The organism is Paenibacillus sp. FSL H8-0280 (genome assembly GCF_045040665.1).
Lineage (GTDB): Bacteria > Bacillota > Bacilli > Paenibacillales > Paenibacillaceae > Paenibacillus > Paenibacillus xylanexedens_A.
Genome location: NZ_CP150296.1, coordinates 1,326,441 through 1,441,783 on the forward strand (window position 1 = coordinate 1,326,441; position 115,343 = coordinate 1,441,783).

Below are 115,343 nucleotides of genomic sequence, written 5' to 3' on the forward strand. Positions count from 1 at the left end.
AGTTACAACGGGAACACTTGAAGTACAATACCGTAATGGTAGTTCAGGGGCTTCGGTCAATGCGATTACTCCACAATTTAATGTGAAGAATACAGGTACAACTGCTGTGGACTTGAGCAAAGTGAAGGTCCGGTATTATTTCACCAAGGATAGTGCCGCTGATCTGAGTTTCTGGTGTGATTATGCGCAAATTGGCAGTGGTAACGTGGAAGGGCATTTTGTTTCGATAGATCCGGCGAAGGGCACGGCAGATACGTATCTGGAGATTGGATTCAAATCGGGTGCTGGCAGTTTGGCCGCGGGTGCCGAAACCGGAATCATCCAGGGACGTTTCTCGAAAAACAACTGGACGAATTTTGATCAAACGAATGATTATTCCTTTGATTCCACCCAATCGGCCTTCAGTGCCTGGACAAAAGTGACAGCTTATCAGGATGGCGCCAAGGTATGGGGAATTGAACCTTAAATGAGTTGATCGACCGATTGTAGAGTGATGTTACTCATCATACAGGTTAAGCCGGGGAGAAATCCCTGGCTTTTCTTTTTTTTATGGAGTGCAAAAATGAAATACAAAATAATCAAACGGACACTGCTGATAAATCGATCCGTATTGAGTCTGGAGGCAAAAATGTGAATTCGGTGAACGGTAATCGGCAAATGAATCATAGTAATGTTTACCAAATTTGCGATTTTAAACATTAAAATCTAGGTCATATGGCATATACCCTGAATGAGAAACGACCTAACTCTTTTATCGCGGTAAAATGAAGCATATCAAAAGTTACAATAATTTAACCTTTCAAAAAGAAGGGATCAGCAGTGAATTTTTCCAGCAGATTATGGACACACCCTGATACTTAGTGCTCAAGTTCGCCTATATCAATACAGGACTTTTGACTGATGAACGTTATGGATAGCCCGTTTACAATGGGGCAAGCCCGGGAGAACCAAGCCAGGTTAAAATTCTGTAACATCAGGGGGAACTCGACATCATGAACTGGAAAAAAACGATTATTACGGCAAGTGTCACAGCAACGATGCTGATGGGAAGTCTGACGACAGGAGCACTAACGGCACAGGTATCGGCAGCTGCTGTTAACAATTCACAAGTAAAAGTAATTTGGGGCGTAAACCTACGCACAACACCTTCTTCTTCTGCGAAGATTGTTCGCTTGGTCGCTAAAGGGGAAACGGTAACGGTGCTTCAGCAATCCGGTTCGGATTGGTATAAGATTAAGGATTCTGCTAACCGGACAGGCTACATATCTTCTTCATCCAAATACACACAAGCGATTAGTGGCGGCACAAGCGGATCGGGTTCGAATAGTGGTACATCGGTGACCGGCAATGCGTCTGTAGAAAAAGTGATTGCAGCGGGAATGAAATATTTGGGAACACCTTATGAGTTCGGAGCCAGTCGTAACAGCACAGCTACTTTTGACTGTTCCAGCTTTGTACGCCAGGCCTTCATTGATGCACTGGGCATCAAGCTTCCAGCGGATTCCCGCAAACAGGGAGACTATGTAAAAGCCAAGGGTACAGTTCAGACGAACTGGAAAAACCTGAAACGCGGTGATCTGATGTATTTCATGTCGTATAAAGGCAGCTCTGCATCATCGTATTCGGGCGTGAATAAATCTAGCGCAACCATTACGCACACAGGGATTTACCTGGGCAACGGCAAGGTATTACATACGTATTCCAACGCTGGCGGTGGTGTAACAACTAGTGATATCTCCGGCAAACACTGGGAGTATCGCTTCCTGTTTGGTGGCAGTGCGCTGTAGGTTGAAACAAGAACCTTCTTAAATAATCCACGCATGTTCATATGCATACAAAACACCTCCCATTCTGCCTTTGACAGGCGAGTGGGAGGTGTTTTGGTGTTATTTATTATTTTGAAGAACTCAATCGTGATAGTACAGCCGGAACAGGATATCCTGATTGTAGTTGCCGAATCCCTCACCATATAAGGTAAGACCGCCTACATGCTGAGCATCTTCCTCCACCGAAAGACGAAGAGTCCATTGGTTGCGTTCGACCGGGATATCTGCGAGTGTAATGTCGGATAGATGTTGTCCATCAATAAACGTACCCTCATTGGTAATTCGCAGTACCTTGAGCATGCCGTACTGATTGACACTGTCACTCCACCATTCCGGGGTGAACATGCCACGTCCGTTGCCTGAATCTCCAGGGCTTGTCCATTCCCCTAATCGGATGCCATTCAGCATGAATGTAATATCCGAGGGCCAATTCGGATTCACCGAAGGTGCTTCTGACCCGATCTCGAGGGACAATTCAATCGCATTGATCTGCTGTCCGGATAAGATATAGTTTGGAATTTTGTACTCCACAAATCCACGGCCAAACCATAGAATATGGGCATGCATCCGCTCGGGGTCAAGAAAATAACGAGGGTCATCATACTGACCGATAACATGATTGGACGTAGCCAGACCACATGTCGGATAAACGTCGAAGTGGGTGTAGTGTCCCACAGGGACGGAAACCTCATGGAGCTTGCGGGCTGTCCCGCTTTCTTGGGGCATGGAGATGCCAATCCAGTCTACAGCAAGGCTGTTCATTTTATGTGTGCCGCCGTCTTTGCGTATCATTTTGGACTGAATAATGCCCACATCCTGAAGTTTGCGGACATGCATGGTCACGATGGCACTACTCAGACCCAGTGAAGCAGCAAGGTCTTTCACATTCATCGGAGTCTCTGCAACAAGGCGGATGATCTGTAGACGGACTTCACTGGCAAGTGCTTCATATAGGGGTAGCCATTCGGCATCGGTATTTGCTCTGATCACAGTTGTTCCTCCATTTTATCTGTATAGAATTAAGTTAAACATAAATTCAGTAAAAAGAATAACATTTTGCAAAATTCAGGTTGAAATTAAGGCTATAATCGATTTTAATATAAATATGAACGTTGATCCATAGAATATCAATTAATTTTTATATTAATCTTAGGGAGTTGAAATTCATTATGGAAAAAGCAAAAATGACGGTAGATAAAGATTTTACTATTGGTGTAGTGGATAAGCGATTGTACGGATCATTTATTGAGCATCTGGGACGTGCAGTCTATGGCGGGATTTACGAGCCGGGGCATCCATCAGCGAATGAACAGGGTTTCCGCACGGATGTGCTGGAGATGGTCAAAGAGTTGAATGTACCGATTGTACGTTATCCTGGAGGCAATTTTGTATCCGGTTACAATTGGGAAGATTCGGTTGGACCTGTGTCAGAACGCAAACGTAGACTGGAACTGGCCTGGAGAACGATTGAGACCAATGAATTTGGCTTCAACGAATTCGTGGACTGGGCAAAACAGGCTAATTCTGAAGTGATGATGGCGGTCAATCTGGGAACACGGGGTACGGATGCAGCTCGCAACATTGTAGAGTACAGCAACCATCCGGAAGGTTCGTACTATAGTGATCTTCGCATCAAGCATGGATACAAGCAGCCACATGCGATCAAAACATGGTGTCTGGGCAACGAGATGGATGGTCCTTGGCAGATTGGTCACAAAACGGCAGATGAGTATGGACGGTTAGCAGTTGAAGCGGCAAAAGTCATGAAGTGGACGGACCCGACGATTGAGCTGGTAGCCTGCGGAAGTTCGAATCTGAATATGCCATCGTTCCCGGAATGGGAAGCAACGGTGCTGGATCATACGTATGATCACGTGGAGTATCTGTCCTTGCATCAATACTACGGCAATCAAGAGCAAGATACACCAACGTTCCTGGCACGCTCGCTTGAAATGGATCGTTTTATCGATACCGTGAAGGCGACTTGTGATTATATCAAAGCGAAGAAACGCAGCAAAAAGACGATGTATCTGTCCTTTGATGAGTGGAATGTATGGTATCACTCCAATGAAAATGATTCGAAGATGGACCCTTGGCAGATTGCTCCGCCACAGCTGGAGGATATCTACAATCATGAGGATGCACTGCTTGTTGGATGTATGTTGATCAGTATGCTCAAACATGCGGATCGGGTTAAAATGGCTTGTCTGGCACAACTCGTTAACGTGATTGCGCCGATCATGACAGATACCGGTGGTGGTTCATGGAGACAGACAATCTTCTATCCATTCATGCATACATCTCTCTTCGGACGTGGAACAGCATTGGTGCCATTGATCCAGTCTCCAAAATACGATACAAAACAAATCACGGATGTCCCTTATCTGGAAGCTATTGCGGTTCATAACGAAGAGCAGGGTGAAGTGACTGTATTTGCAGTCAACCGTCATCTGGAAGAATCCCTTCCGCTCGAAGTGGACCTGCGCAGCTTCGGGAAGTGTACCGTGATCGAGCATATCGTGCTGGAAAGTGATGATCTCAAAGCATCGAATACGGCAGCACAACCAAACCGCGTTGCTCCTCATAATCGCGGGGGTGCAGTTGTATCTGATACCCTGATTACGGCGAGCTTGGCAAAAGCATCATGGAACGTGATCCGTTTGAAAGTGCAGTAATGGATTAGCATAAAGGGATGGGACACGTTGGAGCGCAATGGCGGGGATGATGCCCGAGAAGGAAGCCAGCGGACAGCGGATCAGCGTGTTCCTTCAATCAAAAAAGCTGGGTGCGAGTTCATCGCATCCAGCTTTTTTTCGTTGTATTTTATAGGGAAAGGGAAGGCATGGGGGACATGAGTGATGATGTGGCAGACAAGATAGCATATGAGTTAGGTAATGGGGTGTGTTGAAATGAATTACATGGTCCTGCCATACGGATACGCGCTAACGAACCTGGGACACCTAATTGTGCCGACTATCATTATAGTAAAAATTTAACGAATCGGAGACACGTTATTCTGGCAAAATGATGGATAAATCTCGGTAAAAGCATGCCCAGAGCGGAAATAACATGTCTAGGATTCGTTAGGATATCAGATTAGCTGAAAACAGACTAATAACGTGTGCTGAGTTCGTTACAATCCACCCACCTGTGTAAAAAGGTTATTTCTCTTCCGCTTTGCTTCAGCGTAGCTTCCGCTTCAATTTAAAATTCAAAACTTTCACCGTCACGTGGGATGAGCACCTGACCATCCATCTGCTCGGATGCCAGATAAGTCGCAAGATCCGTACGAGACATCACACAATGGTTAATCGCATCCATGTGCACAGCGATGACATGAGCAGATGGCGCATGGCGCTTCACGGCGATAACGTCAGGTCCGTCCATCGTAATGGGATCACCCTCCACGAAGCGTGCACCTCCGGCATTCACGACAATGACTTCAGGCGTATATTGGCGGATGGCCTCAGCAGGTTCTTCACACCAGATTGTATCCCCCGCAATATAGGTGACAGGTTCTCCATCTGCTTCAAGTACGAAACCGGACACGTTGCCCATACGTTCACCGATTTCACCTGTGCCATGATGCCCGGATGTGCGGGCGAATCGGACAGAGTGATGCTCATGTTTTTCATCTACAGCTGTTACATTCGTGAATCCGGCACCCAGAAATACATTCTCGTCCCCAGGCTGGCAGATCAGGGGAATGTCTTTGCCAAGTTGTTTTGCCGCGGCTTCATCCCAGTGGTCCACATGGGTGTGTGTAACAATCAACAGATCCGGATTCAGATAATCCGTTTCGGTTTCGGGCAAACTCACTCTTGGATTACGTAGCTCATTCGGTGTGTTCGGGAATGCAGGCATGACTTCGGCGTCCATCAGCATCGGATCAACGAGAATGTTCAGCCCTCCGTATTCCAGCCACAGTGTAGCATTGCGAATCAATTGAATTTTCATTATATTTGCACTCCTTCGAGTTGTTTAATAGTATTACCCTATATGGTATACAACCCGTTTAACGGCGTACATAACATGATGAATGGAATTAGGCCACGCTAATTTCACCGTGAAAGGATTGCTGAAGCAAGATGAATGAAATGATAGATGACACGGATATACGTATTTTGCAGATTCTGATTCAGGATGCCAAACGTTCTCACAAAGAGATCGGTGAAGAGGTTCATCTCACGGGACAGGCCGTTGGTGCAAGAGTGCGCAAGCTGCAAGATCTGGGTGTGATTGAAGGGTATACGGTAAAATGGAACCCGGAACGCCTTGGCCTTGGTCTACAGGCCTTTGTTACAGTTTTCTTGAACTCCGGCGACAGACATGCCGCCTTTCGTACATTCATTGCTGAACGTGAGGACATCGTTGAAGTCCATCGCGTCAGTGGAGAAGGCTGTTATCTGATGAGAGTGCAGACTGGCACCACAGAGCAGCTTGGCCAACTGCTTGAAGCATTACTGCCCTACGGCAATTACAAAGTCAGCCTGTCCATAGGTGTAGAGAAATCACAGTGATGTGCGGGGAGCTTGTCCTCATCCATCCCGGTACTCAACGATCCTATTTCTGTTCCTGCAAAGTCTCCTGAAGCAAAGTCACAGCCTGGTTCAGCTCTTTTTTGCTCAGCAGATGATCTGTCTGAATATGAGACCGTGTGCCGTCCTTTAAGTACAGGACAAACATGGGAGAAGCGGACAGGAGCCACTTGCTGCGGGCAGGTGAGGCGAGTTCGACTTTGCGAATCTGGCTCCAAGCAATCTTACGTTTGCCCGTGCTTATCGCATCATCATCCCAGGATAACAACACGGCAGGGGTTTTGGTTAGTCGTGACACAAACATGAAGAACAGCGGTCCGATCAACCACATACCCAGCACGGCTGCAATGGAATAGTATATGGTCTCCAGTCTTTCGGCTTGTCCGTCCACGATGATCCATAATAAGCTCACGCACAAGAGAAGGAAAAGGAAGCATAAACTTCCCTTCCATAGAGCTGTGCTACGTTGGTAACGAATCTGCTGATGGTCACGCTTGGGTGTTTCGGGTTGTTGCATGGATGTTCCTCCTAATTAACAATGCTGATCGATATGCCAAACGTGCCGCCTGCATAAGCAGAGCGGCATGTTCAACGTTCTGTATTTACTATAACTCAGGTTCATTACCCTGATATAGCTGAATTTTTACCTGCATCACGCGCATGGGTGTACAAGTCTGCATATACACCGTTGGCTGCGATTAGTTCCTGGTGCGGTCCTTCCTCCACAATCTCCCCATTCTCCATCACCAGAATTCGATCGGCATGCATCACTGTGGACAGGCGATGAGCAATGACAATGGTGGTGCGTCCCTGGGATACCGATTCCAACGCCTGCTGAACAAGCTGTTCCGTGTGTGAGTCCAGATTGGCGGTTGCCTCATCCAGGATGAGTACTCGGGGCTGGAACACCACGATTCGGGCAAATGAAATCAACTGCCGCTCCCCAGCGGATAGTCCGCTTCCGCGTTCGGATAGATGTGTATCATATCCGTGAGGCAAACGTGAAATCATCGCATGTGCTCCGACAAACCGGCAGGCCTCAATCGCCTGCTCTCGCGTAATATCCTCACGAAACATCCTCACATTATCAATAATGGAACCGGAGAACAGGAAAGGTTCCTGTTGAATCAGACCCACGATCCGATGAAGCTTAGCCTGCGGTAGATGCCGAATATCAGTACCATCAATCTCGATACTGCCCTTGTCTACATCATAGAAGCGATTGAGCAGGGAGATCAGGGTGCTTTTTCCAGCGCCTGTTGTGCCTACAATACCTACCATTTCACCCGGATAGAGGTGCAGGTTCATCTGTTGGATCAAGGGCCGGTCTGCCCGATAACCAAACGACACATCGTTAAAATCAATCTGGCCCATCACATTTTGTGGTTCCAGCGAGGAGGCCATCACGGGTTTGGGATCGGCAACTTCAGGCCGTGTATTCAGAATGTTCCAGATGCGATCCATTGATACGGTCGTGGACTGGAATGTATTCCATTGCATCGTAATCTGGTTAATCGGTTGAAAGAACTGACGAATATAGCTGATAAACGCATATAATACCCCGACTTGCAGGGACTCACCCAGTACGGCGCGACCTCCAAGCCAGACCATCATGACCAGTGCCGCATTGCCAAGGATATCAAACGTTCGGTTGAAGATAACATTGGAGCGGGCTTGAGCAATGTTGGCTTTCAGGTGAAGTGCGTTCTGTTCCGAGAAACGTTTCTTCTGTTCTTCCTCTTGGTGAAAAGCCTGAATCAGAAACATACCGGACAGGTTCTCCGCCGTAAATGCGATCAGACGGGAAAGACGCGTACGGGCATTTTGATAAGCTTTTCGCAATCGACTACGGAATAATACCGCAACCACCGCAATGACAGGCAGAACGATCAGGGAGTATGTCGCCAGCACAGGATCAAGTTGGAACATAAAGACGATAATGAGCACCAGCATCATACCATCCCGAATCAGACTGAGCAGTACTTGAGTGAAAAAGCTGCTGATGGTCTCCGTATCACTGGATACGTTTGTGACCAGACTGCCGATATGAAAACGGTCAAAGAAGGACATGGACATCTTGGAGATATGCTTGAACAGGTCCTTTCTGATCCGGGATACAATGTTCTGACCCACATGCTGCAACAGATTATTCTGGATATAGGTAAAAATAAAACTGATGACAGCCAGCCCAAGAAAGATGGCTGCGAGCTGAACGAGAAAGCCCACACTGGTCTGGCCCACGGCCAGATGATCATCGATGGCGATCTTCACCAGATAGGGTTGCAGCAGATCTGCCGATATGCCAAGCAGTGAGCAGAAGAAGATACCGGCAAAAGCCCATTTATGCGGTTTGGCGTATGCCATCATCGCCTTAAACGAAGTTCGTTTACTCTGATCGGCCTCTGCATCTGGGTGAAGTTCAGCGTTAGTGTTAGACATGATGTAATCCCTCCTCCTGCAAACGGTAGGTGGCCGCATATAACCCCTTGGCAGCCATCAACTGCGCATGTGTTCCCTGTTCAGCGACTCGCCCTTCATCCAGAACGATAATATCGTCCGCATGACGGACCGCGCTGATGCGATGAGAGATGATTAATGTAGTCTTGCCCTTGCCGATCTCACGCAGGCTACGCAGAATACCACTCTCGGTGACAGCATCAACCGCGCTCATGCTGTCATCCAGAATAAGTAACTGTGCTTGTTTGATCAGTCCTCTTGCAAGACTGGTTCGCTGACGCTGTCCACCAGACAAGGTGAGTCCACGTTCGCCAAGCAGTGTATCAAAGCGATCAGGAAAACGGACAATATTATCATAGATCATGGCTTGCCGTGCACTATGTTCCACTGTATCCAGCGATACTTCCCGGTCGCTAAATGCGATGTTATCTCGGATGGTGGTACTAAACAGGAATCCATCCTGAGGGACATAGGCGATGCGTGATCTTAGACTTTCCAGCGACAACTGCCGAATATCGGTACCATTGATGCGAATCGTTCCTTCAGGTGGTTCATATGTACGCAGCAATAGCTTAACGAGGGTACTTTTACCTGAGCCGGTCTTGCCTACAATACCGACCGTTCGCCCGGCACGGATATTGAGTTGAATGTTTTGGAGAGCAGGAGATGAACTGCCAGGATAGGAGAAGGTTAGATTCTCCATGGTGATATCTTGTACGGTTTGGAGCGCTGTGGCTTCAGGAAGTTCACGTACATCTGCTACTTCGCTGAGTAGGTCATTCACCCGCTCCAATGATGCGCCTGAGCGCTGAACGGTATTAATAACATTGCCGATCTGTTGAAGCGGTCCCATAATCATGCGCAGATATAAGGTTAAGGCGACAAAACTCCCGAGTGTAATGGAATTCTGCATGGTCATAATACCTCCAACAAGCAGAGAAACGACCAATGAGATGGCTCCCAGCAGCGGGAGCAAGGCTTGAAACAACGAAGACAGACGAACGAGTCGAAGCTGTTTGCTCTTGATCTCATCGACGGTGGTTCCAAAGCGTGCACGAGCACTGTCTTCGATGGCAAACGTCTTGGTTACGCGAATGCCACCCAACTGTTCTTCTGCCGATTCCGTCATGGTTGCAAGAGCTTCCTGCACGTCGCGAGAGCGCTTGCGAATCCGCGGACCAAAAAACACGACCAGAAATGGAATCGCCAGCAAAGGGACAACACTGATTAGAATGAGCGTCAACGGAATCCCGCTAAGCAGCATCATGACAATGCAGGACAACAGCAGGAAGGTGGCGTTGGTCATGAGTGTCACACCATTGGATATCGCTTCACGTACGGAAGTCACGTCATTCATGACATAACTGAGCAGTTTTCCGTTCCCCTGTTTGGAGAAATAATGTTCGCTAAGTTCGGAAAACTTACTGAATATACGCTCACGCGTCATGAATTCGAAGCGTCGACCGAGCTTCATAATCATGAATTGCCCAGTACCGAACAGCAGATTATACCCGATGGCAATAGCCAGAAGGGACAGGCTGTACCTTACGACCGTCTGCACCTGAAGAGAGTTCTGCATCAACTGATCCGTGAAGCTGCCGAGTATGCGGGGCAGGGATGCTTGCCCGACATTGGAGGCAATAATCAGAAGAACAGCAACCAGATAAACAGGCCAGTTCGACACAACATAACCGCGAAGTAATCCTTTCTTGGACATAAGCGTTGTTCTCCTTTTGTTATAGGTGAAGTCAGTTCAGCAGGTGGAGTCAAGAAAAGGGCCGACACCTGTTATTAGCGCGTCGTGCCCTCTTACTGTATGCGATCCAGTTCGTTGTTTATCCGTCATCCGATAGATTTCTCTATTCTTATTTTTGCGCTAATCCGATGGGATGTCAACGAAGCCACTTAGCAAAAAGCAGGTGATTTAGATTATCGGCGTTGGAGAAGGGTTCTATGCAGTGTTCTCGTGTTGTATTCACCAGATGTCGAAATTACTGAAACATTTTCAACGGATACCCCGTCTGTAGGAATGAAGAGGTTGAAAATAGGCTTTACTAATCATATGGAGGTGCCAGGAAATGAAACATAAAAAAGGATTGGCTGCAACACTTGCGCTCTGCGTTTCTTTGACAGCAGGAGGTGCATCGGTATTTGCTTTCACAGATGTGAAGGATGAAGGTCAGAAGTCGGTTGTGGATTCATTGAAATCAAAAGGCATTGTTAACGGAGTAACAGCGGATCTGTTCCGTCCAGATCTTGCATTGTCCGAGCCACAGGGTGTTCAACTGATTGTGAATGCATTTGGTCTGAAAAATGAATTTGCGGAAGCATCCGCTCAGAATAAAATCAGTCCGGATACGTGGTATGCCGATGCGGTGCAGGCCGCTACTCAGAATGGACTGTCCATTCCGGTTGAAGTGAACCCGCAGGGCAAGATGACGCGTGAACTGTTTGTCATTTTGCTGAATGAAGGGATTAACACAACCGGGAATTATCCGGTCATCATGAAGTATAATCTTGTTAAGGACGAAAATAAAATCGGTAAGGACGCCATATCTGCAGTCCAGAACCTGCTGAACATGAACATCATTGAACTGGATAAGGACGGGAATTTCCGTCCAGATCAGTCGCTTACCCGTATGGAGGCTGCAAGCATGATCTTCAATGCACTTGAATTTGTGGATAAACACGGCAATGGTGGCTCGACAGAGCCAGCTCCAACCAATCCAGGTGAAGGCCAACAAGCGATTGTACCTGAAGTAACAACAACGAAGGTTGATGACAAAACAACCAAAGTTAAACTCAGTGCTGAAATGCCGCACCCTGGTTATGGATTGAAGATTGATGATGTGAAATTGGAGAAGGATGGACGCGCCATCGTGCTCTATTCCATTATTCAACCTGATCCAGACATGATGTATCCGATGGTTATCACCAATGTGACTGCAGAAACGGATATCCCAACAGGGTACACGGCAGAAGCTCAACCTTCTGGTAAGTAAATTCACTGCAAACCCTACAAACTGAACATGGTTAAAACGGATGTGTATCATCAAAACCACTCTCCATACATGTATGGAGAGTGGTTTTTTATTTGAGTTGAAACTGTACACAGGTTTTCATATGATCATTTATATTACATGTAGTGTAATTGATTATGTCATTTTTTATGAATTAAATGGATAGCTCCTTAGATTATAAAGCCAATTCGTGTTACTGAATCGGCTTTTTTTAATGGTCTTTTACCGAAATATCTACTGTTTTCAGATTCCACACCTTGTGCAAAAACTACATATACGGCTCCGTATTTCCAGTGTTTACAAGCGTTTATGCATCCTGTAGGCAAAGATAAAAACAACATATATACGAAAGAGGGAGGAGAAATATAGAATAAAGGCAAGCCATTACAGGCTTGTAGTGTGCGAGAGATATATGATAGATAATATTACAATGTATCACATCGGTAAAACCTTGAAACCTGCAAACCTTAGAATTCAGTATGATGGCTGTAGACATCAATACCGTGTCCCATGCGTATATGTGGGTTTTGACTTTAAGGTCTGTTTTCTAACCTAAGTTCGGATCTGACATCTTTCAGGTTCATGTGATGAAACTCTCAATGACAACTACAGGAGGGAAATAGGTCAAATTCTACATGTTTTAAAACCCCGAAATGACAATGACAAGCTGGCAACAAAAGTGCAAACCCCTGTTGTAACAGTATATTCCGTGATTTTAGAAGTGAAGATTGAAATGGCATATTTACGGATTAGGAAATGAACCATAAACTCGGTATGTAAGCGTTACCAAAAAAGGAGGAAACAACTGATGCAACCAGATGGGAAGTCCGCCTTGTCGCAAAACTTATCGGTATACACGAATCCGAGCAGTAAGAAAAATAAATTATGGAGAAGGACGATTCGGAACTGGGAGTTGTATCTGTTTATTGCACCAGCCTTTCTATACTTTCTGATATTCCATTATGGTCCGATGTACGGCATACAAATTGCATTTAAAAATTTCATCCCAACGCTTGGTGTCACAGGAAGCCCATGGGTCGGATTCGATCATTTTATCCGTTTCTTCAATTCGTATTATTTTTGGGATTTACTATGGAATACCCTTAGCATCAGCTTGTATGAGCTGGCTATAGGTTTTCCACTGCCGATTATTCTGGCGTTAGCGTTCAATGAAGTGAAGGATTCCTTCTTCAAGCGTACTGTGCAGACCGTCACGTATGCACCGCATTTCATTTCGGTTGTTGTGATGTCGGGGATGATCATTACCTTTTTATCACCCTCGTCAGGCATGATTGTCAATTTGGTACAGGCCCTTGGATTTCAGTCACCTCAATTCCTGACGGACCCTGCGTGGTTCAAAACAGTGTATGTACTGTCAGGAGTCTGGCAAAGTGCAGGCTGGGGCACCATTATATACCTTGCCGCTCTATCGGGTGTGGACCCGCAACTGCATGAAGCGGCTGTGGTGGATGGTGCGAGCCGGTTTAAACGGATTTTGCATATTAACATTCCAGCGATCATCCCTACGATCACCATCTTGTTAATTCTGAATATGGGCAGTATTCTGGGCGTCGGATTCGAGAAAATCCTGCTGCTGCAAAATCCGCTGAACATGGGCTCGTCCGATGTCATCTCAACATTTGTCTATCGGTCCGGTCTGGTCGATGCGCAGTACAGTTTCTCTACGGCGGTGGGATTGTTCAACTCCGTAGTGAATGCGATTCTGCTTATTACCGTGAATCAGATTGCACGCCGCACCAGTGAAAACAGCCTGTGGTAAAAGGAGGGAATACACATGTCATCCGCTGTGAAAGAAAGCAGAAGTGATAAATTGTTCTTATTGTGTAATTACATCTATCTGACGGTAGCGCTCGTCATTGTGCTGTATCCGCTGTTATACATCATCAGTGCTTCAATCAGTGATCCCAAATATGTAGCCTCCGGTGAGATGTGGCTACTGCCAAAAGGGATTACGTTTGAAGGTTACGCCCGGGTGTTTGAGAACACCAACATCTGGATTGGGTACAAAAATACGATCATCTATACCGTTGTAGGTACCAACGTTAACCTGATTGTTACACTACCCGCAGCCTATGCGCTCAGCCGCTCGGACTTTGTGGGACGTGGATTCTTCATGGCGATGTTTATGGTAACGATGTTCTTCGGCGGAGGGCTTGTCCCAAGTTACCTGCTGGTTAAGGATCTTGGTATGGTGAACAGCATGTGGGCACTTATTCTGCCTGGAGCTGCATCCATCTGGAATATTATCGTATGCCGGACGTTCTTCCAATCGACCATCCCCAAGGAGTTACAGGAAGCGGCGCATATTGATGGGTGTACCAACACCCGGTTGTTCATCAAGATTGTGCTCCCGCTTTCGATGCCAATCATTGCAGTGATGGCGCTCTTCTATGGAGTCGGACACTGGAACAGCTATTTTAGTGCCATGATCTATCTGAATGATTCCTCCAAGTACCCGCTACAGCTCTTTCTGCGCCAGATTCTGGTGCTTCAGGAAATGGCGGCACAGGGGGGAGGCGCTATCGATACGTCTTCAGCAACGGCGATGAATACCAAAGCGGAGATCGCTGCACTGGTCAAATATGCTGTCATCATTGTTGCCACCCTACCAGTCATTGCGGTGTATCCATTCCTCCAGCGTTACTTTGTACAGGGTGTTATGATCGGTTCCGTTAAGGGATGATCTTAATCCATATACCACATTAAACAAGGGGAGTTGTTGTTATGAAAAAGCTTCGCAAGGCTTCATCCATTACACTCTGTCTCACCTTATTCGCAACATTGCTTGCAGCTTGTGGTTCAACCAATGAAGACGGAAGCACGACCTCCAAAGTAGAGGGGGTCAAAAAAGAAGGTTTCCCCATTGTAGACAAAACGCTAACGTTAAAGGTCATGTCCCAGGATGCGGGCGTAGCCGACTGGAGCACGATGCCTGTGCTGCAAGAAATGGAGAAACTGTCGGGCATCAAGCTGGAATACCAGCTCTCACCAATCGACAGCTTTGAAACGAAGAAAAATCTGGTTTTCGCGAGTGGAGACTTGCCGGATATGTTCTATGCTGCGGACCTCAAGCCAGCCGAACAGGTGACTTATGGCAGCCAGGGCATCCTGATCCCGTTGGAAAAATACATTGACGAAGGTTACGCCCCAAATATCAAAAAGATTCTCGATGAGAACCCGGATGTCCGTAAATCATTTACAACACCTGATGGGCATATGTATGCACTCCCATTCATTGATAAAGCGGCCGTGTGGTATAGAGGCCCAATGTGGTACAACGGGGAATTCTTGAAGGCACTTAACGTAGAAGAGCCCAAGACTACGGAAGAATTGTATACGTATCTCAAGCGTGTAAAAGAAGAAGATCCTAATGGCAATGGCCAGCAAGATGAAATTCCGCTTACTTCTGTAAAACTGGATGATCTTCGCATGTTTTTCTTCGGCTTCTGGGGAATGTACAACGAAGGCATCTATTCCGATAAGGACGGTAAGGTTCACTATCCTTATCAAGAAGAAGGTTACAAAGGTTATCTTACATTCATGAACCGCTTGTGGAAGGAAGACTTGCTGGATCACGAGACCTTTTCTCAAACAGGCGATCAGAAAAAAGCTAAAGGTGAAAGCAACAAACTTGCACTGTTCAACGATTACCATCCATACTTCACACTCGGCGGTGAACCTGGCACGGATCATCCGCTGATGACACCCGTGAAGAGTGAGGTGGCAGACTCTCCGGTATACGGCAAGCATCCGGGCATGTCGGCTCGCGGTACCTTTGCTATTACCAGCAGCAACCCGTCACCCGAGGCGACGATGCGATGGATCGATTACTTATACAGCTATGACGGTGCGACACTGTTTAATCAAGGTCCGGAAGGTGTGCTGTGGAAATTCAAAGACAAGGAAAATCACGTGAAAGAGTGGCTTCCCGTTCCTGGTGGCGGTGATCGTGAGGAATACCGGGGTAAAATCACGCCGAACTTCGGTATCTTGACACCGGGTATTAATGATCCGGATGTAGCGAAGGGTCTTCGCACCGAATTTGATGAGTGGATTGACCAGCAAAATCAAGAGAAGTTGGTACCTATCGGAAAAGCACCATTTCCTAACGTTTATTTGACGAATGAAGAGCAAAGCGAAGCAACCGCTCTATTGTCTGACCTGGATACGTACGTTAAACAGATGGAAGCGAAGTTTGTGACCGGCCAGGAACCACTTGAGAACTGGGATAAGTACATTGCACAGATGAAGAAAATGGGCAGTGACCGTATCATCGAACTGTATCAGGGGGCATATGACCGCTGGAATTCCGGGCAATAAAGCCTATCGAGGTACATCCCATGCAGAAAGACAGTAGTTAGCTTCAATAATGTTAGCTGCATTAAATTTTTTGCATATAAGAATTCTCGGGGGAGGTGTGAACCGTTATGCAGAAATGGTTTGAAGAAGCCAAACTGGGTATATTCATCCACTATGGCATCTATGCGGTGGACGGGGTTGCGGAATCCTGGTCCTTCTATAATGGCAGGATATCCTATGAAGAATATATGAAACAGTTGGATGGTTTTACGGCATCGGAATTCAATGCGGAGAAGTGGGCGGACCTGATTGAGAAGTCTGGTGCCCGGTATGCCGTATTGACAACGAAGCATCATGATGGCGTTGCTCTATGGGATACGCAATATAGCGATCTCAATGTTGTCAAACAGACACCAGCGAATCGTGACATTGTGAAGGAATATGCGCAAGCGATCCGGGAAAAGGGCATTCATCTGGGGATGTATTACTCGCTGATTGATTGGTCACACCCGGATTATCCTTGCGTGTATGAAGGTGGAAAAGTACCGGAGGATCTCAGTAGTGTCAACCGGCATTCAAGTCCTGTGGACGGTGTTCAGGATCAGGCAAAGTGGCAGAAGTTCCTGCAATTTAATAACCATCAACTGGGAGAGATTTTAACAAATTACGGAAAGGTGGATCTGCTATGGTTTGATGGGGACTGGGAACGGAGCGCCCAACAGTGGAATCTGCCGGAGTTCAAGCATTATCTGCAATCTTTTAACCCGGATATCATCATCAACTCCCGCCTTCAAGGTTATGGGGATTACAAAACGCCTGAGCAAGGCATTCCGATTACAAGACCGGAGGGACCCTGGGAATTCTGCACCACGATCAACACATCATGGGGTTATGTGCCAACAGATCATAAATACAAATCGTTAAATCAGATCATTCGAATGTTCTGTGACTGCATTTCGATGGGCGGTAATATGTTACTGGATATCGGTCCGCATGAAGATGGCACCATCGATCAGAGGCAGGAGGATATTCTGCTTGGACTGGGAGCTTGGATCCGAACCCATGAAGAGGCCGTCTTTGGTACGGGTGAAGGCATTATGCCTCGCTATTATCTGGGGGGAAGCACCGTATCCGAGGATCGAAAGACGCTGTACCTATTCGTGTATGACGATCCAAAAGAGAATGTGTGCATCAAAGGTCTCTGCAATCCGATCAAGAAGATTACCGTGCTGCATTCGGGCAAAGAGCTTAATCATGAGATTCATGGGGGCGTGCCTTGGTTCAATATCCCGGGGACAACGTGGATCAAGATGACCCCGGAGGACACGCATGAACAGGTGACCGTTCTTAAGCTCGAATTCGATGAGCAGCTGGAAATGTACGGCGGCTCTGGAGCCGTTGTCACCCATAACTAACCATTACGGGGAGGGCGTGTGCTGGTAGATGCATGCCCTCCCTTACGAATTGGAGAGAGCGACATGAACAGGAGTGGAGTGCCAGAACCCAGGATTGAGTATGCTCCCAAACATTATATATGCAAGCGTGCGCAGGAACCGCTGGTGTTAGATGGGCGTGTGGATAAGCCATTTTGGGATGCGGCCCCTTGGACAGATGATTTCGTTGATATCGAAGGGGATCTTCGTCCGAAGCCCGGGAAACAGACACGGGTCAAAATGCTGTGGGATGACGACTATTTCTATTTTGCTGCCGAGCTGATTGAAGATCAGATATGGGCTACGTTGACCGAGCGTGATTCCGTTATTTTCTATGACAATGACTTTGAGATTTTTATCGATCCTGACGGGGATTCCCATCAATATTATGAGTTCGAGATCAATGCGCTCAATACGGTATGGGACCTGTTATTAGTGAAGCCGTATCGGGATGGTGGGCCTCCGGTTAACGGTTGGGATATCAGCGGTCTCAAGACGGCCGTATATATCGATGGGGAACTGAACAGACCTGGTGCAGAGAACCGGAAATGGAGCGTGGAAGTCGCGATTCCCTGGACCAGTCTAAAGGAATGCGCCGAAGGAAACCGTCCACCTGCGCCGGGTGAATTCTGGCGTGTCAACTTCTCGCGTGTGGAGTGGCAGACAGAGGTGCAGGACGGTGAGTACCGCAAGGTGCTGAATCCAGATACGGGTAAACCTTATCCGGAGGACAACTGGGTGTGGTCACCTATGGGCATCATCAACATGCATTATCCAGAGTTGTGGGGTTATGTTGTATTCTCGGATGACGGAACGGATCAGTCATTTGAGTTGCCTGAAGACGAACGAATCAAATGGGAGTTTCGCAAGCTTTATTACCGTGAACGTAATTATTATGAAAAGCATGGTGAATTTACCCAAGATATGAAGTTGCTTATGGGTGAGGAATCGTGGAGCTGTGAGCCTGTAATTGAAACGACTCGTAGCCTTTTCCAGATTACTGCGCCGTCTTCGGACGGAACGGCCTTGATCTGTATTCGGGAAGACGGAAAGCTGTGGAAGGAGTGAGAACGCAATGACCAGCCAAACCTTGGTATTTTCCCTTGATGCACAGTCATTGGAGATAATTGAGCAGAAGTTCCAGGAAAAGGTACGTTTTGCAGAGGCCCGCAAATCGGAATTGTTTCATGTTTTTCAGCAGGAGCTAACGCAAGAAGAGGCATGGGCGTTGAAGTATGTCTATGCCTATATGCCGGTAAACGACATGGCTGATTATAACGGGGACTTGTTCTTGAGCCATGTGCGCCAGGCTTTGGACACCCGCAAACGTGTGCCTTGGGGAGAACGTGTTCCTGATCATCTGTTCCTTCACTTTGTGTTACCCTATCGGATAAATACAGAAAATATTGAAGATTTTCGCGGCTTGATATATGACGAATTAGCCGAGCGGACAGCGGAGTTATCCATGGCTGATGCCATTTTGGAAACCAATTACTGGTGTCATGAGAAAGCGACCTATATTGGCAGCGATCTGCGCACGATATCACCGCTGACGATGATCAGGAATGCTCGTGGTCGATGCGGCGAAGAATCCACGCTGGCGGTGGCCGCTCTTCGCAGCATCGGCATACCTGCCCGTCAGGTCTATACACCGCGCTGGGCTCACTGTGACAGTAACCATGCTTGGGTAGAAGCCTGGGCAGATGGTCAATGGTATTACATCGGGGCATGCGAGCCTGAAGCCCGTCTGAACCAAGGGTGGTTCAGCCCGCCAGCCCGCAGGGCCATGCTGATTAATACGAGGATCTATGCCGACTATCCCGGACCAGAGGATATTACGCTCTCCGAAAAGGGATTTACGGAAATTAATTTGCTTGAGAACTATGCGCCCACACGCAACATCTATGTGAAGGTGAAAAATGAGCAGGGAGAGCCCGTACCCGGAGCGAGTGTTCGTTTTGAGCTGTACAATACGGCTGAATTCTATCCGATTGCCGAAGTGAGGACGGATGCAAAAGGGGGAGCGACCTTAAAGACAGGCTGTGGCGACCTGCTGATTCGTGCGATCAGCGGCGGCAAGTGGAGTGAGGTCCTATTCAAGGCTCAGGGAAGCGACCATGTAGAGCTTGTATTGGACTCGTCAGAGCAGCCGGCAGGGGTCGTTGATTTCGATATGCTTCCTCCTCCGGAAAGGGAGGGAGAGGTCGTGGTTGCATTACCGGAAGAGAAGATTGAGATTCATAATCGTCGTCTGGAGGAAGGAGCGCAGACACGGAGCGAGTATGAGGACACATTCCTGTGTGAGGAGGAAGCGGTCTCGCTGGCTAAAGGGGTTGGACTGCCCTCGGTACGTGTATGGGCTATTCTCGACAAAGCAAGGGGGAACAGTCGTGAAATTGCAGCTTTCCTAGAGGAACGTTCCAATTCATACGGTGAGTGGCCGCTCCTTTTGCTGGAGTCGATGAATGAAAAAGATTTAATTGATACTTTTCGCCAGACGCTGGACGATCATCTGATTGGTGCACTCCCGCAGCAAGGATCATGGGCGGAAGATACGTTTGTGAGATACATCCTGTGTCCGCGGATCTCCTATGAGATGCTGGTCCCTTATCGAGGTGTATTCCAGAATGCCTTTTCGGCAGAGGAGGTAGTGACGTTCAGGGAAAATCCTGCGACGCTTGCCCCAATGCTGGAACAGGAATACGAATACTATGAAGATCTTCCTAATCTAAAAGGTAAAGGGAATCCGATAGGGACGTTTAGTCTAATGAAGGGAGACTCTCAGTCGCTGGATATTTTGTTTGTGGCTGTATGTCGCAGTTTGGGTATTCCGGCCCGATTACATCCGAGCGCACAGAAACCACAGTATCTAAGTGATAGAGGCTGGGAGGATGCAGTGTTTAGTCTCACCTCACCTCTAACTCAGGAGAGCACAAGCTGGGGGATGCTCCAACTTCACAGGGATATAAAAGTTCCGCTGGATACACCTGAAGCATCTTATTTCGAGAACTTTACGTTTGCCCGTCTGGAAGATGGCGTCTACAAGACGTTGATTTATCCTTATGGCAGTACGGATGTCTATAGCGAGCCATATGAGGTTGAGGCAGGAGCTTATCGCTTAACGACAGGCGTTAGGCTGAACGATGGAACGGCAAAAGTACGATTCGTTTACTTTACCGTGAACGCCGGAGATACCACTGAGGTTGTATTGGCTTATCGCGAGACCGAGGTTGATATACCTGTACTGGGTAAACTGGCACCAGGAAGTATACTGACCCGTCTGGATGGTTCAGAGGTAGAACTGGAGGAACTTCTGGGATCGGAGGGTGCTATTGCTGCCTGGATTGAACCGGAGCGGGAACCGACCAAACATTTGATTCGTGAACTGTGCGAGCTGGCAGAGCCGCTGGATAAGCTGGGTATACCAATCGTACTCATGATTGGAGATATGGAATGGAACGCTTCTTTTGACCCTGTTGGTTATCCAAAACTGCCTGTACGCACGGTTTTTGTACGAGATTCCAGTTATGCTTCCTTGTCCGGCTTCAATTCGAAGCCTGCGGCTCATGAAGCAGGTTATCCACATCTGTTTGTGCTGGATACTCAGCACAAAATCCGTTATATGGCTTCCGGGTACAAGATTGGTACCGGGAAGGAAGCCTTGCAGATTGCTGCTGCGATATATCAATCATCGAACGGATCGGAGTGAAGAGAGTGACCAAATATATTGCTGCGGGTTATGCTGTGGATTCAGTTCTCCCCGATATGGCACATGAGGATATGTCAAAGTTAACACATCTGAACATAGCCTTCGGACATGTCAAAAATGATGCAATCACCACCGAGCATTTAAAAAACGGCCATGTGATCCAGCACATCAAGCGGGAACATCCGAATCTTACAGTGCTGCTGTCTGTAGGCGGATGGAGCGCAGGCGGTTTTTCCGAAGCCGCCTCAACCCAGGCGGGGAGGGACAGCATGGCTGCATCGGCGGTCCGGGTGCTGGAGGAATATCCTTTTGACGGGATCGATCTGGACTGGGAATATCCTTGTTACGGTGAAGCTGGTATCGCATCCAGCCCTGATGATAAACGGAATTTCACCTTACTTCTCAAGACAATCCGGGAGGCACTGAGTGTCAAGGGAGAAGAGGATGGCCGTCATTATCTGCTCACCATTGCGGCAGGGGCTGATCAATACTATGTAGATGGTACAGAGATGGCTGAGGTGCAGCAATATCTGGACTACGTGCAGTTGATGACCTATGATATGCGCGGCGGTTTTCAGGTTCTGACCGGACATCATACGAATCTGTACACGCCAACAGGAGATCTGTTTCGAATCAGTACGGATGCTTCCGTGAACCTGTTTGTTCGCGCAGGCGTTCCGAAGGAGAAGATTGTGATCGGTTCCGCCTTCTATTCACGGATCTGGAATGAGGTTCCTGACCGAAACCACGGGCTTCATCAAATGGCCGGTAGTACAGGCGGATATGGACCATCATTTGCCGAGCTGGAAGCGAAGTACATTAACAAGGATGGGTACACCCGTTATTGGGATGAAGAAGCCTGTGCACCGTTTTTGTTTAATGGGTCCAGCCTTATATCTTATGATGATGAAGAATCGATCCAATGCAAATGTAATTACGTAAAGGATCGAGGTCTGGCCGGGATCATGTTCTGGGAGTACGGCTGTGATCCGACTCACCGTTTGCTGGGTGCGGTGCATCAAGGGCTGAAGGATCTTTCGGCTGGGAAAATCGGATAAGTTCGCTGGTCGCGACGAATCAGATTATGTCTACAGACTAAAAACATACGAAGGGGCCATCCTATACGTCATGAGCATGACGTATAGGACGGCCCTTTGTTTGCGTTGTTTTGGTCTAATGAATCAGGCACGGTTATTCGCTCTCATATACATTGTTTACTGTTCTGAGATGTAACCATCACAGAGACGATATCTCCATCTCCATTTATCCAATACATTCCTCGTCATCATCATCCGGGGAATCGGCGGAGCCGTTAGGACGGTGCATTTTACGGTATTGTCCTGGGGTATAACCCGTCTCTTTCTTGAATTTGCGGATGAAGTTTGGTGTATCCAGGTAACCGACACGCGTGATGATATCTTTTAACGGATCGGTAGTATGCAGCAGTAGTCGGATGACCTCATCCATCCGTTTCTGCCAGATATATTGGGTAAAGTTCATGCCGATCTTTTCTTTAAAAGAACGACTGAAATAGGATGAAGAGATCGTGAATTTCGATGAAATCGTACCTAAACTGAGATCATAATCAGAGAAATTGGCATCGATATAAGCCACGATTTCATCCATAAGAGAGCTTTCTTCCGTCTCACTCTTCGCCTCGACATGGGCGCAGATTTCGGCGGCAAGGCCTGTCAGTTTTTTCTCCAAATCCTCCAACGAGTCATAGGAAGTGATCCTTGGAAGTTGATCAACCACATGATGGATTCCAAGCTCCGAAGCGGTTTTGAGCATTGTATTCAGAATATCAAAGCAGATGCAACGCAGCAACGGTACAGACGGCATTTCGGATTTCAGGGTATTCAACGCAGTTGATACCATCTGAACCGCCACATCATAGCTGCCTTGTTTTAAGCTCTGAACCAGCTTTAATAACACATCCTTAGGGACCCAGAAGGAAGAATCCTGTACACCGGAACCAGAAAGGTTGTTAAAGTATGTACTGCTGCCCTGTCCATGCAGCATCGATGCTTCCAGAGCGGTCGAGGCCTCAATGTAGGACTGATTCAGCTGCTTCGGATAAGTGTACCGATTGCCTATCCCGATTGCGGGCGCGACTCCGGTGTGTTCTGTCACCATCCATTGCAGTTTCTCAACAATAGGCCCCATACGGGTATTCAGGCTACCTTCATGCCCAATTTCGGCATCGAATCCCACGATAAGGGCCAATTGGTCTGCCTGTGGCAGCTCTACGCCGTAAGCATATGCAGACAAATCCGGCAACTCCACATCGTTCATCAGCTGCATGACAGTAGGTTGCTCGGGGTTATCACCGATAGGAAAAGCATGCATTTCCCAGCCCATGATCATGACAAAATAATGGGATCGGTTAAAGCGTATGCCAAGCTTATCCGTAAACTCAGAGGGGAAATCTCCGGTGTGACCGTGCTTCAGCAACATGAGCAAAATATGATTGCGAGCATAGGGCTCCTGAAGATCTACGCGCTGACTATAATCATGCAGTGTTTTCTTAATCCATTCCAGCTCGTTGGTGGTTGAGGATGGATCAGGATCATTCTTCAACCGAATGAACTCCATTAAGTCTGAAATCGGATGGTACTGTCTTCGGGCCAACATAATGGCGAGGAACGTGCCCATCACCACCATGAAGGAGAAAACGAGAACAACAAAGGTGCGAATATGAACGATTCGGCTAAAAAATTGGTTGCTGGGCATAGCGGTCACATAAGTCCAACCCGCATCCGATTTAACGGATACAACCGAATGTGGTTCTTGATTTAAGGAGATGCTGTGCGTCCCGGGTTCAAGAGCAAACAGAGCGTTGACTTCCTGTTCGGATATGATTTCTCCCTTGTAATTGGCTGCCAGTACTTGCCCGTAATTATCGAAAATATAAGTCATCCCGTGATAGTCGCTGAGGATGGAATCAATTAAGCCCGTCAGATTGGACTCGTGAATCAAGTACATGACGGTTCCATGGGCGGGCGTATTGTTAGGTGCAATCGGTACAAGGTAGGCCAGCATGGAATTGGGTATTCTGGTTCCTTGGACGACTTGCTCCGCTGGACGTATCGTGGGGGACTGTACGTTATTCAGATCCCGGATCATGTCTGTTTTGTTCCACGTAGTAAATTTGTAGCGGCCAGTGAATACATCCAGGTTCTCAGAACCTTGAGAAGAATAGATGTTATCATCTCCGCGGAAGAACAGGAATAGCTCATCGATAATGGAACTGGTGGCTTTGTATTTGACCAATGCGCTGATTGATTCCCGGCTATAGTACGGATGGTGGGTCCAATACCGCGTTAACTGCTCATCGTAGGCGATGCGAAAAGCGATGTCTTGTAGTTCCTTCATGCGATCATCAATGACCGTTTTGGCTTGAGTGAGCTGATTGACATTGGTCTGCTCAATCTCTGAACGGAGCGTGTCCACAGCGTTGTGATAAATAATGATAGTTAAAATAACAAGAGGGATAAGGAAAATGGAGATATAGGATAGTGTGTACTTAAACAGAAGCTTGGACTTGAAGTGATTCCATTTCATATCTGCAACCTCCCGTTTTTCTTTCGTGCTGCAGCGATAGCGCTCTCATATGGGCAGTGAAGGTATTGCCGTGATAGGAGCGGCTGGGGTGTTCCTTCTAAAAATACTAGGAGAACTTCTCTAATAAAGCAATGGTTCTTTTATAAATTCCAGTGCAATCCGTAAGAAAGATATAGCTATAGCAAAATCCCCTCAAAGTTCACTCATTTCCTTATGCTACCGCACAAGGCTTTTCGAAGAGTGACTACTTTAAGGGGATAATTCTAGCTGATCATATATTATATTTTCTATTACTGAATATAGGAGTTAAACGATTATTCTTCCAGAGGTTCATAGTCAAACCAATTGTAACTTGCAGGCGTACACTCCCCCGATGGAGCATAAGCGTACATGGCGATCATCACACCTGTGAAACCACTTGCCACTTCGGTAGATAACAGATGTGTTTCTCCTGAACCCACTTCGATGGCATCGGATGAACCTTGCTGGTAGAGGAACGTGAAGTGATTACGGTCAGCCTTGATTTGTAATACAACCGGCCCCTTGTCACAGTTAAGCACCTGTTCGGTTCGCAGAGAGCCGACAGTTCGCCGCAATACGATTTTCTTCTGCCCATCGACCTGTGTTACAGCCAAATCGTAATGATATTTATCATTCATAAATAAGGTTAATCCAGCTTCCTCACCGCTGGCAATTGGCTCATAACACAGTTCGGTGGCCATATTGCATAAGAAATGGCTCAATCGACGCCCGACAAAGGCAGGATTTTGTCCATTATCGAGTGAAACCGAATGACCACGAAGGATGAGCTGCCCGGGATTTTCAGTGAGCGTCCAACTACCCGGCGCCGGGTTACGTAAGAAGATCCAGTTCATGCCTAATGATGGTTCGTCAAAATCATCCCGAATAGCCTGAGGCGACCAAGGGTGCTCAGCCAACAAAGGCCCAGTCATCTCCTGCTCAATATGTCCGTCCACACCGATCACCGGCCAACCGGTGTCCGTCCAAGTGACAGGTGCCAGGAACGTTTCACGTCCCAGATGGTGCCGCATGGGGTAACCAGCTGGACGAATGCCAAGAGATACAGCCCACCAGCTTCCATCCTGGATCTGGACAAGGTCTGCATGACCGGTCGCGTGGATGCTGGATTTCATACTCCGATTGGACAGAATCGGATTATGAGGACACGGATCAAATGGTCCGTATGGCTCTGTGCTCCGAGCAATGGTTTCCATATGACCATACTCGGTTCCACCTTCGGCGATCATCAGATAGTAGAGGTCGTTTATTTTATACATGTGGGGAGCTTCGGGGGCTGCTCCTCCGGTTCCAGTCCAGATTAGTCGGCTATCCGTCAGTCTCGTTCCGGTCGTGATGTCTATCTCGCATTGATAGATGCCCTCGCCTTCATCGCCGTTACAGGCCGTTTGAAAATACACATGTCCATCTTCATCGAAGAGAAAAGAGGGATCAATGCCGCCCTGATCAACAAAAATCGGAGCAGACCATGGTCCCTCGGGCAGGGCACTACGTACATAAAAATTTCCGCCGCCGCTGACATTGGTTGTTGTCATGTAGAACCAGCCATCATGGTACCGGAGTGTTGGGGCAAAAATACCGCCAGAGCTGCCTGCGTTCGCTAAAGGGAGTTGCTCAGTTGTTGTGAGGACATGGCCGATCTGTCGCCAGTTCACAAGGTCTTTGCTGTGGAAGATAGGCACACCAGGGAAATATTCAAAGGTACTGGTTACCAGATAATAGTCTTCATCTACACGGCAGATACTCGGATCTGGATAAAACCCGGGAATCACCGGATTGGTATATTTCATCATTTATGCTCCTATTCATTTCGAGAGTTTAGTATGAGTCTGAACGTGAACGTATGAAATGTATCCTTGCTACTAGGGGAATTATATCGTCTTTAATCATTCCCAACCTTGATTTTTCGGTCCTCGAATAGCATGATATAGACATTCAACCCAACATGGTTGCGGAGGGGAATGCTTTTGAGTAATGCATATTTGAGATGGTTTACTTCGGATCAACAGTTTCCATTTTTCATTCAGTATGGTGGACACGACCAAGACATGGAGCTTCATAATCATGTGGACTTTACGGAACTTGTCATTGTTCTGAGTGGTCATGCAACCCATGTGGTGAACACCGAGGAATTTTTTATTAAAAAAGGGAATGCATTTGTGATTAATGGGGACACCCATCACGCATATAAAGACCCTCATGATTTTAGAATCTGTAACATTATGTTCAGTCCCGAAATGCTTGCTTCGGCTGGGCCTGATCTGAGAAAATCTAACGGCTTCCAGGCGCTGTTTGTTTTGGAACCGTTTTATCGTAATATTCACTCCTTTCCGAGTAAATTGGCGTTATCCATTTCCAGTCTGGAGTATGTAGAATCGCTGATATCGTTCATGATTGAGGAGTATCAGAGTAAACAGCAAGGGTATCAGACGATGTTGATCTCACGTCTTACGGAGATGGTTGTTTATTTGTCGAGGCAATATGATACGCAGGAGAAAGGGATCGAAGGTAATAATCTGATGCATCTGGCAAATGCCATTTCATATATTGAAGATCATTATCTGGAGCCATTGTCGCTGGAGGACATTGCGGGGAAGTCGAATATCTCAATAAGGCATCTGAACCGGATTTTTCGATCCTATTATCAGATGACCCCGATCTCTTATCTGCAAAAGTTGCGTCTGGAGAAGGCATGTCATTTGTTGAAAAACGGGAACCTGTCCATTACGGAAATTTCGTATGAATGCGGGTTTAACGACAGTAATTATTTCACCCGCCAGTTTAAGAAAGCCTTTGGCAAGTCTCCCAAAACATACAGGCAGAATAATTAACACCCGAATGAATATGATGTGTGAGCGGGGAGAGGTGAACAGAAAGTCTGGGCCAGATTCGTCAACGTATAAATTAAAAAAAAGCAGGACCATCCTACGAGGAGGTCCTGCTTTCGTATTTTCTTGCCTTTTAATAGTCCAATAGCCGTCCGTTGTCATGCCACTGACCGTACATTTTATTCTCTTTGGTGTTGGTTATGAACTTATCCAATTTGCTCTGGAATAATGCTGGCTGATTCTTAACACTTTGGATCGTATCGATCCGAACGTTTTGATACAGGGTGGGAAAGGCCATGAAATTTGCATAAACCTGATGATCTTCTTTCAGCCTTTGTTCGATCACACCATCAATAATGAAAGCACTCGGCTCCATAACAGGAAGAACCTTTCTACCTTCGTCATGCATGAAGCCTAACTTCTCAAGACGACGGACACGTTCCTTGTTCAATTCAGTCCATGAGCTACGTTTACTCCTAGGAGATAATCTCTGTGCTAATTGAGTCTCGGATATTTTCTTTTTGACTCCATCGATCCATCCAAAGCACAGCGACTCCTCAACCACGTCCAAATACAGCAGGGTATTTGGCACGGGTTTTATGCTTATCATTACCCAGCAAGATTTCTCAACTTTTCCATGCGTCTGCAACCAATTTCTCAATTCATCCCTCGACGTCACGGGTATACAATGTACATTTTCCATCCGATTGTCAACTATACTTGAGCCGGTTCTTGATACCAAAAGAGTGAATAATCATTCATGGTGGAGGCATGCCCCAATTGACGCAGCATGGTAGAAACATTGCCTCGATGATAGGTTCCGTGGTTAACCACATGGATTACTATATCCGATAAGCTGGTTTCGCGAACGCCGGCAAATGGATTATTGAGCAGAATGGTTTGCTCCAGATCAGCTTGGCCTCGTAACCAATCACTGTATTGTGCCGACAGGTCGGTAAAACATTGGATGTACTCATCCACAGAACCGTGAATTTCACTATTGAGTGGTATGCATGCTTGCAGTGCCTCGGGCATCCCGGTGCCCGTTAACACCAGATACCACATTTTATCCACTGTATAGATATGGCTGAGTGCGTGAGCAAGGGTTGGATATGAACTGTTCACTTCCTGACTCAGGACAGAAGGGGGCAGTTCCTTGATTCTGCCCAGGATGGTTTTGTTGGCCCATGTGTGGTAGTTATACATTTGTTCCGGATGATTCATTGATGATCGTCTCCTTTAATTTGGCGATGGATTGGATGAACTTACTGAGATGATTATAAAAAAAGAAGTATGACAACAGCGTGTCATACTTCTTCATAGAGCTTAAGTGCGTTTCGAAGTTGTTCTTTCAGAATGTCTCTTAATTCAATCGGTTCAAGCACCTCAGCGCCACTACCCAAACTAAGTAGAAACGACCATAACCACTTGGCTTGTAACGGTTGATGAACTGGGATACGCATCATCATACTTCCATCCTCGTGAAATTGCTTATCTGCCTGTTGAAAATGATCCATGGCTTCCGCGAGCGCTTCCGGGTTCACCCGAAATACCACATCACTTACCTGACCTTGCCATGACGGATCTGAGACAACCGTCTCTTTGGGAAGAACAAGATGGGGTTGGAAGTGTTCCGATGTCAGTTGCACGTTCATCATCCGGGACAGTCGGAACTCGCGATAATCCTGCCGTGTCTGGCAAAATCCATATACATACCAATTACGATATTTAAAATGAAGTCTTACCGGTTCCAAATGGCGGGGTGTATGTTCATTTTTCGTGTTGATGTAGTCAAAACGGACAACCTGATGATCCGTAATACATTTACGCAGATGAGGAAGGGCATCAGGTTCTGTTCGGCGAGTCTCCAGATCCACCGATAGACTTGAGGTTTGATGCTCAGGTCCAATCGTTTGCAGACGTTCAATCGTGCCTTGTGCACGTGCATCTTCGAATACTGTAGATAGACTGCTCAGGACAGTTATCAGGGAATCCACATCATAAGAACCGAGCAAACTTTTATCCATCTTGTATCCGTCCATCATGCCGTAGCCGCCTTTGAGTCCCTGATGGGAGACAACCGGGAAGCCGGCGGCACAGATTACATCAATATCCCGATAGATCGTTCTTGGGGACACCTGAAACTCTTCCGCCAAGGTGGAAGCAGACAATACTTCGTGGTTCAGCAATTTGTATATGATTGAGATTAATCGCTCCAATTTCAAAAGGTATCCCCGCCCGTTATTCCATTTTGTCATCACAGGCCATTATTATATCACGCCAGGGTAAACAACATGGAGGATTACAGAGGGGCTATAGAAGTCATATCATTCAGTATGCTTTGTTCCAACATGATTGGACAAGTTCTTCGGTGAGAGGAAACAAAAAAAGAGTGCTGGATAGCACCCTTTCTAAGACACATGATTGTTGTTGTGTTGAACAGTTACGTTAGCAGATCGGTCGAACTTAATTAATATCGAGTGAATAGCCAGCGTGGGCACTATTCCTCTTGCACGTTATAGAGAACCCGAGCGAGCAGATTCTGTCCATAGTTACCAAAGTTTTTACCAAAGATCGTTAAGCCCCGTTTGTTCAAAGGTTCGTCCGTAACCGCAATGCGGAAATGAATATCGCTTTTGTAATCCAGCCCAATCTGGTCCAGCGTTACGTCCGAGATGCGGCATCCATCGATATAGCTGCCTTCCTGTGTAATCCGGATCAGCTTCAGCATGCCGTACTGGTTCAAGTGGGGAGGCCACCATTCCGGGTTGAAGGTACCGCGTGTATTGCCAAAATCTCCCGGACTTGTCCAGCAGCCAATCTCAATACCGTTGACATAGAAGTAAATATCCGAAGGGTAATTGTCACAAAAGCCAGGTGCCTCCGAACCCAGTTCCATCGACAGCTGAATTTCGCTAAAGGACTGATTAGGTTTGAGATAGTTGGGAATCCGATACTCGAGATAACCTTCAGCCAGCCAGATCATCTCCGCATCAATTCGCAGTGGATCAGCAAAGTACCGCGGATCATCGAACTCTCCAACAATGCTGTCCCGGGTAGCGAGACCACATGTAGGTGCAGCCTGATAATCGCTGTAATGACCGACCTGAATTTCCACCTCATAACGATTGTTAATCTCCTGTGAACGCAGATCAACCATCAATTTTTCCTCATTGAGATAACATATCTTCTGAATTCCATGTTTGCCAACGGCGGTGTTGATCTCGATCAATCCGCTCTCTTCAAGCTTCTTGATATGCATTGTGATGGCACCATTGCTCAGTCCCAGCTTGGTTGCGAGATCATTGAGATTAAGGCTTTGGTTCTTGGCCAGCAGCTCGATGATCTGAATCCGGATTTCCGAACTGAGCGCTTTGAAGATATTCACACCCGACATCAGATCTTTAATATAAATCATAGGTGGATTTCCTTTCCCCGTTCTGAACAAAGTCTTCGACACAGACATTTGCACATTTATATGTTTTATTTCAGATAATTATAAATCATTCCCTCATGGAAGGGAAGGGTGGAGAAATAGAAGCCAAAACCCTTGTATATAGCGCAAATACGAAAATATAATCTATATTTTGTCCACTATTCCGGTTAAAATAAGTGTTAATCAGTTCACATATATTTGAAATATACCATTGAAATGTAATGTAACCGCTTTTATAATCCTATTATACCTAAATTGATTCAATACTTCATGAACCTAATTAACCATTTGAACAGGAAAGGTGGAGTTTGGTTTGGAAAAGTTAAGCAATGTGAAGAGGTTTAAGTGGAAACGGTTGGCGCTACCAGCATTACTTGTGATGGTATTACTGCTGGCAGGTCAGTCAAAAGCTTTGGCGGCGTTCTGGAATCTGACCGGAGATACCGCTGTTCATGATCCGTCGATTATCAAAGAGGGCAGTTCCTGGTATACCTTTTCAACCGGCCCGGGCATTCAAGTATTGAAATCCGATAATGGATCGTCTTGGTATCGTGTTCCACAAATCTTCTTAAGTAAGCCATCCTGGTGGGCTTCTGCCGTTCCGGGACAAAGCGGATTGGATGTATGGGCACCGGACGTAGAGCAGTATAACGGAAAAGTATGGCTCTATTATTCGATCTCCACCTTTGGCTCCAATCGGTCTGCGATTGGTCTTGCTTCTGCGAACAGCATTGGAGCAGGGCAATGGAAGGACGAAGGATTGGTGCTTCAAACCACGACCGCCAATAATTATAATGCCATTGATCCAAATCTGGTCATTGATGCTTCAGGCAATCCATGGCTGGCCTTTGGATCTTTCTGGAGCGGTCTGAAGATTGTCAAGCTGGACAAAAATACGATGAAACCGACGGGAAGTATAACTTCCATTGCTGCGCGCCCGAATAACGGAGGTGCTATTGAAGGACCAAGTATTGTATATCGTGGCGGTTATTATTACCTGTTTGCTTCCATCGATTCTTGCTGCCAAGGGGTGAACAGTACTTACAAAATGGTCTATGGACGTTCGACCAGTATTACAGGCCCTTATGTGGACAAAAACGGAGTTAATATGCTGAATGGTGGCGGAACGATATTGGATACAGGCAATGTGAAATGGAAAGGTCCAGGTGGTCAGGACGTGTACAACGGCAATGTCATCGCAAGACATGCCTATGATGCAGAGGATAATGGCAATCCGAAATTGCTGATTAATGACTTGCTTTGGGACTCGAGTGGCTGGCCGAAATACTGATTTATTTTATATAAATATAAAATGTTTTATAAAAGTGTTGACTAAAGTGATCTGGATTTGATAAATTTAACAACAGAAATCTTATTTCATCCAATTGAATACGGTTACAAGTCCAGATCAGGAGGGGTTCAGATGGTAAAGAAAAAGAGTTGGGTCACATTTATGCTTCTTATGCTGGTAAGTGCGCTGGTACTCGCAGGTTGCGGAGGAAGCAGCGGTGCAAGTGGGGACAAGGAGTTAACGTTTATGTTCCGCGGCGGTACAGACGAGCAGAAAGCATATCAAGCGGTGGTCAAGAAATTCGAAGAAGATCATCCGGGTGTGAAAGTCAAAATTATCGTAACGGCTGCGGATCAATATGCAACCAAGCTGAGAGCGGCAATTACAGGCAACAGCTTGCCTGACGTATTTTATATCAATCCGGGCGACGTGAAAGCGTATGTGAACAGCAATGTGCTGATGAACCTCACTTCGTATATTGAAAACAATCCGGATGTGGATCTCGATAATATCTGGAAATACGGCGTGGACCTGTATCGTTATGATGGAAAAATGGCAGGACAGGGCGATATCTACGGTATGCCGAAGGATCTGGGGCCATTTGCACTGGGCTACAACAAAACGTTGTTTGAAAAAGAGGGCATCCCACTCCCTGACAAGGATAAACCATACACATGGGAAGAGTTCATCAAGGTGAACCAGCAAGCGACCAAGGATACCAATGGGGACGGTAAACCGGATGTATACGGTACTGGATTCAACGTACAGTGGGCCCTGCAATCCTTTGTATGGAGCAACGGTGGGGATTGGTTGGATGAGACCAAAACAAAGGTAACGATTGATGATCCGAAATTCGCTGAAGCCTTGCAATTCTTCGCGGATATGCAGAACGTATACAAAATTACACCTTCCATTGAGGAAGCGCAAACATTGGATACGTATCAACGCTGGATGAAAGGTGAAATGGCTTTCTTCCCTGTAGGCCCATGGGATATGAGTACATTTGAGAAATTACCTTTCGATTATGATTTGCTGCCATTCCCTGCGGGATCAACTGGCAAATCGGCAACGTGGATCGGATCTCTGGGAATCGGAGTATCGGCGAAGACAAAACATCCGGAAGAAGCTGCTGCATTGGTGAACTACCTTACGGCTTCGAAGGAAGGCATGCAGCAACTGGTAGATGCCAAGGTACAGATTCCAAACTTGCTTGATATGGCAGACGAGTGGGCTAAAGATACATCCACGAAACCAACCAACAAACAGGAATTCATTGATATCGTTGAGGATTACGGCCGGGCACTGCCAGGTAACTACACGTACAATGCGGAATGGTATGACCTGTTCTTCACGGACATCCAGCCGGTATTGGATGGCAAGATTACAGCCGCAGACTATGTGAAGCAGCAACAGCCGAAAATGCAAAAACTGCTCGACAAAGCGGTTGAACAAGAAAAGAAATCTCAGAAATAGTAGATAGGAAAGGGTGATGCCGGCAGCCTGCAATCATGCTGCTGGCATCATTCGTATTGGAACTTATTGGATTCCATACGGGCATGTGGCATTCGTTGATCGGCAAGGCTCAATCGAAGAATGCCACATGCTGATACTAGAAACAGGGGTGAACGCCGTGATTACGAAATCGAGTTTGTATCGCAAAGAGATGCTGTACGGATATCTGTTTATTTTACCTCCGATTCTTGGATTGCTGATCTTTGTCATGTTCCCGTTCCTCTACTCCCTTTATGGTTCCTTTACGGATTGGGACGGGCTGGGACAGATGAACTTTATCGGTTTGGCCAACTTCAAGGATTTGCTCACGGATGACCTCTTCTACAAAGCGATGTTTAATACATTTTTCCTGATGCTCGGTATCCCGATTGGTTTGTTGCTCGCATTATTGCTGGCCATGGGTCTGAATCGTAAAATTCCCGGCACAACGACATTCCGAGTAATCTATTACATTCCGGTCATTTCTTCCCTCGCTGCGGTGTCCATTATGTGGAACTGGGCGTACAACGGAGATTATGGTCTGGTGAACCAGTTCCTTGACCTGTTTGGGATCAAAGGGCCTAACTGGCTCGCGAACAAAGACACGGTCAAACCGGCTCTGATTATTATGACGGTGTGGAAGGGTCTTGGATACACGATGTTATTGTACTTGGCGGCACTGCAAAGTGTATCACGTACATACTACGAAGCGGCTGAGCTGGATGGAGCGAACGGGTTCCAAATCTTCCGCAATATCACCTGGCCTATGGTGAAGCCGGTTACCTTTTTCCTCATTGTTACAAATATCATTGGCGGTTCCCAGATCTTCACCGAGATGAACATTATGACACCTACGGGTGGTCCTGAATATTCTTCGGCATCGATCGTTTTCTACATCTGGCAGAAAGCCTTCAGTAACTTGCAGATGGGTTATGCCTCAGCGATGGCCATGATTCTGGGTATTTTCATTTTTGTCATTACCCTGGTGCAATTCAAAATGAACGAAAAATCAGCCTATGATGGGGATTGATTGTCAAGGAAAGGAGTGAACCGGAGATGTCTTACAGTCAAAAGAGGAAATTAACAAACTCTATCATCTTTATCGTACTTGCGATTGGGGCGATTGCGATGATTGCACCACTGATCTGGATGTTGTCCACGTCATTGAAGGAGAAGCAGGATGTGTTCGCGCTTCCGCCTGTATGGATACCTGAAGTATTCCAATTTGGAAAGTATAAAGAAATCTGGGAAGCAGGCCCGCTGCTCAGCGGGATCAAAAACAGCCTCATCGTTGCGGTGAGTGTAACGGTGGTGGGTACGTTTACGTCCAGTATCGCTGCCTTTGCCTTTGCCAAATTAAGATTCCCGCACAAAAACAAACTGTTTCTCGCGTTGCTGGCATCCATGATGATTCCTTATCCAACAGTCATGATCCCACAATTCATCATGTTTGCAAAGCTGGGCTGGGTGGATACGCTGTTGCCACTGATCGTTCCAGGACTGTTCGGTAACGTAATTATGATCTTCTTCCTGCGCCAATACCTGCTTAGTGTGCCAGATGCAATTATTGAGGCGGCCAAAATCGATGGAAGTTCCTACTTCCGGTTGTACTCCAGTATTACGTTTCCGCTCATCAAACCGGCGATTGCTGCACAGCTGATTCTCTGGTTCATGGGTATCTGGAACGATTATCTGGCACCGATTATTTATCTGAATTCACCGGAGAAGCAGACGTTACAGCTCGTTATAGCAAACTTTAATGCCACGTATGCAATTCAAACCGATTACCCACTTATTATGGCGGCGTCGATTGTGGCTCTGTTACCTGTATTAATCATCTTCCTGATCTTCCAGAAACAGATTATTGAATCAGTTGCCATTTCGGGAGTCAAGGGATGAACCAGCGGAAGAAATTCCGACGGTGGTCGAATTCAGGAAAAGGAGTGGTTGCTTCCTTGTTGTTATTGTTGATTGTTGGAGCTACTGGTTGTTCCGGAGAAGGAGCAGGAGAAACGGTGTCCCGTCCGGTCTTTCCTGAAGCTCCTCAAGATACTCAGCTGTATGACACATCCATACTGGATGATGAATCCCGTTGGACGGTGAACAATGCGCATGATCCGGCCATTATCAAAACCGATCAGGGATACTACGTCTATTCCACAGACGTTCGTGTAGCAGGAGAAGCGAAACCCGGCGTCATGGCACGAAAATCGGATGATCTGATTAACTGGACATGGGTTGGTCAGGCTCTGCCCGGTATTCCGCAAGAAGCGCTGGATTGGACAGGTGCAGTCAATCTGTGGGCACCGGATGTGATTCAGGCTGGTGACACCTATCGGATGTATTATTCGGCTTCTTCTTTTGGCAGTACCCAGTCGGCTATTGGTCTTCAGACATCCTCATCTCCCGAAGGTCCTTGGACAGATGAAGGACTGGTTGTGAAAACTTCTGCGAATGAACAGGACAAATTAAATGCCATTGATGCCAATCCCATCGTGGATGCCGAGGGCAATTCGTGGATGGTATATGGTTCATTCTTTGACGGCATCTACATTGCGCCACTTGATCCCGACACCGGGAAATTCAAGGACGAGGGTTACGGTACTCGCATTGCTGCTCGGGATCGTGCAACTGAAGAGGGCGCAGTGGAAGGTCCATACATTGTGTATAACCCGGAGTTCAAAAAGTATTATCTGTTTGTCTCATATGACTCCTTATTTGAAGATTATAACGTGCGGGTTGCGCGTGCTGATTCAATCACAGGACCGTACACGGACATAAACGGCAATAACATGCTAGATACGGAGCATCTGCCGCAATATGAGATCGGCACCAAAATTCTCGGCGGTTATCGTTTCACAGAAGGCGAGGGCTGGGTTGCGCCTGGACATAACTCCGTGTTGAAGGACGGAGACGATTATTACATCGTGCATCATGCACGGGGTGAGACGGATAAAAACTGGCCATATCTGCATGTACGTAAAATGTTATGGACCAAGGACGGCTGGCCCGTGGTTTCACCTGAACGTTACGCCGGTGAGACAGCACAGGACATTCCGAAATCCATGATTGCCGGGGAGTGGGAAGGCATGGCGCTTGATCCGTCCGTAGACGGGCAGATTCAAGCCGTGCCTTATACCCTAACAAGCAACGGTAAAATTAAAAGTGAAAAAGGTTCAGGGACCTGGACCTTTGATGACAAACAAACACTGACACTGAAGTGGAAAGAAAGCCCATGGGGCGGAGCTTCCACGGAAGAGTTGAAGCTGCTCCCGTCCTGGGACTGGGAGCGAAGCCAGCCCGCGCTGGTGGTGACAGGTCTCAATGACCGCGGCATCGCGGTCTGGGGCAAGCAGATTAGCGCAGCGGAGGAGTAAGGGGACGCCCAGCGAGCGCGGTGAGAGCGAGCTGCCGCTCCGAGGGTGCACAAGCAGTGAGGGGGAGGAAGGAGCCGCAGGAGTGAGTTTGGCATCCGATTTCAACCGCCAGGAGCGGTGAAAAAAGAAATCGGAGGACAAGAGAGCACCAAGGCCCTGCCACCCCCGAACGTCCGCTGTGCATGACAAAGCTGGCCAATAGCTCTGCGGCCAGCCCTGCATTACATGGGGAGAGTTGTGACCAAGCAAAGCGGTCGACCCCATAAGACCGAGCCACACAATGGCTCGAAGTGAGGTTGTAACCCAGCGAGCGCGGTGAGAGCGAGCTGCCGCTCCGAAGGTGCACAAGCAGTGAGGGGGAGGAAGGAGCCGCAGGAGCGAGTTTGGCATCCGATTTCAACCGCCAAGAGCGGTGGAAAGAGAAATCGGAGGACAAGAGAGCACCAAGGCCCTACCACCCCCGAACGTCCGCTGTGCGCCACCCCAAAAGGGTTTTCGCTTTTTCGCAATTGGGTTACATTCCCCAACTTCGAGCCAAACAACATTTGAAAGGGGAGCATTCCCATGACTGATTCCATTACTTTTACTAATCCCATTCTGGAGCAGCGCGCTGATCCGTGGGTGTACCGTCATACAGACGGTTACTATTACTTCTCCGCTTCCGTACCAGCCTTTGACCGGATTGAGATCCGGCGAGCAGAGACGTTGGAAGAGTTGAGAAATGCTGAGCCGGTAACGGCTTGGACCAAGCGTGACACAGGGCCAATGAGTGCCAACATCTGGGCACCGGAGATTCATTTTATCGATGGCAAATGGTACATACATTATGCTGCGGCTCACACGAGTGAGACCAACGATGGACTGTTCGATCACCGTATGTATGTTCTGGAGAACGATTCCGCGAATCCACTCGAAGGAGAGTGGGTAGAAAAAGGGCAGATTTACACCCGGTGGGAATCATTCGCGCTGGATGCAACGACCTTTGAACATAAGGGAATCCGCTATCTGGTGTGGGCGCAGAAAGATCCCGATATTGTGGGCAACTCGAACCTGTACATTTCCGAAATGGAAAACCCGTGGACGCTACGCGGCGAACAGGTCATGATTTCTACACCGGAGTATGACTGGGAAATCATCGGTTTTAAAGTTAATGAAGGTGCAGCGGTGATGCATCGTAATGGACGGTTATTCATTGGGTACTCGGCGAGCGCGACCGATTACAATTATTGTATGGGCCTGCTCACCGCAGATGAAAATGCCAACTTGCTTGATCCGGCCAGCTGGGTGAAATCACCCAAGCCGGTATTCCAGACTTGTGAAGCGAACGGCCAATACGGCCCGGGCCATAACAGTTTTACGGTGTCACCGGATGGTAAGACCGATATTCTGATCTATCACGCGCGTAATTACAAAGATATCGAGGGTGATCCCTTGTATGATCCGAACCGTCACGCCCGTGCTCAAGTGATTCATTGGCGTGAAGATGGCACACCTGATTTCGGTGTTCCGGCTCCAGATGGCAAAGCAGTAGCAGAAGCAAAATAAGATGTAGTGAAACCTTGAATACGAGAGCCCTTAGTTAGCGAGTGATGCTGATTAAGGGCTCTTCTGTATGTGAACGATAAGTTAGAACGGTCTGAATGTAGATGTCTTGGATATAAAACAAAGCAACCACAACGATGATTTCTGCGTATGAGAAAGATACAGATTACGATACACAACCTATTAGGAGGATCACATATGGATTCACGCGAAACATTGGACCACGAACTTGAACAGATTTTGAAATGGGAAAAACAACAGAAGGACTTGTTTATATGGGATAAAATCGGGCGGTTGCCCTTTGCGATGTTGGATAAAGTGATGCCGAAAGCGTTAAAACAGAAGATCGGAGATTCCCTGAATGACGTCGGTCAGTATGTACAGAATGGGGGCAAGTTCCTCGTACAGAAGAAAAAAGTAGCCAAGCTGTTGCAAGAGGAAGCCGAGAAATCCGGTTATTCCATGTCGGACACAACCTATCGTCTGGAACAGGATGCTGAAGCTGAGGGGACAACCAAGATTCATAGTGTAGAGAATCTGCCACTTAAAGTGCTGGATCAGGTGGCTGATAACATTACCGAGAGTCGAACGAAGTTTGCCGCGGCTCAAGGAGCAGCTACAGGGTTTGGTGGCATTGTAACCATTGCAGCAGATATTCCGATGGTGATGGGGCTTTCTCTGAAGGTACTGCAGGAGATGGCACTATGTTACGGCTATGATCCCGATGAACCGCTGGAGCGTATTTTTATTGTTAAATGTCTGCAGTTCTCTTCCGCCGATATTGTAGGCAAGAAAGCGATCATTGAAGAACTGGCAGCTTACGATGATCCGGACAAGCCTATTGAAGTGGTATCGCAGATGCAGGGGTGGCGGGAAGTTTTTAACTCCTACAGTGAATCCTTTGGTTGGAAGAAACTGTTCCAACTCGTGCCGATTGCCGGCATGTTGTTTGGTTCAGTGAGCAACAAAAATACGATCCGTGATGTAGCCGAAGCAGGCAAAATGCTGTACAAAAAACGGCTGATCCTTCAGCGTTTGAAGTAATATTACAGAAGAAGTCATATTATAGAAGAATATTTATATTGAAAGAGATGAATTTGATATGTTAAACAAACAGGGTTTCTATGATCTTTTAGATCGCAATAATATCGTTTACGAAAGTATTGAACATCCCGCAGTATACACGATGGAGGAAATATTTTCTTATCAGATTCCGCATACAGAACGTATCGTTAAAAATCTGTTTCTGCGTGATGACAAGAAGCGCAACTATTATCTGGTGACGATTGCTGGAACGAAGTCAGTTGATTTGAGAAGTTTAAGTGAAAAGATACCTAGCCGCAAATTAAGTTTTGCCAGTGAAAAGGATTTGTTGGAGTTACTCGGATTGGAAAAAGGGCACGTCAACCCTATGGGGGTTCTCAATAATATTCAGAAAAACGTGACCGTAGTTTTTGACAAGGATTTAGTTGGTCAGAAAATTGGAATTCATCCCATGGAAAATACGGCAACGGTATTCCTTGAATTTGAAGATGTGAAGGAACTAATTACAGCTCAAGGTAGCAACGTTGTCATGTGTGACGTGGAATAAACGGTTGAAGCTAAATCGAGAACAACAAATATAAAAAAGGGTTCCTGCCAGTCTGTGAATACAGAGTTGGCAAGAACCCTTTTGTTATGGTTCAAACATTTTATTTAGACTGCAAATGTAGGTGACTAAAGTGAAATCTAACGAACTCAGCAGACGCTACTGGGCGATATTTCACTAATCCCGATTTCTAAAGAATCTCAGACACGTTATTTCTGCATTTCACACGCACATTCCAAGGTTTTCGGCCTTTTTCTCGGGAATAGCGTTGCTCAGATTCTTTAGATTGGGAAACCGGCAGGATTCGTTTAAATAAGTGCTGTCAGGTTCGTTAGCGCAAGATAACGTCTTATAAGGGCGATGCTGCCACGTAAGGAATGGATCTAATATAGAATAAAAAGTGGACACCTGTTGATGTATTCTTTATTCCTCACTACCATTTTCTTTCGCCCAGATATTGAGTAATTTATCGGATGGAAGCAGGAATGTGAAAATCCCGAGCAGTGGCAGGAAGCTGCACATCTGCATTACCGGTGATACGCCGAAGACGTCAATCCAGTTCCCCAGCACGAGTGCGCCCAGACCTCCCATACCAAATGCCAGACCTGTGATCAGGCCCGAGACCGTTCCGATTTTGCCTGGAATCAGCATTTGCGCGTATACAACCGTAACCGAGAAGCTGGATAACATGATAAAACCAATAATGGTTAGCAGTACGCCTGTCCAGAACAGATTCGCATAGGGCAGCAACAGAGCCAGTGGAGCAGCTCCAGCCATGGACAGGAAGATCAGGTTACGTTTGCCGAATCGATCCGCCAGTGGGCCTCCGAAGAATGTACCAAGTGCTCCGGCAGCCAGGAACAAGAAGATATAGATCTGCGCGTCCTCTGTGGACAATCCAAAAGTATCTTTCAGATTAAACGCATAGAAGCTGCCAATGGAAGCGATGTACCAGGAACGAACAAAGACGAGCAAGATCAATAGCGTAATGGCGGCAGTAATCTTTTTGCGTAAAGCAGGATTGGGTGCACGACGGGCAGCAGCCTGTCTACGCAGATATCCTCCCGATTGCAGCATGCGTCCATACCAACGGGCGATGTAGATCTGAACTGCAATCCCCATGGCAGCAATGCCTGTAAATCCAATGGCACCGAACAGTCCAAACGGGATAAAGATCCAGCGTGTAAGCAATGGGGCAAGGGACTGCCCGGCGTTACCACCAACTTGGAAGATGGACTGTGCCAGTCCACGGCGTTGACCAGCAGCCATATGGGATACCCGTGAACCTTCCGGATGGAAAGCGGCGGAACCTAGACCGACAAAGATAACGGAAATCAGGACAGCCATATAACTGTCGGCGAAAGCCAACAGCAACATGCCGGTAAATGTAAAACCCATGCCTATAGGTAGAATGGATGGCGTCGGTTTTTTATCTGCAAACCAGCCTACGACAGGCTGCATAATGGATGCGGTAAAGTTAATAGCAAATGAGATCCATCCGATTTGAGTATACGTGAGATGCATAGAGTCTTTTAGAATTGGAAAAATGGCGGGAATGACCGACTGGATCGAATCATTGAACAGATGAACCAGACTTATTGCAATAAGTATCCGGTAAACGGTGCTTTGGGCATCCAATCCGGGTGGGATTTTCGAACGCGCTGTGGCGTCCTTGGTTAATGAGGTTTGTGTAGACATGTACAATTCTCCTTTGGTCGCGGTCACGAGGGATCAGCGCCTGATGTTGTATTCTATGCGTGTAAGCATATTGTTACATAATAGGATAGATTGATAGGACCGACAAGGGGAACAAGGGAAAACGTTGATGAATTCAACTTTATTTCTGAGGTGTTTGTTTCTAACATTACATTTAAAATAAACGTATTACTTTAGCATATACTGTAAGAAGACCCATATTTATGTGTAAGAAGGATAGAGGAGGGATGGATATGAAATCCTTATCACCTTATGAATCCGCCAAACGTGAGTTGGTGATGACTATTTTGTATATGGCTGTAATAACGTTTCAGGCTATATATGTTGCCCCAGCATCTTTGTCTGTGGCTATCGTCATATTTATCATTTTTCAATCGATTGGTGTGCTGATGTTGAGACATTACATTAAAAAAGTCAAAGAACTAAAGGAAGATCAATCTACTTGAATGCACTGCGATCCCACTGCAACGAGACACTGAGTTTCATAAAAGGTGTATACTAAAAAACCGAACTTCTTAAGCTATATAAGCTGAATTAAACATTTACACGATAACGGAGAGGACAGAAAAAACCTGAAAAAGCGAAGCGTTCGCCTTTATCCCCGGATTTTCCCCTTTAGAAAAGGGAATGGAAAAAAATCTGGGGATAACAGCGATTGGAAGGTTGTTCTGTCATCGTAGTGTCAGTGTAAATAATCTTTAGTTCAACTTATTTAGCAGAGTTCGGTTTTTGGCATTCTATGATTCTATTTTATACAGAATGGATGAACCCGACAGTTTAGCGATTATCAATCGTCTCCGGGTACATATCATGGTTCATCATGCGGTGGTCAGCCATCTGTTCGTATTTCGTTCCCGGCTTACCATAGTTAGTATACGGGTCAATGGAGATGCCGCCGCGCGGTGTGAATTTGCCCCATACTTCGATGTAGCGGGGGTCCATCAGCTTGATCAGGTCGTTCATGATGATATTCACACAATCCTCGTGGAAATCACCATGGTTGCGGAAGCTGAACAGGTACAGCTTGAGCGATTTACTCTCGACCATTTTAACATCCGGAATGTAGCTGATATAGATCGTTGCAAAGTCCGGCTGGCCCGTAATCGGGCACAGGCTGGTGAACTCCGGGCAGTTGAATTTCACAAAATAATCGCGGTACGGATGTTTGTTATCAAAGTTCTCCAAGATTCCTGGATCATATTCAAACGTATATTTAACGTTCTGGTTGCCCAGCAACGTCACATCTTGCATTTCATCAGGTTGTCTCATCAGTTATTAAACGCTCCTTGTTTCCGCCAAAGCCCAAAGCCTCGCGGTATATATGAATAGGCAATTTTGCCTGTATAATTCTCTTTTTTGTCTGATGACATATCGTCCTCATCCTTACATCATGCCGCCCATTCCACCCATACTGCCCATCACACGCCGCGTTTGTTGCCCCATACCAACGTATGCAGCTGTGGAAGCACACGAACATCATTCAGGTCATCGGAGGCACTGACTTGGTCAATCAGCCACTCATAACGAGCAAGCAGCGAGGACGCCAGATCTGGCGTATCGGCGGAAGTCACATCCGGGTTCCCGGTTTGTAAAAATAAATCCGTGCCCGGATACCGCGCATGCACACGTCGGGCATAGTCTAGGTCTGTCTCATCGAAGATCACGATCTTCAGACTATGACTTCGTTCTACCGGGCCAGCGGCCAACCGTTCGATCAGATCATCCAGCACGGCCCAATCGGTGTCCATGCCGGAGCTTGGTGGCTTGGGCGAGACGGTGACTTCGTCAATGTCCGCCAGCCAAGGCTGCCAGCGGGAGCCCTGCGTCTCCACCGCGGTGCGGATGTCGTTCTCCCGCAGCAGGGCAACCAATCCGCCCAACGAAGCGAGCAGGGCGGGATTACCGCCGGAGATGGTCACATGGGAGAAACGTGTGCCGCCAACGCGGCGCAATTCTTCCCATACATCCTCCGGCGTAATCATTCGTATCTGGTCCTTGCCACTGCCGTCCCAGGTAAAGGCCGAGTCGCACCAGGAGCAGCGATAATCGCAGCCCGCGGTGCGAACAAACATCGTTTTTTGCCCGATGACCATGCCTTCGCCTTGAACCGTTGGACCAAAAATCTCCATCACCGGAATACGAGCCTCTTTGCGAGATCCCGTCTCATTCACCTGTTGTGTCACACTACTCATCGATCATCCACTCCCGTCTCGCTTCCGCGTAACTGGTGGGTGTCTCGAAGAGTCGGACAAACTCTGTCCGCCCACCATCGGTCAGCCCGGCATAGGGCTCCGTCTGGAGCGCATGTTCCATCTGTTCGAACAGCCAAACGACCATATTTTCAGCCGTTGTATTCATTAAAGGAAGTGTCTCGTTGAGGTACTGATGATCCAGATATCCCTCAATCTGAGTTTTCCATATATCTTTGATATGTCCAAAATCAACCGTCAGCCCGGTTTCACCCGGATAACCGCTGATACCAAAAATAACTTTATACGTATGACCGTGCAGGTTCTTGCACTTGCCTTCATAACAATGCAGGTGATGTGCTGCGTCAAAGGTGAATTCTTTGCTTACAAGCACACGTTTGCGGTGGTAGCGCAGCTGGGTGGGGAGAATATCTTCTCCGATCCGTTGCAGATGCTCTACAATACGGAAAGTTCCCGGTTCTCTCATCGTACATCCACTCCCGCCGATTCAGCAGCAGTACGTTGCTGTACATAACGATCCAATCCGGCTTTGCGCAGTTTGCAAGCGGGGCAATCTCCGCATCCATCGCCGATCACGCCGTTATAACAGGTCAGGGTACGCTCGCGTACATAATCAAAAGCACCGAGATCATCGGCCATCTTCCACGTTTGGGCTTTGTCCAGCCACATGAGCGGGGTATGAATGACAAATGGATAGTCCATCGACAGGTTAAGCGTCACATTCATCGATTTCACAAATGAATCCCGGCAATCCGGGTATCCGCTGAAATCCGTCTCACATACACCTGTAACCAGGTGACGTGCTCCTTTTTGCTTTGCCATAATGGCCGCAAAACTGAGGAACAGCAGATTCCGTCCATCTACAAATGTACTTGGCAGTTCGCCTTCTTCATGCGTAATCTCGACATCCGTGCGAGTGAGTGCATTGGGGGCAAGCTGATTTAATAGACTCATATCGAGTACCGTTTGCTGTACGCCCAGATCACGAGCGATCTCGGCTGCACATTCAATCTCCAGCTTGTGGCGTTGACCATAATCAAACGTAACAACCTCGACTTCGGCAAACTGTTGTTTGGCCCAGAACAGACACGTGGTACTATCCTGACCGCCGCTGAATACAACGACTGCTTTTTCTTCGTTCAACATAAAAAAACCTCTCTATCTTCTTGAGATCAAACCATGCACATAGGCATAGAGTGTCGGAAGAACAGAGAAGTTCATGAACTGGCATCCATCAAAAAACACACCTTCTCGATAACTGCTTCAAAACAAGCAGGCATGAGTAAGTGTCCTTAGTTTTTTACGTACATTCCGTTAAACAAAGTGTACGCAAGACTTATACTGACCATCACATGGTCAAGTCTTATAGAGGGAGTTCGCGAACCTCTCCCATGCCACAGGCATGGATTTTCTTCTTCAATTGTCAGAACCATTATAACATGAAACCGCGTGGTGACCACCCCACTGGAGCATAGTGGCAGCTAATCAGTCGGCTCCACCAACTAACAGCTTATTTGATCAATACATTGCCGAAAGGGATCACTTCTTTCAGAATTCGTTTGAACAGTCCCTCATCGTTGAGATCCTGTTCCAAGCGGTGATTCTCACGACCAGCCTGAAAGAGCACAGATCCATGTCCTGTCATCTTCCAATGATAATTCATATGCTGACTGGCAAGGTTGTTACCATATACGGTGAGTTCAAGATGTGCATTTTCAGGATAGGCAATAATGCTACCAGCATCCACATAGAGTGGCGCTGTTGGGTGAAGTTCCTGTTGGCAGACCTGACCTTGAGTGAGCAATCCGATTTTGCCTTTGCCGGAAAATTTCATTTTCACGGCATCACGGGTGATCAGCATGTTTTTGATTTTCTGAATTTTGGTATGCATGGTTACACCATCAGAGTAGAAGAACAGGTGTCGGAAGTCATAGAGCAGATCACTGTCCTCCGTGAGCTCCACTTCCTTCATCGTGAATCCGGGAGGCAGGGCAGCCACAAATTGGCAAGGTCCGGTGATTTCGGATTTAATCAGCTTTTTTTTGCGATATATGCCCGTGATATTCATGAATTTATCATTGCGACTCCCACTTGGACCGCGGAAGGCCACAATTTGCTGCGGATGCAAAATATGAAGGCGGTCATCTTTAATGAGTGAAAATGTGACGACTTGCCCAGCTCCGCCTGCTTCAGCATTGTTCAAGTGTATGTTCATGCAGTTGCTCCTGTTCTTTTATACTCGGCCGGAACGGCGACGCATTCCCCAGCGCATCACACGAATCAGAACAAAGTAACCCAATATGAGAGAAACGACAGTGATGATCGTCGTCTGAATTCGTTTGGTAGTAGCTGCTTTGGCATTCTGGTCGTCCTGTAATTTACTTACCATTTCAGTGAGTTTCTGGTTCTGAGCCAGCAGTTGTTCGTTCTGGGTCTTAAATGCTTCGACATTGGCTTGGGCTTGTCCCAACTGAGCAGACGTTTGATTTAATTGCTCCATCGTTTGCTTATAACTTTCCTGCAGAGCGTTCACTTCTCCGGGCAATTCGGAGACTCGCTCCCATCCGCTGTATATATCCGTAAAAATATTGGCGCTGGCTGCACTTACTGTCGAAGCGATCGAAACGGTAAATAGAATGCATGTGGTGAATAACACCCGAATGAAATAACCCTGAATGGATTTTGGCATCGTTAACACCTCTTTCTTCGGTTAGATAGATCAATCGCCGAATTCGTCGTCTATTGTTGAAATACGGCTCTTACATTATACGTCAAAACCGGGACGATGGGTTCAAGATGATATCGTTTTATTACCCGAAATATATAAAATTATTTAGGAACAGGGCTGTTTAGCTTACAAATCTGCGGGGTAATAGAACGATAGGCAAGCACACCGGACCGTTTTACAGATCTTTTACTTCAGTTCCGGGTGCATGCTATTCACAAATGCGCAATTTAATGAACGATACCAATATATCCGATTGAATATAAGATCGTGAACATGAAGGAGTAGAAACATATGTACACAACAGATCAGAACACATCAACCAAAACAATCATGATCACTGTGAATGGAGAGCCAGTAGGGCGTAAGCTGGTCATTGACAGTGTCACCTATGCACCGGTAAACGAAGCAGATGGTGTACAATATTTACACAAAATGGGAATTGATCATCCTACTGTTTAATTTGGGACTTGTCATAGATAAGTGATTGATAAGCTTGGCCTAGTGCCAGGCTTTTTCGTCGTTTATTGTCGTATTGAGACGGATTTAGGGATATAAAACTAATATATTGGAAAAATTTAATGAGAACATGTGTTCCGTGACAATATAGTGTCCATTCACCCTGATAACTTAGAAGATAATACATATAAATCGGGGGAGAGACTACCAGTGAACTCAGTCTTTGAAGTATCTTATTCGTGGAATAAAGAGGCCATACCGACAGGGGGAGCCGACCCCGTATATATGATGGTAGAGTGGCGTAACGGTGCCCCTGCCAAAAGACTTAGGAAAATAGCACCCAAAATTGTATCAAGAGATTTGGAACTTTTGCTCAAACCGGAATATGGAGTACAGCTAAAAGGCATTTATGGATGTCGTTCCAAGGAAACGGATATTGGCTGGTTATTGAGACTTGGGGATATGTACAAGGGAGAAAGTAAACAAATTTTGCTTGAATTCGTCATGGGACCCCGTGTATCAGGAAAAGCTGCCGTATGTTCAGCCTACTGGAGCACAAGGAAGTTGAAGCAAAGTCAACGTGTATTGTTACGAAGAGAACAGTTGTATATTCAGTACACCAGTCATCTGGGCATGTTGCGACAGCCGGAAGATCCCAAGGTGGAGAAGACGATCAAATTAAGTGAAACCGTGCCCCTGATCAAACAAGCCCTGCGCGCTTACGAAAGAGGCCGGGTTCAAGAGGGAAGTAATATGTTACGTCGTCATGCTGATGCATTGTTAATTGAAGCTGCGCGGAAGCAAGATCTGGACTATTACGCGGAAGCCGAGATCGTTGAAAAGTTGCGTTATCACTATGAGATAACGTTTACAACAGGATATCATGATCGTGAAAAAAAGATATTAGGGGAATAGGGTTGATTTCAGATGGTAACGGTATAGAGAGAGTCTACATATTTGAAGGTGAAGTTTAGGAGAAGGTCGAATGTATGTATCAATATCATATTAAACAATGGATGGAGTTGTATCAAATTTATTGAAACAACATCGTGGAGGGTCCGGCAAAATGACAGACCGACTAATCCGATTAATGCGCATTATAACGCTGGTGCAGGCCAAGCCGGGCATACTGGCACGTGAGCTCGCCCAGCGATGCGAGACGACGGAAAGGACGATATACCGCGACATGGAGGCCCTCAGTGCAATGCATATCCCGATCGCCAATATGGGACACGGACAAGGGTACATGTTTATCAGCCAGTTTGCCATGTATCCGCTAAATTGGTCTGATGAAGAAGCCCAAGCTTTCATGCATCTTGCTGAAGTTATGGAAAATATTCGTCCTTTGCTGAAACCTGCTTTTGAGAGCGCTTATGAGAAAGTGGTTGCTGCGAGTCAGAAAAACAAAACAGAACGAGTGGAATGGTCGGAGCAAATTAGTGGATTGTTCAAAGCGGGATTGCCCGCATGGCAAAATGAAAACAACGATTCGCAGAATCAATCCCTGATTACCCTGCTTCAGGCTGGCATTTCACAGAACACCATTGAAGGGGAGTATCTGTCTCAAGGTAAAAAAGGGATCGTACGTATAGATCCTTACTGTCTTATCCCTCGTGAATACAGATTTGAGCTGTTAGGGTATTGTCACCTGTCGGAGAAACTTCGAATATTTCAGGTGAGCCGGCTGCAAAGGATACGGATATTGCCACGCACGTTTCGCAAAGAGGATTATCTGATGCAATCGCACTTCCGCATTCCTTGGGCATACGAGGGAAGTACGGAGTGGACTGCGTTCAGAATTCGATTTGCCCCCCATGCTGTGGCGCGTGTGATGCAGGAGCAATTTTTTATACGACCCATCCTAACTATTGAACCGGAAGGTAGCCTGTTATTTGAAGCCATATTAAGTGATGTTGACGAATTTCTTGTATGGATATCTAAATATGGACCTGATGCGGAAATTCTCGAACCGGAGATCTGCCGCATCAAGATGAAAGAACGCCTAAAATATTGGCAACAAATGTACAATAAAAGTTGAGATTAGAATACCACCTAATCCTAAGGCAAAACACGATTAAGTACTGTGCTGTGGACGGTTACTCTTTGGTTTTGAAAAGGCTTGCCAGATTGCCAAAAGGTGATTCTTTCTCTTCATCTTCTGTGGAGCTGGAATAGACAACCTTGGATGTAATGCCTTCATCATCGGCTGCACAGTTGCTTTCCAGCGTGAAACGGTCAAATTGATGCATAAACACCTTGGCTGTATTAATGGCATCATCCAAGGCACGATGCTGGGTACCATCAAATTCAATTCCGCAGATTTCAAGAGCCTGAGCGAGTCCGAGTTGACGGAACTTTCCCTCTTTACGAACGGTGCGGGACCATTGTTGCTGGAGATCGTTATGATTGGTGATCCAGGCCACATCAAGTTGATGGGTGCGACAATGAGAGATCAGTTTGCTGCGGTCATCGGGTCCCCAGGAACACATGTAATAGGGATTACTTCCCATCCAAGCAATGAATTGGTTTAATGCTGCCGGGAAAAGGGGGGCTGCATCAATATCTTTCTGGGTGATACCTGTAAACTGAATCGTGTCAGTGGACAGAACAGACTTATTGGAAGGACGAACATACGTATGGAACGTATCCGTTACGACCAATCCATCTGCACTTTCCGTAACTTTAACGGCACCGATATCAATAATTTCAGAAGAATAGCGAGTATTGCGGCTTACCGTGAATTCAAGATCATATATGATATATGGCATAGGACAAGCTCCTTTATCGATTAATACCTGTGATAGATTTCTATTTCTCTATATTACAGGGAACGTGCTGCCATGTCAGCCATCGCCAGAGAATTCATTGTAGTCAGGATGAACGGACAGTCTGAGTGTTTAATGATCTTTCTAATGCATTTCCGGTTTTGGTAAGTCTTTACTTCGCCAAAAGTGGTCGTTATAATGAGGAAAGTTAGGGACTTTCCTATGTTTTGTTTGTATTTATGGCAACATAAAAGTAGAATTTTACGTCTTATTATCAGAACTTCCTAACACCGTTTGAAGTGTTGGGGAGTTTTTTATTATTTATAGCATACTCATGTAGGAAAACTACTTCACGAGTTAGTATTATTGAATTTCAAGTACATATGGAGGTTTGTTTCTTTGATTAGTAGAAAATTGAAAATAACAGCAATTATAGCTAGTGTGTTTATTGTTTTAATGAGCGCTGCATATGGTGCATTCTATATTTGGAACAAGAATTATAAATTTAATAATAATTATGTATGGCAGCCTTTGGAGGACGTGCAATCTACACTAAACCTGAAAGATTCCTATAACGTTATTGTAGCTGGAACGGATCCGGAAGGTATTACTGCTGCCTTATCGGCTGCTCGTAATGGGATGCGTGTATTGCTGGTGGAAGCAAGAGATCGCAACATGTTGGGAGGATTGTTGACAGAGGGAGGCCTTAATACGCTGGATCTAAATTATTCCCCTGAACAACCGCAGTTATTGAGTAGTTTGCGGCAGCCTGACTTTTTGAACAAAGGCATTTTCCAGGAATGGTTTGACCAGATCGAGGGTAGTTCATTTGATACCAATACAGCGGCTAACATTTTCTATCGGATGGTTCGTTCTGAACCTAATATTGACCTGTTGATGAATGCTAAGGAATTAGTTCCCCTTACTGAACAATCTAAGGGAGATCACACGACAATAACGGGTATGAGCATAACTAAAGAAGATGGAACAACTGTTCAGATCTCAACCCGCTCCATCATTGATGCAACGCAAGATGCGGATATTGCAGCAGCTGCAGGAGTTCCATACTCCATAGGTAGACAAGATATTGGAGATGGTAAATCCAAAATGGTCTCTACGCTTGTATTCAAGTTAAGCGGTGTTACTGATGAGGTATGGCAAAAGTTTAGGGAAAGAGAGGGAACCGGGGTTGATAAGATGAGTGCTTGGGGGTACGGTGATGCTAGAAAATATGAATCCTCCAATCCACAACATATTAAGATTCGCAGTCTGAATATCGGAAGACAAAATGATGATACAATCTTGATTAATACAATGCAAATCTTTGGGGTAGATCCGTTAGATCCGATATCTGTGAAAAAAGGTCTGGAAATCGGGCGTAAAGAAGCCCCACTAATTGTTGATTTTCTGAAGAAAAATTATGATGAATTTGCAGGACTACAATATGCTGGAACAGCGAACGAACTTTACGTGAGGGAATCACGTCATATCTATGGCGAGTACCGATTAACATTAGCTGATGTCATGGAAAATCGTGATCATTGGGATGCCATTGGATACGGCTCATACGATATTGATATTCAGAGCACGAGTGTTGGAAATCCGGGCACGATTATGTTGAGTCCGATTCAATATGGTGTACCTTTTCGCTCGCTTGTACCGCTAAAGGTTGATGGTTTGCTCGTCGTTGGACGTGCAGCAAGTTTTGATACAATCCCACACGGTAGTGCAAGAGTTGTCCCAATGGGAATGGCAGAGGGAGAAGCAGCAGGAGCGGCGGTCAAGCTGGCATATATCCATAAGGAGTCCTTCCGCGAACTCTCAACTTCCGAAGAGCGAGCATCTGAACTACGTAAGATGCTGGAGAATCAGGGGATGGATCTGAAAGTACATCGTTTCGAGCAGCCTGATTATATGGAGCATAAGGATTACAAGGGATTGCTGGCTGCAGCGAGTATGTATATGACTTCAGGCAATTATAATAACGATGGTTGGGAACTGGATAAAGGAATGAATCCAGAACGATTTTTAAGTAAATTGAAAAGAATGCAAGCGATGTTTCCAGAAGCCTACACAAGCAGTGCCGACCAAGCTCTAGCAAATATGGAGAATGCCGTAACCCTACCTTTAACGTTGGATCAGGCTGCGTATATGTTATCTCTTGCAATGGGATCTTCAGAAACGGAAACTTCACCTGGACAGGCACTTGCTCAATTACAAATGCAAAACTTTATAAGTGCCGACACGCTTGCTGGCATTGCTGACAAGAACAATCTTACAAATGGGGATGCGTTTATGCTCATTCGTGATGTAGTAGAGTATTATTCTGGAGTTGTATTCGACTAATTGGTTGACAATTACTTGTAAATGAACTAATGTGGTCAAAAATGATAACAGCGTTATAACGAGGACATGATTGTGCAAGCCAGCTTCAACAGAGAGGGAACAGTGTGGTGCAAGGTTCCTGTAGCTGCTTCATAAATTCCTACCTCGCGAGCTGCGGAAGAGAATGCCCATACAGGGTTGCAACCTCCGCCGGCAGGGCCCGTTATGCCCCGTAGGACTGCATGTTACAGATCGCATAGGTTGCGAAGGGATTAATTTGCAGTTAAATAAGGGTGGTACCACGACACATTCGTCCCTTGACGGATGTGTCTTTTTGCTGTTTATGCGCCGTATTTAATAACAAAAAGGAAGATTAGGAGTGTGTTATGATGCGTCAAAGTGAAATGCTTGTCCCAACATTACGTGAAGCGCCAGCGGAGGCAGATGCAGCAGGACATCGCTGGTTACTGCGTTCCGGTATGATTCGCCAACTTGCTGCGGGAATTTACAGTTACCTGCCCCTTGGACGGCGTATATTGTTAAATGTTGAACGGATCGTTCGTGAAGAGATGGATCGTGCGGGATGTCAGGAAGTGTTACTGCCGATTATGCAGCCTGCGGAGTTGTGGGAAGAATCCGGAAGGTACACACAGTACGGTCCTGAATTAATGCGTCTGAAGGATCGTCATGCACGGGAATTTGCTCTTGGACCAACACATGAGGAAGTCGTAACCGCTCTAGCGCGGGACGAGGTGAGTTCGTATCGCAAGCTGCCATTCACCCTGTACCAGATCGGAACCAAGTTCCGGGATGAGCGCCGTCCTCGATTTGGATTGCTGCGTGGACGTGAGTTCATCATGAAGGATGCGTACTCTTTTGCTTCGGACTGGGAAGAGCTTGATCGGACTTATCAGGCGATGAACACAGCGTACAGTCGCATTCTGGAGCGTTGTGGTTTGGAATATATCCGTGTTGAGGCTGACGCAGGAACGATTGGCGGTCAAGGGGAAACGCACGAGTTCATGGCTCTTGCTGATGTGGGTGAGGACACAATTGTAACCTGCAAACATTGTGGATATGCTGCGAATCTGGAGAAAGCGGATTATCAGACTTCTGGAGATATTGAGAAAAAAGAAGGAAGCTTGGAAGTTCCAGCTGATTCTGCGAGTGCAGACTCCGCGCTTCAAACGGATGAGCATCTAGGAGCGGAAAGTGTAGTACGCATCTCGACACCTGGCGTTCGTACGATCGCAGAGTTAAGCGCCTTTGTAGGCAAAAGTGCTGAACATATGATCAAAACGTTGCTTTATGTGGCGGATGGTCAGCTCGTCGCTGCGCTTGTGCGTGGGGATCATGAATTGAATGACATCGCATTAAAGCAGGTGTTGGGGGTAGAGGAACTGATCCTTGCAGACGATGCAGCCATTGCCGCACATCCAAATCTGAAGGTAGGATTCCTGGGTCCGATTGGACTAAATCTGCCGATGGTAGTGGACGCTGACGTGGCAGTGATGAAGAGTGCAATTACAGGAGCCAATGAAGTGGATGAGCATGTTTCCGGCGTACGCCCAGGCATTGATTTTGCATTGGAGCGAGTAGAACGAATCCGCTTTGCTGCGGAAGGGGATGCTTGTCCAACATGTGGATCACCACTTGTGTTTACCAAAGGCATCGAGGTTGGCCATATTTTCAAATTGGGGACGAAATATAGTGATGCTATGGGCGCTTCATTCCTGGATCGTAATGGTCGCCAGTGTGCGCCAGTCATGGGATGTTACGGCATTGGCGTATCCCGCCTGATGGCCGCTATAGCTGAGCAGTATGCAGGAGATGAGGGCATTCGTTGGCCGGTCGCTGTTGCGCCTTATGATGTGCATCTGATTACAGTAAGTTGGAAGGATGAGCAGCAACGCCAGCTTACCCTTGAACTGGAGCAACAATTGATCGATGGCGGTTACACGGTACTGGTCGATGATCGGGATGAACGTCCGGGTGTGAAATTCAAGGATGCTGAGCTGATCGGATTGCCTGTGCAGATCGTCATTGGCCGAGGAGCAGCAGAAGGACAGGTCGAACTGGGATCACACGCACTTGCAGCAACAGGTGAATCGAAACGAATCGGGTTGACTGCACAGGAAGCTGTGCTTTATGTGAAGGAACAGCTCACTTCCTAAATAAGTTGAACTAATCATTTACACAGAGACGGAGAGGACAGAAAAAACCTGAAAAAGCGAAGCGTTCGCCTTTATCACCGGATTTTTCCCTTGAGAAAAGGGAATCAAAAAAATCTGGGGATAACAGCGATTGGAAGGTTATTCTGTCATCGGAGTGTACGTGTGAACATATCTTTAGTTCAACTTATATAGATCAAGGGGATTCGCTAATTATATGAGTTCATATAATAGTACCGAATATAATGCGGTAGCTGATTTTGATTGCTGAAATTCCAATGTGAGCATGAAAAAGAGGGCTATAGGCATGCATTTTGGTAGGATTTTATGAGTGATATCATACGAAATAACTATATTTGGACATATGTATTTAGTATACACATAATTTTATAATTAAGGGTTTGAAGATGGTCATACTCAGGCGGATTTATGTGCATGTATGCAATGTTGAGAAGACAGAGATGTCGAAATTAAATGTACAATAACCGCATGAACACGGTAATTCCGGAGAGCTTTTATATAGTTCGGTGTGGAAGGCACATGATGAAGTTAGTCCGTAAAGGCCTGGCTGGGATTTATTTTTGCCTCAGATGATTGTCAGGATCAGCAGGATATGTCCACAGGAAATGTTCAAGTATCTGATGTGAATTGATGTTTAAGAACTGAGATACAAAAGGGTGTCCCCTTAACCAGTAATCTGGCTTGGGGGACACCCTTTTGGTTATGACAAGAACAGATTCGTTATTCTGATGCACTATAAGCGATCATGCCTATATGCACTTTGCTTTGCTGAGCTTAAGAAGCTGCAGGCAATTTCAATTGTTGACCTGGATAAATCCAGTGGGGATTTTTGATATTGTTCAGCTTTTGCAATGCCTGCCAAGTTGTGCCGTATTGTTTGGAGATGGAGTACAGGGAATCTCCGGATTTCACAACGTGAAGTTTAGCTGGAGCTGGTTTGCTTGGTGTTGGTTTAGATGGTTTTTCCGGTTTTGGTGTTTCTGGTTTTGGCTTGGTTGGAGCTGGTGTTTCTGTTGCCGGAGTTTCCGGCTCTACTGCAGGTTTTACCGCTTCACTGATCCGACCATCTGTTTTGATGTCTACAGCGCCAAGCTTTTGCATGTAGTTAATCAACGCTTCATCCAACGCGCCGTACATACCTGTTGTAGCATATTTGGCAAACATGGTGTATTCGTCACCACCAACAGCTGTGAAATCATTGGTTGCCAGTGTATATGTTGCTTCCGGATCAAGGGCTTTATCGCCCACGGTTACGGAATGTACACGGCTACCTTCAGCAGCGGAAGTGTCTATTTTGAACTTGATACCAGATACTTGCGGGAATCCACCGCTTGGTTCCGGATAGGAAGCTACACCGACTTCAAGGGCTGCCAGAATATCGGACCCTTTCACTTCAAGAGTTACCACTTGATTACCAAAAGGAAGCACTGTGATGATATCACCTTTGGTTACGATCCCTTTTTCGATGGAAGCACGGATACCACCACCGTTAGTCAGTGCAATATCGGCTTTGCTGACATCACGAATGGCATCTGCAAGCAAGTCACCCAGGTTAGTTTCTCCTGCACGTACCTGTTCACGTTTACCATCCAGCAGAATAGCTGTATTGGCTACTTCTTCTTTCAAGATAGGTTCTTGTTCTTTTTGAATGGAGTTTACGAGAGTCGCGACTTTCTCATTTGGTTTGATGTCTTTTGCTTCAGTTTCATCAATTAATGTTGCTTGTTTCTTCGTTACTTTACCACCATCTACCCACAGATCGATGACACCTACGTAGTTAGTGTATTCTCCTGCACTTGCAATCAATGTTCCGTTATCGGATACAAGGCCATCTTGCAGTACAGTGTGGCTGTGACCATCGATGAATACATCGATGCCAGGAACTTCTTTAACAACTTTAAAGCTAGTATCCGTGCTGGATGCATCTTGTCCAAGGTGTCCCAATACCACAACAACATCTACTTTGCTGCGGATTTCGTTTACCAGAACTTTGGCTTCCGCAGATGGATCTGTAATATCAAGACCTTCTACGTTTTTAGGATTCGTTTTATACAACGTTTCCGGTGTAGTCAAAGCGATGATACCAATCTTCACGCCATCCACCTCTTTAATGAGGTAAGGATCGAAGAGACGTGTTCCGTCTTTTTTCTTCACGTTGGCACTCAGCATGGGGAAGTTCATCATGTCTGCCAGTTCGATCAGGCGATCCGAACCATAGTTGAATTCGTGGTTACCCGGTACGATGGCCTGGTATCCCATTTCATTCATGACCTTCACGATGCTCTCACCATTCACAAGAGTGGCAAATGTTGTACCATGTACAGCATCTCCAGCATCTAGCAAGAGTGTGTTCGGGTTTTCGCTACGATATTTGTCAGCGATTCCAGCTACTTTGGCAAAACCCATAGCAGGTGAAGATTCAACTGCACGGGCATGCGTATCATTCGTATGTAGAATGGTAATGTGTTTACCTGTGCCCGGAGTGGTATCCGTTGCAGCTGCGGCAATACCTACACTGCCAAACAGCAAACAGACCGTTAGCAGAAGTGAAACGTAATTCTTCCAGATTTTCATATGAATCCGAAACCTCCCATAATAATAATCTACTTGAGCGTTTACACAGCTCAAATAGTATTTTAACAGACTATTATTAGGAAATCTCGCGAATTACGTAAAAATAAGTAACCTGAAAGTGACATGTAAATCGGCTGTTGGAAAATATAATCTTCGGAAAGAACGTATGTTCTTAAAGAGTGTAAAAAAAATGCTGCGCTTCACGCGGCAGTCCGGTACGCAAACAAAATTTCTCCAAAGATTCATCCGGTTCAGGCATCACTCCGGAGGTCAGCAATTGAATGGCAAAACGGTTAGCCTGTCTTTCCAGCTTGCCTGGAGCAAAATAGGAATGTTCCTCCAGAAAGAATCGATTAATCCCTTTATGAAGTCGGTCGTGTCCAAGCTCATGTGCGCACACGAACCGTTGCCATTCCGGCGGCAAATCATTGTGTATGACGATAAACCTGCGCCGGAGCTTGCGAAAGTACAGTCCCTTGGTGGACTTCCCCAAATTGGTGAAACGAATCTGTATTCCAACCGCGCGGGCAATGCTGAACGGGCAGTTGGTCCGGTGTTTTCGAATCAGCTTTGTTACGATGTCATCCATATGATCTCACCTGCTGCCTCATTAAATTCAGTGGGTCATGCCTCATGGGCGATTGTCCGATTCGTCTGTCTTTTTGCGTTTGTTCATCTGTTTGGCTTCCCAGAACAGACCTGTCAGTACATCCTTGATTCGTTTCTTGTCCTCTTCATCGAGTGGAATGCCGTCAAACATCAGATCATCATCGTCCTCCAGCATCTTTTTGAAATCACGACGGTCTTTGTATGTAGCCCATTCCGGTACGTCCTGAAGTTCAGCAGCACTCCCTGGTTCAATATAACCAGCCTGCTTCATCATCTCTGTATAGGGCACCGAGAGTGCATCTGAAATCTTGCGGATCGTCGCTGGTTTTGGCACACCCCGGACCCCATTCTCAATACGTGAAATTTGTGAATTGCTTATTCCGGCTGCTTCGGCGAGCTGATTGATGCTGTATCCCTGTTGCTCGCGCAGTTGTTTCATATAAGGACCAAAAGCGTGCTCCACAATTATGCCAACTCCTTCGATTCGTACAAGTGCTTGAATTATAAATTAAGAGAGCTCGTGCTGCACAGATCACTCCGATGACAGAACAACCTTCCGATCGCTGTTATCCCCGAATTTCCTGAATGTATATCTTCATAGGTGGAATTTCGGTGATAAAGGCGAACGCTTCGCTTCTTCAGGTTCTTTCTGTCCTCTCCGTTAACGTGCATATCTAATCCTAATCTTAACTTATAAAAGTCAAATGACTTATACGGAAGTTCATTAATTAAACAGTACTATAACGTATATATACCATTAGGTAAAGAGATATGAAACAATTATGCCAAAAGGCATAGGAAATGAGAGCGAAGGTTTTATTTTATCGTCAAAACGAACCAAAATGAAGGTTTACTCCGATCTCCAGAAAGTGGTATCCTCAAATAGAAATACGAACACTATACGAACAAAATGTAACAGTGACACAGGTTGAATGTTAGAAATGACTCTTTGAAGAAGGTAATTCCCCGGATTATACCGATTTGGAGTAATTCCAAAAGGCAACAGCGGGAAATTGAAGACATGTCGTTATTTATTTAGGAAACTGGACAACTCTATGAATAAGAGCGTTTTTCCATCGTGCAAAGAATGATGGCAAAACAACATGACGTGAACGATAGAGTGAGAGATATGAATGGAATAAAAAATATTAAAGGAGGAAGATAAATATGGAATTGATGCTGCCCGAATTGGACCGACGCAAAACGCAAACAGCTGTTGAAGCTGCGCTGGAAAAATACCGAATCTATAAAACCATTGCATTTGAAGAACGAGAGGTTATGGTGACGGCAAGTTACGCCGAGCGTTTCCACGGTGCAACCAATGTGACGGGGGATTCCACGGCGAGAACGGCAATCTACAATGTGGACGTGCAGCGCGCGCGTCAGGCATATTGCGATACGATTGATTTTGTTGTTTCCCGGCTGAGTGAAAAGGAACGTGTACTCGTCTGTGAACGATATCTGAAAGACGATGATGTGTTTGACTATAAAGTGTATAACCATGTGTTTGATCCACCTGTCAGCAAGGATACGTATACGAAGATTCGTACACGTGCTTTCTACAAAATGGCGCTGGCTCTGTCAGATCGAGGTCTGATTAATATGGAGCCTTTGTCTGTGTCCCGCAAAGAGCGACAGAAGCTGGGCTGAGTGAGCGATTGAAGAAGTTGATCCTTTAATATCCAGGGTGGATTGGTTACAATAGTTGAACAAACCACAGTTGGCATCAGCCAAAGGAGAGAAGTCTGCCATGTCGGAAGAAGTCGGAATGCAGGAAATGATCACGTTGAAGACAATCGCGGAAACGCTCAATACGTCCAATGATCTGAACTTAATGCTGGATACCGTTGTCGGCAAATTACTGGAGTTGACCGGATTAACGGCAGGTTGGATGTTTCTGATTAATGAACGTGGAGAATACACCTGTGTTTCGGATTACAATCTGCCCCCGGCATTACTGCGTGAAGATAAAGAGCCCATGCGAACGGGTACCTGCTGGTGTGTGAACCGCTTTAAGGATGGTCAACTCAATCATGCGGTCAACATCATTAACTGTAAACGGCTGGAGAATGCCCTAGAATTCCAATGGGGAGATACCCATAATATTACCCACCATGCAACCGTCCCGTTAAGGTCAGGTGAGAAGATGCTCGGCCTGCTCAACGTGGCTGCGCCAGCCAAGGAACATTTCAGTGACAGTGAACTGGCGCTGTTACAGGGCGTGGCGTACCAGATTGGTAGTGCGGTAGAGCGGATGAGATTGTATCGTGCGGAGCAGCGACGAGCTGATCTGTATGCCAAGTTGGGGGAGTTCAGCACGGCTTTGGGTCTTGCAGTGAACGAATGCAGCAATTCGGATGCTTTTTCTTTAAAAGTTGTACAGCTGCTTGGGCAGCATTATGATTGGCCTTTTGCTACAACTATTCAGCAGAAAAACGGAATGTTCGTTGTGCAGGCAGCCTATGCAAATGATACGGTTCGAACGTTATCAAGTACTCCGTTATCTTCAGAAGTGACGAGCCACATTAACCATATAATAAATTGTCATCGTGTAACATCTCTGTCTGCAATAGAGATCGCTGAGATATTTACCCTGTGCGAGCCTGACCAGACTATGAATTCCATTGCCTCGGGAATTGCTGCCCCCCTTCCGTACCATACGCCAGGGGAAACAGGAATTCTGGTGATCGGAATAGGAACATCAGGTCCTGCGCAGGCGGACCGTGAGGTGCTGGAGGCATTGGCCGAACATATTGCGGCCTCATGGGAGAGTCTGAAGCTGGCGGAGAATCGCCGCGAACTTGCACGAATGGAAGAGAGAAACCGGTTGGCTCGCGATCTGCATGATTCGGTTAATCAGATTTTATTTTCACTATCGTTAACGGCTAAAGGCGCGGAAAGTATGTTATCCGGCTCCGAGCAGTTGCACCCGGCAGCGGAAGCGATGAAGGATATTCGGGCTTTGTCTCAGGAGGCTCTCAAGGAAATGCGCGCATTGATTATGCAGCTCCGCCCCGCGGGACTGGAAGCAGGGCTGCTCCATGCGCTACAGGAATACGGCACCAGCCAGGGGCTTCAAGTGGTGATGAATCGGACGGGAATGAGGTCTTTACCGCGTAATATAGAAGAAGCATTGTGGAGAATCGGACAGGAAGCGCTGAATAATGTACGGAAACACGCGGATGTTCCTTCTGCTGAGGTCACCCTCAAGTTAAGTGATCATGAAGTGGTATTCACCGTCACAGATCAGGGAAAAGGTGGTGCGAACAGGCCAAAAGCGTCGTCTGGAAGCTCCCTTGGCCTGTCCATTATGAAGGAACGGGCTCAATCGCTCGGGGGCAGTTTAGAAATAGTGAGTTCTTCCCGCAAGGGGACAACAGTAACGGCAGTCATTCCACTTCCGTTCGAATCTGTATAAAGTCAGGGGGAAGAAGAGATGCCGATTACGATTTTGCTCGCAGATGATCATGCGATGGTGAGACGGGGGTTGCACGTTTTTTTGACCACACAGCAAGACATGGAGGTTGTTGGTGAAGCATCGAACGGGCAGGAAGCACTGGCGCAGGCGGAAGCGTTAAAACCTGACGTGGTATTAATGGATCTGCATATGCCGGTCATGGACGGAATTGAAACAGCAAGACGATTGCGTGCATTAATGCCAGAAACGCGAATTATTGTGCTCACATCGTTTTCGGATCAGGATCATGTCGTTCCTGCTGTGCGTGCAGGGGTGAAAGGATATCTACTCAAGGATATTGAACCGGAGGATCTGGCTGTGGCCATTCGCAATGTGCATGCAGGTCAGGTAGAATTGCATCCCGCCGCAGCAGGTCAATTGATGCATGTGATGGCTTCATCCGATTGGTCTATAAATGAACAGCAACCACAGCATGTAGCGACAGATCAGACAGCAGACAGTCAACATCAGGAGCCAAAGCAGGTTGGAAAATCAAACGAAGCATCCCTAGGTGGTCTGGATATGCTCACTCGCCGTGAACAAGAGGTTTTGGGGCTGATTGCTCAAGGATTGAGCAACAAGGAAATTGCAGTCCAATTGGTCATCACCGAAAAAACGGTCAAAACCCATGTCAGTCATCTGCTCGACAAACTGGGGCTGGCGGATCGGACACAAGCGGCTCTTCATGCCGTAAGAAATGGCTGGGTCGTCTGACCAATTCCGACATATGTTCATACTTAAGTCGTATAAACTCAACCTAAAGGTTGAGTTTTTTGGTATTTCAAGTTAAGTCTATCTGCTGACGATTTGGATGCAAAAGAAAGGTAAGATAAGAGTAGAAATAACAGATCGGTTGAAACATGAAAGTTTGAATTATTAAAAAACCAAGGAGAGTGACATGAATGAATATTGTTATTTTGGCAGGAAGCAATCGGAACAATGCAACCAGTACACGTCTGGGAGAGTATGCTGTGGAGATTATTCGAGGTCAGGGACATCAGGCCAGCCTGTTTGATCTGTATCAGACGCCACTCCCATTCTACGCACCAGATGAAAAACAAGCGGATCATGAACATCTGGCAGACCTGAACACACGCATGCTCGCGGCTGATGCGATCATCCTGTCTACACCAGAGTATCACGGCAGTATTAGCGGTGTGCTCAAAAATGCACTGGATCACCTGAGTCAGGCTCATTTCAGCGGCAAGACCGTCCTGTCCATCAGCTCCTCTGGCGGAGCGGTGGGGGTAAGTTCGCTTTTACAACTGCAAGCGATTGTTCGCAATCTGCATGGCATCAATGCCCAGGAGTGGATATCCATTGGGGGTGCGCAGCGCAGACGATTCGAAGCGACATTTGACGGATACGAGGAGTACGAAGGGAGTCAAGATATAGAGGACCGGGTGCAGCGGGTCATTGGATCGTTTTTAAATCTGGCCCAGACGTTAACGAATGCGCGGAATTCTACCATGAGTTGAGAACCAAGGAAGATGAAAAATCGGAAAAGGAAAAGAGGTTGAGCATTATGATTAAAGGCATATTTGAAACACATTTGAACGTGACGGATCTGGAGAGATCCCATCATTTCTATGAAACGGTCCTGGATTTACCTCATGCCTACGGGCAGAAAGAACGTGGGAACTCCTTCTACTGGATTGGTGGAAAAGGCAATGCCATGCTGGGATTGTGGCAAAAGGAACCCTCCGAGGTGCAGCGTCAGCACTTTGCTTTTCATGTATCTCTGGAGGATATGAAACATGCGGTGGCTCACTTGGAGAACAAAGGAATCAAGACACAGAACTTCCTGAATGATGATATCGGTGAACTGTACGTCTTCGGCTGGATGCCTGCGGTATCAGTATATTTTAACGATCCGGATGGTCATTTGCTTGAATTCATCGCCATGCTCCCGGATGAAGCGAAGCCTGAACTTGGCATGGTGCCGTGGAGTCAGTGGGAGGAGATGCAGGAGAAGACCGTATGATGATTGAAGAATTACAGTTATATACAACACGGTTGGAGGACCTCAAGCATTTTTATCGTGATACGTTGGGAATGGAGGTGTCCAATGCGACAGATCAGGCCTTCAACCTGCAGGTTGGAAGTACAAAGATGATTTTTAAACCGTGTGAAACAGATCATGAGCCCTTTTATCATGTTGCCTGGTCGATTCCGACGAATCGGTTCAAGGAAGCGAAGCAGTGGGCTGCATCACGTGTTGTTTTAAGCAGAGAAGGAGATCGGGATGAGACGTACTCTACTAACTGGAACTCACATTCTCTCTATTTCGAAGATCCAGCAGGCAATATTATTGAGCTGATTGCTCATCATCGTATGCAGAACGAGAGTGACCATGACTTCTCGACTCAAGATATATTACAGGTGTGTGAGGTTGGCCTGGTGACGGAGGATGTTTTGTCTACGGTGAATGAGCTTCAGCGGATTGGACTCACGCGCTGGGGTGAGGTTAGTGATACCTTTGCTCCTGTAGGAGATGTACATGGTTTATTTATTGTGGTGAAGAAGGATCGGACATGGTTTTTCTCTACGCAGAAAGCAGAGATCTATCCGTTGGAAGTATCCATCCGTGGCGTGGGCAAGCTTCGAATTGGCTAAACTTTGCATTCCGGGGCAAAACGGGCATATGTGGAGCAGTTCCATCATGTTATAGAAGTAAACGCTTTATTTATTAATTAGGATATATAAGTTGAACTAAATTTACACGATAACGGAGAGGACAGATCTTAGTTCAACTTATATAGTTTTTCTGATGGGTTTACATATGATGAAGGGTGGTGGCAAGCTTGGATCGACGTTTGTTGGAAGATGGACTAGCGATTATCGTTTCCAGTCGGGAACGTACAGGAGATCTGTGGCACGCCCATTATGGGGCGGGTGCGATTGCGGCATATTTTTGGTTACGGGAAAATCGTCTCACTGCCCTTGCCGCCGGCAGTGTTACGGCCGAAGCAAAAGCCATGCTTCGCCAGCATGGAATCAGCCCTGGTCAGACCTCTCCGATTGGTGAAATGATGCCCAGGGAAGATGCCGAAGCGCGTATTACGGACGCATTGTATCGAACGATTGGAGAGCTGCACTGGGTTGGACACCAGGCCATCTACGGGGCAATCAGTCTGAAGGCCATTCGCGAACTGGATGGATGGGGTACTGCCGAGGATATTGGTCGGCTGGTTGAACTGATCGATTCATTCGATCGAACTATCCCAGGAAGATCCTGGATGAATACGACCGTCAAAGAAATTCGCAGTCTCAAACCGGAAAAGAGCGATGGTTTCCCTGAGATCGAAGATCCAACACAGTTGTCACGCCTGATTCTGGATGAGCTTGGTGCGTTCCAGACCATATATCACGCGGAAGCACATCATGATCTAATTGGTCATATGCTCACCTACGGACATGCGCTTAACATATTATATGAATTGGGTTATCCGGCATTATTCCACAAAGGCATTCCGCCTTTCCTTACCATGGTGAAGGCACTACGCTTAAGCCGAGATGTGAATATTGAACAGGAGATGCCGACATTGCAATCACCCGTAGACCTGCTGCCACTGGAGCGGGCTGAACGATCAGTGGCGCTCCCTCATGAACTGGAATATTGGCTCACCGATAGACGCTCTCGTGACTGGTACGGAGGCCATGTATTCAAATTTCCGTTCAGTTTCTATCATCATGCCAAGAACGGGGAGCCCGTACCGGAAACATGGGAGAATTTTCGTTATATCATCGCGTGAGATAAAACATACATTTCAGAAGGGGTGTCCGACATGACGGACACCCCTTCTAGGCATTATTCTGGTCTACCGAATTGTAGGGTAGGCATCCTGTACCTTTTTAACGGGGCCAAATTTCAAGGATAAAAAGGATCAGCATGACTCTGGACACCAGCATGTATGGTGATTTTCGTACGGGCTGACGCGCTGCCCATATTCCCCAGGAACTCATAAGTGCAATACTCCCCCAGAACATCCATAAGGAGATGCCTTCTGGCGTAAATAAAAAGGACAGTTTGGGCAGTCCCCTGTTGCCAGCCCCAAGAAGAACAGTGGTCATATAGACGAGGATAAGGAAAAACAACTCGAAGAGCAGGGTTTGCAGCCAGAAATAATAGATGTTGAACACTCGTAGCATGATGACTGTGATCAGGATAAACAGGATACCAACGGATAAGAATGTTGCCGCGGTCCATCCAATGAGAGATGTTGTTACAACATCTGTTTCCTGATATAAGATGTACATCGCCAACGCATACATAGCGGGACCCGCCATATAACTGGTGACAGCAATCCAAAGATAGAAGAAATATCTCTTTTTCATGGTCATATCCATCCTTTATTGTTCGTAGGATTTGAAAGCTACTTATGTCATATAAACATCATCAGGATGGGTTTGGTTGGACTATCAATAGGAGTTTCTCTCGAGAAATCGACAATTGTCCGCCCCGGACACGACTACATTCAGGCGTAATTCATCCCGTTTACCATCAGCGCGAGTGGGAAAAGGCGGTAAGATGGTATTATCGGATCAGCAGCAAGGAAGACACACCGACAGCTCATACGCTAAAGTATAGACCGGCCAGGGGGCCGGTTTTTAATTCGGTGATTGCATCCTTGCCCTGATCGGGTATTAAAGACTAGATATATAAGTTGAACTAACGATTTACACGAGAACGAAGAGGACAGAAATAACCTGAAGAAGCGGAGCTAAAAGCTTTCTACAAGAAAGCTACTTCGGAAGCATACACTACGCCTTTATCCACGGATTTCTACCTTTATATAAGTGGATCAAGAAAATCTGGGGATAACAGCGATCGGAAGGTTGTTCTGTCATCGAAGTGGCAAGTGTAAATATTCTGTAGTTCAACTTATATAGATAACAGGAGGCTACGTGATATGAAAACAGTATTGTATGTTCCACTGGATGATCGTCCAGCGAATCTGGATGATGTGATTGTGCAAGGGAAAGCAGCCGGTATCCATATCGTTACACCGAACCTGAGTGATATTAAAAATCGTCTGGACTCGGAGAAAACCGTAGATGGCACAACGCTGCTCGGCACCTCCACGCCGGTGTATGGCAAACCGTCCAAGATTCACGACTTTATTCTGAAACATGCTGCCAAGGTCGACGGATTCATTATCTCATCCGATATGCTCGCCTATGGCGGTCTGATTGGTAGTCGTCAGCTCCGCGAAGATGGAGGAGGCGCCTATCCTGAGTACGATGAGGAAACCACTCGTTTGCTGGATGTGATTCGTGTGATCAAGCAGAAATACCCACGCAAACCCGTATTTGTAATGGACACCATCATGCGTTTGGCTACGACCTCGTTTGCAGATGGCTTGGCGCTCGATGCGTATAATGAGTCCCGTGCGTTGATGCAGCAGCCACGTCAGACGCACACCGAGTTTGAGGATATTATTCAAGGATATAACCTGTCCCCCGATGGGGTGGAATATGGGACAACGACCTATTTTGATAAAGAACAGTATTACAACACAAGACAGCATAAATTCAAAACAAATCTGTACATTCTGGATCAGCTGGCTCGCACAGGTTATATCGATTTCCTTGCGGTTGGCGTCGACGATGCCAACACGCAGGGTGTTCAGATCAATGAAATCAAATATGTAGAAGCGCGAATCAATGAATGGCTGGGTGGAACCAATGGACAAAATCCAGATCGTGCTATCATCTTGCCGGATGCGGATGGTCTGGGGCACGCTTTGGTTGCTCGCATGGCTAACCAGTTGTTCCGAGGTGGGGCGAGGACACGTTACGCAGTGAAATATTTTGGTCCTCACGGCAATACCATCATTAACACGTATGAATACATGGATGTACACGAGAATGTGGTTCGTCATGTGGATATTGTAGGTGGTGTGCTTGTAGCGGATTCGGCATATCCTGAACAGGAGGTGGTGACGGATGTGGGTGCTGGCTTGGAAAATGAACAGCTAGTGGCTGTAGCAGCCGATCAAGTTGTCCCGTTTGACATGACCTCCGAACTGGATCGTATGACGAAGGGTCACCCAGGTAATTCCGGGGAGAACACGGGCATCGACATTGAGATTATCGCCATTACGGCTCTGGATCAGGTGCAGGCTGCGTTGGAGCAGTTGACGCTGAATAGTGAGCAAGGTCTGCCTTCGGTATTGATTGATTTTGTGGGTAAAGGACCAGCCAATGTTGATGTTGCTGAAGCGTTGCTAAACAGTCCATATACCGGACGTGTTCTGGGATACAGTGCATGGAATACACCAGGTAACAAGATCGGTATTGCTGTAGGTATGGGGCAGTCGAGGTACGCATTGATCACAACAGAGAAGCATGAGCATAAGTTGCGAGATGCTATGAATGCGCATGGCTCGTTGTTGTTTAAGCGTTTTCTGAAGGATTACTACTACAAAGCGGTAGCGATTGCGGACATCCGCACGTATTCCCGAGCCCATGCGTTGTATACCAACGTGGCTACCCTTTCGGACCAAAATATGTTGCTGTTCAACTCAGAGGAAGACTATGCTCATTTGCAAACATTGCTCCGTGATTTGATGCAGACTTATACCACGGCGCTTGCGAATAAAACAGCCTTCCAGGCAGGCAATGTGGCGATTAAGCAGATCTGTGATGACGAATTGTCTTATGCGACGTATGGTAGTGCGCTGCTGGAATATGGGAATCCTGATTTCATCTGGGGCCGTGCATTTGAGATTACGTTGAACCCGCAAGTTACGCTGAACTAAACTGTTATCTTACCATGGGCTCCTCATGTTTGGGATCATCACTGGTATGACTGTACTGCTTAATCTCGCCGTTGTTAAAAATGATATATTGGTACTTCGCTTCGAGTTCATCCGCGAATGTTACTGAGGCACCGTAAGGTGCTTCAGAACTTTTTGAGGAGTAAGTACCTTGTACTTCGATAAGCTGTTCGGGTGAGTAACCTTTCTGTTCAATCAGGTAAGTGGTTACCTGTTGTTCAGCATCATTTTTCTTGAGCGGATTACCAAGCAGTCCGAAGTAAGCCCAGCAGGATATCCCGAGTATACATGCTAAGATGACAAGTGAAGTGATCTTGAATGTTTTACTCATAGGTATTTCTCCTTCTTTTACGTAAGCCACAATAAATTTGATAATGAAATATTAATATATTTGGATAAATTTATCAATTTATTGATTATTTTTTCGTTAAAATGATGATTCCAGAATCGTCTTTTTTCCACCCGAATGACTCCCTTAATCGCACCGAAGTCGTACGGAACACCATCTGCGCTAGGAATGAAAAGGTGTAAGATTGTATTATCGGATCAATAACAAGGGACACACCGAAAGCACATACGCTAATGTACAGACCGGCCAGGTGGCCGGTCTTTTTGATGCGGTGAATGTAGTCCCGGTACTGGTTCGGTCGGAATACGACTCTGAGTTAAAAGGGGGAGTCTACTGCTGCTGCATTGTCGCTGCACGGTGTGGGCAGATCTCAAACTTGCAGCCAAAGGGGGCGAAATGAATGTGTCTATGAGAAATGAAATTAGCACTGCCATGAGCACCAGTAAAATGAGTACGCTCATTAAAAGAACGCTAAAACAGAAGCTCGCGGTACTTGTTCCAGAGTGGAACGGTCGTGTGCTGGATGTACCTGCGTCAGGCGAAGTGTTGGCCGGGCCTTGTGCAGTGGTTGCGTTTGCCGAAGAGGTGCCGAAGTCTGCTTGGGCGGGATATCGAAGGATTATTAAAATCTCACCATACGCTCGTCCGGAAGATGGTGGCGCTGAAAAGGTAGAAGCTTGGTCAGCTGATCTAATCGAAGGGTTGCATCAAGTAAGGCTGGTGGATGAAGCAGGTGAGTCCTTCACTTGTATCTATCTGGGTTCTTCAGATAGTGACCGGGTGGATGCAGGGTCTGGAATGCTTACACGTAGTCTGCGGTTCGGAGTGTATGTTCCAGAAGACTCGGGAGCTGTCCTCGCTGAAACAGGCGACGCGTGGTTAGCTGCGCTTCAAGGCTGGACACAGTCGGAACTTGGTTCGGGCTGGTCGGTATATGGGGATATCTGGCCTGGAGGATATGAGATGCCGTCTGTGTTATGGCGATTGGCCGGATGCAGCACGTCTGTGGCGGGCACTTCGGCATTGGAGGTCCGACAACAGTGGATTGGGCATGTGCTAACCGATCATTCGGTGCTAACACGCCAGACCGTTACTCGGTTGGTGGAGCAACTTGCAGTGCAATCTCGTCTTGCCATCACTGAAACGGGTGGCGAAGAGCACGAAGGTAACACACGGTATGTGACGGTGGATGAGATCACGGCAGATCTGCAGACCGATGCGTATCTGAATGGTCAGATTCGCCTGACGTTGCAACAGCGGATTCGTCGTCCGGGTACGAATGTACCTTTGATTCGTGAGATTCACCATAGCAAAGGCATGGAGTAAACGTTTAGTCGAGAGGAACCTTCTATTAAAGGTGGTTCCAGATTATAGCTTTGAGTAGATTGGTTTAGCTTCAATATTATAGCTTCAAATTCATAGGTTCATAGGATCAAAAATTCATAGGTTACGCTTAAAGATCAACGATTCACGAAATTAGTAGTCCAAAAAATGAGGTGAGATGGCAATGGCAAGCTCAGTGAAAAAAAGCAAACAGACAGCCCCGCGGTATACACGGGCAGAACTGATGAATCATGCAGAAGCCCTCTTTGCCTTTAAGGCAGAGGTGCTGTACGGTGCGCTGTACGAAGCGGCGCAAGAGACGTTTTCCATTGAAGAAACGCAGGAACGAATTAACCAATTTATGAAAGCGAAGGTGAAGGGATAATGGCAGGTGGAACTTGGGAGCAAACGAATCGTCCGGTCCTTCCGGGCTTATATATGAATTTTCAGGCGGCAGCATCCTCAGCCATTCAGGCAGGTACACGGGGAACGGTCGTTGTGCCGATCAAGGCAAACTGGGGACCGGTAGGGACTTTTGTTGAAGTAGGGAGCGAAGCGGCGATTGAACGTATTTATGCGGCGAATGTGCTGGATAACGGTACAGCTTATACGTCCTTGAAGCTTGCCCTGTTGGGTGGGCCGAAGAAGTTGCTCGCTTATCGGGTAGCAAGTGCAGCGGCCAAAGCAGCTACGCTTACCTTGAAGGACAGCAGTGATGCCAATGTGCTGCAACTGGATGCGAAGTATCCGGGGGATCGTGCAAATGGGTTCTACGTCACCATCCAGCCAGGTGTGATTGATAATACGAAGCATGAAGTGCGTCTTTTTGAAGGGAACCGGATGTTGTATGCGCTCCTGACAGCGGATATTACAGCAGCTTCTCTGGCAAAAGAGATTAACGCGGATGAACAAAATGTCTGGGTAAAGGCTCAGGCGATTGGCGATGGTACTGGCGTGGTTGCTACCGTTGCAGGTGCGGCATTCAAGGGCGGCGTAAGTGGCAACGATGACCTGACCAATGCAGAATACATTGCTGTACAGGGTGCGTTGGAAGGGGAGCAATTCGACGTCTTGGCTTTGGATCAGGCGGCTGATGCACCTCTGCTTGCGAGTTTTGCGGCATGGGTGAAACGTGTACGTAGTGAAGGTAAACCGGTGGTGGCTGTATTTGGCGGTTCCGCAGCGGACGATACCTCTGCTACAGCTGCACAAAAAGCAGCAGCACGTTCGCTTGCGCTCAACCATGAAGGTGTGATTAATGTCGGTACAGGCGTGCGCCTTGGAAATGCATTCTACAGCTCGGCGGAAACATCCGCCTATGTTGCAGGTCTGATCGCCGGACAACGTCTGAACCAATCGACAACCTATGCAGCTACTCCGTTCGATGATGTGACACGTCGCTGGACGCGTGCAGAACAAGAGCAGGCAGTACAGAATGGCGTATTTATTTTCTTCCATGATGGACGTCAGGTGAAAGCACTTCGCGGTGTAAACACACTTGTAACTCCGGCCGCTGGACAGAATAATGCGTGGAAAAAAATCCGTTCCATTCGTGTGTTGGACGCCATTAACACGGATCTGCAACGTTCCGCGGAAGATACGTATATCGGTAAAGTGAACAATACCGAAGAGGGTCGTCAGGCACTGATTAGTGCCATGAAGGCCTATTTGGCGTTGCTCGCACAGAGTAATGTGATTGAAGCTGACGGTTATGATGTCATTCTTGACCCGGCGTATTATGGCACGGCACCAGTTCTCAAACCGGAAGCAGATCAGGTATTCCTGCAATGGAATGTGAAGCTGACCGATGTAATGGAGCAGTTGTTTGGTACATTTTACGTGCAATAAGGTTTCTAGAATAATTACTATATGTTGAACTGATGGTTTACACGATAACAGCGATCGGAAGATTGTTCTGAATGCGGAGTTATACCGTGTAATATTTATTAGTTCAACCAACCCAAGGAGGAAAATATATGTTGGATGCGTCAAGAGTAATTCTCGGTACCCATGGTCAGTTACATATCGATGGTGTGTGGCAGACGAACATTAACAAGTTGGAAGCGAGTGTGGAGATTGAAAAGCGTGAGTTGAACCTGGTCGGTAACGACTGGAAAGTGCACAAAAACGGCGCAAAAAAAGGAACAGGCACGATGACCGGCTACAAAGTCACTTCGGATATGATCCAGCGCGGCTTCACCAAATTCGAGATTATTTCCAAGCTAAACGACCCTGAATCGTATGGACATGAGAGTGTATTGCTTAGAGGTTGCATGGTGGACAAAATCCAGCTTGCCAACTGGACAGCGGGTGAGGAAGTACCGGAGGAAACGGGCTTTACGTTTGAAGGATTTGAATTGCTGAATCCAATTGTGGCGAACTAAAGGTTGAGATAGGCACGTGATTGAGCTAGTGTGCTCAAGCGTGATTGCATAGTTACTTCATATCATATGGACACCAATGCGGGCCGAGATGATCTCGGTCTCTTTGTTGTCTCTACAGGCTTGGAAGCTGGCATAAATAAACCCATTAGTGAAATAAGAAGGAGATAACGCCCGATGAGTATGAATGAAAATATGTCCGAAGAACAGATTTTGGATCAGTTGTTTGAAGCAGCAGAACGTTTGCCAGAGGAGAATGTACGCATTCAGCGTCTGGATCTGCTGTTGACCTTGCGTGGATTGACGTCTTCCAAAGTGGATCACATTCGCGAACGCTGTACGATTCGAAAAACGACCAAAGGGCGCACCGAGGAAAAGGTGGATACCGAAACGTTTAACGCGCTCCTCATTTCTGAAGCAACGGTGAAATTAAAAGTCCGCAGCCTGGAATTGTCCGGCTGGGGGGATACCCGTATTACAGGCCGCATGAAGCTGTCTGGTGGCGAACAGGCGGTTCGCCGCATGCTGCTCGCGGGTGAATTGGATGCCGTAGGTGATAAAGTGCTGGAGCTGTCCGGCTTTGGTGTGGAGATTGAAGACCTAAAAAACTGATTCACTCCGGCGGGATGACCACGTTCCTATATCACATGTGGGTGCGTCATCATCTCCGGCCCGGAGAGTTCTGGTCTTTGCCACGCGGGGAACGCTCGCTGTTGATTGCGTTCTCGGAAGAGGAGATGTCAGCGATAACCTCGCAAATGAATCGATAACGATATAGGGTAGGAGGTGAAAAAATGACAGAAATGATTGTAGGTCTATCTAAATCTAATGCGGAAATGCGGACAACCCTTCGTTATCTGGATCAGATCCAACGCTCAACCGAACGTCTGGGCAGAGTTCGTTATCAGAGTCTGATCAAGGTGAACAGTGAACTGAGAACGACCGGACGTAGGTTGGAGCATATTTATAGTATGGCTGTGCGAATCAGCAGGCTGCGAATCACACCGACGATTGGGTTGATTGATAAGCTGAGTCCGGCACTGGATCGCGCATGGGTTAAACTGAATAGATTCAGGGACCAGATGGTTACGGCTTCGGGAACAGTATCCCTTGAAGTTCGGCAGAAGATCGAAGTGGCGATGGGCAAAGGAGGGGCCTCGGGTCCAACTATGGCTGTCGTGATTCAAAATAACAAAAACATTACTAACAATACGAAGGAAGAAGAACCTAAAAAGTGGTGGGAAAAGGCACTAGAAGTAGCTAATAGCATTATGGATGCGTTCAACAATATTGGAGATATTATTGATCGTTTCAAAAAGAAAAAAGAAGATAATCCTGCATCAGATCCAACCAGAAGTCCAGCATCCAAATGCTGCTGTTGCACAGGTGGAAAGATGGGCAAAAACCGTAGAGTTCGTTCACCGAATGCGGATGGTGGTGGATCAGATCGTGGAAGACGAGATTACCGAAGTGGTAGAAGGTCTAGTAATCGTTCGAACCGGGGCCCATCACCAGTACCCAATCCTGTACCTGATACTCCGACTCCTCCGGCCGATCGCAACCGTAATAGGGGAGGCGGTAGAAGAATACGAGGAAGCGGTAGATTAGGATTTGCGGATGGTGGATTGGGATCTTTAACCGACATGCTGGCTGGTAATGGATTGATGGATAATTTAAGTAGTGGCTTTGCCAAAGGAGCCAAAAGGTTGCTTGGACCTATCAGCATGCTTGCTGATGTAGCGAATGTAGCGACAGCGCCCCCGGAAGAGCGTGGCCGAGCTGTGGGTTCCATGATTGGCGGCACAGCAGGTACTGCGATTGGTAGCGCCATAGGTAGCGTTCTTTTGCCTGGCATCGGAACATGGGTTGGTGGTGCAGTAGGTGGTTGGGCCGGAAGTGCAGCAGGGGGCTGGATTGGAGACAAAGCGAAGGATATTGGAAACTTTATGTCTAGTGCTACCGAGGGTGTAGGGGATGCTTTGTCGGGTGCAGCCGATTATGTCTCTGAGAAAACAAAAAAAATCACCGATGGCATATCCGGCTTCTTTGGATTTGGTTCTAAAAAAGAAGAAAAGACTGTCTCGGCAGCAACGGTGGCTGCACCGTCTCCAGTTGCAACAGGCCCGCAGATGGCACCTGCCTATATGCCACCGGCACTGACCATGACAGGCCCAACGGCTTATATGAACAGCAAAGTCGGTCAGCCTACATCTGCTGGATTCATGGGAACAAGCATGATGCAGAGCCAAGCGATGGCGCTTGGTAACGGTGCGCAGACGAATGGGAAATCGTCCACGATGACGGTACAGATATCTGAAGACCAGATGAGCAGTCTGTCCGGTTACTTGAAGGATTTCAAAACCGAAACTACCAATCAGATTGCGATCAATATTCCACCAGGTGCGGTGCAGGTGACCGTGCGCGAAAATGCGATTGATTATGACGCAGTTTCTCACCAGGTGGGGCAACGGATCTCTAACGAGTTCCGCCGTGCGATGCAAAATCGCAAAACAATTATGGCCTAAGCAGAAAGGAGGCCGCAGATATGTCAGTACTTGAAGATAAAGTTGGTCCTAACAAAATGTCATTTACGTTGAAGGACGGCAACACTCCATTTCAATTCCCAGTGAACCCTGAAGAAGTTAATATTTCCAGGTCTAAGGGATATGAAACGGTCAATATGTTGGAGCATGGCGAGTTTGATTTTGCACAAGGGGAGAAGGTGAAGGAGATCACCTTCTCTTCTTTTTTTCCCAAAAGATTTGATCCGTCCTATTGCATGGATGAAAAATCTTTTCTAGATCCACGTGTGGCGATGAATGTGCTGAACACCTTTCTGATCTCCAAAAAGCCGCTGCGTTTCATCATTTCAGAGACGGGCGTGAACGTGCCTGTTTTTATTGTTTCGCTTAATTCGAGCTTTCGTGGGGGGGAGACAGGGGATATTTATTTCGACCTGACCCTACGCACATGGCGGGATTCCAAGGTGGAAAAGGTGGGCTCTGCGGCATCGGGGAGCAAGTCAGGTTCTCGTACCGATTTGAAAAAAACCAGCAAGACCTACACTGTCAAATCTGGTGACTCCCTGTCCAAAATAGCAAAGCTGGAGCTGGGCAGCAGTTCCAAATGGAACGAGATCTACAAGCTTAACGCAAAGATCATCGGGAGTGATCCAAACCGGATCAAGCCCGGACAAAAGCTGGTGATGCCATGACCTACAAGGTCATTGTCGACGACAAATATGACATCACCAAGCTGGTGGAGACGATTACACTGAAGGACTCGCTCGACCAGATTGCTTATCAGGCCAACATCCGGCTGGCGGTGTCTGCGTCTTCCAGTCTGCCTGCAATATCACCGGGTATGGCGGTACGGATTAGCGGGGTTCCTTTTGGCGAAAAATCCATGGTCCACTTGTTGCATCCTGCGGTCATCTGGGAGGTGGAAAGCTCGAACAGCGGCACCAAGCGGCTGTCTCTCACGGTGTACGACCGGATGATTTATCTGGAAAAATCGGAGGACGAGTTCCTACTTCCCAAAGATCAGACGGCTACGCAACGACTTAAAACCTACGCTAAAGAGTGGAAGATTCCATACGCTACATTACCGGAAACCAAGACAAAGCTGGGCAAAGCCGTGTATCGGTCACAGACGATCTTTTCGATGATGTTTGCCGATCTGAAAGAAACGGCGAAGTCCGGCGGGGAAATGTACCATCCAAGGATGACACCCGGCGGGTTGCAGCTCTTCCAGGTCGGAAGTAATGCGAAGGTGTATGAGCTGGACCGGTTAATTGATCTGACCCAGATGCGTACGCTCGAGGGGGCAGTTACCAAAGTTAAAGTCATGGCAGCGTCGGAGTCACCGAGTGGCAAAGAAGTTCCTTCCAAAGTGCTCGCGATTGAGCAGAATGGTGTGGAAGAATTGGGCACATTGCAAAAGCTGGTCGAGGACGATCAGGTGAAATCCACAACCGCCGCCAAGAAACTGGCGAAAAGTCATCTGACGGGTATTCAGGAGACCTTTACGATATCCGCACCGGATGTGAATACGATCCGCGCCGGGGACGCTGTGTTGTTGAAAGGACTGAAGCTTATCGTCATGTCGGTCAGCCGTGATCTGTCTGCCGGGCCTGGAACAATGACGTTGGATCTTGGGACGGCTGATCTGGTGAAAAGGAGGTATTACCTTGAATAAAGATGATCCGTATGGGCATTTTGCCGACGTCATGCGGGGTGCGATGAGTACACATTCCCGTCAGGCCGTGAGCGGGCTGGGAGCAGTACTGGGTACGATGACCTCGTCCGGTGTGAAGCTGGATGATTTCAAGCACGAAGTGCAGGATTATCTCGTGGCCGAATTGCCGGGCACGCTTGGACTACCGGAGCGCGAGGCTGCTGGCGCGATTTCCGGTATATCTGACGTGGCAAACGGCGGAACAACGGGCACGGGACGGTTTCTTTTGCAAGAAGAGGAAGTGGAAGAAGCGGTGTGGTCTCTTGGTAAGGGATTAAAAGCGGGAGATCGTGTGCTGGCGATGCGGGTGAATGGCGGTAACGATATTGTAGTGCTATGTAAGGTGGTGAGTGCGAATGCCTAGTTTGTTCCCGGAAACGGGTGTGATTTGGGGAGATGAGGAGGACCTGTCGGGGGCGGCTTCGGAAGAGGTGCGCTTTGGACGGAGCTGGCGATTCGATTACGATGCAGGAGATTTTGTGCTGACCCCAAGTGGCAAAGTAGCCTCGGCGGATGCACATGAAGCCTGGGTGCAATGGTGCATCAAGGCCGTCAAAACGCCACGTTACAGACATGTGATCTATTCTCGAAACTATGGTTCGGAGCTGGAGGATCTGGTGGGGCAGGGTGACAGCCGGGGTGTGATGGAAAGTGAGATTACCCGGATGGTGACGGAGACGTTGCTGGCTGATCCACGCACGGATTCGGTGGACCAGTTCACGTTTGATTGGAATCGGGAGCAGTGCATGTTCTCGTGCCGGGTGGCGAGTGTACAGGAAGAGATGTTTATTCTGGAAAGTGAGGTGATCTGACGGGATGGCTGAGATTCCGCGTTATTTGGAGGACCAGACGGAGGAACAGATTATGCAGCGCATGCTGGATCGTCTGCCCGCGGATCTGGATAAGTCGGAAGGATCGTTTCTGTGGGATGCGGAGGCCCCGGTTGCATTTATGCTGTCTGAAGCGGCTTTGTGGGCACAGGAATTACTGCGGCGCGGGTTTGCAAGTACGGCTGCGAGCAGTGATCCGAATTTTCGTTCGGAAGAGCTGGATCTGCGGGCGGGAGAGCACGGCATTACTCGGCGGGCTGCGGTGGCGGCACAAGGTGCGGTGAGGTTCGCGGGTGCGCCGGGTAAAGTGGTGCCTGCGGGAACGGTCGTGGCTACGCTTGCGGATGAAGTATCTGCTGAAGCTTCGCTCGAATATGAAACGGTGGGACGTTTGGAACTGGATGCAGAGGGCTCCGGGGTGGTAGGCGTGCGAGCGCTTGTTGCCGGAAAAGAGAGTAATGTGCCTGCGGGCACGGTAACTGTGCTGTCTACACCTGTAAGTGGCGTTACCTCTGTCACGAACGTTGAGGTGATTAAAGGCGGTGCAGATATTGAGGCCGATACGGCGCTGTTGGAACGTTTTTATGCCAAAGTCCGCAACCAAGGAACCAGCGGCAACAAGTCGCAATATGTGCAGTGGGCCAGTGAAGTGCCAGGTGTTGGTGCAACGCGTGTCATTCCGTTATGGCAGGGGCCAGGCACGGTGGGATTGTATCTGCTGGACACGGACAAGCGTGCTGCGGGTACCGATTTGGTAGCGGCCGTGCAGAAGTACGTTGACCCAACGCAGGATGGACAGGGTGAAGGTGTTGCGCCGGCGGGGCCAGTGGTGTCCGTGATGCCAGCCGAGGAAGTGCCGATGAACATTCAGGTGAAGCTGACGCTGGCAAGTGATGCGACACTCGCTGATGTGCGGGCATTGATCGAACGCGGGGTGACCGCGTATCTGAAACAGTTGGCTTTTGCAGATCCACTTGTGCGTTACACCCGCATTGCCGCGATTCTGCTGGATATTCCGCCGATTATCGACTATTCGGAGCTTACCGTGAACGCTGTGAGCGACCAGAATATTGAGATAACCGCGAGTCAGGTGGCGGTTCTGGGGACGGTGGATGTGCATGAGTAGTGTTGGGCAGATGGTGGACGAGGAAGTAGTTTTGGAGTGCGGAGACCAAGGAAGATTGGGAGAAGTACGCCGATCCGGATTGGATCTGGTAAGCGAGACGCTCCATGTTGATGTGCAAGGAAGGGAGGGGACAGGGCATGAGTGCTCCTTCTATTGTAGATGTTGGACTGACGAGTGAGAAAGGGCGTGAGCTGTTCTCGTATTTGCCCAGGTATTATGAGACTTCTCGTGTAATGCAAGCCGATATGCAGGCCAAAGGCACAGAAATGGATCTGCTGTATCAGGCGTTGGATGAGACGTTGGAGCAGTTTTTTGTCCGCACGGCGACGTGGGGGCTGGACTTCTGGGAGCAGGAGCTTGGCATTGAGACAGATCGTCTCAAACCCGTGGAACAGCGGCGTGCCGTAGTGGAATCGAAGCTGCGTGGTGCCGGAAAGTTTTCGGGGAGACAAGTTGTGAATGTGGCAGAGGCATATGCCGGGGGAAAAGTGGATGTAACATTTCAGCCGGAAGTGTGGAGTTTTACGGTGAGCTTTGTGGATACGATGGGCACCCCGCCCAATATCGATGATCTCAAACGTGCGATTGAAGAATTGAAACCGGCCCACATGGCCGTGGAATATGAGTATCGTTATCTGATCTGGGACGATCTGGATAAGAAGCAGAAAACATGGGATGAACTGGATGCCGCGTCCTTGACGTGGAATGAACTGGAGGTGTGGGCGTAATGCCAAAAGAAACAGATCGACTAAAATTGCCTCTTCCCTTGGGGAACGAGAATGTGACCCGAGAGAGTATTAACGGGATTTTTGAAAAGATTGATGCAGGTGTGGCGACGGAGAAGGAGGTTAGAGATGCCCACGAACTGGCAAGTAGTAAGCAAAATGTCATTAAATTAGCCAACAACTTTGCAGCTCCTGATACAGCTATCACAGCTTATCCAGAGGGATATTCCGTTTTCTATGTAGGTGGTGGCACTGGTGGACAAGGAGGGGTATGGAGGACAACTGTAGGAGCAACCGAAGCATTTGGCTATGTGGAGACAGTACGAGTTGGTACTGGGGGGTATCAGACATTCACAGAGATGTATTCGGGTAGCGATACGGCGAATCGTGCCAATAATAAGCAGTACAAGCGTAATAAAAGGGATAGCAATGCTTCATGGCAGCCGTTTGAACGTGAGCTTGACGTAGATGATTATAATTCATTGGTGACATATTCAGATAACGGATTTATTAAAAAATCTGTTATCATACCCGCGTCCGCTAATTTAAATAATTACATTGAAGAAGGACGCTTCTACTGCCCTGCAAATGTCACAGTTCAAACTTTGCTTAACTGTCCGGTTTCGGACGCGTTTTACTTAGATATTGGAAGGCATGCAGGTGTAGTACAAACGTTAACAACGTTCGAACCAGATAATCTTAAAGTTTATAAAAGGAATTACTATAATGGTTACTGGGGAGCTTGGGTAAAAGTTCCATCTAGACAAGAATTCGATGCAATACAAAAACACAAGCTAACGCAAGATAACGGAAAAAATTTTGTTTTCGAAGGCGACTTAAATAACTTAGTTACAAACGGACAATACAACGGACATGGATTAGTTAATGCTCCACAAAGTGAGATTGCAGGAACTTGGTGGTATATAGAAGTCCAATGTCATACGAATGACATTGGATATGTATTACAAAGAGCAACGAAGTTAAATAACGGAGTACCTTCTTTTTTTCAAAGAACCAAGGAGAACGGAACATGGTTGCCATGGTCGCCTGACCTTTTTCAATCTGGCGTTGATGCTAAAAATGGTATCGTGGGTGCCATTAACGCCAAGGGTGGAAGTGCATCCACATCTGATGCATGGCCGACGCTCGTTTCGAAAATAAATGGGATTGAACAAGGCCATTATCAATATTTACCAACATCCTTATCGCCGGGAGGTTTAACATTGCCTGCCGGACCTGTGGGCGCATACGGTCCAGTGGTGGCGACAATCCCGGCAGGGACAAAAGTTATATCAATACAGGCCAGTTCGGATGCTTTTTACGCTACCAATACAGACAACAATAAGCGAGTCGCCTTGGTTTTGATGGACGGAAACGGGGTTATGTGGCCTTTTACCGCTACTGCTTATAGTGGCAATGCTGAATTAAGTTCAACTAAGTTGCACTCCGCGCAGTTGGATTTGGTTGCAGGGGTTTCTCGTTCTCAAAAAATGACAACTAGCCTTACTTACTACCATTTTACTAACAACAAGCCTGAAAATTTCAATGTTAATACTACAATGCAAATCAGGATAGGGTTAATTGTTGCGGGCACGGGAACATCCAACTGTAACTATAGTTTCTATGGGAACATTTTATCCGTGTAGGGGAATGACAAAAGGATGATAACATAAAACAGAGATATATACAGAGGATTACAGTGGGCATGCTGTAACTCTTACACCTTGTATAATCAAAGGGGATCAACAGAGAGAGGTGGAAGATACTGTTTATTCCGAAACTCATTGTGATCATACTAATTTTATGTTAGTTACGAGTATTATTGTTATGGTATATGGTGAAAAAGCGGGTAACTTAAACACACTTTAAATTTAAAAGTTGTACAATGAGAAGTTGCTAACGGGCTTGGGGGGGGCATTCTACGAGGATAATTTCTATTAAATAAGACGGATGTACAATATGAGAAACATCATGTTGGGAAGTGATTTGTTATTCTAAACATTATATAATTTAGTAAAGTGAGGTGAAACCATGGAACGATGGGATACCCTATGGAAATGGGGAATTGCACTCATGAGTAGTTCAGTAACCTACTTCTTCGGAGGTTGGTCAGGGGTACTCGGCGTATTGCTCGTATTCGTCATCCTCGACTACCTAACTGGTATCGCAGCAGCGGGCATGAGCGGCAAGCTTGAAAGCAACATTGGCATGTTCGGCATCGCACGAAAGGTATTTATATTTGCAATGGTATCGGTGGCTCATCTGGTGGACGGTGTTCTGGGAGACGGACATTTGTTCAGGGATGCGGTCGCCTTTTTTTATATCGCAAATGAGTTGTTGTCCATTATCGAAAACGGGGGTAAGTTGGGCGCTCCAATTCCGCCAGTGATTCGGCAAGCTATTGAAGTGCTCAAGGGCAAAGGGGGAACCGGGGAATTCCCCGGTAACTTCTCCCCGAGTGCCAACGATTCTTTTTCACAGGCTGATACGGATGACACAGAATCACCGACAACAGAAGATAACGTTAAGTAGCGTTTAATATTGCGAGTATATAGTTATATTGAACGTTTGTTGATCACTATGAATGTCGGATTAAACAGAATTAATCTATAAATAAGCAAAGCTATATAAGGCCGCTATACAGATTGAACTTAACATTTTCACACAATAACGGAGAGGACAGAAAAAACCTGAAAAAGCGAAGCGGTCGCCTTTATCCCCCGGATTTTCCCCTTTATAAAGAGAATTAAAAAAAATCCGGGGATAACAGCGATTGGAAGGTTATTCTGTCATCGGAGTGTCCGTGTGAACAAGGCTCAGTTCATTTCCAACACATCAGGGACACGCACACAAGCAACCCCTAATCTAACCGCATTAACTATATACAAACGGCAATTTGCCGCATAAAGGGTGTGAGAAACATGCAAACGAGAAGTTCGGGCAATACACAGGGCATTGACGTCTCCCGATACCAGGGCAATATTGACTGGGCGAAAGTGAAGGCAAGTGGCATGACATTTGTATTCATCAAGGCAACCGAGGGACAGACATATACCGATCCCAATTATCAGAAAAATGTAACCGGTGCACTTGCTGCGGGCATGCTGGTCGGAACGTATCACTTCTTCCGTGCGACATCCACCGATGGTGCCAAGGCAGAAGCGGCACATTACGCCAATACACTTAACAAAGTGGGAGGCGCCAAAGCGTTACAACTGCCACCCGTCATGGACTACGAGAACAACCCTGGCAACCTGAGCAAAGCACAGATGAATACAGTTGCCAAAGCTTTTTTAACCGAATTACAACGTCTGATAGGTGTGAAACCGATCATATACACAGGGAATTCATTTGCCGGGAATTTTGACACATCACTCAGCTCATACGATCTGTGGATCGCACGTTACAGCAACACCCGTGTACCGGAAGACCAGCCGGCATGGAAGCGTTGGACGTTCTGGCAGTATACGGATTCAGGCAAGGTGAATGGCATTAGTGGAAACGTGGATATGAATGAATTCGAGGGAACAGCGGCACAGCTCAGAGCAAGATACGCAGCAGCCACTCCGAAACCACCGGAGCCATCCAATCCAACGAATCCAAGTCATCCGAATCCACCAACCGAACCACCGAAAGGGGGCGAACCGATGACAGCCGAAGAGAAAGCAGCGTTTGATGCGCTCAAATCCCAGGTCGACAAACTGCAGGCGCGTCAGCAAATGGAAGTTCCAGTATGGGCAAAGGCAGCTGTGGATGCAGCACTAGCATATGACACTAAAAATCCATTGTTCAGCATCGATAATGGGGCGAGTTATGATTTTTACCGTTTTATTACCGTGATGCATCGCAGAGGTTTGTTTAAAAAGTGAGCTGATTCTTAGCAAATTAAAATATTGATTTTATCTGAATGTGGATTGAGAAGAGAAGGGACACGGGATGCTTTTTGTCGAACTGTGTTCCTTTTTTGTGTTTTGTGTAAGTGATATTAACGCATATAATAAAGTTGAAGACTTATGTCTGTAAATCTCTTGTCTAATTGATTAATGTGATGTAAAGTAAGTTACACGAAATTGTTTTTCACCACAGTTTATTTACACAATCCTCCTCATCATGACAAAACCATAACATATGAAGTTATTGTAATGTCTCCCTGTTGTACAATCCAACATCTCAAGATGACTCGCTCATACGTTTCACACATCCAATCTGCAAGAGAAAACCACTCTAATAAACAACTTACACATCTAAACAACCTAGCCTATGTTGAGTTTCTTTCATCCGTATTGCAAACGAACGATAACGATACCTAATCCGGTCTCCACACTCCATGTTCAAGACGACACGCCCAAGGAACAGACTTTATAGCGCAGCCAGCAGCGTAGTATCCATATGCCTATTTCTATTTTCAATACACTGACTTAAACTTGCTCGTACCGGTCCGTAACCATTTGCTGTTGCTAATTGACCTTAGTTCAAATAAATCGCAACAATCTTATTCAATTGCATAGATTCATTTCATACGATACTTCGTTCGTTGTACGTTTTCTTTTTATATAAAAGTAATCATCCATATCCTTAATCCATGTGCATGACGATCTGACTTTTACTTATATCCATTGTTCACCTGTATCCCATGCTGTTTTTACATTTCATATACATGCCTTACTTTTCCCAGAACATTAATTCAGGTATCACAGGCATTTAAAGCCTTTTATATGATACATAGCACCAAACCGATTGCCAATATTGGAGATCTTTCATGCCAGCATCACACACATTATGAGACAGGGAAGGGTGTTGTACGTATGCGAATGAGAAAAAAATGGATGTCAGGTGTTCTAACGATGGCCTTAAGTACCGTATTGGTGTTGTCCGGTTGCTCCAGTAACGAGAGTGGAGAGTCTACGCCTGCTCCGGCGGAAGGAAACGATCCTCCAACCGAAACGGTAGCGCAGGATACGATGATTATGGGGCGTGGTGGGGATTCCGTAGCACTCGACCCGGCGATTGTAACAGATGGGGAGTCGCTGAAGATTGGGCATCAGGTGTTTGATTCATTGCTGGACTACAAGGAAGGCGGAACAGAAGTCGTTCCTGGACTAGCAGAGAGCTGGGAGATTTCGGCGGATGGGCTCAAGTATGTGTTTAAGCTGAAGTCCGGTGTGAAATTCCATGATGGAACTGACTTCAACGCAGAGGCTGTTGTGTTCAACTTCAACCGCTGGGGTGATCCGGCGAGTGAATATAAATTCGAGGGAGATTCCTTCGATTATTACGATTCCATGTTTGGTCCAGAGGACGGACGTGTGATCAAGGAAGTGAAGGCGACGGATGAAACTACGGTGGAGTTTACATTGAACCAGCCACAAGCGCCTTTCCTGCAAAATATTGCGATGACGCCATTTGGCATTGCCAGTCCAACCGCGATTCAGGAGAAAAAAGAAAACTTCAAGAGCGAGCCTGTGGGCACGGGCCCATTTGTATTCAAAGAGTGGAAGCGTAACGACTCCATCACCCTGGAGAAAAACGCGGATTATTGGAAAGAAGGACTGCCGAAGCTAAACAAAGTAATCGTGCGATCCATTCCGGATAACACCGCTCGCTTCAATGCGCTGCAAAACAACGAGATTGATGTGATGGAAGACCTAAACCCGGACGATCTGTCCATCCTTGAGGGAAATAGTGAGCTGCAAAAGATTGAGCGTCCACCGTTCAACGTGGCCTATATCGGCTTTAACTTCAAGAAGAAACCATTTGATAATGTCAAAGTCAGACAAGCCCTCAATCATGCGGTGAACAAGCAGGCTCTTATTGATGCGTTCTTTGCTGGACAAGCTGAACCTGCCGTGAACCCAATGCCGCCAACGCTGTGGGGATACAACGATACCATTGAGGATTACCCATATGATCTGGAAAAAGCAAAAGCTCTACTTGCCGAAGCAGGCTTCCCTGACGGGTTGCCTGATCCGATAACCTTCTATGCGATGCCGGTATCCCGCCCGTATATGCCTGATGGCAAGAAGGTAGCGGAAGCGATCCAAGCTGATTTTGAGAAAATCGGAGTGACCGTCACCATCGAATCACCGGAGTGGGCAACGTATCTCGAAGATACAAAGGCCGGGGAGAAGGACGACATTTACATGCTCGGATGGACAGGTGACAATGGTGACCCAGATAACTTCCTGTATACACTGCTGGATAAAGATGCCATTCCAAGCAACAACCGCAGTTATTATGTAAACGAAGAGTTGCATGTGTTGCTGACGGATGCGCAGAAAGAAACAGATCAGGAGAAACGTGCGGAGCTTTACAAACAAGCGCAGGCAATTATCAAGGAAGACGCACCGTGGATTCCACTCGTGCACACCACGCCAATTCTGGCGGGTAAATCGAACCTGAAAGGTTTCGTTCCTTCTCCACTGGGCACAGAATCCTATGCCGGTGCTTATTTTGAGTAAGCTGTAAGTTGAACTTATCCATTTCAGGATAACTGTGATCTGAAGATGGCACTACAGTTCGGAGTGATTACGTTTTAATTCTTTCTTACAAAGTGCTGGTTAGACGAAATGCTTGGCAGAACCCACATCCGGACGTAACTATCCAAAGCATGCGTTTCTGCCGGCGCTTTTTATTTTTGCACGATATGTCGAAGGCAGGTGAACAGGATTGAATAGCTATATTGTCAAACGTGTGCTTGTGTTGCTGCCCGTACTGCTGGGCATGACCCTGATTGTCTTTTCCATCATCCACGCCATCCCGGGTGACCCGGCCGAGACCATACTTGGGCAAAAGGCAACCGAACAATCCAAGCAGGCCCTTCGTGACCAGCTCGGTCTGGATAAACCCTGGTTCCAGCAATATTTCGCCTACTTGGGCGATTTGCTCAAAGGTGACCTTGGAACATCCATCCGCACCAAGGTGCCTATTGCCCAGGAAATTGTGCCTTATCTGACAGCAACCCTTGAATTAACGATGGCGAGTATGTTGTTTGCTGTCATTATTGGGGTGAATGCCGGGATTGTCAGTGCATGGAAGCACAACTCCTGGTTTGATTATTGCTGTATGGTCATTGCTTTGGTGGGTGTATCGATGCCGATCTTCTGGCTCGGTCTGATGGAACAATGGTTGTTTGCGAACAAGTTACAGTGGTTGCCGTCCATTGGACGAATGAATGCACGTGATCCGGTGGAAGCCATTACGGGCTTGTATGTGCTGGATACGATGATTGCTGGACAATGGAATCAGTTGTGGACCGTAACCAAACATTTGATTCTGCCAAGTGTTGCATTGGGAACGATTCCGATGGCTGTTATTGCCCGGATGACCCGTTCCAGCATGCTGGAAGTGATGAGTTCCGATTACATTCGTACAGCAAAGGCGAAGGGACTGGGTCCGTTTTTTGTCGTATATGGACATGCACTCAAAAATGCGTTTATTCCCGTGCTTACGGTTATCGGCATCCAGACCGGATCGTTGCTTGGGGGTGCGGTGTTGACCGAAACGATCTTCGCTTGGCCGGGCGTGGGACGTTATATATATGAAGCAATTAGTTCGCGGGACTATCCGGTGATCCAGAGTGGGATTCTGATCGTGGCGTTCTTTTTCGTGGTGATCAATCTAATTGTGGACTTACTCTACGCCGTGTTTGATCCGCGGATTAGTTATAAATAGGGACTCCCTTAATAAGGTGGATCAATAAAATCTGGGGATAACAGCGATCGGAAGATGGTACTGCAATCGTAGTGCTTGAGTGTAATAGAATTCGTTGATCTTTTGCTATATTCATGTTCAAGAAAGGAGACGCCGCATGGCCAAATTATCGACCAATACCGGACCATCTATTGACGCTGCGTCGGCGAGCACATCCGGTCCATGGCGGGAAGCGTGGAGAACGTTTCGGAAAAATCGGCTTGCGCTTGCAGGTCTAATTATTATCGTATTTTTTATCCTGTTGGCCTTCCTCGCGCCATATATCGCACCTTACGATTACAAGGAACAGGTTCTGGTGGATCGGCTTCAGGCCCCTTCGGCAGAACATTGGTTTGGTACCGATGATCTGGGGCGTGACGTGTTTTCCAGAGTGCTGCATGGGGCGCGTATTTCCTTGTGGGTGGGCTTTTTCTCCGTCATTGGTTCCATTATCGCGGGTACGCTGCTGGGGCTGATTGCCGGTTTTTATGGAAAATGGGCGGACATGCTTATCTCGCGTCTATTTGATATCTTGCTCGCCTTTCCGGGGATATTACTGGCCATCGCCATTGTGGCGATACTGGGCCCGTCGTTGCAAAATGCACTGCTCGCCATCGCCATCGTGAATATCCCGACCTACGGAAGATTGGTGCGTTCACGGGTACTCAGCTTGAGACAGGAGGAATTCATAACGTCGGCACGAACGCTTGGAGCAGGCAACGGGCGAATCTTGTTTCGCCACATCTTGCCCAATAGCCTTACTCCGCTGATCGTGCAAGGTACACTCGGAATTGGGACAGCGATCATCGAGGCAGCTGCACTCGGATTTCTAGGCATGGGTGCGCAACCACCCGATCCCGAATGGGGTAAAATGCTGTCAGACTCCCGTCAGTTTATACAAAAAGCACCGTGGACACTGATCTTCCCCGGCGTTTCCATTATGTTGACCGTTCTCGGCTTCAACCTAATGGGCGATGGTCTGCGTGACACCCTTGATCCGAAAATGGCGAAAAAGTAGAATTCTCAAACTCAAACTCAAACTCAAACTCAAACTCTAACCCTAACCCTAACCGTAACCGTAACCGTAACCGTAACCGTAACCGTAACCGTAACCGTAACCGTAACCGTAACCATAACTTGTAACCCAAGCTCAAACTGCGACTTTGATTGAAACCCTAACTCTGCAAGCCTAACTTTTTCTGTAACGCTGCATGTGTGCCAAAGCTAACATTAACACAAACCGTAAGCGCTAATTTTTATCGCAATCCTATTTGTAGCTGTAACCCCAACGTCTGCTTCAACTCTAACGAACCTGGGGAACCTTATTTTACGATTTTCAGCCAATTTCCCAGTCTAACGAACCTCAAACACGCAATTTTGCGAAAAACCTGTGGAAAGGCTCGTATAGTTGGCTAAAGGCAAGAAATAGTGTGTCTACGATTCGTTAAATTGTGAAGTCATCCTAAAATGGCCATTTAACGCCTCTGAGATTCGTTAGCGCGTGACTGTCATGCTGCTCAAAACGTTTAAGCAACCACAATACCAAGATACCAAAATACCAAAATACCAAAATACCCATACAATATACGTCAGTCTCAACACAGTAATGCTGAGGATACTCCAAGGTACATTAGATGGATATGTTTTAACGCTATCTACTACAGCAACAGACACATCACAATCTTTGACCATGCCGGTTCGAACTTGGGTTCGAGGCGGCTTTTGTTTTACCCGCGGGATTACGGTAAAATGATTGGTGATGTGCAAAAGTTGAAGGGTTATTCGATCTTTTTGTTAAAATAACCGCCTGCGTATTGACACCCAATTTTCCCATATGTTATATAAAAGGAAGGGTTTAGCACTCCGATCATTAGAGTGCTAACAAATGATGTTTTTAGTATACGCCTACATATGGAATGATTCTGTTTTTGAAAATAGATATTGAACCTGAGTAGAACATGCGAAGCCAAGGTGCGCAACAGACTTGAAGCTGCATCCCATGTCTAGGAGATATCACTTCATTGATATTCTCTATCCTAAAAATCAGTCGCTGATCAGATGCAAAAGTAGTGCAGGGGACGAAATCGATTTGGAGGAAGCAAAGCGTTCGCCTTTATCACCGGATTTCTCCCTTTTAAAAAAGGGAATCAAAGAAATACGGGGATAACAGCGATCCGAAAAACGATTCGTAACCGGAACGGCTACATTGCAGAACGTCATGTATTCATGCATTTTGAAGATTAGCCAATCTATTGGATCTGATGATCAAGCGTTTAAGCTTCGAATGATTTTCTGGCACCCGTAAGTTTTGTATGAAAAACTCAAGGATTTACTTTCTATTTTCAATCAAATCATTCGATATCCAATTTGAAAGGAGTCCAACCATTCATGGCTAAAAAAGAATTCCAGGCAGAATCCAAACGTTTGCTGGATATGATGATCAACTCCATTTACACCCAAAGAGAAATCTTTTTGAGAGAATTGATCTCCAACTCCAGTGACGCCATTGATAAAATTTATTACAGAGCACTTACCGACGATTCGCTCGTTTTCAACAAAGAGGACTACTTCATCAAGCTCACGATTGACAAAGAAAACCGCACGCTCACACTGACGGATACCGGAATCGGGATGACGCAGGAAGAGCTGGAGAACAATCTGGGAGTTATCGCGAAGAGTGGTTCCTTGGCGTTCAAGAAAGAAAATGAAGCTAAAGATGGCCACAACATCATCGGACAATTCGGGGTTGGTTTCTACTCGGCTTTTATGGTGGCGGACAAGCTGACCGTAACAAGTAAAACGCTGGGCAGCGACGAGGCTTGGAAATGGGAGTCCGAAGGCGCGGATGGTTACACAATCACACCAGCTGAGAAAGATTCCGTAGGTACAGAGATCGTCCTGACGATCAAAGAAAATACCGAAGAAGATTCGTATGACGAATTTTTGGAAGAGTACCGCCTGAGATCCATCATCAAGAAATACTCCGACTTCATTCGCTACCCGATCAAGATGGATGTAACGAGTCAACGTCCGAAAGAGGGCACGGAGAACGAATTCGAGGAATACCAAGAAGAACAAACCGTGAACAGCATGGTGCCGATCTGGCGTAAAAATAAAAGCGAACTGACCGAAGAAGACTACAATAACTTCTATATGGAAAAACGCTACGGTTTTGACAAACCGCTCAAACACCTGCATATCAGCGCAGATGGCGCTGTGGTATATAATGCAATCCTGTTTATCCCGGAGAACACGCCGTTTGACTACTATACCAAAGAGTATGAAAAAGGCCTTGAACTCTACTCCAACGGTGTATTGATCATGGATAAATGCGGGGATCTGTTGCCAGATTACTTTGGATTTGTCAAAGGTATGGTGGATTCGGAAGATCTGTCCCTGAACATTTCCCGTGAGATGTTGCAACATGACCGTCAGCTTAGCCTGATCGCGAAGAACATTAAGAACAAAATCAAGAGCCAACTGCAAAGCCTGTTGAAGGACGAGCGTGAGAACTACGAGAAGTTCTACCAAGCGTTTGGTCGTCAATTGAAATATGGTGTATACAGCGACTATGGTGTGAATAAGGATACATTGCAGGATCTGCTGTTGTTCACGTCTTCCAAAGAGAGCAAACTCGTGAGTCTGGACGAGTACGTCTCCAGAATGCCGGAAGATCAGAAGTACATCTACTATGCATCTGGTGAGTCCATTAGCCGTATTGAGAAGCTGCCACAGATCGAGGGTGTTCTTGAGAAAGGGTACGAAGTATTGTACTTTACTGATGACATCGACGAGTTTGCAATCAAGATGATCACGAACTACAAGGAGAAAGAATTCAAATCCATCTCCAGTGGTGATCTGGGTATCGAAGATAGCGCGGACAAAGAAGAAACGGACGCTCAGGACAACGACAACAAAGAGTTGTTTGAAGCGATGCAAGCTCAATTGGCGGGTAAAGTCAAAGCGGTTAAAGCTTCCAAACGTCTCAGAAGCCACCCGGTATGTTTGTCCACCGAAGGTGAGCTGACGATTGAAATGGAGAAAATCCTGAAAGCTATGCCGAACAGCGAAAACGTACAAGCCGACAAAGTGCTGGAAATCAACGTAAATCACGATGTCTTCAAATCGTTGAAAGACGCTTTCGCGCAGGATCAGGAAAAGCTGAACCTCTACACTAGCCTCCTGTACCACCAGGCTTTGCTGATCGAGGGATTGCCAATTCAAGATCCAGTAGAGTTCACCAACGATATCTGTAAGGTTATGGTGTAAAAATCCTTCGTACAAGCGTGCGATAATATCCTCGATGCAAAAATTCACGCATCTTCAAGAGTAGACTACGTGAACATTAAGTATTAGAAGCTAAATCGCAACGCTGCATCCACCATATTCATCCGACAGGGCATCTCCGTCCTGTCGGTTTTTTGTCTTTTTACTCACAACGGGGAGGGCGCGGGTGAGGCAGACTACCATTGTAGTAATGGATGATATTATTCTAAGTTGAACTTGATGTTCACTTGATTTTAGCGAGATAACTAGTGAATACCATTAATGTATTTTCAGGACAGCAAAAAGTAGTGAAGGGGACGGAATCGATTCTGAAGAAGCGAAGCGTTCGCCTTTATTCCCGAATTTCTCCCTTTTAAAAGGGAATCAAAGAAATTTGGGAATAACAGCGATCATAAGAACGATCCGTAACCGGAACGGCTACCTGGTGGCACAGTGAGTACTTATGGTTGTTCTGCTATGGGAGCGAGCATATGTGAATAATGAGTTCAATATGAATCATTGTCATTTAGATGCACGGATGATAGTCTGGCAGGGTATAATAAGAGAAGATGACTGTTCATTACAAGTTGATGTAAGAAGAGATGACAATCGCAGACAGGTTTTACTTTTCGAAACCACAGATGTTGTGTATAATCACTCAAAATAGAGACAGTCGGCTAGGAGTGATCCCCATGCAATGGAACGATCTGAGAGAACATAGACAATATCCTGAATTAACCAAATTGGATGGATCTCGTGCAGCGTATGAACGGGACTATTCGAGACTCATTCATTCACCGACCTTCCGTCGGTTACAGGGCAAATCGCAGGTGTTTGGCGCAGGAACGGGTGATTATTATCGTACTCGCTTGACCCATTCCCTGGAGGTGGCACAGATTGCCCGAGAGGCTGCCCGAAGTTTGATTCGCCGTTTTCCTGAGGTGGACTGGGACCGCGCGGACAACCCCGGCCTTATTATTGATTCAGAAGTGGTGGAGTGCGCTGCAATCGCACATGACTTCGGTCACCCACCGTTTGGACATAAAGGTGAAGAAGTATTGGATGGCATTCTGGATGACCTCATTAACACCGAGGCTAAGAAAATCATGAAAAAAAGCCGCAGCGCCAAAGTTCCCAAGGTGGAGTCTGAAGTCCGTGCCGAGCTAAAACGGAAATACGAGCATTTTGAAGGCAATGCGCACAACTTCCGTCTCATTATGCACTTGGAGAAACGTGAAGATATCGACGGACTGAATCTGTCTGATGCGGTGTTACTAGGAATCAACAAATATCCGTACCCTGGGACAGAGAGCAAAAAAGGCATGTATCATCATGAGTGGCAATATATTCGGGAGATCCGTGATCGCTGGAACGTGCCGGCAGGCAAGAAGACGCTGGAAGCACAGTTGATGGACCTTTGCGACGATATTGCGTACTCCTCGCATGACCTGGAGGATGGCATCAAAGCAGGAAAAATTGAAGTACATGAGCATTTCCTGCAAGATCCGCATGTGAATCGACTGATTGTGGATAAGATTACAACGCTGGAGGATTTGTTCTGGAACGGATGGACCCGAGAAGCGATTGGGCAAAAGGTAGAAGAGGTCCTCGCTTCGTTCCTGCGCATCTGGAATGAGAAGATGCCGTTCTGTGAGCATGATTACTCGCGTACCCGCCGTGAGGTGAAAGCCTACTGGGTGAGCTTTTTTGTAGGCAGCCTGGGCGTTATTGACGACGGTGACTGGAAGAAGGTAACCTTTGTCCGTGAAGGGGCTGAAGACCTCGATATGCTGCGTACGGTGAGTGTGCTCAAGAGTTTTGCCTGGGTCACCATGATTCGTGACCTGCGTGTGCAGCGGCTACAGAAGCGCAGTGAGTGGATGATTAAGCGATTATGGGATGCATTCCTCGATCCCGAAACGTCCAAATCCATTATTCCATCCGACTGGCTGCAGCGGTATGAGAAGGATCAAGCCAAAGCCCAGCCGATCTGGACCTGGGAACACATGGTGATCGATTATATCGCAGGAATGACGGATGCATTTGCCGAGAAAATATATAATGAACTCTACGGTCTGAAGGTGGGTTCGATCTACGATTTGGATTAAAATTAACCGATATAAAGGGAGATGAGACGCGTGGCTAAGCGAATGAGTGAGACGTTCAGTCTGGGCGTACTTGACCTTGTTCCAAGGTTGAACGATGCCACAGCGGAACAGGCGCTTCAACAATCGGTGACACTTGCGCAACATGCCGAGGCTTGGGGATACGCCCGATACTGGACGTCAGAGCATCATGATATGGCTGAACTGGCATCGGCCTCTCCCGAAGTACTGTTATCGCACATCGGAGCAAGGACAACAACGATCCAACTTGGCTCTGGTGCGGTCTTGTTGCCACACTATAGCCCACTCAAGGTTGCGGAGTCGTTCCGCCTGCTGGCTGCGCTCTATCCAGGGCGCATTGAGCTTGGGCTCGGACGTGCTCCTGGCGGTGGACCTCATGCCACGATGGCACTCAGTGGCAATTACTTGCAGCATGTGTCCAAGCTGCCTGAATCACTCGCAGCACTCACAGAACTACTAGAAGACCGCTACCTGTACGAGGATCATCCCGTGACAGCTCGTCCGATTCCCAAGCTTCCGTTATCACTCTGGATGTTGGGAACTAACGTGAAGAGTGCAGAATTTGCGGCACGGTTTGGCATGGGATATGTCTTTGGTCAATTCATGAGTGATGCCGATGGTACAGAGGCTGTAAGGCGATACCGAGAAGGATTTATTCCTAGTGCAACGATGAAGGAGCCTGAGGTAATGGTGGCAGTCAGCGTATTGTGTGCCAAGTCAGAGACGGATGCTTTAGACTGGAGTCGTGACATGGCGGAGAGGCGCAAGCTGGATGGAAAAGAACGTTCAACCGAGTCGAATTCAAGTGGTATCGCGGTCTCTAACACGAATGATGAAGCCGTTAGTGATCAAAATGAATCGGTGCGGCATTATGCAGGTACAGCTGAGCAGGTATGGGCGCGATTGCAACAGGTGAGTCGCAGGCTGGATACGGAGAGGTTGCTTCTGGTTACGGCAGGACCAGATTATAAGCGCAGGTTGGATTCATATCGATTGCTGGCTGAGCATAAGACGGCAATACTGAACTAGGCTGATCATTTTATGATGTTAGCCGTTGAAATCCGAACAAACCGAAGAGCTGCAGATCGGGACTTTACCGTATGCTGCAGCTCTTCGGTTTGGACTTTGTCAAGATTCAACAATCTTTTACAAAACCAAGCATCTAAATGACAAAATAATGTTATAATACTTTACGTCTATTTTCCTATCGATATAATATAGAGAAGTTCTTTTGACAAGAGGTCAAAAGAAGGGGAAAACAATGACATAAGCACCTGAATTCGGGATGACCGAAGAGGTCAAGGGGGAAATCATATGTTCAGCAGATTCAAGATCAAGAGTATCGGTCTGCGTATCAGCATCGCGTTCTACTTGTTAATCCTCTGTTTAATTATTTTGAGTGTCACGATTGTCACCCGGATGAATTCAATTGAAACCAACACTAATGAAATTACGAACAATTGGATGCCATCAATTCAGCAAATTAACCGGTTAAATTATACCACAGAACATGTTCTGTCACTAAGTTATCGTCACTTTGACGCGGATGAAACAGACAAGGCATTTTTGTCAGAAGAGCGTACCAAGTATATTCGTGAAACGACGCAGGCGATTAAAATCTATGATCAGCAGGAGAAGTCTGCGGAAGAGCTCGAACACTGGAATGCGTTCAAGAACAAATGGGAAGCGTATCTCAAGATTAATACGCAATCGATCAAGCTGAGTGATGAGGGTCAGACACAGCTGGCGAAGGAAGTAGCTGATAAAGGTGCTGATTCCTTCGACACCATGCAAGTCGATCTTGATTATCTCGTGGAATACAATCAGGAACAGTCCAATCTTGCGGCGGCCCAAACGATCAGATCGGTACAGGATGGTAGATTAATCATCATTATCGGTGTTCTGGTCATGATTGCCATTACAGCGATCAGCATTCCGATTATTCGTTCACAGGTCGTGAAACCACTGCTACGTGTCATTAGTGCGGTGAAACTGATTGCAGAAGGACAATTGAATGTTCAGGACATACATACCAAACATGAGGATGAAGTTGGTGTTCTGGCCAAAGCGGTGAATGACATGAAAGGTAACCTGACTTCCATGGTTCTGAGCGTCAGACGAATTGCGGAAGCTGTTAATCTACAAAGTGGGGAACTGGCAATATCCTCAGAAGAGGTTAAGATTGGTAGTCGCCAGATTGCTGTGACAATGGAAGAGTCAGCCAAGGCCGCAGAGAGCCAGGCAGAGACAGCCGTGGAATCAGCCCGTACGGTTGAAGCTTTGAATGATCACATTCAGAATCATACGGAACAAGGCAGCCAGTTGCGCGTCATGTCGGATCTTGTACTGGAGCAGGGGTTGAATGGTCGCAAGGTGATGGAACAATCCGTGCAGCAGATGCAACAGATTTCCGGTTCGGTCTCTGCTTCCATGAACAAGATGGAACGATTGAATCGTAAAAATGAAGATATTTCCAAGCTGGTTCAGGTCATTCATGACATTGCACGCCAAACCAATCTGCTGGCATTAAATGCCTCCATTGAGGCAGCGCGTGCGGGAGAGAGTGGACGCGGATTCGCCGTAGTGGCATCAGAAGTGAGGAAGTTATCTGAGGCTGTGCAGACTTCGGTTGAAGAGATCACGGCGATTACCGAGGATATTCAGCAGGAGTCACAAGGGGTGGTTGCGGAATTACGTACGAACGTTCAGGAGACCGAACTGGGTCAGGAACATGTGCTTACTTCAGGTCAACTCTTCCGTACAATTAATGAATCGGTGGAAGGCATGGTTGGTGTCATCGGCACTATGACAGATGGTCTCGCAGGCATGCAGGAAGCAAGCGGACGAATGAACGATTTCAGTCAGCAGATTTCCGCTGTTTCGGAACAATCGGCAGCGAGTGTGGAAGAAGTTTCTGCATCGGCGGAAGAGCAAGTAAGTTCTATGGAAACGATTAGCGGCAACATTCAAAGTCTGAAAGAATTATCGGAAGATTTGCTTACATCCATTGAAAAATTAAAAATATAACCTTCTTCTTATAATAGAAGAAGCTGGAATCACGCAGGCGGCTAATGGTGAGAAATCAGTATGATATATGAGCTGTTGGCCTATAACGTATACTGGCAAGAACGATTAGATTTCCAATGTTATAATCTCAAAATAAAGTAAGGCGTTCCTCAACAATGGGAACACCTTATTTTTTTCTTTCCAAATAGATACGTGCAAGGAAATGGATAGTTGTCTAGGGGCCTAACATTGTATACAATGACTACCTGAAAGCAAACGTATGAGTCGTATTTGATATGTCTTCAATGAGCTTACTATTTATATAGAAGAAACATGATTAATGAAGGAAGGAGAGGGGGATTTTGCCTGATGAAACACTTGGTATTTACGCTACTTCTGGGAAACACCTCTATACCTTTGCTTGCCACGAGAACGAGCAAGAATTATGCATGCTGGAGCTGAATACGCTGCTTGAGCCGAGTTCGGAGATCCATATGGATACGGGATCGTATGTGTGGTCTGACCGATGTATTCCACCTGGACGCAGTCCTTTTATCCATGGCAGACTGGACGTGATCGGCGAAGGGGGCAGCGTGACTGATCTGCTTCCTTTTGCCAGAGATATTCATCTGTTGCCAGAAGAGACATTTAAGGTAGTTTGTCTGAAAGAAGGGGATCAAGCCCCTGATTATGCACAGTCTCGTCAACTGGAAAAAGAAGTTGGTATGTGTATTAAAGGCAAGGCACAGATGAAACAACCTAAGGTGACTTTCGGCCTAATCCGAACAGGAGAAAAATGGATCTTGGGCCAGTGGACAGAAGCGGATCGATCATGGCAGATTCATCGGCAGAAGCCGCAAAATTACTCAACTGGATTTGGCATCACGCTTGCCAGAGCACTGGTGAATATTGCCGTTCCGAGAGTGGAAAACCATCGGTTGCTTGATCCGTGCTGCGGTATGGGAACGGTTGTGATTGAGGCTTTATCCATGGGAATTGATGCAAAAGGTAACGAACTCAATCCGCTGGCTGTCCGAGGTGCACGTATCAATCTGCCGCATTATGGATATGATTCGGATCGAATCACACTGGGGGATATGAATGAACTGCAAGATTTGTATGATGCAGCAATTCTGGACATGCCCTATAACCTCTGCTCTGTACTTCCGGATGCTGAGCAACGAGCCATGCTGGAGAGTTTGCGCAGATTGGCAAAACGGGCAGTGATTGTTTCCACAGAGTGGGTAGAAGAGCACTTGTTGGAAGCGGGATGGACTGTAAAAGAGTACCGAACAGTACACAAAGGCACGTTTATACGTCATATTTGGCTGTGTATGTAAGCGTAAAAAACAAAAAAAATCTACCTCTAGGGAAATTTCCAGAGGTAGATTTTTTTATTGCTTGCAATATCCATTGAACTAACCGTTTACACAAGAACGTAGAGGACAGAAATAACCTGAAGAAGTGGAGCTAAAAGCTTTCTGTAAGAAAGCTGCATCGGAAGCATACTCTTCGCCTTTATTCACAGATTTTCACCTTATAAAAGTGAATTGAAAAAAACTGGGAATAACAGTGATCGGAAGGTTGTTCTGTCATCGAAGTTGCAAGTGTAAGTATTCTTTAGTTCCATTGATATCGTGATGTTGATTTGCACAATATTGCATGGGAACGGGTGTTTGTGTTAATATTTATGACTATAATCCACAAGGTTCAACGGCAGGGTATCGCCAGCGACGTAAGCTTCCAGATTTTTGATGAAAATATCGACTGCTCGATCCGCGTATTGCTCTGTACTTCCGGCGATATGAGGCGTAATTAACACGTTATCCATGCCCCATAGCGGGTGGTCTGCCGGAAGAGGTTCTTCTTCGAACACGTCCAGTGCGGCGAAGGCAACTTTGCCGTTTTGGAGTGCATTCAGCAACGCTTCCGTTTTCACACTGGGGCCACGGCCCACATTGACGAAGCAGGCACCGGATCGGAACTGCTCAAATGCAGTTTGATCATATATATGTTTGGTTTCATCGGTTAACGGTAGAATGTTAATTACATAATCGCCCTGGCTCAAGGCTTCATGTAAACCGGTCATGTCGTACATTTGGTCCACATTGGGGACATCCTTACCTGAGCGGCGAACTCCGATCGTACGCATGCCGAGGGCTTTGAGAATACGGGCTGTTTCCGTGCCAATCTCACCTACACCAACGATGACCGCTGTTTTGCCATGCAGTTCCGGCAGTGGTTTGGCAGGAGCTTTCCATTCGGCCTGCTGTTGATGCAGCATAGCTTGTCTCAGCCAGCGACTGTGGGATAACATCATGCCCAGAATAATTTCGGTGATTGGAATCGCGTGAACTCCATTTGCACTGGTGACCTGAACGTTCTTTTGTTGCAAATCTGCGAAGGGGAGATTGTCTACACCAGCAGACCAGACCTGAACCCACTTCAACAGGCCGTCCTGTTTCAATGCATGTTCTGTGACGAGTGGGGACCAGCCGAGAATAATCTCAGCTTCTTTCAACTCAGCGGGGTCCAATTCCTTGGCTTTTCCGAATTTCAGGGTGTATTCTGGTGCAGCATTCTGAATGCGTTGTTGCTGTTCTTCGGATAGAGATGGAAAACATACAATTTTACCCATAATGTGTGGTCCTCCTGAGATAAATAGTTTGATGAGTTTGATGATTAAAGTGTATCAGATTTGGTGTTGGATGTGCATTAAGGTGGGAAATGCAGGAATCTAGCCTTATTTGCAAATGGTTATATTTGTGTCACTCTATACTTACCCAACTTGAAACGATATGTATAGTTATGAAATAATAGAGCGAACTTTAGAGAGGTGTATGCAATGAATAACCAATCACATCAGGATCATTCATCCCGACGGGAAAGATTGTTTGTAGCAATTCGTCTTCCTGTTGCTGTTCAGCAGTCTCTTCAGATGGATTCGAGGCTTGTACAGAACAAGCTAGATTTTCGTAAATGGACAGATCATAGAGATTATCATATTACCTTGCAATTTCTGGGGGATACGTTAGTTAGTGACATCGGGCACCTGCGAAAAGCATTGCGCTCAGCAACAAGCGGATTACAGCCGTTTGAACTTCAGCTTTCCGACTGGGGCACATTTGGACTTGAAGAAGCACCTAAGGTGCTTTGGAAAGGTGTTAGCGGAGAGATAGAGCACTTATTTTCATTGCAAAAACAAATCGTGCAGGCGACTTCGCCCCTTGGGTATGAAGCTGAATTAAGACCTTATGCTCCCCACATTACCATTGCCAGAAAATATCTGGGACAGCTTCCAGGTAATGAAAATAAAGGGGTATCTGGAGTGCTTCCGAAACATTCCACAGGTGTTAATTCATGGATGGTGGAGGACATTGTACTTTATGTGACAAGGCTGGGACAATCGCCAATGTATGAGGTCGTGGATACGTTCACTTTTTCCTGATAATCATTTTTATGCCATAAAATCACATTGACATAACGTTTATCCCTATGTAATATTAGCCATCGTTATTCAAATTCTTTTTTTTGGGTTACTTAGTTAAGGGAATTGTTTCGACAGGAGGAATCTTCGAATGAACATTATAAGCAAAAATCGTTGGGTAGCACCGATGTTATCAGTGCTGCTTGTATGTATAGTGGGGGTAAATGTCGTTCAGGCGACGGGGAAGTGGAATGAAGCTAGTGATAGTAAACAGATGACCGAACTTGCGGCTTCTGGGCAAAATAACCAAACATCTACGCAAGAAGAGAGGCGCATGATGGAAGATGGGACAAGTCTGTCCTCTAATCTGTCTGCCCAAACCGTAGCGTGGACTGAATCTCTGCCAGCGAAGAACTGGCTGACGACTGCTCAAGAAGAGCAGGAATTGCAAGAAGCCAAGGCCAAGAACAAAGCTAGAGCGATAGCTGCGGCCAAAGCCAAAAAAGAAGCTGCACTGAAATTGGCTAAAGTGAAACGCGCCAAAGAAGTCGCTGCTGTAACAACTCCCCCCCAAAAACTATACTTTACACGGACCAAACTTCTGAACCAGGAAGACTCGAAACTTGCAACCTGGTCATACAGTGTGTCCGATAAAGAACTGCATCTGCTGCAAAAAATCGTCATGGCAGAAGCGGAAGGTGAACCGTACGAAGGCAAAGTGGCAGTTGCCAATGTTGTCTTAAACCGGCTGCGGTCAGCCAATTTTCCCGATACCATTTACAAGGTCATCCATCAGAAATCCCAGTTTAGTCCTGTAGCGAACGGACGTATGAAACGTGTGGTTCCCAACGAGGACAGCATCAAAGCAGTGAATGCTGCGTTGAACGGGAAGAAGGAAGTTGCCGATGATACGTATTATTTCTTATCATTGACGCTTGCTGACGATCTGACAGTTGCCCGCTCGCAGAAAAAAGTAAAAACGATCGGTCATCATACTTTTTACAAGTAATCGACCCGTAAATTCTGCAAACAGGCAGGGTAGTTAACTGTGTGTGCTTCACACGGCCCTTGAAAAAGCCTGAATCGTAGTTTTATTTCGTTATTTAAAAATATCGTTATACTCTAAATTACCCTTTTTTCTGCCAAATCATACGGTGGAATTAGTGAAAATAAAAGAAGGTTCCCTTCCAAAAATTCGGAAGGGAACCTTCTTTGTATATCGTGAGCAATTGTCTTGTCCCCAATAACACCTCGTGAGAGCTGTTCTATAGGTCCGTAGAGGCGTCAGAATGGTATTCTGGTACCTGACAAGGACGTGGCAGTAATTCCGGCTGTGAAACGCTCCAAGGAGGTTGTTGTGACTTCGGCTGTCGTCGGAAACAATAAGTCATGAACAGCTTGAGCACAGCACTTCGGATCATAGACCGAAGGGTTACCTGAATGATGCGCTACGTTCAGCGGGCTTTCAGTTTGAGTAGATGCCTGCTCCACTAGTTGTCTGAAACGATTGGTAATCACGTCGGCAGAGTGAATAACCTGGCCGTATCCGGCTTGTACAAAGTATTCACAGTTCTCTTCCTCTTGACCTGCAATCGGAGGAATGAACAACATCGGTAGACCCTTGGCCAGCGCTTCAGTGCATGTCATGCCACCTGGCTTCGTAATCAGCACATCGGATACATCCATCAGTTTGCTTACTTCCCGTGTATATCCCAGAATACGAATATTCGGGTGCTGGAAGCAAGGCATTTCCTTCATTTTTGCAATCATTTTTTCATTGCTTCCTAGACAGAAGACCAATTGAACACGATCTGCCCAGGACGTGAGAGCTTTCATATGATCCTCATCAAACGAAAGTCCCCATCCGCCACCCATAAGTAGCGCTGTAGGCATGTTCTGAAGCCCCATCTCTTCCCGTAGCTTCACCTTATCTCCTGCTTCCCAGAAGTCTGGATGCACAGGGATTCCCGTGATCTGAATATGGGAGGGATCGACACCCCGGATCTCAAGCAATGCTTTGACCTGAGGGGTAGAGACCAGATATTTGTTCACTTCCGGATTAATCCATGTTCCGTGCACGTCATAATCCGTCACGACCGTATAGAGCGGGATATTCAGACCCTGGCGTTTGAGCCGGGAGATCACAGCATTCGGAAAAGGATGGGTACAGATCACCGCATCCGGTTTCAGTTGAGATACGACCTGTGCCGTCTGTGTATAGAAAATTCGGTGCAACGCCAGCTTGGTAAAACCATTTAGTGATTTGTTGTACTGTGTGCGGTACAACAGGCTGACCAGTTTGGGTTGAACCGATAGTGTCTTTCGATATGCAGAGAAAATTAGTGGAGCTACCGTTGGGTTCAAAAATTTGCCTAGTTCAATGACACGACTGTGAACATGTGGACTGACTTTTTTGATGCCATGTGCCAGCGCATGAGCGGCCTGAGTGTGACCGGTACCGAAACCTTCCGATAATAAGAGCACTCTTGGTTTTCGCATGAGTTCACCTTTATTCATAAGTTTTAATTCAAAATGAAGATATTCATTGTTTATTCTAGCTATGGAATGCGTTACTACATGAATATACATTGAAACACAAAATCATGTTTCTTCTATGAATATTTACACCATATATCTTACAATGAGACAACTTAAACTTCATTATATATACGTATTATCTGAGTCATCTTACACTATAGACGACGACAGAAGGAGTTTCCACTGCATTTAGGTTAAAAAATATTAACACAATTTTTTAAATGTTAGGGTTGCAATCTGATTTCTAAGGTGGTATTGTAGTTTTTGACCGAATGACTGAATTGTATTTTTGGTCATTTATGTAGAGCGATTGAACAATGAATGTGATTAAAGGAGGGATACGATGGCTCCGATTGACAGGAGACAGCAGGTTATTCATGCGGCAGCCCAGTCGTTTGCCATGTTTGGATACAAAGCAACGACGATGGATCAGGTCGCCAAGATTGCGAACGTTGGCAAAGGAACGATCTATACGTTTTTCACCAATAAGGAACAATTGTTTGATCAGATCCTGGTAGAAGTGATTCAGGAAATGAAGAACATCGCGCATCGTGAAGTGCATCAGGAAAGTGCATTTTTCGATAATCTGTTTCGGGTACTGGATGCCTTGTTAGAGTTTCGTCGTGATCACGATCTGCTCGTTAAGTTATCTCAGGAGCTGAAGGACTTTGGAACGCTGCAGGCCAAGGAAGGATTGGACAAGGTGGAGAAAGTAATCTCCGACTTTCTGGCTAAGGAGCTTGAGAAAGCAAAAGACAATGGAGAGATTCGAGATTGTGATCCGCAAGTCGTCGCATTTATGATGATTCGCCTGTATATTGCACTCACCTCAGACTGGAGCAAACAACATCAACCGCTGAGCAAAGAGGAAATTAAGACTTACTTTCGCCTTTTCTTAATGGAAGGAATTGCTGCTGTAACGTAATCCGAATTTAATCTACTATAATATAAGGATTTTCACGCGTATCAAGCAGGGAGGCTTGTCGGAAGACAGGTTGTTTTTTTGTCCTAAATTGACCGTTTGAGGAAAGTGGTCACTTCGTGTTTCAGTATGTTTTCTGGAATGCGACATTGTATTTCATTATGGTTATTCCTGCTCATGGAGCAGAGAGATTAAGGGGAGAAAATGACATGAAATCTTTATCCGTGTTTTTCAAGGATGTGGGATCGGCCGTGAGAAACCCGAAGGTGTTGATCCCTGTTATTGCAATTATGTTTATACCGATCCTGTATAGTGGCATCTATCTGGCAGCCTATTGGGACCCGTATGGTCATGTGGATGAGATGCCGGTTGCCGTTGTTAATCTGGACAAAGGCGCTGAGCTGGAGGGCAAATCCCTCCATGTAGGTAGTGATCTGGTGGATGAGTTGAAGAAAAATGCCGATTTTAAATGGGATTTTGTCAGTGCGAGTCAAGCTAAAGAAGGCATGAGTAATGACAAATATTATATGCAAATTACGATTCCGGAGAACTTCTCATCCCAAGCAACAACATTGCTCGATGACAAGCCGGAGCCGGCTGATCTGATCTATGAACCGAATGGCAATTACAGTTTTGTCGGTGCTCAGATCGGTAAGACCGCTATTAAGGACCTGAAAGCAAAAGTCTCAGCCAAAGTAACGGAATCCTATGCAGAAACATTGCTCGACAAGTTCTCCGAAGTATCGGATGGCTTGGCTGAGGCAGGCGATGGGGCGGGTGAACTGAATACCGGCGCAGGCAAACTGGATGATGGTGCTGTTAAGCTCAAGGATAACCTGGCGAAGCTTGCATCAGGAACGCTTGAACTTCAGGAAGGACTTTCTCCATTAAGTGATGGTGTTAACGCGCTACACACAGGGGCAACCAAGCTTGAAAGTGGAACATCAAATCTTGTATCCGGTCTGCAACAGCTTCAGGCAGCCGCATCGAGCCAGCTTCAGAGCGGAGCAGATCAGTTGAAGGATGGTAGCGCCAAGTTGGAAACTGGACTCCAGTCTTCACTGGATGGCACAAGTAAGTTGCAGGCTGGTCTGAAATCATCAGAACAGGGCAGTGCGAAGCTGTCGGATGGTCTGCAAAGTGCTGTTCAGGGCAGCGGTACACTGGCAACAGGCCTGCAATCGGCTGTAGATGGCAGTTCCAAGGTTGCTGATGGTGCACAGGGCGTAGCCGCCGGATTGAAACAGCTTGCTGCATCAAACCCCGAACTGGCTGAAAATGCGGATGTACAGAAGCTGCTTGCGGCAAGTGAGGCTGTTGCTGACGGCAGTGCACAATTGCATGAGAGCGAGCAGAAGCTGGCACAAGGTGCAGATCAGCTGCATCAGGGTAACCAGCAACTGGCTGCGGGTGCAGCCGAGCTTCATGGAGGCCAGGAGCAACTTCTGGCTGGTGCGAACCAACTGGTGGATGGTCAGAAGCAATTGCTGGCTGGTGCAGGGCAGCTCAGTCAAGGAGGCGTTAAGCTCTCCGATGGTCTGAAGCAGTTCAGCGGCAAACTGGGTGATGCTGCAAGTGGCGGTACATTGCTTGCAGATGGTGCCAAGCAGCTGGGCTCAGGGACTACAGCTTTGCAAACGGGTGTAGGTAAACTCAGTGGTGGCGTTAGTTCACTAACCGATGGTTCCAAGCAATTGGGTGATGGCGCGGGCAAACTGGCTGACGGCCTTACTGAGCTAAAAGATGGCTCAAGTGAACTGGAAACCAAGCTGAATGATGCCGCACAGAAAACATCCGAAGTTAAGAAAACGGATGATGTAGTGAACATGTTCGCTGAACCTGTGAACTCTTCGGAGAACACAGCAGAGAACGTGAGCAATTATGGTACAGGATTGACACCGTTCTTCCTGTCGATCGGTCTGTTTGTGGGATCGTTGATTTCCACGATTGTATTGAAAATGCGGGAAACGTCCGTACCTGGTGCAACAGGCTGGAATCGTTTTGTCAGCCGGACACTGGTATTTGGGTCCGTGAGTATTTTCCAATCGGTTATCGTGGCAAGTTTCATGTTATATGGTCTTGGACTGGAGACGCACAGCGTAGGGCTGTTCTACCTGTTTACCATTATTACGGGGCTGACCTTCATGTTGATTGTTCAGGCACTTGTAACCTGGCTGGATCTGCCTGGACGTTATGTTGTCATTCTGCTTCTGGTCTTCCAGCTTGCGGCTAGTGCAGGGACCTTCCCTGTAGAACTGATTCCATCATGGCTTCAGGCATTTAGCCCTTGGTTGCCAATGACACACAGCATTATGGGCTTCAAAGCCGTGGTATCGAGTGGTAATCTGGATGTGATGTGGCATCAGGCAGGTATTCTTAGCATCTATGCAGGTGTATCCATTCTGCTGACGCTTGCTTACTTCCTCTGGAATGGCAGACGTCCGAAAAAAGAAGTCGAACAGGCTGATTCTGGTCAAGTTGTGACGGCATAAGTCGAACCTGATCTTCAGCAGGGTCATATTTTTGAAAAAAAACTTTATTTTCTTGTAGTGAAATTATGCAATATAGTAGTCAAATAGTGCAAATAGCCTGTGACCCCAAAAAGGGGTTGCAGGCTATTTTGTATACAAATGCATAGAGAAGTAAAGTTTCGCTGGCTTAAGCAGTGAAAATTTGGTGGAATTATGGATAAACCTAGGCTGCACATGGAACGATTTTCTTCTGTCAGCAATTTAATTCAGTTGTACTCTGGCTTAAAAAGTGTATAATTATTCGAAAAAGAGATGAATTTAAACGTCACTACTGTAAAGCTGTACTGCAAAACATTTCTTATCAGAGGTATTAAAAAGTTTAAATTGCGCTGATGTTAGGTCGGTGTTAAAATAATAGAACTATATCAAAAAAACGTCGCTCCATTTCAGTAGCCGTGCCAGCGGCTGCGTGTTGATTTATACAGGCTGTTTGCCGGATCGTCCGGATCAGCTCATCTCATTCAATGGCTACTGCCCAATAGCAGGCATTATTTTTGACAGTCTCATGCTGTCACCTCTTCTATCTAGCAGGCTCTATCGCAAGCGAAAGGCCAGCTCCTCCCGTTTCATTGTTGCCTGTTGCCTATGTTCTTGATCTTTCCGAAATACTTCATTATAGAAAGGTTGCGTTCCATGAGACACATCGGATTACCTCCAAAACAGGGTCTGTATGACCCGCAGTTCGAAAAAGACGCATGCGGAATGGGTTTTGTTGCCAACATCAAAGGAGTACCTTCACACGATATCGTTAGTCAGGCACTGACCATGCTCAGTAACATGGAGCACCGTGGAGGACAGGGAAGTGAGCCGAATTCCGGTGACGGAGCAGGTATCCTGATTCAGATTCCACATCGCTTTTTTGCAGAGGAAGCGAAAGGCCTTGGTTTTGCATTGCCTGAACAGGGATTCTATGGCGTAGGGATGTTGTTCCTTTCCCAGGACCCTGCCATTCGCAGTGCACATGAAGAGAGCCTTAAGAAGATTATTGAAGAAGAAGGTCAGACGTTCCTGGGTTTCCGGGATGTTCCTACTTTTGATGAAATGCTTGGCCGTTCTGCACTTGCAGCGAAACCTTATGTACGTCAGGTGTTTATTGGAAGATCCGCAGATGTGAAGGATGAGCTTGGATTCGAGCGTAAGCTGTATGTTATTCGCAGACGCGCTGAGCTGGCTATTCGTTATTCGGCAGATGAAGCAGAAGGTGGTTCGTTCTACCTTCCGAGCATGTCTTGTCGGAAAATTGTATATAAAGGCATGCTGACAACTGAACAAGTTGGCGGGTTCTATCTGGATCTGCAGGAAGAACTCGTGGAATCGGCCATTGGACTTGTGCATTCCCGTTTCAGTACAAACACCTTCCCAAGCTGGGAACGTGCTCACCCGTATCGCTTCATGATCCACAACGGTGAGATCAACACGATGCGTGGTAACGTGAACTGGATGCATGCTAGACAATCCTTGTTCGAGAGCGAGTTGTTTGGTAACGACATCGCGAAAGTGAAACCGGTCATCAATCCGGACGGTTCGGATACAGCCATGTTTGATAACACACTGGAGTTCCTGTATCTGAGCGGCCGTTCTCTGCCACACGTGGCCATGATGATGGTTCCTGAACCTTGGAGCACAGATGAGGGCATGGACCCTGCCAAAAAAGCATTTTATGAATATCACAGCACGATGATGGAGCCTTGGGATGGGCCAGCAGCAATGGCCTTCACAGATGGTTTGCAAATTGGTGCAACACTTGACCGTAACGGTTTGCGTCCAGCTCGTTATTATGTAACCAAAGATGACCGTATTATCCTTTCCTCCGAAGTTGGGGTACTGGATATCGCGCCGGAAGAGATCCTGTACAAAGATCGTCTGCGTCCAGGTCGGATGTTGCTTGTGGATACACAAGAAGGCCGCATCATCGCGGATGAGGAAGTAAAAGCAATTATTGCAGCCGAGAATCCGTATCAGGATTGGCTTGATGAGCATTTGATGGATCTGAGCGAGTTGCCGGAAGCACCGGAACTTCCTGATCCAAAACATGATAACGTGACCCAGCTTCAGCTCGCTTATGGTTATACATTTGAAGAACTGCGTAAAATCCTGGAGCCCATGGCAACAACAGGTATGGAAGCTACAGGTTCGATGGGTTATGATGCACCGCTGGCTGTGCTGTCGGATCGTCCGCAGCGTCTGTACAACTACTTTAAACAGATGTTCGCCCAGGTAACCAACCCGCCAATCGATGCAATCCGTGAAGAGATTGTAACGTCTACGGCAACAACCATTGGTCCTGAGCGTAACTTGCTGAATCCGGAACCGGAGAGCTGTCGCCAGATCCGTCTGGATACACCGGTATTGTCCAATGAAGACTTTGCGAAGATTCGCCATGTGCGTCGCCCAGGCTTCCGCTCCATGACGATTCCAATCTTCTTCACCGCTGCGGAAGGAGCAGAAGGACTTCGCAAAGCGATGGATTTGCTCTTCGAAGCTGCAGACCGTGTCATCGACAAAGGTCATAACATTCTGATCCTGTCTGACCGTGGTGTGGATGCAGAGAATGCTGCCATTCCTGCATTGCTTGCTGTAGCAGGTCTGCATCACCATCTGATTCGCCAGGGAACCAGAACCAAAGTCAGCATTATGCTCGAATCGGCAGAACCGCGTGATATTCACCACTACGCGTTGCTGCTGGGTTACGGTGTAAGTGCGGTGAACCCTTATCTGGCCTTTGAAACGCTGGATGACATGATTCAGCAAGGGTTGCTGCGTGGCATCTCGCATGAGAAAGCAGTGAAAAACTACATTAAAGCAGCTACCAAAGGTGTTACTAAAGTGTTGTCCAAAATGGGGATTTCTACGATTCAATCGTATCGTGGAGCTCAAATCTTCGAAGCGGTAGGTCTGAAATCAGACTTCGTTGACCGTTACTTTACCTGGACACCTTCCCGTATCGGTGGAATTGGGTTGGAAGAAGTGGCAGCCGAAGCGCTGACACATCATAACCGTGCCTTTACGGAAAAAGACGGTAACGATAAAGTATTGGATTCCGGTGGGGATTATCAATGGCGTAACGACGGAGAAGAGCATCTGTTCAATCCGCAAACCATTCATACCCTGCAACATGCAGTACGCACTGGGGATTACAAGCTGTATAAAAAATATTCCAAACTTGTACAAGGTGAGAATGATCAACTGTTGACCATTCGCTCCATGCTGAAGCTGAAACCGGTGGGAGCTTCCATTTCACTCGAAGAAGTTGAATCCGTAGAAGATATCATGCGTCGTTTCAAAACGGGCGCAATGTCCTTTGGTTCGATCAGTAAAGAGGCGCATGAAGATCTTGCCATCGCTATGAACCGTGTTGGAGGTAAATCCAATACTGGTGAAGGTGGAGAAGATCCGGCTCGCTTCATTAAAGATAGCAACGGGGATTCCCGTCGCAGTGCGATTAAACAGGTAGCATCCGGACGTTTTGGTGTTACATCCAACTATTTGGTTAATGCCGATGAGATTCAGATTAAAATGGCTCAGGGAGCTAAACCGGGTGAAGGCGGACAGCTGCCAGGACGTAAAGTGTATCCTTGGGTTGCTGAAGTCCGTGGTTCAACACCGGGTGTAGGTCTGATCTCGCCACCACCGCATCACGATATCTACTCGATCGAAGATCTGGCAGAGTTGATCTATGACTTGAAAAATGCCAATCCGCGTGCTGAGATTAACGTGAAGCTGGTATCGGAAGTGGGCGTGGGTACCATCGCAGCTGGTGTAGCCAAAGGCCGTGCCGATATTATCCTCGTCAGCGGTTATGACGGTGGTACAGGTGCATCACCGCAAGGTTCGATTCGCCACGCAGGTATGCCTTGGGAACTAGGTCTTGCAGAGACACATCAAACGTTGATGCTGAACAATCTGCGTGACCGTGTTGTCCTCGAAACAGATGGCAAAATGCTTAACGGCCGTGACCTAGCGATTGCAGCCTTGCTTGGAGCAGAAGAGTATGGTTTCTCTACAGCACCGCTCGTTGCACTTGGCTGTATCATGATGCGTGTCTGTCAGATGGATACCTGTCCGGTTGGTGTAGCGACACAGAATCCGGAATTGCGTAAAAATTATATGGGTGATCCAGCTCATGTGGTTAACTTCATGCGATTTGTTGCTGAAGATGTGCGTGAGATCATGGCTGATCTTGGTTTCCGTACGATTCAGGAGATGGTCGGACGTACAGATTGCCTCGAAACGGTAGAAGCCGTAGATCACTGGAAGAAAAAAGGTGTGGATCTGTCTGTATTGCTGCATGTGCCTGAAATGCCGGAAGGCTCTGCACGTTATCGCACACAGCATCAGAATCACCAATTGGAAGAAACGCTGGATATGCAACAATTGCTGCCACTGGCACAGTCTGCTATTGAATCCGGTCAACCGGTTGAAGCGGTGCTTCCAATTACAAACGTTAACCGTGCAGTAGGTACCATTTTGGGTAGTGAGATCACACGCAAATATGGACTCGCAGGATTGCCTGAAGATACGGTTAAATTCAAATTTGTCGGCTCTGCCGGACAAAGCTTTGGGGCCTTTGTACCTAAAGGTATGACCTTGACCGTTGAAGGGGATTCCAATGACTATGTAGGTAAAGGACTGTCCGGAGGTAAACTGATCGTGATGCCTTCTCCGAAAGCAACGTTTGAGGCGGAAGATAACATCATTATCGGTAACACGGCTCTCTACGGAGCAACAAGCGGTGAAGCGTACATCCGTGGTATTGCGGGTGAGCGATTTGCTGTACGTAACTCGGGCGCCAAAGTCGTCGTTGAAGGTGTAGGCGACCATGGTTGTGAGTATATGACAGGTGGACGTGTCGTTGTATTGGGCGATACAGGTCGTAACTTTGCAGCAGGGATGTCCGGAGGTATTGCCTATGTGTATGATCCAGAAGGCACATTCCTGAAACGTTGTAATCTGGAAATGGTTCTTTTGGAGCGTATCGAAGATGTGGCCGAAAGTGCAGATCTGCGAGGCATGATTCAACGTCATGTTGCCAACACAGGAAGTGCTGTCGGTCAGCGCGTTCTGGATAACTGGCAAGATGCGCTGAATCAGTTCGTTCGGGTTATTCCGAAGGACTTCAAACGTATGACAGAACAGATCGAACGGATTCAGGCAACAGGTTTGACTGGAGAAGCAGCGCTGCTTGCAGCGTTTGAAGCGAATATGCGTGAACTTGCACGTGCTGGAGGTTAATAACTTCCTTGTTCAAAGGTGTAAGTGCATGAACAGGTTGTATTAAGAATAATAGGAGCAATATGGTTGCCATTCCGGCACCATATTGCTCCTATTTTGCTTTCGACAAAATTAGAACCCCATCAAAAAACGTTATCGCCATGAGACGACAACATCGAGGAACTTTCTCAAGTATAATAAGGCTAGTTTTGGAGGGCAGGGAAAGTATAAAGATAAGAGAGGTTAGCGGAATGAATATGAAGCATCCAAACAGGGACGATCGTAGGCCGACAGGTAAACAAGTCGAAGCAACCCAGATGGACATCATGAAGGTGTTACTGCAATGCGGAATCGACCCGGAGCGTTGGAACCATTTCGTATCCTCCGTCAACAACAAGCGTCCTTGACACAATAGACAAGCATGGAATGAAAGGGAATTAAGACACAAAAAAAGCCCAGAAGCCAGAGAGGTTATCTCTCGGGAACTGGGTCCTCTTTTCGGGTTTAGTCCATACTGCGTTCCATTCGGACAAACGCAATAAAACGACGTGCCTCTTCTTCGGTTAAGGACTTCCCATCAATCATCAGATCGAAGCGTTCTAACACTTCTTTGTCCGATAACTCCAAGGTATCCACGAATTCACGTACGTCTTCATCCATCACGACATCACTTTGCTTTGTACGTCCTATAAGATAATCAATAGACACATCAAAGATGTCAGCAAGTCTCGTTAACACTTCGAAATCCGGTTTACGTCGGTTCTTCTCGTAGTGGGAGAGAGCAGCTCTGGTAATATGAATGGAGCTCGCAAGTTCTTCTTGAGTAAGTCCCCGCTGTTCCCGTAATTCCGCAATGCGATTTCCGTAGCTCATAAGCTATTTCCCCCTGAACGACATCAAATATATATTGAAACAATCCTGAGCCAAGTGTTTGATCAGGGCAGCTTTCCTGCAAAAGAGTAACTCCTCATGTGTTTCCTTTAACCCATTTCCATTTGTAAATAGGTCTGTCTAAGGACATCTCAAATTGTCGTAAATCAAAAGAACCATGTCCAAATACCGCTTGACATGATACGTATTGTATCGTAAATTGGACGTATGGAGTTACAAAATGTATCATTTGGAATATTTTAAGTATCTCCTGGTTGCCTGGACCATATACCTGTGAGAAGGAAGTAGAGGCAGTCCATGTAGGCTAATCCATTCTAAAGGAATGAAACCATGTATTCAATAATTCAGGAATGGGCTGATATGAAATTAAATGTCCATATGTACATTCAGGAGTTTCATGGGAAAATGGTAGACCGCAAAAGACGCCCTGTTCTGTTACTCGGAATGGACACTCAAGCAATCACCTTCCTGAGCGACCTGAAATTGCCGGTATCATCAGAAATGCTCATTGGTTTGGATGTTGAAGATCAACATGTATGTGTACGACTTCACGCAAGGTTGCAATGGAAACAGCCCTTCGGAGAGCTCACAATGTATCATTCAAACTTGCATATTCAGCACGAACAGAAACTATATATAACTGGACAGTTAAACACAATGCTTACTGAAGTTCAGTTTCCCGCGGTTTCCCGTTTTCAGTATGAAAAGGCAACAGAACAAAAGGCTCTGCAGGAACCCTATCATTACATTGATTTCACCATATAATTCCAAGTCGATTCTTAACATTTTCTGAACAAAACATGTACTTAACGCCATTTTACTATATTTCATAGCGTTATGCATTAGTTCTTTAACACCAAAAGCATTTGCGCAATGAATAAAGGGGCGAGGGGGCTCATACTATTTCAGGAAGTTTGGATATGGTTGAAATGCACTGCCACATATTATCCGGCCTGGATGATGGTCCTGTTCGAATGGAGCAGTCCGTTGCGATGGCTGAGAAGGCGGCAGCCTCAGGTATTACCTCCATTATTGCTACTCCGCATCACCTGAACGGGCAATACAACAATGAACCGATGGTGGTCAATCAGGCCGTGAACCTGCTTCATGCAGAACTTCGCAAACGCAACATTCGCCTGGAGATCCGTCCCGGACAGGAGATCAGGGTGCATGACAACCTGATTGGAGACTTATATGCAGGAAAGTGCTGCACACTCGCCGGAAGTCGTTACATGTTGCTGGAACTACCCTTTGGTCGTATTCCCTCACAGTTCCCCAGGATACTGCATGAATTACGAATAGCGGGAATTACCCCTATTATTGCTCATCCGGAACGCAATCGTGTCATTTTGAAGAAGCCAAAGTTGTTGGCTGATTACTTGAGTCAAGGCGGACTATGTCAGCTCACAGCTCAATCTTTCACTGGGCTTTTCGGACGGAAAGTTCGGCAGTGGTGTTTTCATTTTTGCAAAGAAAACGGGTTTCATTTCATTTCATCAGATGCACATGATACGTGCAAAAGGACATTTGCCATAAGTGAAGGAGAGCGGGCCATCGAGCGTCGATTTGGAGCTGAAGCCGTTAAGCGGCTGGCAGAGAATGCGTCGCACATTCTATCGAATTCGTGTCTGGTCACAGAACGCTGGAAACCTCGCAAATGGCTACTGTCCATCTGGTAGTTACATAGGATAGATCACAACGTATAGGAGGAATGAAAGTGGAACTGAAAGGATATTTTCGACTCTTACAAAAGAAACTTTGGTTGATTGTTGCAATTGCTCTGGTAGCGGGTGTGGGTGCAGGGGTCAAAAGTATTTTCTTCACCCAACCGATCTATGAGGCAAGTTCCAAGCTTATCGTGAACCAGACCTCTAACGTTCAAGGCCAGGCGATGATGGACTTCAGCATGATTCAAACCAATATCAAACTCATTAACTCATACAGAGAAATTATTAAATCTTCCGCCATTATGGATAAAGTCGCTACCACGTATCCGGACCTGGGCTTAACCTCTGCACAGCTCATGAATAGCACCTCCGTCTCTACAGCCAGCGAATCCCAAGTGATGAGCATAACTGTACAAGGGACTACCTACGAAAAAGCCGCAAAAACGGTCAATGCCATCTCCAACGTGTTCCAATCTCAAATCCCCCTAATCATGAAAATCGATAATGTGGCTATCCTCAGTGAAGCAAAAGTGGATAGTAACGCATCTCCAATTAATATGAAAACCACATTAAGCATCATTGTCAGTCTGTTCGCAGGTCTTGTGCTCGCGATTGCACTCGTATTCCTGCTGGATTATCTGGATGACACATTCAAATCCGAAACTGAACTTGAAAAAGAGCTGGGCCTGCCTGTGCTTACCGTGATATCCAAAATGAAAAAAGATGATCTGAAAAATACGAAAAATTACGTATCTCAACAGAAAGTGGGGGATGGCAAATATGTCGCGGCAAACCAATGAAAATAACAGTCTGGTGACCTATTTTAACTCCAAATCTCAAATCTCGGAGGGATACCGTAAATTACGGACGAACATCCAGTTCTCCTCAATCGACAGTCATATCAAAAAAATCATGGTGGCTTCCGCTGAATCCGGCGAAGGCAAGACCACAACCATTAGCAACCTGGCGGTAACCTATGCCCAGGAAGGCAAAAAAGTTCTGCTGATCGATGCGGATCTGCGTAATCCTTCCTTGCACCAGGTGTTTTCCGTACCGAATCATATCGGTCTGAGTAGTGTGCTGTCTAATCAGTACAGTGTAGAAGAAGTGCTTAGAGAGAGCTACATCGACAATCTCCAATTATTCACTTCTGGCCCAATTCCGCCGAACCCTTCCGAGATGATCGGTTCCAACCGGATGAAAAGGCTGATTGAGAAGTTAGAGGATCAATATGATGTCATCATGTTTGATACACCGCCGGTGCTCGCAGTAACGGATGCACTCATTGTGAGTTCGCTGTGTGATGGCGTGCTACTGGTCGTGAACTCGGGCAAGGTCAAGAAGGAATTAGTGAAGAAGACCAAGGCTGCTCTGGAGCATGTGAATGCACGAATCCTGGGCGCAATCCTGAACAATATCAAAAACGTTGCAGTTCCGGTGGGCTACGGAGAGAAGTAAACCTTCCATCCAATGCTCCCAAGTAAACAGGTAATGTCTACTGCACCTTTATCACTGTAGGCACTCGGTCATGCTGTGGGTTCAATGAACCTTAGACGTTAATCGTCGAAGGTATGACGTGAGGACGGGTTAGATGCCCTGGTTCAACTTTTATCAAACTAAAAAAAAAGAGGATAGGGTGGTATTTATGAAAAAAGTGAGAAAAGCAATTATTCCTGCAGCTGGACTAGGTACACGATTTTTGCCAGCCACAAAAGCGATGCCCAAAGAAATGCTCCCTATTGTGGACAAACCAACTATACAGTATATCGTTGAGGAAGCCATTGCCTCTGGAATTGAAGACATCATCATCGTAACCGGTAAAGGGA

Annotated in this window: 96 protein-coding genes (2 of these 96 cut by a window edge); 69 read left to right on the forward strand and 27 right to left on the reverse strand. The window is 46.7% G+C overall.

Translation table 11 applies throughout. From position 1 onward, the window contains the following. Both MHI12_RS05840 and MHI12_RS05845 read left to right on the forward strand, forming a co-directional pair. A protein-coding gene (locus tag MHI12_RS05840) for a glycoside hydrolase family 48 protein (protein ID WP_405171833.1) crosses the window boundary here: on the forward strand, window positions 1-466 show its 3' portion. Its footprint begins 2,810 nt before the window's first position; only the last 466 of its 3,276 coding nucleotides appear in the window; its start codon lies off the left edge, out of view; its stop codon occupies window positions 464-466. Window positions 467-992: 526 nt separating this feature from the next. Then, window positions 993-1,787 (forward strand): C40 family peptidase, encoded by a 795-nt coding sequence (locus tag MHI12_RS05845; protein WP_047841902.1) that lies wholly within the window; start codon window positions 993-995, stop codon window positions 1,785-1,787. A 120-nt stretch (window positions 1,788-1,907) separates the two neighbouring features. On the opposite strand, the gene MHI12_RS05850 is transcribed toward MHI12_RS05845, so the two are convergent. Beyond that, entirely contained in the window at window positions 1,908-2,813 is a 906-nt protein-coding gene (locus MHI12_RS05850; RefSeq protein ID WP_047844139.1) for a transcriptional regulator, read from the reverse strand. 182 nt (window positions 2,814-2,995) lie between these two features. On the opposite strand from MHI12_RS05850, the gene MHI12_RS05855 reads away from it, so the two are divergent. Next, window positions 2,996-4,501, forward strand: a complete 1,506-nt coding sequence (locus tag MHI12_RS05855) for an alpha-N-arabinofuranosidase (protein WP_100526926.1) — start codon at window positions 2,996-2,998, stop codon at window positions 4,499-4,501. A 529-nt stretch (window positions 4,502-5,030) separates the two neighbouring features. Here MHI12_RS05855 and MHI12_RS05860 read toward each other — a convergent pair. Next, window positions 5,031-5,783 (reverse strand): MBL fold metallo-hydrolase, encoded by a 753-nt coding sequence (locus tag MHI12_RS05860; protein ID WP_405171834.1) that lies wholly within the window; start codon window positions 5,781-5,783, stop codon window positions 5,031-5,033. A 131-nt stretch (window positions 5,784-5,914) separates the two neighbouring features. Here MHI12_RS05860 and MHI12_RS05865 point away from each other — a divergent pair, with 131 nt between their 5' ends. Beyond that, complete coding sequence (locus tag MHI12_RS05865; protein WP_036611514.1) at window positions 5,915-6,346, forward strand: Lrp/AsnC family transcriptional regulator; 432 nt, start codon at window positions 5,915-5,917, stop codon at window positions 6,344-6,346. A gap of 43 nt (window positions 6,347-6,389) precedes the next feature. Here the strand turns inward: MHI12_RS05865 and MHI12_RS05870 are convergent, their stop codons facing one another. From MHI12_RS05870 to MHI12_RS05880, 3 genes are all read right to left on the reverse strand, one after another. Then, complete coding sequence (locus MHI12_RS05870; RefSeq protein WP_405171835.1) at window positions 6,390-6,881, reverse strand: hypothetical protein; 492 nt, start codon at window positions 6,879-6,881, stop codon at window positions 6,390-6,392. Window positions 6,882-6,985: 104 nt separating this feature from the next. Then, complete coding sequence (locus MHI12_RS05875; protein ID WP_405171836.1) at window positions 6,986-8,803, reverse strand: ABC transporter ATP-binding protein; 1,818 nt, start codon at window positions 8,801-8,803, stop codon at window positions 6,986-6,988. Continuing rightward, window positions 8,796-10,538 carry an ABC transporter ATP-binding protein gene (locus tag MHI12_RS05880; protein ID WP_405171837.1) on the reverse strand — a complete coding sequence of 581 codons (1,743 nt, stop codon included), beginning with the start codon at window positions 10,536-10,538 and terminating at the stop codon, window positions 8,796-8,798. The genes MHI12_RS05875 and MHI12_RS05880 overlap by 8 nt, the downstream gene beginning before the upstream one ends. 361 nt (window positions 10,539-10,899) lie before the next feature. On the opposite strand from MHI12_RS05880, the gene MHI12_RS05885 reads away from it, so the two are divergent. The 8 genes from MHI12_RS05885 to MHI12_RS05920 all read left to right on the forward strand — a co-directional run bounded on the left by MHI12_RS05885 (window position 10,900) and on the right by MHI12_RS05920 (window position 22,361). Then, window positions 10,900-11,823 (forward strand): S-layer homology domain-containing protein, encoded by a 924-nt coding sequence (locus tag MHI12_RS05885; RefSeq protein WP_076251348.1) that lies wholly within the window; start codon window positions 10,900-10,902, stop codon window positions 11,821-11,823. Window positions 11,824-12,649: 826 nt separating this feature from the next. Then, window positions 12,650-13,621 carry a sugar ABC transporter permease gene (locus MHI12_RS05890; RefSeq protein WP_133386662.1) on the forward strand — a complete coding sequence of 324 codons (972 nt, stop codon included), beginning with the start codon at window positions 12,650-12,652 and terminating at the stop codon, window positions 13,619-13,621. Window positions 13,622-13,636: 15 nt separating this feature from the next. After that, the gene (locus MHI12_RS05895) at window positions 13,637-14,545 is read left to right on the forward strand and encodes a carbohydrate ABC transporter permease (RefSeq protein WP_405171838.1); all 909 of its coding nucleotides are present in this window, start codon (window positions 13,637-13,639) and stop codon (window positions 14,543-14,545) included. 41 nt (window positions 14,546-14,586) lie between these two features. After that, window positions 14,587-16,182, forward strand: coding sequence for an extracellular solute-binding protein (locus MHI12_RS05900; protein ID WP_405171839.1), 1,596 nt, complete (start codon window positions 14,587-14,589; stop codon window positions 16,180-16,182). A gap of 107 nt (window positions 16,183-16,289) precedes the next feature. Next, complete coding sequence (locus tag MHI12_RS05905; protein ID WP_405171840.1) at window positions 16,290-17,576, forward strand: alpha-L-fucosidase; 1,287 nt, start codon at window positions 16,290-16,292, stop codon at window positions 17,574-17,576. Window positions 17,577-17,639: 63 nt separating this feature from the next. Continuing rightward, window positions 17,640-18,662 (forward strand): carbohydrate-binding family 9-like protein, encoded by a 1,023-nt coding sequence (locus MHI12_RS05910; protein ID WP_405171841.1) that lies wholly within the window; start codon window positions 17,640-17,642, stop codon window positions 18,660-18,662. Window positions 18,663-18,669: 7 nt separating this feature from the next. Further along, window positions 18,670-21,303 carry a transglutaminase domain-containing protein gene (locus tag MHI12_RS05915; RefSeq protein WP_405171842.1) on the forward strand — a complete coding sequence of 878 codons (2,634 nt, stop codon included), beginning with the start codon at window positions 18,670-18,672 and terminating at the stop codon, window positions 21,301-21,303. Between the two features lie 5 nt (window positions 21,304-21,308). Then, the gene (locus MHI12_RS05920; RefSeq protein ID WP_405171843.1) at window positions 21,309-22,361 is read left to right on the forward strand and encodes a glycoside hydrolase family 18 protein; all 1,053 of its coding nucleotides are present in this window, start codon (window positions 21,309-21,311) and stop codon (window positions 22,359-22,361) included. A gap of 205 nt (window positions 22,362-22,566) precedes the next feature. Here MHI12_RS05920 and MHI12_RS05925 read toward each other — a convergent pair whose 3' ends face one another. Together MHI12_RS05925 and MHI12_RS05930 are read right to left on the reverse strand one after the other, a co-directional pair. Beyond that, window positions 22,567-24,867, reverse strand: a complete 2,301-nt coding sequence (locus MHI12_RS05925) for a helix-turn-helix domain-containing protein (RefSeq protein ID WP_405171844.1) — start codon at window positions 24,865-24,867, stop codon at window positions 22,567-22,569. Window positions 24,868-25,181: 314 nt separating this feature from the next. Beyond that, window positions 25,182-26,696, reverse strand: coding sequence for a glycoside hydrolase family 43 protein (locus MHI12_RS05930; protein ID WP_405172942.1), 1,515 nt, complete (start codon window positions 26,694-26,696; stop codon window positions 25,182-25,184). 177 nt (window positions 26,697-26,873) lie between these two features. On the opposite strand from MHI12_RS05930, the gene MHI12_RS05935 reads away from it, so the two are divergent. After that, entirely contained in the window at window positions 26,874-27,737 is an 864-nt protein-coding gene (locus MHI12_RS05935) for a helix-turn-helix domain-containing protein (RefSeq protein WP_405171845.1), read from the forward strand. Between the two features lie 130 nt (window positions 27,738-27,867). On the opposite strand, the gene MHI12_RS05940 is transcribed toward MHI12_RS05935, so the two are convergent. From MHI12_RS05940 to MHI12_RS05955, 4 genes are all read right to left on the reverse strand, one after another. Next, window positions 27,868-28,437, reverse strand: a complete 570-nt coding sequence (locus MHI12_RS05940; RefSeq protein ID WP_405171846.1) for a YdeI family protein — start codon at window positions 28,435-28,437, stop codon at window positions 27,868-27,870. An 11-nt stretch (window positions 28,438-28,448) separates the two neighbouring features. Beyond that, window positions 28,449-28,958: a DinB family protein gene (locus MHI12_RS05945; protein ID WP_405171847.1), complete on the reverse strand. Its 510-nt coding sequence runs from the start codon at window positions 28,956-28,958 to the stop codon at window positions 28,449-28,451. An 83-nt stretch (window positions 28,959-29,041) separates the two neighbouring features. Then, complete coding sequence (locus tag MHI12_RS05950) at window positions 29,042-29,959, reverse strand: helix-turn-helix transcriptional regulator (RefSeq protein ID WP_405171848.1); 918 nt, start codon at window positions 29,957-29,959, stop codon at window positions 29,042-29,044. A 275-nt stretch (window positions 29,960-30,234) separates the two neighbouring features. Continuing rightward, the gene (locus tag MHI12_RS05955) at window positions 30,235-31,152 is read right to left on the reverse strand and encodes a transcriptional regulator (protein ID WP_036668788.1); all 918 of its coding nucleotides are present in this window, start codon (window positions 31,150-31,152) and stop codon (window positions 30,235-30,237) included. A gap of 397 nt (window positions 31,153-31,549) precedes the next feature. On the opposite strand from MHI12_RS05955, the gene MHI12_RS05960 reads away from it, so the two are divergent. The 8 genes from MHI12_RS05960 (at window position 31,550) to MHI12_RS05995 (ending at window position 40,462) form a co-directional block, all read left to right on the forward strand. Then, a complete protein-coding gene (locus tag MHI12_RS05960; RefSeq protein WP_051154000.1) occupies window positions 31,550-32,461 on the forward strand; it encodes a glycoside hydrolase family 43 protein in 912 nt (303 codons plus the stop codon). A 132-nt stretch (window positions 32,462-32,593) separates the two neighbouring features. Next, the gene (locus tag MHI12_RS05965) at window positions 32,594-33,934 is read left to right on the forward strand and encodes an ABC transporter substrate-binding protein (protein WP_405171849.1); all 1,341 of its coding nucleotides are present in this window, start codon (window positions 32,594-32,596) and stop codon (window positions 33,932-33,934) included. Window positions 33,935-34,091: 157 nt separating this feature from the next. Next, window positions 34,092-34,982 carry a carbohydrate ABC transporter permease gene (locus tag MHI12_RS05970; protein WP_036611613.1) on the forward strand — a complete coding sequence of 297 codons (891 nt, stop codon included), beginning with the start codon at window positions 34,092-34,094 and terminating at the stop codon, window positions 34,980-34,982. A 26-nt stretch (window positions 34,983-35,008) separates the two neighbouring features. Further along, window positions 35,009-35,851, forward strand: a complete 843-nt coding sequence (locus MHI12_RS05975; protein WP_036611483.1) for a carbohydrate ABC transporter permease — start codon at window positions 35,009-35,011, stop codon at window positions 35,849-35,851. Between the two features lie 56 nt (window positions 35,852-35,907). Next, window positions 35,908-37,329: an arabinan endo-1,5-alpha-L-arabinosidase gene (locus tag MHI12_RS05980; protein WP_405172943.1), complete on the forward strand. Its 1,422-nt coding sequence runs from the start codon at window positions 35,908-35,910 to the stop codon at window positions 37,327-37,329. Between the two features lie 564 nt (window positions 37,330-37,893). Continuing rightward, window positions 37,894-38,874, forward strand: a complete 981-nt coding sequence (locus tag MHI12_RS05985) for a family 43 glycosylhydrolase (protein ID WP_405171850.1) — start codon at window positions 37,894-37,896, stop codon at window positions 38,872-38,874. 195 nt (window positions 38,875-39,069) lie between these two features. Continuing rightward, complete coding sequence (locus tag MHI12_RS05990) at window positions 39,070-39,915, forward strand: EcsC family protein (protein WP_405171851.1); 846 nt, start codon at window positions 39,070-39,072, stop codon at window positions 39,913-39,915. A 58-nt stretch (window positions 39,916-39,973) separates the two neighbouring features. After that, on the forward strand, window positions 39,974-40,462 hold the full coding sequence (locus MHI12_RS05995; RefSeq protein WP_341010239.1) for a YbaK/EbsC family protein: 489 nt from the start codon (window positions 39,974-39,976) through the stop codon (window positions 40,460-40,462). A gap of 420 nt (window positions 40,463-40,882) precedes the next feature. Here the strand turns inward: MHI12_RS05995 and MHI12_RS06000 are convergent, their stop codons facing one another. Continuing rightward, window positions 40,883-42,157, reverse strand: a complete 1,275-nt coding sequence (locus MHI12_RS06000) for an MFS transporter (protein WP_405171852.1) — start codon at window positions 42,155-42,157, stop codon at window positions 40,883-40,885. Window positions 42,158-42,408: 251 nt separating this feature from the next. Between MHI12_RS06000 and MHI12_RS06005 the strand changes: the two genes are divergently transcribed. Continuing rightward, window positions 42,409-42,621: a hypothetical protein gene (locus MHI12_RS06005; RefSeq protein ID WP_341010237.1), complete on the forward strand. Its 213-nt coding sequence runs from the start codon at window positions 42,409-42,411 to the stop codon at window positions 42,619-42,621. A 331-nt stretch (window positions 42,622-42,952) separates the two neighbouring features. Here MHI12_RS06005 and queF read toward each other — a convergent pair whose 3' ends face one another. The 6 genes from queF to MHI12_RS06035 all read right to left on the reverse strand — a co-directional run bounded on the left by queF (window position 42,953) and on the right by MHI12_RS06035 (window position 47,074). Then, window positions 42,953-43,444: a preQ(1) synthase gene (queF, locus tag MHI12_RS06010; protein ID WP_036668798.1), complete on the reverse strand. Its 492-nt coding sequence runs from the start codon at window positions 43,442-43,444 to the stop codon at window positions 42,953-42,955. 149 nt (window positions 43,445-43,593) lie between these two features. Beyond that, window positions 43,594-44,367, reverse strand: a complete 774-nt coding sequence (gene queE / locus MHI12_RS06015) for a 7-carboxy-7-deazaguanine synthase QueE (RefSeq protein WP_405171853.1) — start codon at window positions 44,365-44,367, stop codon at window positions 43,594-43,596. Next, on the reverse strand, window positions 44,360-44,851 hold the full coding sequence (gene queD / locus MHI12_RS06020; RefSeq protein ID WP_036611465.1) for a 6-carboxytetrahydropterin synthase QueD: 492 nt from the start codon (window positions 44,849-44,851) through the stop codon (window positions 44,360-44,362). The genes queE and queD overlap by 8 nt, the downstream gene beginning before the upstream one ends. Further along, a complete protein-coding gene (gene queC, locus MHI12_RS06025) occupies window positions 44,848-45,528 on the reverse strand; it encodes a 7-cyano-7-deazaguanine synthase QueC (protein WP_076209865.1) in 681 nt (226 codons plus the stop codon). The genes queD and queC overlap by 4 nt, the downstream gene beginning before the upstream one ends. Before the next feature lie 367 nt (window positions 45,529-45,895). Next, window positions 45,896-46,600, reverse strand: coding sequence for an AIM24 family protein (locus MHI12_RS06030; RefSeq protein WP_036668803.1), 705 nt, complete (start codon window positions 46,598-46,600; stop codon window positions 45,896-45,898). Window positions 46,601-46,618: 18 nt separating this feature from the next. Continuing rightward, the gene (locus MHI12_RS06035) at window positions 46,619-47,074 is read right to left on the reverse strand and encodes a hypothetical protein (protein ID WP_036611459.1); all 456 of its coding nucleotides are present in this window, start codon (window positions 47,072-47,074) and stop codon (window positions 46,619-46,621) included. Window positions 47,075-47,404: 330 nt separating this feature from the next. Here MHI12_RS06035 and MHI12_RS06040 point away from each other — a divergent pair, with 330 nt between their 5' ends. The 3 genes from MHI12_RS06040 to MHI12_RS06050 all read left to right on the forward strand — a co-directional run bounded on the left by MHI12_RS06040 (window position 47,405) and on the right by MHI12_RS06050 (window position 49,607). Next, on the forward strand, window positions 47,405-47,572 hold the full coding sequence (locus MHI12_RS06040; protein ID WP_017690196.1) for a hypothetical protein: 168 nt from the start codon (window positions 47,405-47,407) through the stop codon (window positions 47,570-47,572). A gap of 207 nt (window positions 47,573-47,779) precedes the next feature. Further along, complete coding sequence (locus tag MHI12_RS06045; RefSeq protein WP_017690195.1) at window positions 47,780-48,484, forward strand: hypothetical protein; 705 nt, start codon at window positions 47,780-47,782, stop codon at window positions 48,482-48,484. A 151-nt stretch (window positions 48,485-48,635) separates the two neighbouring features. After that, complete coding sequence (locus MHI12_RS06050) at window positions 48,636-49,607, forward strand: helix-turn-helix transcriptional regulator (RefSeq protein WP_405171854.1); 972 nt, start codon at window positions 48,636-48,638, stop codon at window positions 49,605-49,607. Between the two features lie 58 nt (window positions 49,608-49,665). On the opposite strand, the gene MHI12_RS06055 is transcribed toward MHI12_RS06050, so the two are convergent. Then, complete coding sequence (locus tag MHI12_RS06055; protein WP_405171855.1) at window positions 49,666-50,337, reverse strand: exonuclease domain-containing protein; 672 nt, start codon at window positions 50,335-50,337, stop codon at window positions 49,666-49,668. 396 nt (window positions 50,338-50,733) lie between these two features. Between MHI12_RS06055 and MHI12_RS06060 the strand changes: the two genes are divergently transcribed. Both MHI12_RS06060 and MHI12_RS06065 read left to right on the forward strand, forming a co-directional pair. Beyond that, window positions 50,734-52,680, forward strand: coding sequence for an FAD-dependent oxidoreductase (locus MHI12_RS06060; RefSeq protein ID WP_405171856.1), 1,947 nt, complete (start codon window positions 50,734-50,736; stop codon window positions 52,678-52,680). 368 nt (window positions 52,681-53,048) lie between these two features. Further along, window positions 53,049-54,833, forward strand: a complete 1,785-nt coding sequence (locus MHI12_RS06065) for a proline--tRNA ligase (protein WP_405172944.1) — start codon at window positions 53,049-53,051, stop codon at window positions 54,831-54,833. A gap of 792 nt (window positions 54,834-55,625) precedes the next feature. Here MHI12_RS06065 and MHI12_RS06070 read toward each other — a convergent pair. From MHI12_RS06070 to MHI12_RS06080, 3 genes are all read right to left on the reverse strand, one after another. Further along, window positions 55,626-57,425, reverse strand: a complete 1,800-nt coding sequence (locus MHI12_RS06070; RefSeq protein ID WP_405171857.1) for a 5'-nucleotidase C-terminal domain-containing protein — start codon at window positions 57,423-57,425, stop codon at window positions 55,626-55,628. A 172-nt stretch (window positions 57,426-57,597) separates the two neighbouring features. After that, entirely contained in the window at window positions 57,598-58,014 is a 417-nt protein-coding gene (locus tag MHI12_RS06075) for an ImmA/IrrE family metallo-endopeptidase (RefSeq protein WP_017690190.1), read from the reverse strand. Between the two features lie 42 nt (window positions 58,015-58,056). Next, a complete protein-coding gene (locus tag MHI12_RS06080) occupies window positions 58,057-58,500 on the reverse strand; it encodes a helix-turn-helix domain-containing protein (RefSeq protein ID WP_082219000.1) in 444 nt (147 codons plus the stop codon). Between the two features lie 701 nt (window positions 58,501-59,201). Here MHI12_RS06080 and MHI12_RS06085 point away from each other — a divergent pair. The 7 genes from MHI12_RS06085 (at window position 59,202) to MHI12_RS06115 (ending at window position 65,246) form a co-directional block, all read left to right on the forward strand. After that, the gene (locus tag MHI12_RS06085) at window positions 59,202-59,684 is read left to right on the forward strand and encodes an ArpU family phage packaging/lysis transcriptional regulator (RefSeq protein ID WP_017690187.1); all 483 of its coding nucleotides are present in this window, start codon (window positions 59,202-59,204) and stop codon (window positions 59,682-59,684) included. A 55-nt stretch (window positions 59,685-59,739) separates the two neighbouring features. Next, entirely contained in the window at window positions 59,740-61,452 is a 1,713-nt protein-coding gene (locus tag MHI12_RS06090) for a GAF domain-containing sensor histidine kinase (RefSeq protein WP_405171858.1), read from the forward strand. An 18-nt stretch (window positions 61,453-61,470) separates the two neighbouring features. Further along, window positions 61,471-62,205: a response regulator transcription factor gene (locus tag MHI12_RS06095; RefSeq protein WP_341010221.1), complete on the forward strand. Its 735-nt coding sequence runs from the start codon at window positions 61,471-61,473 to the stop codon at window positions 62,203-62,205. Window positions 62,206-62,393: 188 nt separating this feature from the next. Further along, window positions 62,394-62,969, forward strand: a complete 576-nt coding sequence (locus MHI12_RS06100; RefSeq protein WP_076319051.1) for an NADPH-dependent FMN reductase — start codon at window positions 62,394-62,396, stop codon at window positions 62,967-62,969. A gap of 47 nt (window positions 62,970-63,016) precedes the next feature. Beyond that, window positions 63,017-63,475: a VOC family protein gene (locus MHI12_RS06105; RefSeq protein WP_405171859.1), complete on the forward strand. Its 459-nt coding sequence runs from the start codon at window positions 63,017-63,019 to the stop codon at window positions 63,473-63,475. Next, window positions 63,472-64,107 carry a VOC family protein gene (locus MHI12_RS06110; RefSeq protein WP_341010215.1) on the forward strand — a complete coding sequence of 212 codons (636 nt, stop codon included), beginning with the start codon at window positions 63,472-63,474 and terminating at the stop codon, window positions 64,105-64,107. Before MHI12_RS06105 ends, MHI12_RS06110 begins: the two co-directional genes overlap by 4 nt. A gap of 179 nt (window positions 64,108-64,286) precedes the next feature. Beyond that, window positions 64,287-65,246: a hypothetical protein gene (locus tag MHI12_RS06115; RefSeq protein WP_405171860.1), complete on the forward strand. Its 960-nt coding sequence runs from the start codon at window positions 64,287-64,289 to the stop codon at window positions 65,244-65,246. A 100-nt stretch (window positions 65,247-65,346) separates the two neighbouring features. Here the strand turns inward: MHI12_RS06115 and MHI12_RS06120 are convergent, their stop codons facing one another. Beyond that, on the reverse strand, window positions 65,347-65,829 hold the full coding sequence (locus MHI12_RS06120; RefSeq protein ID WP_405171861.1) for a hypothetical protein: 483 nt from the start codon (window positions 65,827-65,829) through the stop codon (window positions 65,347-65,349). A gap of 575 nt (window positions 65,830-66,404) precedes the next feature. On the opposite strand from MHI12_RS06120, the gene MHI12_RS06125 reads away from it, so the two are divergent. After that, complete coding sequence (locus MHI12_RS06125) at window positions 66,405-68,255, forward strand: DUF4127 family protein (protein ID WP_405171862.1); 1,851 nt, start codon at window positions 66,405-66,407, stop codon at window positions 68,253-68,255. Window positions 68,256-68,259: 4 nt separating this feature from the next. Here MHI12_RS06125 and MHI12_RS06130 read toward each other — a convergent pair whose 3' ends face one another. Then, entirely contained in the window at window positions 68,260-68,604 is a 345-nt protein-coding gene (locus MHI12_RS06130) for a DUF3139 domain-containing protein (RefSeq protein ID WP_405171863.1), read from the reverse strand. Between the two features lie 420 nt (window positions 68,605-69,024). Between MHI12_RS06130 and MHI12_RS06135 the strand changes: the two genes are divergently transcribed. The 23 genes from MHI12_RS06135 to MHI12_RS06245 all read left to right on the forward strand — a co-directional run bounded on the left by MHI12_RS06135 (window position 69,025) and on the right by MHI12_RS06245 (window position 97,670). Continuing rightward, entirely contained in the window at window positions 69,025-69,948 is a 924-nt protein-coding gene (locus MHI12_RS06135; protein WP_405171864.1) for a hypothetical protein, read from the forward strand. A 181-nt stretch (window positions 69,949-70,129) separates the two neighbouring features. Further along, entirely contained in the window at window positions 70,130-70,330 is a 201-nt protein-coding gene (locus MHI12_RS06140) for a hypothetical protein (RefSeq protein WP_405171865.1), read from the forward strand. Continuing rightward, window positions 70,330-71,793, forward strand: coding sequence for a phage tail sheath subtilisin-like domain-containing protein (locus MHI12_RS06145; RefSeq protein ID WP_405171866.1), 1,464 nt, complete (start codon window positions 70,330-70,332; stop codon window positions 71,791-71,793). The genes MHI12_RS06140 and MHI12_RS06145 overlap by 1 nt, the downstream gene beginning before the upstream one ends. Window positions 71,794-71,921: 128 nt before the next feature. After that, on the forward strand, window positions 71,922-72,329 hold the full coding sequence (locus MHI12_RS06150) for a phage tail tube protein (protein ID WP_036611426.1): 408 nt from the start codon (window positions 71,922-71,924) through the stop codon (window positions 72,327-72,329). A gap of 174 nt (window positions 72,330-72,503) precedes the next feature. Next, window positions 72,504-72,938: a phage tail assembly chaperone gene (locus MHI12_RS06155; RefSeq protein ID WP_017690174.1), complete on the forward strand. Its 435-nt coding sequence runs from the start codon at window positions 72,504-72,506 to the stop codon at window positions 72,936-72,938. 182 nt (window positions 72,939-73,120) lie between these two features. Next, window positions 73,121-74,851, forward strand: coding sequence for a hypothetical protein (locus MHI12_RS06160; RefSeq protein ID WP_405171867.1), 1,731 nt, complete (start codon window positions 73,121-73,123; stop codon window positions 74,849-74,851). A gap of 56 nt (window positions 74,852-74,907) precedes the next feature. After that, complete coding sequence (locus MHI12_RS06165) at window positions 74,908-75,540, forward strand: LysM peptidoglycan-binding domain-containing protein (RefSeq protein WP_253509411.1); 633 nt, start codon at window positions 74,908-74,910, stop codon at window positions 75,538-75,540. Continuing rightward, window positions 75,537-76,523 (forward strand): phage portal protein, encoded by a 987-nt coding sequence (locus MHI12_RS06170; RefSeq protein ID WP_405171868.1) that lies wholly within the window; start codon window positions 75,537-75,539, stop codon window positions 76,521-76,523. The genes MHI12_RS06165 and MHI12_RS06170 overlap by 4 nt, the downstream gene beginning before the upstream one ends. Beyond that, on the forward strand, window positions 76,516-76,926 hold the full coding sequence (locus tag MHI12_RS06175; protein ID WP_341072628.1) for a hypothetical protein: 411 nt from the start codon (window positions 76,516-76,518) through the stop codon (window positions 76,924-76,926). Before MHI12_RS06170 ends, MHI12_RS06175 begins: the two co-directional genes overlap by 8 nt. After that, a complete protein-coding gene (locus MHI12_RS06180; RefSeq protein ID WP_405171869.1) occupies window positions 76,919-77,374 on the forward strand; it encodes a DUF2634 domain-containing protein in 456 nt (151 codons plus the stop codon). Before MHI12_RS06175 ends, MHI12_RS06180 begins: the two co-directional genes overlap by 8 nt. Before the next feature lie 4 nt (window positions 77,375-77,378). Next, the gene (locus MHI12_RS06185; RefSeq protein ID WP_405171870.1) at window positions 77,379-78,518 is read left to right on the forward strand and encodes a baseplate J/gp47 family protein; all 1,140 of its coding nucleotides are present in this window, start codon (window positions 77,379-77,381) and stop codon (window positions 78,516-78,518) included. 137 nt (window positions 78,519-78,655) lie between these two features. Beyond that, the gene (locus MHI12_RS06190; protein WP_405171871.1) at window positions 78,656-79,246 is read left to right on the forward strand and encodes a YmfQ family protein; all 591 of its coding nucleotides are present in this window, start codon (window positions 78,656-78,658) and stop codon (window positions 79,244-79,246) included. Then, a complete protein-coding gene (locus MHI12_RS06195) occupies window positions 79,246-80,889 on the forward strand; it encodes a pyocin knob domain-containing protein (RefSeq protein ID WP_405171872.1) in 1,644 nt (547 codons plus the stop codon). Before MHI12_RS06190 ends, MHI12_RS06195 begins: the two co-directional genes overlap by 1 nt. Before the next feature lie 385 nt (window positions 80,890-81,274). After that, entirely contained in the window at window positions 81,275-81,775 is a 501-nt protein-coding gene (locus MHI12_RS06200; protein WP_405171873.1) for a holin family protein, read from the forward strand. 389 nt (window positions 81,776-82,164) lie between these two features. After that, a complete protein-coding gene (locus MHI12_RS06205; RefSeq protein WP_405171874.1) occupies window positions 82,165-83,112 on the forward strand; it encodes a glycoside hydrolase family 25 protein in 948 nt (315 codons plus the stop codon). A gap of 942 nt (window positions 83,113-84,054) precedes the next feature. Continuing rightward, window positions 84,055-85,701 (forward strand): ABC transporter substrate-binding protein, encoded by a 1,647-nt coding sequence (locus MHI12_RS06210; RefSeq protein ID WP_405172945.1) that lies wholly within the window; start codon window positions 84,055-84,057, stop codon window positions 85,699-85,701. A 208-nt stretch (window positions 85,702-85,909) separates the two neighbouring features. Then, complete coding sequence (locus MHI12_RS06215; protein WP_017690144.1) at window positions 85,910-86,914, forward strand: ABC transporter permease; 1,005 nt, start codon at window positions 85,910-85,912, stop codon at window positions 86,912-86,914. A gap of 136 nt (window positions 86,915-87,050) precedes the next feature. Beyond that, entirely contained in the window at window positions 87,051-87,950 is a 900-nt protein-coding gene (gene nikC, locus MHI12_RS06220) for a nickel transporter permease (protein ID WP_124117053.1), read from the forward strand. A 1,370-nt stretch (window positions 87,951-89,320) separates the two neighbouring features. Then, window positions 89,321-91,201, forward strand: a complete 1,881-nt coding sequence (gene htpG, locus MHI12_RS06225) for a molecular chaperone HtpG (RefSeq protein WP_405171875.1) — start codon at window positions 89,321-89,323, stop codon at window positions 91,199-91,201. 689 nt (window positions 91,202-91,890) lie between these two features. After that, window positions 91,891-93,306, forward strand: coding sequence for a deoxyguanosinetriphosphate triphosphohydrolase family protein (locus tag MHI12_RS06230; RefSeq protein WP_076209597.1), 1,416 nt, complete (start codon window positions 91,891-91,893; stop codon window positions 93,304-93,306). Window positions 93,307-93,327: 21 nt separating this feature from the next. Beyond that, on the forward strand, window positions 93,328-94,353 hold the full coding sequence (locus MHI12_RS06235; RefSeq protein ID WP_405171876.1) for an MsnO8 family LLM class oxidoreductase: 1,026 nt from the start codon (window positions 93,328-93,330) through the stop codon (window positions 94,351-94,353). A 285-nt stretch (window positions 94,354-94,638) separates the two neighbouring features. Next, a complete protein-coding gene (locus MHI12_RS06240) occupies window positions 94,639-96,351 on the forward strand; it encodes a methyl-accepting chemotaxis protein (protein ID WP_253506252.1) in 1,713 nt (570 codons plus the stop codon). A 341-nt stretch (window positions 96,352-96,692) separates the two neighbouring features. Then, complete coding sequence (locus MHI12_RS06245) at window positions 96,693-97,670, forward strand: TRM11 family SAM-dependent methyltransferase (RefSeq protein WP_405171877.1); 978 nt, start codon at window positions 96,693-96,695, stop codon at window positions 97,668-97,670. Window positions 97,671-98,011: 341 nt separating this feature from the next. Here MHI12_RS06245 and MHI12_RS06250 read toward each other — a convergent pair whose 3' ends face one another. Further along, window positions 98,012-98,968: a D-2-hydroxyacid dehydrogenase gene (locus MHI12_RS06250; protein ID WP_405171878.1), complete on the reverse strand. Its 957-nt coding sequence runs from the start codon at window positions 98,966-98,968 to the stop codon at window positions 98,012-98,014. Window positions 98,969-99,175: 207 nt separating this feature from the next. Between MHI12_RS06250 and thpR the strand changes: the two genes are divergently transcribed. Beyond that, on the forward strand, window positions 99,176-99,778 hold the full coding sequence (thpR, locus tag MHI12_RS06255; RefSeq protein WP_405171879.1) for an RNA 2',3'-cyclic phosphodiesterase: 603 nt from the start codon (window positions 99,176-99,178) through the stop codon (window positions 99,776-99,778). A gap of 130 nt (window positions 99,779-99,908) precedes the next feature. Then, window positions 99,909-100,766, forward strand: coding sequence for a cell wall hydrolase (locus tag MHI12_RS06260; protein WP_339197654.1), 858 nt, complete (start codon window positions 99,909-99,911; stop codon window positions 100,764-100,766). A gap of 275 nt (window positions 100,767-101,041) precedes the next feature. Here MHI12_RS06260 and MHI12_RS06265 read toward each other — a convergent pair whose 3' ends face one another. Continuing rightward, a complete protein-coding gene (locus MHI12_RS06265) occupies window positions 101,042-102,256 on the reverse strand; it encodes an MGDG synthase family glycosyltransferase (protein WP_405171880.1) in 1,215 nt (404 codons plus the stop codon). 382 nt (window positions 102,257-102,638) lie between these two features. Between MHI12_RS06265 and MHI12_RS06270 the strand changes: the two genes are divergently transcribed. From MHI12_RS06270 to MHI12_RS06285, 4 genes are all read left to right on the forward strand, one after another. Continuing rightward, entirely contained in the window at window positions 102,639-103,220 is a 582-nt protein-coding gene (locus tag MHI12_RS06270; RefSeq protein ID WP_036611349.1) for a TetR/AcrR family transcriptional regulator, read from the forward strand. Between the two features lie 206 nt (window positions 103,221-103,426). Next, window positions 103,427-105,709, forward strand: coding sequence for a YhgE/Pip domain-containing protein (locus MHI12_RS06275; protein WP_341010177.1), 2,283 nt, complete (start codon window positions 103,427-103,429; stop codon window positions 105,707-105,709). A gap of 672 nt (window positions 105,710-106,381) precedes the next feature. Further along, a complete protein-coding gene (gene gltB / locus MHI12_RS06280) occupies window positions 106,382-110,980 on the forward strand; it encodes a glutamate synthase large subunit (RefSeq protein WP_405171881.1) in 4,599 nt (1,532 codons plus the stop codon). A 230-nt stretch (window positions 110,981-111,210) separates the two neighbouring features. Then, window positions 111,211-111,366 carry a hypothetical protein gene (locus tag MHI12_RS06285; protein WP_017690128.1) on the forward strand — a complete coding sequence of 52 codons (156 nt, stop codon included), beginning with the start codon at window positions 111,211-111,213 and terminating at the stop codon, window positions 111,364-111,366. Between the two features lie 97 nt (window positions 111,367-111,463). Here MHI12_RS06285 and MHI12_RS06290 read toward each other — a convergent pair whose 3' ends face one another. Then, on the reverse strand, window positions 111,464-111,832 hold the full coding sequence (locus MHI12_RS06290) for a helix-turn-helix domain-containing protein (protein ID WP_047841965.1): 369 nt from the start codon (window positions 111,830-111,832) through the stop codon (window positions 111,464-111,466). Window positions 111,833-112,210: 378 nt separating this feature from the next. Here MHI12_RS06290 and MHI12_RS06295 point away from each other — a divergent pair, with 378 nt between their 5' ends. The 5 genes from MHI12_RS06295 to galU all read left to right on the forward strand — a co-directional run. Next, complete coding sequence (locus tag MHI12_RS06295; RefSeq protein WP_341010174.1) at window positions 112,211-112,615, forward strand: hypothetical protein; 405 nt, start codon at window positions 112,211-112,213, stop codon at window positions 112,613-112,615. A 155-nt stretch (window positions 112,616-112,770) separates the two neighbouring features. Continuing rightward, window positions 112,771-113,529 carry a tyrosine-protein phosphatase gene (locus MHI12_RS06300; RefSeq protein ID WP_405171882.1) on the forward strand — a complete coding sequence of 253 codons (759 nt, stop codon included), beginning with the start codon at window positions 112,771-112,773 and terminating at the stop codon, window positions 113,527-113,529. A gap of 32 nt (window positions 113,530-113,561) precedes the next feature. Continuing rightward, window positions 113,562-114,317 carry a YveK family protein gene (locus tag MHI12_RS06305; RefSeq protein ID WP_405171883.1) on the forward strand — a complete coding sequence of 252 codons (756 nt, stop codon included), beginning with the start codon at window positions 113,562-113,564 and terminating at the stop codon, window positions 114,315-114,317. Further along, window positions 114,298-114,975, forward strand: a complete 678-nt coding sequence (locus MHI12_RS06310; RefSeq protein WP_017690123.1) for a CpsD/CapB family tyrosine-protein kinase — start codon at window positions 114,298-114,300, stop codon at window positions 114,973-114,975. Before MHI12_RS06305 ends, MHI12_RS06310 begins: the two co-directional genes overlap by 20 nt. A gap of 187 nt (window positions 114,976-115,162) precedes the next feature. Beyond that, window positions 115,163-115,343, forward strand: partial view of a UTP--glucose-1-phosphate uridylyltransferase GalU gene (galU, locus tag MHI12_RS06315; protein WP_091035105.1) — the 5' portion only. 722 nt of this gene lie beyond the right edge of the window; 181 of the gene's 903 nt are visible here — the first part of the coding sequence; it begins with the start codon at window positions 115,163-115,165; its stop codon lies beyond the right edge, outside the window.

Bases quoted from the DNA above. Each gene is read 5' to 3' on its own strand.
- MHI12_RS05845 (WP_047841902.1), top strand. From the start codon at position 993: ATGAACTGGAAAAAAACGATTATTACGGCAAGTGTCACAGCAACGATG.
- MHI12_RS05855 (WP_100526926.1), top strand. From the start codon at position 2,996: ATGGAAAAAGCAAAAATGACGGTAGATAAAGATTTTACTATTGGTGTA.
- MHI12_RS05860 (WP_405171834.1), bottom strand. From the start codon at position 5,783: ATGAAAATTCAATTGATTCGCAATGCTACACTGTGGCTGGAATACGGA.
- MHI12_RS05865 (WP_036611514.1), top strand. From the start codon at position 5,915: ATGAATGAAATGATAGATGACACGGATATACGTATTTTGCAGATTCTG.
- MHI12_RS05870 (WP_405171835.1), bottom strand. From the start codon at position 6,881: ATGCAACAACCCGAAACACCCAAGCGTGACCATCAGCAGATTCGTTAC.
- MHI12_RS05875 (WP_405171836.1), bottom strand. From the start codon at position 8,803: ATGTCTAACACTAACGCTGAACTTCACCCAGATGCAGAGGCCGATCAG.
- MHI12_RS05880 (WP_405171837.1), bottom strand. From the start codon at position 10,538: ATGTCCAAGAAAGGATTACTTCGCGGTTATGTTGTGTCGAACTGGCCT.
- MHI12_RS05885 (WP_076251348.1), top strand. From the start codon at position 10,900: ATGAAACATAAAAAAGGATTGGCTGCAACACTTGCGCTCTGCGTTTCT.
- MHI12_RS05890 (WP_133386662.1), top strand. From the start codon at position 12,650: ATGCAACCAGATGGGAAGTCCGCCTTGTCGCAAAACTTATCGGTATAC.
- MHI12_RS05895 (WP_405171838.1), top strand. From the start codon at position 13,637: ATGTCATCCGCTGTGAAAGAAAGCAGAAGTGATAAATTGTTCTTATTG.
- MHI12_RS05900 (WP_405171839.1), top strand. From the start codon at position 14,587: ATGAAAAAGCTTCGCAAGGCTTCATCCATTACACTCTGTCTCACCTTA.
- MHI12_RS05905 (WP_405171840.1), top strand. From the start codon at position 16,290: ATGCAGAAATGGTTTGAAGAAGCCAAACTGGGTATATTCATCCACTAT.
- MHI12_RS05910 (WP_405171841.1), top strand. From the start codon at position 17,640: ATGAACAGGAGTGGAGTGCCAGAACCCAGGATTGAGTATGCTCCCAAA.
- MHI12_RS05915 (WP_405171842.1), top strand. From the start codon at position 18,670: ATGACCAGCCAAACCTTGGTATTTTCCCTTGATGCACAGTCATTGGAG.
- MHI12_RS05925 (WP_405171844.1), bottom strand. From the start codon at position 24,867: ATGAAATGGAATCACTTCAAGTCCAAGCTTCTGTTTAAGTACACACTA.
- MHI12_RS05930 (WP_405172942.1), bottom strand. From the start codon at position 26,696: ATGAAATATACCAATCCGGTGATTCCCGGGTTTTATCCAGATCCGAGT.
- MHI12_RS05940 (WP_405171846.1), bottom strand. From the start codon at position 28,437: ATGGAAAATGTACATTGTATACCCGTGACGTCGAGGGATGAATTGAGA.
- MHI12_RS05945 (WP_405171847.1), bottom strand. From the start codon at position 28,958: ATGAATCATCCGGAACAAATGTATAACTACCACACATGGGCCAACAAA.
- MHI12_RS05955 (WP_036668788.1), bottom strand. From the start codon at position 31,152: ATGATTTATATTAAAGATCTGATGTCGGGTGTGAATATCTTCAAAGCG.
- MHI12_RS05960 (WP_051154000.1), top strand. From the start codon at position 31,550: ATGGTATTACTGCTGGCAGGTCAGTCAAAAGCTTTGGCGGCGTTCTGG.
- MHI12_RS05965 (WP_405171849.1), top strand. From the start codon at position 32,594: ATGGTAAAGAAAAAGAGTTGGGTCACATTTATGCTTCTTATGCTGGTA.
- MHI12_RS05975 (WP_036611483.1), top strand. From the start codon at position 35,009: ATGTCTTACAGTCAAAAGAGGAAATTAACAAACTCTATCATCTTTATC.
- MHI12_RS05985 (WP_405171850.1), top strand. From the start codon at position 37,894: ATGACTGATTCCATTACTTTTACTAATCCCATTCTGGAGCAGCGCGCT.
- MHI12_RS05990 (WP_405171851.1), top strand. From the start codon at position 39,070: ATGGATTCACGCGAAACATTGGACCACGAACTTGAACAGATTTTGAAA.
- MHI12_RS05995 (WP_341010239.1), top strand. From the start codon at position 39,974: ATGTTAAACAAACAGGGTTTCTATGATCTTTTAGATCGCAATAATATC.
- MHI12_RS06000 (WP_405171852.1), bottom strand. From the start codon at position 42,157: ATGTCTACACAAACCTCATTAACCAAGGACGCCACAGCGCGTTCGAAA.
- MHI12_RS06005 (WP_341010237.1), top strand. From the start codon at position 42,409: ATGAAATCCTTATCACCTTATGAATCCGCCAAACGTGAGTTGGTGATG.
- queF (WP_036668798.1), bottom strand. From the start codon at position 43,444: ATGAGACAACCTGATGAAATGCAAGATGTGACGTTGCTGGGCAACCAG.
- queE (WP_405171853.1), bottom strand. From the start codon at position 44,367: ATGAGTAGTGTGACACAACAGGTGAATGAGACGGGATCTCGCAAAGAG.
- queD (WP_036611465.1), bottom strand. From the start codon at position 44,851: ATGAGAGAACCGGGAACTTTCCGTATTGTAGAGCATCTGCAACGGATC.
- MHI12_RS06030 (WP_036668803.1), bottom strand. From the start codon at position 46,600: ATGAACATACACTTGAACAATGCTGAAGCAGGCGGAGCTGGGCAAGTC.
- MHI12_RS06035 (WP_036611459.1), bottom strand. From the start codon at position 47,074: ATGCCAAAATCCATTCAGGGTTATTTCATTCGGGTGTTATTCACCACA.
- MHI12_RS06040 (WP_017690196.1), top strand. From the start codon at position 47,405: ATGTACACAACAGATCAGAACACATCAACCAAAACAATCATGATCACT.
- MHI12_RS06050 (WP_405171854.1), top strand. From the start codon at position 48,636: ATGACAGACCGACTAATCCGATTAATGCGCATTATAACGCTGGTGCAG.
- MHI12_RS06055 (WP_405171855.1), bottom strand. From the start codon at position 50,337: ATGCCATATATCATATATGATCTTGAATTCACGGTAAGCCGCAATACT.
- MHI12_RS06065 (WP_405172944.1), top strand. From the start codon at position 53,049: ATGCGTCAAAGTGAAATGCTTGTCCCAACATTACGTGAAGCGCCAGCG.
- MHI12_RS06070 (WP_405171857.1), bottom strand. From the start codon at position 57,425: ATGAAAATCTGGAAGAATTACGTTTCACTTCTGCTAACGGTCTGTTTG.
- MHI12_RS06075 (WP_017690190.1), bottom strand. From the start codon at position 58,014: ATGGATGACATCGTAACAAAGCTGATTCGAAAACACCGGACCAACTGC.
- MHI12_RS06085 (WP_017690187.1), top strand. From the start codon at position 59,202: ATGGAATTGATGCTGCCCGAATTGGACCGACGCAAAACGCAAACAGCT.
- MHI12_RS06095 (WP_341010221.1), top strand. From the start codon at position 61,471: ATGCCGATTACGATTTTGCTCGCAGATGATCATGCGATGGTGAGACGG.
- MHI12_RS06100 (WP_076319051.1), top strand. From the start codon at position 62,394: ATGAATATTGTTATTTTGGCAGGAAGCAATCGGAACAATGCAACCAGT.
- MHI12_RS06105 (WP_405171859.1), top strand. From the start codon at position 63,017: ATGATTAAAGGCATATTTGAAACACATTTGAACGTGACGGATCTGGAG.
- MHI12_RS06110 (WP_341010215.1), top strand. From the start codon at position 63,472: ATGATGATTGAAGAATTACAGTTATATACAACACGGTTGGAGGACCTC.
- MHI12_RS06120 (WP_405171861.1), bottom strand. From the start codon at position 65,829: ATGAAAAAGAGATATTTCTTCTATCTTTGGATTGCTGTCACCAGTTAT.
- MHI12_RS06125 (WP_405171862.1), top strand. From the start codon at position 66,405: ATGAAAACAGTATTGTATGTTCCACTGGATGATCGTCCAGCGAATCTG.
- MHI12_RS06130 (WP_405171863.1), bottom strand. From the start codon at position 68,604: ATGAGTAAAACATTCAAGATCACTTCACTTGTCATCTTAGCATGTATA.
- MHI12_RS06140 (WP_405171865.1), top strand. From the start codon at position 70,130: ATGGCAAGCTCAGTGAAAAAAAGCAAACAGACAGCCCCGCGGTATACA.
- MHI12_RS06145 (WP_405171866.1), top strand. From the start codon at position 70,330: ATGGCAGGTGGAACTTGGGAGCAAACGAATCGTCCGGTCCTTCCGGGC.
- MHI12_RS06150 (WP_036611426.1), top strand. From the start codon at position 71,922: ATGTTGGATGCGTCAAGAGTAATTCTCGGTACCCATGGTCAGTTACAT.
- MHI12_RS06155 (WP_017690174.1), top strand. From the start codon at position 72,504: ATGAGTATGAATGAAAATATGTCCGAAGAACAGATTTTGGATCAGTTG.
- MHI12_RS06160 (WP_405171867.1), top strand. From the start codon at position 73,121: ATGACAGAAATGATTGTAGGTCTATCTAAATCTAATGCGGAAATGCGG.
- MHI12_RS06165 (WP_253509411.1), top strand. From the start codon at position 74,908: ATGTCATTTACGTTGAAGGACGGCAACACTCCATTTCAATTCCCAGTG.
- MHI12_RS06170 (WP_405171868.1), top strand. From the start codon at position 75,537: ATGACCTACAAGGTCATTGTCGACGACAAATATGACATCACCAAGCTG.
- MHI12_RS06180 (WP_405171869.1), top strand. From the start codon at position 76,919: ATGCCTAGTTTGTTCCCGGAAACGGGTGTGATTTGGGGAGATGAGGAG.
- MHI12_RS06185 (WP_405171870.1), top strand. From the start codon at position 77,379: ATGGCTGAGATTCCGCGTTATTTGGAGGACCAGACGGAGGAACAGATT.
- MHI12_RS06190 (WP_405171871.1), top strand. From the start codon at position 78,656: ATGAGTGCTCCTTCTATTGTAGATGTTGGACTGACGAGTGAGAAAGGG.
- MHI12_RS06195 (WP_405171872.1), top strand. From the start codon at position 79,246: ATGCCAAAAGAAACAGATCGACTAAAATTGCCTCTTCCCTTGGGGAAC.
- MHI12_RS06200 (WP_405171873.1), top strand. From the start codon at position 81,275: ATGGAACGATGGGATACCCTATGGAAATGGGGAATTGCACTCATGAGT.
- MHI12_RS06205 (WP_405171874.1), top strand. From the start codon at position 82,165: ATGCAAACGAGAAGTTCGGGCAATACACAGGGCATTGACGTCTCCCGA.
- MHI12_RS06210 (WP_405172945.1), top strand. From the start codon at position 84,055: ATGAGAAAAAAATGGATGTCAGGTGTTCTAACGATGGCCTTAAGTACC.
- nikC (WP_124117053.1), top strand. From the start codon at position 87,051: ATGGCCAAATTATCGACCAATACCGGACCATCTATTGACGCTGCGTCG.
- htpG (WP_405171875.1), top strand. From the start codon at position 89,321: ATGGCTAAAAAAGAATTCCAGGCAGAATCCAAACGTTTGCTGGATATG.
- MHI12_RS06230 (WP_076209597.1), top strand. From the start codon at position 91,891: ATGCAATGGAACGATCTGAGAGAACATAGACAATATCCTGAATTAACC.
- MHI12_RS06235 (WP_405171876.1), top strand. From the start codon at position 93,328: ATGAGACGCGTGGCTAAGCGAATGAGTGAGACGTTCAGTCTGGGCGTA.
- MHI12_RS06240 (WP_253506252.1), top strand. From the start codon at position 94,639: ATGTTCAGCAGATTCAAGATCAAGAGTATCGGTCTGCGTATCAGCATC.
- MHI12_RS06250 (WP_405171878.1), bottom strand. From the start codon at position 98,968: ATGGGTAAAATTGTATGTTTTCCATCTCTATCCGAAGAACAGCAACAA.
- thpR (WP_405171879.1), top strand. From the start codon at position 99,176: ATGAATAACCAATCACATCAGGATCATTCATCCCGACGGGAAAGATTG.
- MHI12_RS06260 (WP_339197654.1), top strand. From the start codon at position 99,909: ATGAACATTATAAGCAAAAATCGTTGGGTAGCACCGATGTTATCAGTG.
- MHI12_RS06265 (WP_405171880.1), bottom strand. From the start codon at position 102,256: ATGCGAAAACCAAGAGTGCTCTTATTATCGGAAGGTTTCGGTACCGGT.
- MHI12_RS06270 (WP_036611349.1), top strand. From the start codon at position 102,639: ATGGCTCCGATTGACAGGAGACAGCAGGTTATTCATGCGGCAGCCCAG.
- MHI12_RS06275 (WP_341010177.1), top strand. From the start codon at position 103,427: ATGAAATCTTTATCCGTGTTTTTCAAGGATGTGGGATCGGCCGTGAGA.
- gltB (WP_405171881.1), top strand. From the start codon at position 106,382: ATGAGACACATCGGATTACCTCCAAAACAGGGTCTGTATGACCCGCAG.
- MHI12_RS06285 (WP_017690128.1), top strand. From the start codon at position 111,211: ATGAATATGAAGCATCCAAACAGGGACGATCGTAGGCCGACAGGTAAA.
- MHI12_RS06290 (WP_047841965.1), bottom strand. From the start codon at position 111,832: ATGAGCTACGGAAATCGCATTGCGGAATTACGGGAACAGCGGGGACTT.
- MHI12_RS06295 (WP_341010174.1), top strand. From the start codon at position 112,211: ATGAAATTAAATGTCCATATGTACATTCAGGAGTTTCATGGGAAAATG.
- MHI12_RS06300 (WP_405171882.1), top strand. From the start codon at position 112,771: ATGGTTGAAATGCACTGCCACATATTATCCGGCCTGGATGATGGTCCT.
- MHI12_RS06305 (WP_405171883.1), top strand. From the start codon at position 113,562: ATGAAAGTGGAACTGAAAGGATATTTTCGACTCTTACAAAAGAAACTT.
- MHI12_RS06310 (WP_017690123.1), top strand. From the start codon at position 114,298: ATGTCGCGGCAAACCAATGAAAATAACAGTCTGGTGACCTATTTTAAC.